We start from the raw sequence: 112,611 nt of genomic DNA on the forward strand, positions 1-112,611 counted from the left end.
ACACGCAAAAGACCACCTGCACCGGCGTGGAAATGTTCCGCAAGCTGCTGGACCAGGGCCAAGCTGGCGACAACGTCGGCCTGCTGCTGCGCGGTACCAAGCGCGAAGACGTGGAACGCGGCCAAGTGCTGTGCAAGCCCGGCTCGATCAAGCCCCACACCCACTTCACGGCTGAGGTGTATGTGCTGAGCAAGGACGAAGGCGGCCGCCACACTCCTTTCTTCAACAACTACCGTCCCCAGTTCTACTTCCGCACGACCGACGTGACTGGCGCCATCGAGCTGCCAGCCGACAAGGAAATGGTCATGCCTGGTGACAACGTGTCGATCACTGTGAAGCTGATCAACCCCATCGCCATGGAAGAAGGTCTGCGCTTCGCTATCCGCGAAGGCGGCCGCACCGTGGGCGCTGGCGTCGTGGCCAAGATCATTGCTTAATCAAGCAAGGTATACAGGGGTATAGCTCAATTGGCAGAGCGTCGGTCTCCAAAACCGAAGGTTGTAGGTTCGATTCCTACTGCCCCTGCCACTTGAATGTGGCCCCCAACAAGCCCGCCAGACTCTGGCGGGCTTCGGTGTCTTAGGTGATGCCGTGAATCGGAAGCAGGAAATACTCAAAGATGGCCACTTCACAGGTTGAAACTGTCAATACAGGCGCAGACAAGGCCAAGCTCGCAGCGGTGGTGGCTTTGGTCATTGCATCTGTTGCGGGCTTTTATTTGTTGGGCAAGCAGGGCGCTGTCGTGCAGTGGGCTGCGCTGATCGTCGGACTGGTCGCAGCGGCAGCAGTGTTTCTGATGTCGGAATCCGGGCGTCAGTTTGTCGCGTTTGCCAAGGATGCATGGCGCGAAGTGAAAAAGGTGGTCTGGCCCACCCGCAAGGAAACCTTGCAGATGACGGCCTATGTGTTCGCCTTTGTGGTGATCATGGCGCTTTTCCTGTGGTTCACGGACAAGACGCTGGAATGGGTCTTGTACGACTTGATTTTGGGTTGGAGAAAGTCATGACGACCGCTGCGGAAATCACGGGAGCACAGGCTCCTGCAGGCGCTTCTGCCTCGGCCAATCCCGACTTGCGCTGGTACATCGTTCATGCCTATTCGGGCATGGAAAAGGCGGTGGAGCGCAATATTCAGGAGCGGATCGGCCGCTCTGGCATGCAAGACAAATTCGGCCGCATTCTGGTGCCGACCGAAGAAGTCGTCGAAATGAAAAACGGCCAGCGCAAGACGACGGAGCGTCGCTTGTTCCCTGGCTATGTGTTCGTTGAGATGGTGATGGATGACGACACTTGGCACTTGGTGAAGCACACCAACAAGGTGACGGGTTTTGTGGGTGGGGCCAAGAACCGTCCGGCGCCCATCTCGGAAGACGAAGTGCAAAAGATCGTCAGCCAGATGCAGGAAGGCACCGACAAGCCGCGCCACAAGATCGAGTTCATGGTGGGCGAGTTGGTGCGCGTCAAGGAAGGCCCTTTCACAGACTTCAATGGTTCCGTGGAAGAAGTCAATTACGAAAAGAGCCGTGTGCGCGTTTCCGTGATGATCTTTGGCCGCTCTACCCCTGTGGAGCTGGAATTCGGACAGGTCGAAAAGACATAAGTCCCGTGATCATTGAGGCGTTCGACCTCGGTGATCTGGACAAAATTTTTGGATGCCGCACTTTTCGGCTCGGTGCGGACATCGTCACAGTGAGTCGTTAACCCCGGGGAGCTGGTGGTTGCTCGGTGCAACACAAGCGTTATGACCCGTCAGGAGTAAAACATGGCGAAAAAAATCGTCGGTTTTATCAAGCTGCAAGTTCCAGCTGGTAAGGCCAATCCATCCCCACCTATCGGCCCAGCACTGGGTCAGCGTGGCCTCAACATCATGGAGTTCTGCAAGGCATTCAATGCGCAGACCCAAGGTGTGGAGCCAGGCCTGCCATTGCCCGTGGTCATCACGGCGTTTGCAGACAAGAGCTTTACCTTCATCATCAAGACGCCGCCTGCGACGACTCTGATCAAGAAGGCCATCAAGCTCGAAAAGGGTTCTTCCAATGCCCTGAAGACCAAGGTCGGCAAGATCACGCGCGAACAGCTCGAAGAAATCGCCAAGACCAAGATGAAGGACATGAACGCCGCGAACGTTGACGCTGCTGTCCGTACGCTGGCTGGTTCCGCACGCTCGATGGGCGTGACGGTGGAGGGTTTGTAAATGGCCAAGTTGACGAAAAAGCAAAAGGCCCTGCAGGGCAAGGTTGACAGCACCAAGCTGTACGCTTTTGCAGACGCAGTGGCGCTGGTGAAAGAAGCCGCAACGGCCAAGTTCGATGAATCCATCGACGTGGCGGTGCAGCTGGGCATTGATGCCAAGAAGTCGGACCAAGTGGTGCGTGGCGCTGTGGTGCTGCCCAACGGTACTGGCAAGACGACCCGCGTGGCCGTGTTTGCACAAGGCGCCAAGGCTGAAGAAGCCAAGGCCGCAGGTGCTGACGTTGTGGGCATGGACGACCTGGCCGCCATGGTCAAGGCTGGCGACATGCCTTTCGACGTGGTGATTGCTGCTCCAGACGCCATGCGCGTCGTGGGTACCCTGGGCCAGATCCTGGGCCCCCGTGGTCTGATGCCTAACCCCAAGGTGGGTACCGTGACTCCTGACGTCGCTACGGCCGTGAAGAACGCCAAGGCGGGTCAAGTGCAGTTCCGTGTGGACAAGGCCGGTATCGTCCACAGCACCATCGGTCGCCGTTCGTTTGACAACGAAAAGCTGCAAGGCAACTTGGCTGCACTGATCGACGCCCTGAACAAGGCCAAGCCAGCTTCGAGCAAGGGTCTGTACCTGCGCAAGGTCGCTGTGTCCTCCACGATGGGCGTTGGCGTCCGCGTGGATACGCAATCCATCGCAGCGTAATTGCGATAAGAAATCTTCAGGTCTTTCAAAGGGCCTGATGTGGTGGGCTGTGGGTGGTGTAACAACTGCCTGCAGGCCATCCAAGACCGTTGGTGTGTGGTTCGCCGCACTTAATCCCTCCTTGGGGCCAACGCAGATGGCGATCCCGCTGCAGATGGAATCCGTTCCGAAACAGTTGGTCGCTGCAACAAGAGCGCGCAAAAGGGTGCAAATCCGAATGCGCAATTTAAGGAGTAGACCTTGAGTCTTAATCGCAGTGAGAAAGAAGCGGTCATCAGTGAAGTGACCAGCCTCGCCGCTAAAGCTCAAACGCTTGTGATTGCGGAATACCGTGGCATCACGGTCGCCGACATGACCAAACTGCGCGTCGATGCTCGCAGCAAGGGTGTGAGCCTGAGTGTTCTGAAGAACACCCTGGCCCGCCGTGCTGTGGCAGGCAGCCAGTTTGACGTGGTGGCAGACCAGATGACTGGTCCCCTGATCTATGGCTTCTCCGAAGACGCTGTGGCCGCCGCGAAAGTGGTGTCCGACTTTGCGAAGACCAACGACAAGTTGGTGATTCGCGGTGGCGCTTTCGGTGGTAAGGCCCTGGACGTCAATGGCGTGAAGCAACTGGCCAACATTCCTTCCAAGGAAGTTTTGCTGGCTCAGATTTGTGGCTTGCTTATGTCCCCCATGTCGCGTACGGCCGTCGTGCTGGGCGCACTGGCGGCGAAAAAAGGCGAAGGCGCAGCCGCACCGGCCGCCGAACCTGCAGCAGCTTGATAGCTGGGCAGTCAACCAACACAATTGTTAGGAAATCAAAATGGCATTCGATAAAGACGCATTTTTGACCGCGCTGGACAGCATGACGGTCCTGGAACTCAATGACCTGGTGAAGGCCATTGAAGAGAAGTTTGGCGTGAGCGCTGCAGCCATGGCTGCTCCTGCTGCAGCTGGCGGCGGCGGCGGCGCAGCTGCTGCTGAAGAAAAGACGGAATTCAACGTGGTGCTGACCGACGCTGGCGCCAACAAGGTGTCCGTCATCAAGGCAGTGCGCGAAATCACCGGTCTGGGCCTCAAGGAAGCCAAGGACCTGGTGGACGGCGCTCCCAAGAACGTCAAGGAAGGCATTGCCAAGGCCGACGCCGAAGCAGCCGTCAAGAAGCTGGTGGAAGCCGGCGCCAAGGCCGAACTCAAGTAATTTGGTCTTGCCCAAGGGCTGGAGTGCTCCTCAAAGGGCCTCCAGCCTTTGGTGCTTTCAGAGCGCACCCGCAAGCCCCGTTCTCAACGCGGCTTTCGAGTGTCTTCTGACAATCCCGACAGCAGAAGACGCCTTGGTTCGGGTGATGTGCAACGCATCACCGTCCGCCATGGTTGGTAGTGGCCAACCGCCAAGCCCGCAAGGACCACGCTCCTTGCGGGTCAGTCGTCGAAGACCCAGGACTCATGTCTTTGCCCGGAGATCTCATGGCCTATTCCTACACCGAACGCAAGCGAATTCGCAAAAGTTTCGGCACCCGCGATAGCGTGCTCGAAGTTCCTTATCTGCTGCAGATGCAGAAGGACGCATACACCGCTTTCCTGCAGGCAGATACAGCACCCCAGAAAAGAACCATCGAAGGCCTTCAGGCTGCATTCGACGCTGCCTTCCCGATCGTCTCCCACAACGGTTTTGTGGAGATGAAGTTCATTGAATACAACCTGGCCAAGCCGGCTTTTGACGTGCGCGAATGCCAGACCCGTGGTCTGACCTTCGCCTCGGCCGTGCGCGCCAAGGTGCAATTGATCATCTATGACCGCGAGTCTTCGACGTCGCAGTCCAAGGTGGTCAAGGAAGTGAAGGAGCAAGAGGTCTACATGGGCGAAGTGCCCCTGATGACCGACAAGGGCTCGTTCATCATCAACGGTACCGAGCGTGTGATCGTGTCGCAGCTGCACCGCTCGCCTGGCGTGTTCTTCGAGCATGACAAGGGCAAGACCCACAGCTCGGGCAAGCTGCTGTTCTCGGCACGCATCATTCCCTACCGTGGTTCCTGGCTCGACTTCGAGTTCGACCCCAAGGACATCCTGTACTTCCGCGTGGACCGTCGCCGCAAGATGCCGGTCACGATCCTGCTCAAGGCCATTGGCCTGAACCCCGAGTCCATCCTGGCGAACTTCTTCGTCAACGACAACTTCCGCCTGATGGACAGCGGCGCGCAGATGGAGTTCGTGCCCGAGCGTCTGCGTGGCGAAGTCGCGCGCTTCGACATCACCGACAAGTCCGGCAAGGTGGTCGTGGCCAAGGACAAGCGTGTCACCGCCCGTCACACCCGCGAACTGGAACAGTCTGGCACCACGCACATCAGCGTGCCTGAAGACTTCCTGATCGGCCGTGTGGTCGCCCGCAACATTGTGGACGCCGACACCGGTGAAATCATTGCCAAGGCCAACGAAGAGTTGACCGAAGCGCTGCTCAAGAAGCTGCGTTCTGCTGGTGTGCAAGACCTGCAGGTCATCTACACGAACGAACTGGACCAAGGCGCTTACATCTCGCAGACCCTGCGCATCGATGAAACCGTGGATGAGTTCGCTGCCCGCGTGGCCATCTACCGCATGATGCGCCCTGGCGAGCCACCGACCGAAGACGCCGTGCAGGCCCTGTTCCAGCGCCTGTTCTACAACCCCGACACGTACGACCTGTCGCGCGTGGGCCGCATGAAGTTCAACGCCAAGATCGGCCGCGACGAATCCACCGGCCCCATGGTGCTGTCCAACGAAGACATCCTGGCCGTGGTCAAGATTCTGGTGGACCTGCGCAACGGCAATGGCGAAGTCGATGACATCGATCACCTGGGCAACCGCCGCGTGCGTTGCGTGGGCGAACTGGCCGAGAACCAATACCGTACGGGCCTCGCACGTATCGAAAAGGCCGTGAAGGAGCGTCTGGGCCAGGCCGAGCAAGAGCCGCTGATGCCCCACGACCTGATCAACAGCAAGCCGATCTCGGCCGCCCTGAAGGAATTCTTCGGTGCTTCGCAGCTGTCGCAGTTCATGGACCAGACCAATCCGCTTGCCGAAATCACGCACAAGCGCCGTGTGTCCGCTCTGGGTCCAGGTGGTCTGACCCGCGAACGCGCAGGCTTCGAAGTGCGTGACGTGCACGTGACCCACTACGGTCGCGTTTGCCCTATCGAAACGCCGGAAGGCCCCAACATTGGTCTGATCAACTCGCTGGCTCTGTACGCCCGCCTGAACGAGTACGGTTTCATCGAAACCCCGTACCGTCGCGTGGTGGATGGCAAGGTGACCAACGACATCGACTATCTGTCGGCGATCGAAGAAGGCAAGTACGTGATTGCGCAGGCCAATGCGCAGCTCGATAAGGACGGCCGCCTGACGGGTGAGCTGGTCTCCGCCCGTGAAAAGGGTGAGTCCATCCTGTGCGGTGCGGACCGTGTGCAGTACATGGACGTGTCGCCCGCGCAGATCGTGTCGGTGGCTGCCTCGCTGGTGCCTTTCCTGGAGCACGACGACGCGAACCGCGCGTTGATGGGTGCCAACATGTCGCGCCAGGCCGTGCCTGTGCTGCGTCCTGAAAAGCCGCTGGTGGGCACGGGCATCGAGCGCGTGGCTGCTGTGGACTCGGGCACCGTGGTGACTGCTACCCGCGGCGGTGTGGTGGACTACGTGGATGCCACCCGTATCGTGGTGCGCGTGAACGACGACGAAGCCGTGGCCGGTGAAGTCGGTGTGGACATCTACAACCTGATCAAGTACCAGCGTTCTAACCAGAACACCAACATCCACCAGCGTCCCATCGTCAAAAAGGGCGACATGCTGGTCAAGGGTGACGTGATCGCCGACGGCGCATCGACGGACTTCGGCGAAATCGCCATCGGCCAGAACATGCTGATCGCGTTCATGCCCTGGAACGGCTACAACTTCGAAGACTCGATCTTGATCAGTGAGCGCGTGGTGGCGGAAGACCGCTACACCTCGATCCACATCGAGGAACTCGTGGTCATGGCCCGCGACACCAAGCTGGGCGCTGAAGAAATCACGCGCGACATTCCGAACCTGTCGGAACAGCAACTGAACCGTCTGGACGAGTCCGGCATCATCTACGTGGGTGCCGAAGTGCAGCCTGGCGATACGCTGGTCGGCAAGGTAACCCCCAAGGGTGAAACCACGCTTACGCCTGAAGAGAAGCTGCTGCGCGCCATATTCGGCGAGAAGGCTTCCGATGTGAAGGACACCTCGCTGCGTGTGGACCAAGGCTCGTCGGGCACCGTGATCGACGTGCAGGTCTTCACCCGTGAAGGCATCCAGCGCGACAAGCGTGCTCAGCAGATCATCGACGATGAACTCAAGCGCTTCCGCCTGGACTTGAACGACCAGTTGCGCATCGTGGAGGCCGACGCGTTCGACCGTATCGAAAAGCTGCTGACCGGCCGCGTCGCCAACGGCGGCCCGCAAAAGCTGGCCAAGGGCACGAAGATCGACAAGGCTTACCTGGCCTCCGTCGAGAAGTTCCACTGGTTCGACATCCGCCCTGCGGAAGACGAAGTGGCCACACAGCTCGAATCCATCAAGAACGCGCTGGAGCAAACCCGCCACAGCTTCGACCTGGCTTTTGAAGAAAAGCGCAAGAAGCTCACGCAAGGCGACGAGCTGCCTGCTGGCGTGCTGAAGATGGTCAAGGTGTATCTGGCCGTCAAGCGCCGCCTGCAGCCTGGTGACAAGATGGCCGGCCGCCACGGTAACAAGGGTGTGGTATCCAAGATCGTTCCGGTCGAAGACATGCCTTACATGGCCGACGGCACGCCTGCCGACATCGTTCTGAACCCGCTGGGCGTGCCCTCGCGGATGAACATCGGTCAGGTGCTGGAAGTTCACCTGGGCTGGGCCGGCAAGGGCATTGGTCAGCGCATTGGCAACATGCTCCAGGAGCAGGCCAAGGCAGCTGAACTGCGCAAGTTCCTGGAAGAGGTCTACAACTCCCGAGGCCGCAAGGAAGACCTGTCGCAGCTCAGCGACGACGAGCTGATGGCCATGGCCGAGAACCTGACCAACGGCGTGCCCTATGCCACCCCCGTGTTCGACGGTGCTTCGGAAGAAGAAATCAAGGACATGCTCAAGATCGCCTACCCGGACGACATCAAGGAGCGCAAGGGCCTGACCGAGTCGCGCACCCAGGCGTATCTGTATGACGGCCGTACGGGCGAGCGCTTCGAGCGCCCGACCACCATCGGCTACATGCATTACCTGAAGCTGCACCACTTGGTGGACGACAAGATGCACGCCCGCTCGACCGGCCCATACTCGCTCGTGACGCAGCAGCCGCTGGGAGGCAAGGCCCAGTTCGGTGGCCAGCGTTTCGGGGAAATGGAAGTGTGGGCGCTGGAAGCTTACGGCGCCGCCTACGTGCTGCAGGAAATGCTGACCGTGAAGTCCGACGACGTGGTGGGTCGTACCAAGGTGTACGAATCCATCGTCAAGGGCGAACACGCCATCGAAGCCGGCATGCCGGAATCGTTCAACGTGCTGGTCAAGGAAATCCGTTCGCTGGGCCTGGACATCGAGCTGGAACGCTCCTAAGCAGAAAAGGAAAGAGTCACTATGAAATCGCTACTCGACCTGTTCAAGCAATTCACGCCGGACGAGCATTTCGATGCCATCCGCATCGGCATGGCTTCGCCCGAGAAGATCCGTTCGTGGTCTTTCGGCGAAGTGAAGAAGCCCGAGACCATCAACTACCGCACGTTCAAGCCCGAGCGCGACGGCCTGTTCTGCGCCAAGATTTTTGGTCCCATCAAGGACTACGAATGCCTGTGCGGCAAGTACAAGCGCCTGAAGCACCGCGGCGTGATCTGCGAAAAGTGCGGCGTTGAAGTCACACAGACCAAGGTGCGCCGTGAGCGCATGGGCCACATCGACCTGGCCGCGCCTTGCGCCCACATCTGGTTTCTGAAGTCGCTGCCATCGCGTCTGGGCCTGGTGCTGGACATGACGCTGCGCGACATCGAACGCGTGCTGTACTTTGAAGCATACGTGGTGACCGATCCTGGCATGACCCCGCTGAAGAAGTTCAGCATCATGTCCGAGGACGACTACGACGCCAAGCGCAAGGAATACGGCGATGAGTTCATCGCCAAGATGGGCGCCGAAGGTATCAAGGACCTGCTGGAATCGATCGACATCGACCTGTCGATCGAGAAGCTGCGCGGCGACCTGACCGGCTCTGAAGTCAAGGTCAAGAAGAACGCCAAGCGCCTGAAGGTGCTGGAAGCGTTCAAGAAGTCCGGTATCAAGCCCGAGTGGATGGTGCTGGAAGTGCTGCCCGTGCTGCCACCGGACCTGCGTCCGCTGGTGCCGCTGGACGGCGGCCGCTTTGCGACCTCTGACCTGAACGACCTGTACCGCCGCGTCATCAACCGCAACTCGCGTCTGCGCCGCCTGCTGGAGCTGAAGGCCCCAGAAATCATCGCGCGCAACGAAAAGCGGATGCTGCAAGAGGCTGTCGACTCGCTGCTGGACAACGGCCGCCGTGGCAAGGCCATGACGGGCGCCAACAAGCGTGCACTGAAGTCCCTGGCCGACATGATCAAGGGTAAGTCGGGTCGCTTCCGCCAGAACTTGCTGGGTAAGCGCGTGGACTACTCTGGTCGTTCCGTGATTACCGTGGGCCCAACGCTCAAGCTGCACCAGTGCGGTCTGCCCAAGCTGATGGCGCTGGAGCTGTTCAAGCCTTTCATCTTCTCGCGCCTCGAAGCCATGGGCATCGCGACGACGATCAAGGCGGCCAAGAAGGAAGTCGAATCCGGCACTCCCGTGGTGTGGGACATCCTGGAAGAGGTCATCAAAGAGCACCCCGTGATGCTGAACCGTGCGCCTACGCTGCACCGTTTGGGCATCCAGGCCTTTGAGCCCATCCTGATCGAAGGCAAGGCCATCCAGCTGCACCCCCTCGTTTGCGCGGCCTTCAACGCCGACTTCGACGGTGACCAGATGGCTGTTCACGTCCCGCTGTCGGTGGAAGCACAAATGGAAGCCCGCACGCTGATGCTGGCCTCCAACAACGTGCTGTTCCCTGCTTCGGGCGAACCCTCTATCGTTCCTTCGCAAGACGTGGTGCTGGGTCTGTACTACGCCACCCGTGACCGTATCAACGGCAAGGGCGAAGGCCTGGTGTTCGCCGACACCGGTGAAGTGCAGCGTGCGCTGGACGCTGGGCAGGTCGAACTGGCTGCCAAGATCACCGTGCGCATGACCGAGTGGACCAAGGATAAGGCCACGGGCGAATTCGTGCCCTCGACCTCGCTGGTGGAAACCACCGTGGGCCGCGCGCTGCTGTCCGAGATCCTGCCCAAGGGCCTGCCGTTCTCCAACATGAACAAGGCGCTCAAGAAGAAGGAAATCTCGCGCCTGATCAACGTGTCCTTCCGCAAGTGTGGTCTGAAGGAAACGGTGGTGTTTGCCGACAAGCTGCTGCAAAACGGCTTCCGTCTGGCCACGCGCGCCGGTATCTCCATCGCCATCGACGACATGCTGGTGCCGCCTCAAAAGGCCGGCATCATCGAGCGCTCCGAGAAGGAAGTGAAGGAGATCGAGCAGCAGTACGTGTCCGGTCTGGTCACGGCTGGCGAGCGCTACAACAAGGTGGTGGACATCTGGGGCAAGGCCGGCGATGAAGTGTCCAAGGTGATGATGGCCCAGCTGTCCAAGCAGAAGGTCACGGACCGCCACGGCAAGGAAGTGGACCAGGAGTCCTTCAACTCCATCTACATGATGGCCGACTCCGGTGCCCGCGGCTCTGCCGCCCAGATCCGTCAGGTGGCCGGTATGCGGGGTCTGATGGCCAAGCCAGACGGCTCGATCATCGAGACGCCCATTACCGCGAACTTCCGCGAAGGTCTGAACGTGCTGGAGTACTTCATCTCCACCCACGGTGCCCGTAAGGGTCTGGCCGACACGGCGCTGAAGACCGCCAACTCCGGTTATCTCACCCGCCGTCTGGTGGACGTGACGCAGGATCTGGTCGTGACCGAAGAGGATTGCGGCACTGCCAATGGTTCGCTGATGCGCGCCATCGTTGAAGGCGGTGAAGTGATCGAATCGCTGCGCGAACGTATCCTGGGCCGCACGGCGGCCGAAGACGTGCTGCACCCCGAGAACCGCTCGGTGCTGGTCGAAGCCGGCGTGATGCTGGACGAAGACCTGATCGAAGAGCTGGAAGCTGCTGGCGTGGACGAAGTGAAGGTGCGCACGGCCCTGACCTGCGAAACCCGCTACGGCCTCTGCGCCAAGTGCTACGGCCGCGACCTGGGCCGCGGTGGCCTGATCAACCTCGGCGAAGCCGTGGGTGTGATCGCCGCCCAGTCCATCGGCGAGCCCGGCACGCAGCTGACCATGCGTACGTTCCACATCGGTGGTGCCGCTTCGCGTGCTGCCATCGCGTCGAGCGTGGAAGCCAAGTCCAACGGCGTGATCGGCTTCAACGCCACGATGCGCTACGTGAGCAACACCAAGGGCGAGCTGGTGGTGATTGCGCGTTCGGGTGAAATCATCATCCAGGACGAGCATGGCCGCGAGCGCGAGCGTCACAAGGTGCCTTACGGCGCGACGCTGACGGTGAAGGCCGACCAGCAGATCAAGGCCGGCACGATCCTGGCCAACTGGGATCCGCTGACGCGCCCCATCATCACCGAGTTCGCCGGTCAGACCAAGTTCGAGAACGTCGAAGAAGGCCTGACGGTGGCCAAGCAGGTCGACGAAGTGACCGGTCTGTCCACGCTGGTGGTGATCGACCCCAAGCGCCGCGGCGCCGCCAAGGTCGTGCGTCCCCAGGTCAAGCTGATCGATGCCCAGGGCAACGAGGTGAAGATCCCTGGCACCGACCACTCGGTGACCATCGGTTTCCAGGTCGGCGCGCTGATCCAGGTGCGCGATGGCCAGGACGTGGGCCCTGGTGAAGTGCTGGCGCGTATTCCGGTTGAAGGCCAGAAGACCCGCGACATTACTGGCGGTCTGCCACGCGTGGCCGAGCTGTTCGAAGCCCGAACGCCGAAGGACAAGGGTACGCTGGCCGAAATGACCGGTACGGTGTCGTTCGGTAAGGAAACCAAGGGCAAGGTCCGCCTGCAGATCACCGACCCTGATGGCAAGGTGTGGGAAGAACTCGTGCCCAAGGAAAAGAACATCCTGGTGCACGAAGGCCAGGTGGTCAACAAGGGCGAATCGATTGTGGACGGCCCGGCCGACCCACAAGACATCCTGCGTTTGCTGGGTATCGAAGAACTCTCGCGCTACATCGTCGATGAAGTGCAGGACGTGTACCGCTTGCAGGGCGTGAAGATCAACGACAAGCACATCGAGGTGATCGTTCGCCAGATGCTGCGCCGCGTCGTGGTCGAGAACGTCGGCGAGTCGAACTACATTGCCGGCGAACAGGTCGAGCGTTCCGAGATCCTCAATACCAACGAGGCACTGCAAGCCGAGGGCAAGATCCCCGCGACCTACAGCAACTTGCTGCTGGGTATCACGAAGGCATCGCTGTCCACCGACTCGTTCATCTCGGCCGCTTCCTTCCAGGAAACGACCCGCGTGCTGACCGAAGCCGCGATCATGGGCAAGAAGGACGAACTGCGTGGCCTGAAGGAAAACGTGATCGTGGGCCGTCTGATCCCTGCCGGTACAGGTCTGGCCTACCACCAGGCACGCAAGGCCAAGGACGCCATGGACGACGCAGAGCGCCGCGCCATCGCCGAAGCCGAAGCCGCCGAAATGGCCGCCCAGTCGGACGCCTCGGATGTGGACAGTGGCAGCGTCACTGCCACCGACGCAGCGGCAGACTGATAGCAAACAGCAAGGCCTTCCCCAGGCCCTGCTGCGGTCGCCACAGCGCCCCCGTCCTGTCCCAGGCAGGCCGGGGGCGTTTTTGATGGACGTGTGTCTTTTCACCGTCCGTCGTTTGTTTCAATCTTCTGTTTTTCGGGCCGGAACGGGTGCAGCCGCATCTGCTCCGGCAACTGCGCATGCTGTGGTCGTCGCCCCTTTTCTGGATTGCTTTCGCCGTCTTTCTGTTCTGGGCCCTGGGGGCCTACAACCGTCTGATGCGCCTGCGCTCGGCTGTCGTGCAGTCGTTCGGCAGTTTTGACGCGCACATGGTGCGGCTGGTGGCCTTGCTCGGCGAGTTCGGGGCGGCGCAGACAGTACAGCGCGGCAGCTTGCTGGCCGATGCCGGGGCGCAAGAGCTGGCTGCGCTGCAGGGCGCCGTGACGCAATTCAGTGCCTCGCTGGCCGTAGCGCGCGCCCGCCCGTTGCAGGGCGATGCGGTGGCGGCGTTGGCGGCTGCCCGTGAGGTGCTGCGCGCGACCTGGGCCACGGCCTTGCAGAAATTGCTGGCCGACCCCGTCCAGCCCACAGCGCTGACCCCGGCTGTCGATGCTGGTACGGGGGCACCCGGGGCTGTTCCCGTGGGCCTGTCCGTGTGGCAGGTCCGTTGGGAGGAACATGCGGTGCAAAACGAACAGGCGATTCGCGTATTCAACGAGGCCGTGGTGCAGTACAACGCCGCCATCGCCCAGTTTCCGGCCAGCCTGCTGGCCAGGGTGTTTGGCTTCAAGGCGGCCCGTGCGCTGTAACCCGTTGTCAGGATCACGATGACTCCACCTCCCCACCACCGCCCGCGCCGCGCTGCTGGCAACGCGCCGCGTCCGGCGCGCCCAGCCTCTGGGTCATCTCCGCAGGCGGGTTCTGCGGTGCAAAGGCCGGGTCCAGCGTCTTCTGCGGGGGGCGCGCCCGTGCCCCTGTGGCGGTTGCTCACGGCAGTGGCGGGCGCCTTGCAGGCAATCCGTGGCGGGCAGTCGGGCACAACAGCACTGGCGGCGGTGGATGCTGCGCTGCGCCCCGGTGTGCAGGCCTTGTTGTTCCAGGTCTTGCGCCAGGCCGGGCGGGCCGAGGCCCTGCGCCGACAGCTGGCCGCCCGCGCCCCCGCACCCGCCGTCGATGCGCTGCTGTGTAGCGCGCTGGCGCTGTGCTGGGACCCACAGGCCTCGCCCTACGAACCGTTCACCCTGGTGAACCAGGCGGTGGAGGCGGCCAAGCACCACCCGGCCACGCGCGCGCAGGCCTCGTTCATCAACGGCTGCCTGCGCCGCTTTCTGCGCGAGCGCGACGCCCTGGTGGCGGCCACCGACAACGACCCCGTGGCGCGCTGGAACCATCCGGCCTGGTGGGTGCAGCGCCTGCGCAAGGACCACCCCCAGCACTGGGAGCAGATCCTGCAGGCCAACAATGCCCACGCACCCATGGTGCTGCGGGTCAATGAACAAAAATGCACAGTAGCGCAATATCTACATGCCTTGGATGCTATTAATTTAGAAGCATCTGCCGTGGGTGAGCACGGTGTCGCCCTGCACCAGGCGGTGCCCGTGCAGTCGCTGCCGTACTTTGCCGAGGGCTGGGTATCCGTGCAGGACGCCGCTGCCCAACAGGCGGCGCCTTTGCTGCTGCAAGGGTTGGACCTGAGCCAGCCCCTGCGCGTGCTCGATGCCTGTGCCGCCCCCGGCGGCAAGACAGCGCACCTGCTGGAGATGGCGGGACCGCAGTCTCCCCTGCAGGTCACGGCGCTGGAGATCGATGCCACGCGCAGCGCACGTATTGGTGACACTCTGGAGCGCCTCGGGCTGAAGGCCCAGGTCCTGGTGGCCGATGCGGCACGCCCGCAAGACTGGTGGCAGTCAGAGTGTGGCGGGGTGCTGTTCGACGCCATCCTGCTTGACGCACCCTGCACAGCGTCCGGCATCGTACGGCGCCACCCGGATGTGCGCTGGCTGCGCCGTGAGTCCGACATCGCCCAGTTGGCGACGCTGCAGGCGGCCCTGCTCAAGGCCCTGTGGCCGCTGTTGCGGCCCGGAGGACGCCTGCTGTATTGCACCTGTTCCGTCTTCCGGGCAGAGGGCGATGCCCAGGTGCAAACGTTTCTTGCACACAACACCGATGCGCAATTGCTGCCGTCGCCGGGCCATTTAATTCCCGGCAACGCGGACAAGGGCGGGGCTGTCCCGGACAATCTGACCGGTGACCACGACGGCTTTTTTTACGCACTGTTGCAAAAATCGGCGCAATGAGCCACGGGGCATGCGCTGGTGGTGGCTGTGCGCATGGTTTGTGCTGTTTTGGGGGACGGTGCTTTGCGGGGTGCCGCAGGCTGGGGCGGCCCAGGCCGCGTCCTCCGAGGTGGGCGACCTGCGCCTGGAGCGCGGGGACGATGGCCTGTACCTCAGTGCCAACCTGCAATTCGAACTGCCCGAGCTGGCCGAAGACGCCTTGCAAAAAGGCATTCCCATGTTCTTCGTGGCGGATGCCCAGGTGCTGCGCGACCGCTGGTACTGGTCCGACCGGCAGGTGGCCGAGACCACCCGGTACTTCCGCCTGAGCTACCAGCCGCTCACCCGCCGTTGGCGTCTCAACATCTCCTCCACGCCTTTCACCAACAGCGGGCTGGGGGTGGTGCTGGGTCAGAACTTTGACAATTACGCCGACGCCCTGTCGTCGATTCAGCGGTTTTCACGCTGGAAGATTGCTGAGCGCGATGTGATCGAGTCTGATGCCGTGCATACGGTGAACTTCCGCTTCCGCCTCGACATCTCACAGTTGCCCCGTCCCTTCCAGATTGGCGCGGTGGGCCGGTCGGGCTGGAACCTGCTGGTCTCCCGCAGCCAGCGCCTGGGCGCAGAGCCTGCCAAGTGAGCACTTCCCCCCCGACCACCGGCGTTTCGGCATCCACCCACGCCACCGCCCGCCAGTCCCGCGCAGTGAGCTGGGCCGTGGGCGTCGGGGCGGCCATCATGTCGGCCATCGGTCTGGTGCTGCTGTTCTTGCTGACGCTGGCCACCAACAACCGCGTGCTGTACGAGCGCAACTACGCCTGGCTGTTTGGCGTCAACGTGTTTGTGGCGTTGCTGCTGCTGCTGGTGCTGGGCTGGGTGGCGGTGCGCCTGGGCCTGCGCCTGCGCAAGGGGCGCTTTGGCAGCCGCCTGCTGGTCAAGCTGGCGGCCATCTTTGCGCTGGTGGGGCTCATGCCGGGGCTGCTGATCTATGTGGTGTCTTACCAGTTCGTCACGCGCTCCATCGAAAGCTGGTTCGACGTGAAGGTGGAGGGGGCGCTGTCGGCGGGCGTCAACCTGGCCCGTGTGTCCCTGGACTCGCTGGCCACAGACATGGCCGCCAAAACCCGCAACGCCAGTGCGCAGGTGGCCCAGGTGCCCGATGCCGCTGCGGGCCTGGTGCTGGAGCGCATTCGCGACCAGCTGGGCGCGACCGACGTGGTGCTCTGGAACGCGTCCGGCCAGGCGGTCGCCAGCGCAGGGCAGTCGCGTTTCAGCCTGAACCCCGAGCGGCCCGGCGCGGCCTTGCTGCGCACGGCGCGCCAGCAGCGCGCCACCGCGCAGATCGAAGGGCTGGACGACATTGCGGATCCGGCCGCCGCGCAGAACGCTCGGGTCAAGGTGCTGGCCCTGGTCAGCAGCCCCAGCGTGGGCCTGTTGATGGAGCCGCGCTACTTGCAGGCCACCTTGCCCCTGCCGCCCGCCCTCGTTGCCAATGCCATTGCCGTGCAGGAAGCCAACCGCGAATACCAGGAGCGTGCGCTGGCCCGGGGCGGGTTGCGGCGCATGTATGTGGGCACGCTGACGCTCAGCCTGTTTCTGGCCGTGTTTGGCGCGGTACTGCTGGCGGTGCTGCTGGGCAACCAGCTGGCCCGGCCCCTGCTGGTGCTGGCCGAAGGGGTGCGCGAGGTGGCGGCGGGCAATCTGAGTCCTAAGGCCGCTTTGCAAAGCAAGGACGAGCTGGGGGGGCTCACACGCTCGTTCGCGCTCATGACCCAGCAACTGGCGGACGCACGCCAGGCGGTGGAGCAGAGCATGGGCGAGGTTGATGCCTCCCGCGCCAACCTGCAGACCATTCTGGACAACCTCACGGCGGGCGTCATCGTGCTGGACGCGCAAGGGCTGATCCGCTCCTCCAACCCGGGTGCCACCCGCATCCTGCGCGCCCCCATGGCCGCTTATGAAGGGCGGCCACTGTCTGAAGTGCCGGGCCTGGCGGAGTTTGCCGCGTCGGTCCAGGGCCATTTCGACGCGTTTCTGGGGGACCACGAACGGCACGGCCTGGACCATTGGCAGCAGCCATTCGAGTTGCATGCCTCCTCCGGCGGCGCCGGGCAACACGCCACCAGCCTGGTCGCACGGGGCGCTGAGCTGCCCGATGCCACCCGACTGTTGGTTTTTGACGACATTTCGGAGATCGTTTCGGCCCAGCGTGCGCAGGCCTGGGGCGAGGTGGCGCGCCGGCTGGCGCACGAAATCAAGAACCCGCTGACCCCCATCCAGCTGTCGGCCGAGCGGCTTGAAATGAAGCTCTCGGGCAAGCTGCCGGACGCTGAACAGGCCATCCTCGCCAAGTCCGTCAAGACCATCGTGGACCAGGTCGATGCCATGAAACGGCTGGTCAACGAGTTCCGCGATTACGCACGCTTGCCTGCGGCCGAACTGCATGCTTTGGACCTCAATGCACTGGTCGCCGACGTGCTTCATTTATATGGTGCAGAAAACGCCACCGTGCCTGTAGAGGCTGAGCTGGACCCGCGCTGCCCCTGGATTGCGGGCGATGCGCAGCAACTGCGCCAGGTCGTGCACAACCTGCTGCAGAACGCCCAGGACTCCACCGAACAGGCCCGCGCTGGGGCGCTTGAGCCCGTGCCGCCGGTGCGCATCAGCACCCGCTGGAGCGAATCGTCACGGCGCGTACGGCTCACTGTGTCGGACAGCGGCGGGGGCTTTCCGTCGCACATCCTGCAGCGCGCGTTCGAACCCTATGTCACCACCAAGCCGCGTGGCACTGGCCTCGGTTTGGCCGTGGTCAAAAAGATCGCAGATGAGCACGGAGCGCGCATCGAACTGTCCAACCGCACCGAAAACGACGTGGTGCGCGGCGCCCAAGTGTCGTTATCATTCGCCCCTGAACCAGCGGTGGCGTCATAACAACACCGCCCCGCAGTACCTCCCCAAGGCGCTTCAACACACATGGCAAACATTCTGGTGGTCGACGATGAGCTCGGCATTCGTGATCTGCTGTCGGAAATACTGAACGACGAAGGTCACAGCGTAGACCTCGCGGAAAATGCGACCCAGGCCCGAGCCGCCCGGGCAGGCAACAGCTATGACCTGGTACTGCTGGACATCTGGATGCCCGACACTGACGGCGTCTCGCTGCTCAAGGAATGGGCGACGGCGGGCGTGCTCACCATGCCGGTCATCATGATGAGTGGCCATGCCACCATCGATACGGCGGTGGAGGCCACGCGCATCGGCGCCTTCTCATTCCTCGAAAAGCCCATCACCCTGCAAAAGCTGCTCAAGGCCGTGGAGCAGGGCCTGGCCCGCAATGCCGCCCACCAAGCCGCGCCCGTGGCCGCCGTCGCTGCGCCCGCAGCCGCCCCGGCTGACCCGACCTTTTCGCAGCTGCCAGCCGTTTCGGCGGTGATGGCCGGGGTGGACCCCGGCCCGCACGCCCACCAGGGCTTCGACCTGGACCGCCCCCTGCGCGAAGCCCGCGACGGGTTCGAGAAGGCCTACTTCGAATTCCACCTGGCCCGCGAAGGCGGCTCCATGACGCGCGTTGCCGAAAAAACGGGCCTGGAGCGCACCCACCTGTACCGCAAGCTGCGCCAGCTGGGCGTGGATCTGGGGCGCGGTAAGCGTGGCTGATCAATTAATTTGTGCCTTTTGCTAGAAGCACTGTTTTTTCTGGCTATAATTTGAGGCTCAGGCCCGGTAGCTCAGTCGGTAGAGCAGAGGATTGAAAATCCTTGTGTCGGTGGTTCGATTCCGCCCCAGGCCACCAAACAAAAGCCCTTGATTTGCAAAAATCAAGGGCTTTTTCAATTGCGTGCCGCCAACGCGGGTCACGCCCGCAAAGCCTGTATTGCACCCTGCAGCCCTGCTGTGCGTGGCCCGGGTGCACTGCTGCCAGCCACCGCGCTGCATTTCCTTTTGTCTCTCTCCCCACTTCTCCCATGCCCCTTCTGCAGGACGTCACGCTTGGTATCGACTTTGGCACTTCCAATTCCGCGATGGCGGTACGGCAAGGGGCGAGCCTGTCGCGAATGGTGGCGCTGGAGGGGGATGCGCCTACGCTGCCCACGGCGCTGTTCTTCAACGCTGAAGACCAGCGCACGCACTTTGGGCGCGATGCGGTGGCGCAGTACCTGGCGGGTACCGAAGGGCGGCTGATGCGCTCGCTCAAGAGCCTGCTGGGCAGTGCGCTGCTGCAGGACAAAACGGCGGTGCACAACCAAATGGTCAGCTACCAGGACATCATCGGGCTCTTCTTGCGGATGCTGGCGCAGAAGGCCCGTGACGCGCTGGGTGGCATGCCCGCGCGGGTGGTGATGGGGCGGCCGGTGCATTTTGTGGACGGCGATGCCGCGCGCGATCAGCAGGCTGAGGACGCGCTGCGCCAGGCCGCGCTGTCGGCAGGGTTCGAGAACGTGAGTTTTCAGTTCGAGCCCATCGCTGCCGCGCTGGACTACGAGCAGCGCATCGACCGCGAGTCGCTGGTGCTGGTAGTGGACATTGGCGGCGGCACCTCGGACTTCACCGTGGTGCGCCTGGGCCCCGAGCGCATGGCTCGGGCCGATCGCAGCAGCGACGTACTGGCCACGACCGGCGTGCACATCGGCGGCACGGACTTTGACCGGCGCCTGAGCCTGGACCTGCTCATGCCGCTGCTGGGCTTTCGCCACATCGGCCCGTCGGGGCGTGAGGTGCCCAGCCGTGTGTTTTTTGATCTCTCGACCTGGCACCTGATCCAGTGGCTGTATTCGCCGCGCGCACTGCGCGACGCGCAGAACCTGCGCACCGACTATGCCGACGCCGCGTTGCACGCCCGGCTGATGCGGGTGCTGAACGAGCGGCTGGGCCACCGCCTGGCCAACACGGTGGAGCAGGCCAAGATCGCGGCTTCGCTGGCCGATGCCGAGGCGCCCATGCCGCTGGATTGGGTCGAGGCCGGGCTCAGCGCCGCGGTCACGCCGCCCGGATTGGCTCAGTCCCTGGCGCAGCCACTGGACCAGGTGGTGGCTTGCGCCCGCGACTGCCTGCAACGGGCGGGCCTGGACGATGGGGGGGTGGACGCGATCTACCTGACCGGGGGCTCGTCAGCGCTGCGACCCTTGCGGCAGGCGCTGCGCACGGCGTTTCCGGCGATCCCGCAGGTGGAGGGTGATCTGTTCGGCGGGGTGGCTGCGGGCCTGGCGGTGTCGCGGTAGACACGCATTTCGGGTTGCTATCAATTAAATAGCTATCAGGGCATGTTGCACTAGCGCTACCGCCCGAAAACGCCCAAAACGCCGCCCAGAAAGCACCTGGCGTCAGCCCTGCTCACCGTCCTGGCGCTTCCACTCCAGCGCGGTGTCGTACAGCACGTTGCGCGATGCGCCTGTGATCTCGGCGGCCAGGCGCACGGCGGTCTTCAGGGGCAGCTCGGCCAGCAACAGGCGCAGCACGCGGTGGCTGTCGCCCGCGTCGCTGACCACGGGCACCGGGTGCAGCAGCACCACAAACTCGCCGCGCGAGCGCTGGGGCGACCCGTCCAGCCACGCCGTCAGCGCCTGCGCGGGTTGGGTGGTGACTTCTTCAAACTGCTTGGTCAGCTCGCGCGCCAGGGTGACGGGGCGCTCGCCCAGCACGGCCAGGGCTTGGGCCAGTTCGCCGATGCGGTGCGGGGCTTCGAGCAGCACCACGCACCGGGGTTCGTGGGCGAGCTGTTGCGCAATCACATTGGCACGCTCCGCGTTCTTGACGGGCAGGAAGCCTGCAAACACAAAGCCGCCATGCTCGGTGCTGTGGGCCACGGCACCAGCCACGCTCAGTGCGGTGGTGATGCTGCTCGCGCCCGGCAGCGGTACGGCGCGCAGGCCTGCGGCCTGCACGGCAGCCACCAGGCGTGCGCCGGGGTCGCTCACGCCGGGAGTGCCTGCGTCGCTCACATAGGCCACGCGCTGGCCTTGCTGCAGCCGGTGCACCACGTTCTGCGCGGCTTCGGCCTCGTTGTGCTGGTGCACGGCCAGCAACTGGCTGGCGCTCTTGTCGATGCCGTAGGCGCGCAGCATGGACTGCGTGTGGCGCGTGTCCTCGCAAGCCACCGTGTCGGCCAGCTGCAGCACGTGCAGGGCCCGCAGGGTGATGTCGGCGAGGTTGCCGATGGGCGTGGCCACTACATACAGCGCGCCCTGCGGATAATGCTGCGCAGCGGCGGCGTCGTGCGCCGCGCTCTGGGCTGAAGCGAAAGATGCGCTCAATGAATTTCCTTGGAAAAAGACCACCCGCCGCTGCCAACCCAGGGGTTGCCAAAAAAGCCACCACGCGCGATCGGGGCAATGCGGCAGAGGATCAGGCCTTGGCCCATCTGCAGGCGGCTGGCCTGCAACTGGCGGTGCGCAATTATCGGACGCCTGGGCGCGGTGGGGGCGAGATTGATCTGGTGATGCGCGACCGGGACGGCACCCTGGTGTTTGTGGAGGTGCGCAGCCGCACGCACGGCGGTTTCGGCGGCGCCGGGGCCAGCATCAGCGCGACCAAGCAGCAGCGCATCATCTTTGCCGCACGGCACTACCTGATGCGCTTGCCGTCGCCACCGCCCTGCCGTTTTGATGTGGTGCTGGTGGAGGAGGGCGTGCAGTGGATCAAGGCAGCGTTCGATGCGCAGTAGCGGCATGCGACCCGCTGGCCGCCAGCGCAATGCAGGTGGCTACCCTTTGCTACAAAAGCTGTAACACGCGGCGGGTATCATCGGGCCCTCATGCTTGAGCAACGCATCCAACAGCATTTCATCGACAGCGCCGACCTGAAGTACCAGGCCGCGCAAACCCTGAGCCACCCTATTGCCGCTGCCGTACAGGCCGTGCTGGCCTGCGTGACCAGCGGCGGCAAGGTGCTGGCCTGTGGCAATGGCCCATCGGCCGCCGAGGCGCAGCAGTTTGCCGCCTTCTGCGTGGCGGGCTTTGAACGCGAACGCCCCGAGCTGGCCGCGCTGGCGCTCACCTCTGACAACACGCTGCTCACGGCGGCTGCGGGCAGCCACGATGCCACCCAGCAGTTTGCGCGCCAGGTGCGCGCCCTGGGCCAGGCGGGTGATGTGCTGCTGGCCCTGACGGTGCATGGCAACGACCCCAACCTGCTGGCCGCCACCGAGGCCGCGCACGAGCGCGACATGACGGTGGTGGTGCTGGCGGGCCGCGCCGGCGGCAAGCTGGCCGCCATGCTGCGGGAGACCGACGTCTTGATCAGTGTGCCCCACGACCGTGCGGCACGCGTGCGCGAAGTCCACACGCTGGTGCTGCACTGCCTCAGCGACGGCGTGGACGCACAGTTACTTGGTGAACAGGAGATTCCACTATGACCCCGACAACCCTGAACCGCACCCGCCGCGTGGTGGGCACTGCCCTGGCTGCCGCCACGCTGGCGGCGGCACTATCGGCCTGCGCGCCCCTGATCGTGGGCGGCGCCGTGGTCGGCGGCGTGATGGCGGTAGACCGCCGCACGGCCGGCACCCAGATCGAAGACGAAGGCATCGAGCTGCGCGCTGCCAATCGCATCCGCGAGACCCTGGGCGACCGGGCCCACGTCAATGTGACCAGCTACAACCGCCAGGCATTGCTGACCGGTGAAGTCGCCACGGCCCAGGACCGCCAAGCGGTGGAGCAGATGGTGTCGCAGGTGGAAAATGTGCGCTCGGTCGTCAACGATCTGGCCGTGATGCCCCCTTCCACGCTGAGCCAGCGGTCCACGGACACCTTCATCACTGGCAAGGTGCGTGCGAGCCTGGTGGATGCGCAGGACATCTCGGCCAACTCCTTCAAGGTGGTGACGGAGCGCAACACCGTTTACCTGATGGGCCGTGTGTCGCAGCGTGAGGCCAACCGCGCCACGGACATCGCCCGGGGTGTGACCGATGTGCGCAAGGTGGTGCGCGTGTTTGAGATCGTTTCGGAAGAAGAACTGCGCCGCATCGCGCCGCAGCCTGCGCCAGTCACCACGGACACAAAGCCGGCTGGCGGCTAAGGCCGAGCATCAGACCGTAGGGTCCAAGTCCCAGGCCGCAGCGCGTGGTCTGGGACTTTTTTATTGGTGTGTAGCGTGGGAGCCCGCCGCTCCGCTGCTCTGCCACACGTCGCCGGTGGTTGCTGGGTTACTTCAAGCGCTGAATCAGACTGGACGTATCCCAGCGGTTGCCGCCCATCTTCTGCACATCGGCGTAGAACTGGTCCACCAGCGCCGTCACGGGCACGCGCGATCCGTTGCGCTTGGCTTCATCCAGCACCAGGCCCAGGTCCTTGCGCATCCAGTCCACCGCAAAACCGAAGTCGAACTTGCCGTCCACCATGGTCTTGCCACGGTTGTCCATCTGCCAGCTCTGGGCCGCGCCCTTGCCTATCACGTCCAGCACCCGCTTCATGTCCAGCCCGGCGTTCTGGCCAAACGCCACGGCTTCTGACAGGGCCTGCACCAGCCCGGCGATGCAGATCTGGTTGACCATTTTGGCCAGCTGGCCCGAGCCGCTGGCGCCCAGCAGCGTGAAGGCGCGCGAGAACGCCATGGCCACGGGCTGAGCGGCCTCGAAGGCAGCGGCATCACCGCCGCACATCACCGTGAGCATGCCGTTCTGTGCGCCCGCCTGGCCGCCCGACACGGGGGCATCCACAAACTGCAGGCCCAAGGCTTGGGCAGCAGCGTACAGCTCGCGCGCCACCTCGGCCGATGCGGTGGTGTGGTCCACAAAAATGGCGCCGGGCTTCATCCCGGCAAAGGCGCCGTCCGCGCCCAGCGTCACGGAGCGCAGGTCGTCGTCATTGCCCACACAGCAGAACACGATGTCGGCGCCTGCGGCCGCCTCGCGGGGCGTCGCTGCATGATTGGGGGCTTTGGTGCCCGCATATTCTGCGCACCATGCTGCAGATTTGGTAGCGGTGCGGTTGTACACCGTGACTTCATGACCGGCCAGCGCCAGGTGGCCAGCCATGGGGTAGCCCATCACGCCCAGGCCCAGAAAGGCGACCTTGCGGGAAGGGGTTGCGTCGTAATTGCGGGGATTGGTGCTTGGCATGGTGTGATCGCGTGATGAACTGAAAGTATGGGTCAAAACGAAAACCCGCCCAGAAGGGCGGGTGAAGCGGGGCGAAGGCTTGTGGAGCTTGCTCTGGCGTCACACGATCGCGAAATGCTCGGTGCCCTGCGCCAGGTCGGGCGACTTGGCGCGCTGGCTGTTGAGCTTGATCTGCAGGCGCAGGTCGTTGAGCGAGTCGGCATTGCGCAGCGCGTCTTCGTAGCTGATGACGTTGGCCTCGTAGGCATCGAACAACGCCTGGTCGAAGGTCTGCATGCCCAGGTTGCGGCTCTTCTTCATGATCTCCTTGATTTCGGAGACCTCGCCCTTGAAGATCAGGTCGGAGATCAGCGGGGTGTTGAGCATCACCTCCACCGCCGCAGCGCGGCCCTTGCCGTCCTGCTTGGGGATCAGGCGCTGCGAGATCATGGCGCGCAGGTTGAGCGACAGGTCCATCAGCAACTGGGCGCGGCGTTCTTCAGGGAAGAAGTTGATGATCCGGTCCAGCGCCTGGTTGGCGCTGTTGGCGTGCAGCGTGGCCAGGCACAAGTGCCCGGTTTCGGCAAACGCCACCGCATGTTCCATGGTCTCGCGGTCGCGGATTTCGCCCATCAGGATCACGTCGGGCGCCTGCCGCAACGTGTTCTTCAGGGCGGCTTCCCAGCTGTCGGTGTCCAGCCCCACTTCGCGCTGCGTGACCACGCAGTTCTTGTGCGGGTGCACAAATTCGATAGGGTCTTCCACCGTGATGATGTGGCCGAACGAGTTCTCGTTGCGCCAGTCCACCATGGCGGCCAGCGTGGTGGATTTGCCCGAGCCCGTGGCACCCACCAGGATGCACAGGCCGCGTTTGGTCATCGTCACCTCCTTGAGCACCTGTGGCACGCCCAGGCCGTCAATGGTCGGCAGTGTGAGCGGAATGGTCCGCAGCACCATACCCACCTTGCCCTGCTGGATGAAGGCGTTGACGCGGAAGCGCCCGATGCCGGCGGGCGAGATGGCGAAGTTGCACTCTTTCGTGCGCTCGAAGTCGGCCACCTGCTTGTCGCTCATGATGGCGCGCGCCAGCGTCAGCGTGTGGTTGGGCGTGAGCGGCTGCGGCGACACCTTGGTCACCTTGCCATCGACCTTGATGGCGGGTGGAAACTCTGCCGTGATGAACAAGTCGCTGCCATTGCGGCTCACCATCAGCTTGAGCAGGTCATTAATGAATTTACTGGCCTGATCGCGTTCCATCAGAAGTTCTCCCGGGGGTGGTCGTCTGCCGGACGATCTTGTGTCGTGGATAGGTGCATCATTTCTGGTTGTCGCTCAGGCGCGCGCTTACCACGCGCAGGCGCAGCGACAGCTTGCGCGCCAGCAGGGCAATCAGGCTGGCGGCCAGTTGCGGGTCCTTGGTCATCATGTCGTCCATGGCCTCGGCCGACAGCACGGCGATCTCGCAGTCGGTCAGCGTGGTGCAGGCCGAAAAGCGGATGCCGCTGTCCAGCAGCGACATCTCGCCCAGGATGTCACCAGGACGTGTCTCGGCCAGACGCAGCTGCTCGCCCCAGGGCTGCACGCGGTCCACGGCGATGGTGCCGGTGAGCAGCACCACCATGAAGTTGCCGTACTCGTCCTGGCGGATCACGTCGCGGTTGGAGGGGACGGCCGCAAACTCAAAAAAGCGCTCCATGCGCTCCACGGCGTCCTTGTCGAGGTGCGCCATGTACTTGTCCTTGGCCCACAGGCCTTGCAGCAGCTTGCCGCCCCGGCTGGTGGGCAGGCGCTTGGCACCCACTTCCACAGCACGGGCCTCCCAGGGCACCAGCATGGAGTCATCCACCCCCTGGCCCGCAAACGCGGTGGAGAACAGCACGGAGTCCGTGTGGTCGTCCGATGGCTTGCCGCTGCGGGCTTTCATTTTCAGAAGGCTCAAAATGCCTTTCATATCGCGCTCCGGTATGCGGCGCCTGCAGGGGCCGCAAAGTCGTTCATGGGTGTGTGCTGTCGGGGGCTCAGCCGGGGAAGTTCTCGGGGATCTTGGCCTTGCTGCGTGCTTCGGCCGGGCTGATGATGTTGCGGCGCACCAGGTCGGTCAGGTTCTGGTCCAGCGTCTGCATGCCCACGCTGTTGCTGGTCTGGATGGTCGAGTACATCTGCGCCACCTTGGCCTCGCGGATCAGGTTGCGGATGGCGCTGGTGCCCAGCATGATCTCGTGCGCGGCCACGCGGCCGGAGCCGTCCTTGGTCTTGCACAGCGTCTGCGAGATCACGGCCTGCAGCGATTCGGACAGCATCGCGCGGACCATTTCCTTTTCTTCTGCCGGGAACACGTCGATGATCCGGTCGATGGTCTTGGCGGCGCTCGATGTGTGCAGTGTGCCGAACACCAAGTGGCCCGTTTCCGCGGCCGTCATGGCCAGGCGGATGGTTTCCAGGTCGCGCATTTCGCCCACCAGAATGGCGTCCGGGTCTTCACGCAGTGCAGACTTCAGGGCCGCCGCAAACGACAGCGTCATCGGGCCGACTTCACGCTGGTTGATAAGGCACTTCTTGGACTCGTGCACGAATTCGATCGGGTCTTCCACCGTGAGGATGTGGCCGTACTCGGATTCGTTGAGGTAATTGACCATGGCGGCCAGCGTGGTGGACTTGCCCGAGCCCGTGGGGCCGGTCACCAGCACCAGGCCCCGTGGCTTCAAGGCCAGGTCGCCGAAGATCTTGGGGGCGTTGAGCTGTTCCAGCGTGAGGATCTTGCTTGGAATCGTCCGGAACACGGCGGCCGCGCCCCGGTTCTGGTTGAAGGCGTTGACGCGGAAACGGGCCAGGCCTTCGATCTCGAACGAAAAGTCCACCTCCAGGAACTCTTCATACGTCTTGCGCTGGGCGTCGCTCATGATGTCGTACACCATGGCGTGCACCGTCTTGTGGTCCAGCGCATCGACGTTGATGCGCCGCACGTCGCCGTGGACCCGGATCATGGGCGGCAGACCGGCGGAGAGGTGCAGGTCGGAGGCCTTGTTCTTCACGCTGAACGCGAGCAATTGGGTAATGTCCACGGAGTCCCTCTATCGTTTGGTACGCTTATCAAACATTATGACCACGATTGCTAACAACCTCCAACAGGTTATGGGCAGGATCGCCCAGGCGTGCCAGGCCGCCGGGCGCGACCCGGCCCAGGTGGGCCTGCTGGCCGTTTCCAAAACCTTTGGCGCCGAGGCGGTGCTGGAGGCAGTGGCCGCAGGCCAGCGCGCCTTTGGCGAGAACTACATCCAGGAAGGCGTGGACAAGATCGCTGCCGTGCGGGCGGCCTTGCCCGGCGCAGCGCTGCAGTGGCACTGCATTGGCCCCATCCAGAGCAACAAGACGCGCCCGGTGGCCGAGCACTTCGACTGGGTGCACACGGTGGACCGGCTCAAGATCGCAGAGCGCCTGTCGGCCCAGCGGCCCGATCACCTGCCGCCGCTACAGATATGTATCCAGGTCAACATCGACGGAGGCCCCACCAAGTCGGGCGTGTCGCCTGCCGAGGCCCTGGACCTGGTGCGCGCTGTCGCAAAACTGCCACGGCTGGTGGTGCGGGGGCTCATGAGCATTCCAGACCATGCTCCTGAATTTGAAGCGCAACTGGCTATCCACAGGAGCGCCAGAGCACTGTTTGATCAGATGGCTGCGCTGGAGGTGCCGGGCCTGGAGCACTTCGACACTCTGTCTTTGGGCATGACGGCCGACCTGGAGGCCGCCATCCAGGCAGGCAGCACCCTGGTGCGCGTGGGCACCGGGGTGTTTGGTGGACGGACCTACCCCGCCGCTTGAGCGGGTTCAGCCTGGCAGCCTGAAGCTCGCCACGCAGTCCAGCGCCGCTGTCACATCCGCCTCGCTCACATCCAGGTGCGTCACCCAGCGCAGCCGGGTCGCGCCGCCATACAGGCTGCTGGTCACGCGCACGCCGTGCTGCGCCAGCCACGCGGTGAAGGCGGGCGCCACCTCTGCATGCAGATCCGTGAACAGAATATTGGTTTGCCATGGCAGCACGGTGATCTTGCCCTGCAGCGCTGGGTGGCTGCGGTTGGCTTCGGCCAGCCCTTGGGCCAGACGGTCCAGGCGGGCGTGGTCTTCCGTCAGGCGCCGCACATGGTGTTGCAGCGCATAGTGGCCGGCAGCCGCCAGCACGCCCGCCTGCCGCATGCCACCGCCCAAAATCTTGCGGGTGCGGCGCGCCTGCCGGATGAAGTCGCGCGAGCCCAGCACCAGCGAGCCCACGGGCGCGCCCAGGCCCTTGCTCAGGCACAGCGATGCGGAATCAAAGTGGCTGCACAGCGCGCGCGCTTCGTCGTAAACATCGGTGCCGTTGCGCGCGGCATTGGCCGTGGCCGCGTTGAACATGCGTGCGCCGTCCAGGTGCATGGCCAGCCCCCGGCTGCGCGCCAGCTGTGCGACCTCGGCGATGTAGGCGGGCGGCAGCACCTGGCCGCCGGTGGTGTTCTCCAGCACCACCAGGCGGGTGCGCGCAAAGTGCGGGTCGTCGGGCTTGATGGCGGCGGCGATGTCGGCCAGACGCAGGGTGCCGTCCGGCTGTGTCTCCACCGGCTGGGGCTGGATGGAGCCCAGCACCGCCATGCCGCCTGCTTCCCAGCGGTAGGTGTGCCAGCTCTGGCCCACGATGGCCTCATCGCCGCGCTGACAGTGGCCCCACAGCGCGATCAGGTTGGTTTGCGTACCGGAGGGGGCGAACAACGCCGCCTCAAAACCCAACAGCTCGGCCGCGTGGTCCTGCAGTGCGTTCACCGAAGGGTCGTCGGCAAACACATCGTCGCCCAGCGGGGCTTTGAACATGGCCTCGCGCATGGCGGGCGTGGGCTGGGTGACGGTGTCGCTGCGAAAGTCGGGCATGGGCGCGGTCCTTGTGGGTCGGGTCAATGAATGCGATGACCGGCCATGGTAGCGGCGGCCCGTGGCAGCTGCCGCCGTGGGGTCTACCGCGCGCTGATGCGCCGTGGTGTCAGGGTCTCGCCATCTTGCAGTCCGTGCCCTGTGCCAGCTCATTGCCGGTGTAGGCCGCATCGGTGCGGAAGCCGTAGTTCGTGCCCTCCCAGCCCACCTTCACGGCCTTGCCGTCCACCGGCGCAATGGTGTTGACCACCTGGGGCAGCAGCAGCTGGTGGTCTTCGCCGCGCATGCGCACGGGGCCCACCACCGATTCGAGCGTCAGATCTTCCAGCGCGCGCGCCACCTTCACCGGGTCGGTGGACTGGGCCTTGTTGATGGCGGCCGCCAGGAAGCGGGGCGTCATCTCGATACGCGGCGCGAGGAAGTCCTTGCCCGTCTTGGCCTTGTAGGCCTTGGCCAGCGCATCCACCTTGGGGGTGTCTGCTTGGCCGGGGTGCCATTCGGCCACCCAGGTCAGCTGGCCTTGCTTGGCCTGTGACACCGCCAGCACCGTGCCCGGGACGGAGCCCGCACTGTGGTTGAAGTAGCGCAGGTTGTAGCCCGCATCGCCCGCGGCCTTGAGCAGCAGCGTCATGTCCTGACCCCAGTTGCCGGTGATCACTGAGTCGGCCTCCGCGCTCTTGACCTTGGCGAGGTAGGGCGCAAAGTCCTTCACGCGGCCGATGGGGTGCAGCGCCTCGCCCACAAACTGGATGTCCGGCCGCGCCAGACCCACCATCTCGCGGCCGTAGTGCGCCCACTGTTTGCCATGCGCGTAGTCCTGGTTCAGCAGGTACACCTTCTTGATGTCCGGCTGCTTCTTGATGTAGTTGGCAATGGCCTTCATCTTCATGGCCGTGTTGGCCTCGAACTGGAAGTGCCAGAAATTGCACGCCTTGCCCGTCAGCTCGGGGTCGATGGAGGAGTGGTTCAGCACCAGGATCTCCTTGCCCGGGTTGCGCTGGTTGTGGCGCGCCGCCGCCTGCACCAGCGCCGTGACCACGGACGAACCCGAGCCGCCCGTCACGATGGCCTTGGCGCCCTGGTCGATGGCGGCCTGCAGCGCGCTCTGGCTCTCTTGCGCCGAGAGCTTGCTGTCGAACTGCAGTAGCTGCAGCTTGGTGCCCTTGAGCACACCACCCTTGGCGTTGATGTCCTCGATGGCGTATTGCGTGTGCGTGAGCATCAGCTCGCCCACATTGGCAAACGGGCCGGACAGCGGGTCGATGTAGGCGACCTTGAAGGTCTCCTGCGCGCTGGCGGCGCTGACGGCGCACAAGGCGGCAGCGGCCGTGAGGGTGCGGAAGGTGGGGCTCATGCTCGGATCTCCTCGATGGGTGGGATGGTGCAAAAAAGGGGCAGGGCGCCGTCTCTCGGCGTGGGGTCAACCGCTGGCGGCAGGCTTGCGGCGCGCGCTGGCACGGCCCGCCGTCTTGTGCGCGACGGGCTGGTCCGCTGCTTCGCCCGGAGCACGCAGGCCCAGCACACGCCAGGCCAGTTGAGACAGTTCGCGCACCACCTCGGCGGGCGACAGGCGCCCGTCGGGCCGGTACCAGTGGTAGAGAAAACCCGGCAGGCTGCAGGCGGCCAGGGCCGTGAGGCGGGTCTCCTTGAAGTCCAGCGTGCCCTCGCTGCGGGCCTCTTCCATCAGCGCGCACATGCGGTCGTAGAAGTGGCTGGCCAGCTTCTTCTGCATGGCCAGGTATTCCGGGCGGAAGACCTGCGGTTCGCGGTACGGAAAGAACGCGGCCGGGTGGTGCTCGATGGTGGCGCGGATCAGCCGCTCCATGCCCTCGGCGACCTTGGTGTGCGCGGGGCGCAGGTCGTCCTCGGGGAAGTCCATGGCCGTGAAGCAGGCCACGGACGGACGCCAGCACAGCGTCTCGAAGATTTCCTGCTTGTTGTGGAAGTAGTAGTAGACGTAGGGCTTGGTCACACCCAGCTGCTGCACGATCTGCTCCATCGTCGTGTTGGCGTAGCCCTGCCGGTCGAACAGCGCCTCGGCCGCCTGGAGGATGCGCTCACGCTTCTCGTCCGTGCTGAGCGTGCTGGCCTTCTGGCGGCCGCGCGCCTTCACGGGCAGCGCGCCCAGTGTGGCGGGCGGGGTGGTCGGTGTCGCTTTGGTTATACCCATGGGTAGCATTGTTCTACCAAGCGGTATATATTGACAAGACGCTGGCGGGTGAGGGCGCCTATCGCAAACCCTTAGAACGGGTTCTGACGCCCCCGGGAACCAGCGATTCCAGACACCTTGGAGACAACAACGCCATGCCTGCCACCGCAACGCCCCTGCCGCTGCACGAACACCTGCGCCGCCACGCGCGCGAGACGCCCGACCGCATCGCCTACCTCTGGTACGGCCATCCCATCACCTGGGCACAGCTCGACGCGGCCAGTGATGCCTTCGCCGCGCGCCTGCAGGCGCTGGGAGTGCAGAAGGGCGAACCCGTGGCCCTGTTCATGAACAACTGCCCGCAGTACGTGATGGCGCACTACGGCATCCAGAAGATCGGCGCCATCGTCTGCCCCTGCGGGCCGCTGAACAAGGAGCATGAGCTGGAATACCAGCTCACCGACCTGCAGGCGCGGGTGATCGTCGCGGCCGACGTGCTGCTGCCCGTGGTGGACAAGGTGCGCGCCAAAACTGCGCTGCAGCATGTGTTTGTGGTGCGCTATGCGGAGCTGCTGCCCGAGGGCGCGCCCAGCATTGACGTGCCCGCCGAGTTGCTGAACATGCGCACCGCCATGGGCCCGGTGCCTGCGGGCTGCGAAGACTTCCTGGCTGCCACCCGCACCGGCGCGCGACCTGCGCCCGTGGCGCTGTCGATGGATGACGTCTCGCTGATGACCTACACCTCGGGCACCACCGGCCTGCCCAAGGGCGCGATGCTGAGCTACGGCAACGCCACCTTCAAGACCGCCGCGTCGGCCGACTGCAACGGCATGACGCCGCACGAAACGCTGCTGGCCGTGGCGCCGCTGTACCACATCGCCGGCATGGTGATGGGCGTGAACCTGCCCGTGTATACAGGCGCCACGGCCGTGCTGCTGTACCGCTTTGACCCGCTGGGCGTGGCCCAGGCGCTGGAGCGTCACCGCGTCACCTGGTGGTACAGCATTGCGCCCATGAATGGCGCCCTGATGCAGGTGCCCGGTGCACGCGACATGGACTGGAGCGCGCTGCGCCGCAACCCGGTCACCAGCTTTGGCATCACCTTCACCGAGGCGTTGGCCCGGCAGTGGCAGCAGTTCGCGCCGAACTGCATTGCGCACGAGGCGGCCTATGGCCTGTCTGAAACCCACACGGTGGACACCGCCATGCCGGTGGACGCGATCCGCTGGGGCACGCAGGGCAAGCCCGTGCCGGGCAACCAGATCCGCATCGTGAACCCCGACACCGGCGCGCCGCTGGCCGCTGGCGAGGTGGGCGAGATCACCATCTACGGTCCTGGCAACTTCAAGGGCTACTGGAACAAGCCCGAGGCCACGGCCAAGACGCTGCGGGACGGCTGGGTCTACACCGGCGACATGGGCCAAATTGACGCGGACGGCTACCTCACCTTCATCGGCCGCTTCAAGGAAATGATCAAGGTCTCGGGCTACAGCGTGTTCCCGGAAGAGGTCGAGACCTTGCTCATCAAACACCCCGCTGTTGCCCAGGCCGCTGTGATCGGCGTGCCTGATGCAGAAAAGGGCGAGGTGGTGCGCGCCTTCATCGTCAAGAAGCCCGGCCAGGACGTGGACGCCGCCGCCCTGGTGGCCTGGTGCCGCGAGAACATGGCGCCCTACAAGGCACCGCGCGAGGTGCGTTTCATCGACGCGCTGCCCGCCACGGGCGCAGGCAAGGTGCTGCGCCGCCTGCTGCGTGATATTGCTTGATTGAATGACAAGTTGACCGCTGGCGCTGGTTGAATATGCGCTGGTAGCTATAAAAAATAGAGCGACTGCCCCATGCCATCTTCTGTTTTGTTCACCAAAGTGCTGGTTGCCAACCGGGGCGAAATCGCACTGCGCACCGTGCGCGCCCTGCACGACCTCGGCATTGCCAGCGTGGCCGTGTATGCCGACGACGACGCTGCCAGCCCCCATGTGCAGGTGGCCAGTGCGGCCGTGGCGCTGGGCGCCACCGGCCCGGCCGCCTACCTGGACGGCGCGCGCCTCATCGCCATCGCCCAGGCGCAGGGCTGTGATGCCGTGCACCCGGGCTACGGCTTCTTGAGCGAGCGGGCCGACTTTGCCCGTGCCTGCGACGAAGCGGGGCTGCGCTTCATCGGCCCCACGCCTGCGCAACTGGCGCTGTTCGGCGACAAGGCGCAGGCCCGTGCGCTGGCGCAGCAGCAGGGCGTGCCGCTGATGCCCGGCACGCAGGCGGCCGTGTCGCTGGAAGAGGCCCAGGCCTTCTTCGCCCAGCACGCCCATGCCGGCATCGTGATCAAGGCCATCGGGGGCGGCGGCGGGCGCGGCATGCGCGCGGTGGCGTCGGCCGATGATTTGCCCGCTGCCTACGCGCGCTGCCGCAGCGAGGCGCAGGCCGCGTTTGGTGTGGACGGCGTGTACGTCGAGCGCCTGATGAGCAACGCCCGCCACATCGAAGTGCAGGTGCTGGGCGACGGGCGCGAGGTGATCGCCCTGGGCGAGCGCGAATGCACACTGCAGCGGCGCTTTCAGAAAGTGGTGGAGATCGCGCCCAGCCCCTCGCTGCCGGGCGCATTGCGCGAGCGCATCACCAATGCCGCGCTGTCCATGGCGCGCGCCGTGGACTACCAGGGCCTGGGCACCTTCGAATTTTTGGTGGACCTGGCCAGCGCCGACCTGCCCTTTGTGTTCATCGAATGCAACCCGCGCCTGCAGGTCGAGCACACCATCACCGAAGAAGTCACTGGCGTGGACCTGGTGCAGGCGCAGATTGCGCTGGCGGCGGGCCGCAGGCTGCGGGACATCGGTCTCGACCCTGCCGCACCGCCCACCGTGTTGGGCTTTGCGGTTCAGTGGCGCATCAACGCCGAAACGCTGGACGCGCAGGGCACCGCCACCCCTGGCAGTGGCACGCTGCGCCGTTTCGACCTGCCCGCAGGCCCTGGCGTGCGCGTGGACACGCACGGCGCAGCGGGCGCCACGCCATCGCCGCACTACGACACGCTGCTGGCCAAGCTCATCGTGCACACGCGCAGCCCGCGTTTTGCCGACGCGCTGCGCCGCTCGCAGCGCGCGCTGGCCGAGTGTCGCATCGAGGGCGTGGCCACCAACCTGGCGCTGCTGCAGGTGCTGGCTGCGCGGCAAGAAATGGAGAGCCAACAGGTGCACACGCGCTGGCTGGAGTCGGTACTGCCAGAGCTTCTGGCTGCTACCAAAGATATAGCTGATAAGGCATATCCGACTAGCGCTACAGGGCAAAAAGACCCGCAGATCACCTCTGACGCACCCGAAGGCGCCGTGCTGGCCCCCATGCCCGCCCGCCTGGTGCAGCTGAGCGTGGCCGAGGGCGATGTGGTCGCCGCAGGCGCCGAGCTGGCTGTGCTCGAAGCCATGAAGATGGAACATGTGCTGCTGGCCCCACACGCGGGCCGCGTGGGCGCACTGTTGGCTGTGGCTGGCGGCTACGTCGTGCAGGGCCAGCCACTGCTGGTGCTGGACGCCGTGGACGATGCGGCCGATGTGGGGGTGCAGGGCAGCGCTGTACACGACCCTGATCACATCCGCGCCGACCTGCAGCGCGTGATCGACCGCCACGCCTTCACGCTCGATGCCGCACGGCCCGAAGCCATCGCCAAGCGCCACGCGCAAGGCGGCCGCACCGCGCGCGAGAACATTGCCGACCTGTGCGACGACGGCAGCTTCATCGAATACGGCGCCCTGGCCATCGCCGCGCAGGCGCGCCGCCGCAGCAAGGAAGACCTGATTGCCAACACGCCCGCCGACGGCATGGTCACGGGAATTGGCGGCATCAACGGCGCCCTGTTTGGCGACGAGAAGTCCCGCGCCGTGGTCATGTCGTACGACGCCACCGTGCTCGCGGGCACCCAGGGCGCACGCAACCACGCCAAGACCGACCGCATGCTCGGCATCGCGCTGGCGCAGAAGCTGCCGGTGGTGCTGTTCGCCGAGGGCGGCGGCGGGCGCCCGGGCGACACCGACATGCCCGTGGTGGCGGGGCTGCATGTGCACACGTTTGCGAGCTACGCGGCGCTGTCGGGCCAGGTGCCAGTCATCGGCATCGCCGCGGGGCGCTGCTTTGCGGGCAACGCGGCGCTGCTGGGTTGCAGCGACGTGATCATTGCCACACGCGCCAGCAACATCGGCATGGGCGGCCCGGCCATGATCGAAGGTGGTGGGCTGGGCATCTTCAAGCCCGAGCAGATCGGCCCGAGCCGCGTGCAGCATGCCAACGGCGTGATCGACGTGCTGGTGGAGAACGAGGCCGAGGCCGTGGCTGCAGCGCGCCACTACCTGTCGTTCTTCCAGGGCCGCACATCGCAGTGGTCTGCGCCCGACCAGCGCCTGCTGCGCGCCGTGGTGCCCGAGAATCGGCTGCGCGTGTACGACACCCGCACGGCAATGGCCGGCTTGGTGGACGAGGGCAGCTTGCTGCTGCTGCGCACCGGCTTTGGCGCGGGTATCCACGCGGCGCTGGCGCGCATCGAAGGCCGCCCCGTGGGCCTGCTGGCCAACAACCCGCAACACCTGGGCGGCGCCATCGATGCCGATGCGGCGGACAAGGGCGCGCGCTTCATGCAGCTGTGCAACGCGCATGGCCTGCCCATCGTGAGCCTGGTGGACACGCCCGGCTTCATGGTCGGCCCCGAGGTCGAGGCCACGGCCCAGGTGCGCCACGTGAGCCGCCTGTTCGTCACCGCCGCCAGCCTACGCGTGCCCACCTTCAGCGTGGTGCTGCGCAAGGGCTACGGCTTGGGCGCCATGGGCATGACGGCCGGGGGCTTTCATGCGCCCGTGTTCACTGTCGCTTGGCCCACGGGCGAGTTCGGCGCCATGGGGCTCGAAGGCGCGGTGCGCCTGGGCTTTCGCAAGGAGCTGGAGGCCCTGCCTGAGGGTGCCGAGCGCGATGCGCTGTTTGCCAAGCTGCTCGCCAAGTCCTACGCCAACGGCGAGGCCATGCACATGGCGGCCACGCTGGAGATCGACGCGGTGATCGACCCGGCCGACACGCGTGCCTGGCTGGCGCGCGGGCTGGCATCGGCCCAGGTGGCGCCGCTGGGGCACCGGTTCGTCGACACCTGGTGAGCAGGGGAGGGCCGCCTGGCTAGCGCTGCATCAGCGCCAGCTTTCCCCCAAGCGCCACAAACGCTGCGGCAAAGCCGCGCCTCAGCCACACCAGCACGATCGGGCGCTGCAGCACCTGGTCGCGGAACCGCGCGGCAAAGACGCCGTAGCCCAGGAACACCACCAGCGTCATGGCCATGAACACCAGTGAAAGCTGCGCCATGCGCTCTGCCGGCTGCGCCTCGCCCGGTGCGATGAACTGTGGCAGGAACGTGAGGAAGAACAGCGACAGCTTGGGGTTGAGCAGGTTGACGAGCATCGCCTCGGCGATGCGTCCCCCGGTGGAGCGCGCGGGCGCGTCGGCGCGCACCTCCAGTGCGGCAGGGGAGCGCCAGGTGGCCCAGCCCATGTACAGCAGGTAGGCCACCCCCGCGTAGCGCAGGATGTCGAAGGCGGTGGCGCTGGCATGGAGCAGCGCGGCCAGGCCGGTGACTGCGGCCAGCAGGTGCGGCACGATGCCCAGCGTGCATCCTAGGGCTGTGACGGCCGCAGCCCGCTCGCCGCCCGAGAGCCCGGCCGCCACGGTCAGCAGGGCGCCCGGCCCGGGCGAGATGACGACGACGAGGGAAGTGATGAGAAATTCAATGCCCATGGCGCTTTGGGGCCGCACAGCGGCGGCATGCTGTGGAGTGGAGAGGTCCGCAGCATCGCCGCACGCGCGGGCCCGCGTCTTGAACAAAATTGCAGCGCCTCAGCAGTGGGCGCGCAGGTAGGCGTGGGGCGTGGTGCCGAAGCTGCGTGCGAACAGGCGTGTGAGGTGGCTCTGGTCGGCAAAGCCGCTGGCGGCGGCCACCTCGGCCAGGGGCGTGCCGGCGCGCATGAGCCGCCGCGCGTGGTGCAGCCGGCGCTGCACCAGGTAGGCGTGTGGCGTGAGTCCCGTGGCCTGTGCGAACTGCCGCACCAGCTGGTAGCGGCTCAGCCCGGCCTCGTGGGCCAGATCGGCAAGGCTCCAGGCCATGGTCGGGTCGTCGTCCACCATGGCGCGGGCGTTGGCAACAGACGCGGCGATGTGCCTGCCGTTGCCCGCCGGGCGCAGCAGGCCCGCCAGGATCTGGAGCAGGCATTCCTCGACCTGCAGCGGCGCTGCCGCGTGGCGGGGGTGCCGTGTGGCGGCCGCAAACAGCGCACGGACCTGCGCGGCAAGCCGCGCATCGCGCAGGTTGGGTGCGTGGAATTCGAAGCCTGCGCCGGGCGTGCTGGGGCGCACCTCGGCCGCCAGACCGGCGACTAGGGCGGGCTCCAGGTACAGCATGCGCCAGGCGCGGCCGCCGTCGCCCAGCGGCTTGCCGTCGTGGACCTCGCCAGGGTTGACCGTGATGGTGTCGCCGGGGAGTGACTCCACCGTGCCCCGGCCGCTGAACGATTTCTGCGCCCCCCGGTCGATCACGCCCAGGCCGAACTGCAGGTGCATGTGCCTCCCGAAGGCGAAGTGCGAGTCCGCCTGCATCGCGTCGATGCCAGGCAGTGCGGTGGGCAGAAACTGGAAGGGTTTTGGCGGCATGGCGCAGCGACCAATGGAGGTGCGGGGCCATGATAAGCTGGTCCGATCGCCTTGTTTCTTCCCCCAGTTTCACACGCGGAGACCCACCATGCCCGGCCTTTTGCCCGATATCGACCCCGATGGTCTGCTCGAATTTTCGGTGGTCTACACCGACCGCGCGCTCAACCACATGTCCAAGCGCTTTACCGGCGTGATGCAGGACATTCTGGGCACGCTCAAAGAGGTCTACCACGCCCACACCGCCGTGCTGGTGCCCGGCAGCGGCACCTTCGGCATGGAGGCTGTAGCGCGCCAGTTTGCCAACAAGGAAAAGGTGCTCATCGTGCGCAACGGCTGGTTCAGCTACCGCTGGACGCAGATCTTTGATGCCGACAAGGGCCTGGGCGGTGGCTCCGTGGTGTGCAAGGCGCGCCAGCAGGGCAGCGGCCCGCAGGCACCCTGGGCGCCATGCCCGGCGGACGAAGTCGCAGCCACCATTCGCGCCGAAAAGCCCAAGGTGGTGTTCGCCCCGCATGTGGAAACGGCCAGCGGCATCATCCTGTCTGACGACTACCTGCGCACGCTGACGGCGGCTGCGCATGAGGTGGGCGCGCTGTTTGTGCTGGACTGCGTGGCGTCGGGCGCCATGTGGGTGGACATGCAGGCCACGGGTGTGGATGTGCTCATCAGCGCCCCGCAAAAGGGCTGGAGCGGTTCGCCCTGCTGCGCCATGGTGATGCTGAGTGAACGCGCGCGCCAGGCCATTGAGGGCACGACGAGCAGCAGCTTCTCGTGCGACCTCAAGAAGTGGATGCAGATCGCCGAGGGCTACGAAAAAGGCCAGCACGCATACCACACCACCATGCCCACCGATGCGCTGGTGCGCCTGCGCGACGTGATGGCCGAGACCCGCGCCTACGGCTTTGCCAAGGTGCGCGAGGAGCAGATCGAACTGGGCGCCAAGGTGCGCGCGCTGCTGGAGTCGCGTGGCTTCCCCAGCGTGGCGGCCGATGGCTTCAAGGCGCCCGGCGTGGTCGTGAGCTACACCACCGACCCCGGCATCCAGAACGGCAAGAAGTTCCTCGAAGTCGGTTTGCAGACCGCTGCGGGTGTGCCGCTGCAGTGTGATGAAGGGCCGGACTTCAAGAGCTTCCGCATCGGCCTGTTTGGCCTGGAGAAGTGGCACAACGTGGACCGCACGGTAGGCCATCTGTCGAAGGCGCTGGACCAGATTGCGGCGGCTGCCTGACGGGTTGCAAGCCAGGGCAGTGGGCGGGCCCGGATGACCCAGGAGACTGACAGCGCAACCCTCGCCCTGCGGCGTGCCAAACGGCAGGCGCTGGGCCTGCTGTTGCTGGTCACGGCTGTGTTCATTGCCACCAGCGTGGTGGAGCGCGGCCTGTGGCTCAACGCCGTGAAAGCCATGGCCGAGGCCGCCATGGTGGGCGCGCTGGCCGACTGGTTTGCGGTGGTGGCGCTGTTCCGCCGCCCGCTGGGCCTGCCCATTCCGCACACGGCGGTCATCGCGCGCAACCAGGCGCGCATCGGCCGCAACCTCGCTACCTTTGTGCGCGACAAGTTCCTGGACGTGCCCTCGCTCGTGTCGCTGATCCGCCGACACGACCCCGCCGAGCGGCTGGCGCAGTGGCTCAAGGCGCCCGGCAACGCCGCCCTGCTGGGGCACCAGGCCACGCGCCTGGCATCGGCTGCACTGGAGACGGTGCAGGACGCGCAGGTGGAGCGTTTCATCCAGAAGGCCGCGCGTGCCTTGATCGGGCAGGTGGACATGTCGCGTGCGCTGGCGGCGGTGCTCGATACCCTCACGCACAACGGCCGCCACCAGGCGTTGCTGGACGATGTGCTGGCCAAGCTCATTGAGCTGCTGCAGAACGAGCAGACCCGCACCTGGGTCGCCCAATCCATCGTGGCCTGGCTCAAGAAGGACCACCCGCGCACCGAGAAGTTGCTGCCCAGCGACTGGCTGGGTGACAAGGGCTCGGCCCTGCTGGCCCGCGCGCTGGAGAGCCTGATGGCCGATGTGGCTGCCAACCCGCAGCACGCCTTGCGCGCGCAGTTTGATACTGCCGTGCAGCGCTTTATCGAGCGCCTGCGCAGCGACCCGGAATGGGCGAGCAAGGGCGAGGAGATCCGCACCTGGCTGCAGACCGATGCCACCGTGGGCGGCTATGTGCAGACCTTGTGGCTGGACCTGCGTGGTGCGTTGCAGCGCGATCTGGCCGACGCCGACTCCGTGCTGGCGCGGCAGGTGGGCAAGCTGGGGTTGTGGCTGGGCGATTCGCTGGCGGGGGACGCGGCGCTGCGGCAGTCGTTCAATGACCGGCTGGAGCGTTGGGTGGAGGGGCTGGCGCCGGATGTGTCGGCGTTCATTGCGCAGCACATTGAGGATACGGTGCGGCGGTGGGATGCGGAGGAGATGACGCAGCTGATCGAGCTGAACATCGGCAAGGACCTGCAGTACATCCGCATCAATGGCACCGTGGTGGGTGGGCTCATCGGGCTGTTGCTGTTCGGCGTGTCGCATGTGGGGGCCATGGGGCGGGCTTTGTGGGGCGGGTGAGGGCCGCTGAGCGCTGCGCTGCGTAGCGCGGGACGAGAGGCGATGCCCCCGCCACACCCCTCACAACAACCGGAACACCAACGGCATCAGCACCGCCGCCAGCACCACCTGCAACCCCAGCGCCAGCCCTGCATACGCCCCCGCCTCGGCATGCACCTGCAGCGCATGTGCCGCCCCGATGCCGTGCGACGCCGTGCCCAGCGCAAAGCCTCGCAGTGCCATGCCTTGCGCGTCGGTGGGCAAGCGCATCAAGCCAAACAACCAGCGTGCAGACAGCGCCCCCACCATGCCCGTCAGCGCCGCGAACACCGCGGCGAGGGCGGGCACGCCGCCAATCTGCGCGGCAATGCCCATGGCGACGGGGGCGGTGACAGATTTGGGGGCCAGCGACATCAGCACATCACCGGGCAGGCCCAGTACCCAGCCCAGACCCACAGCACTGGCGGCCGCTGCGCTGCCACCCGCCAGCGAGGCCAGCACCAGCCGGCCCCAACGTGAGCGCAGGGCCGCACGGCGCTGCCACAGGGGCCAGCCCAGTGCCACCACCGCAGGGCCCAGCAAGAAGTGGATGAACTGCGCACCCGCAAAGTACGTGGGGTAGGCCGTGCCCGTGGCCAGCATCACACTGGCCAGAATGGCCACCGACACCATCACCGGATTGGCCCAGGGTGCGTGGCCGGAGCGCACCGACAGTGCCTGCGCCAGCACATACACCGCCAGCGTGGCCGTCAGCCCGAACAGCGGGGCCGAGGCCAGGTACACCCACAGCTCAACGAAGTTCGCCATGGTTCTCCTTGGGCTGCAGAAGACGCAACACCTGCGCCGTCACCGCCATGCCCATCCAGGTGGACAGTACGATCACCGCCACCAACTGCAGGCCATAGGTGCTCAGCAACGCCAGGTGGGTCATCACCCCCACGCCCACTGGCACAAACAGCAGCGACAGGTGCTGGAGCAAAAAGCCCGCCGCTGGGGCCACGGCGTCCTGCACCGGCTGCCAGCGCAGCGCGAGCAAGAGCAGCACCATGCCAACCACAGGCCCAGGCACCGGGAGCTTTAAAAAGTGAGACAGTGCCTCGCCCCCTGACTGCATGAGCAGAAGAAAGGCAAGCCCTTGCAGCGCCTTCATGGCGGTCAGAAACGCGGCAGATCGGGGTGCTTGATCTGCCCCCCCCGCACCAGCATCTTCCCGTACTCCGCACACCGGTTCAGCGTCGGAATCACCTTGCCGGGGTTCAACAACCCCGCCGGATCAAACGCGTGTTTGAGCCCGAACATCTGCGCGTTCTCTGCTGCAGAAAACTGCACGCACATGCTGTTGAGCTTCTCCACGCCCACGCCATGTTCGCCCGTTACCGTGCCGCCCATGGCCACGCTGGTTTCCAGGATGTCGGCGCCAAACAGCTCGCAGCGGTGCAGCTGGTCGGCATCGTTCGCATCGAACAGGATCAGCGGGTGCAGGTTGCCGTCGCCCGCGTGGAACACGTTGGCGCAGCGCAGCTGGTATTTCTTTTCCATCTCCTGGATGGCGAGCAGGATGTCGGCCAGGCGCTTGCGCGGGATGGTCGAGTCCATGCACATGTAGTCGGGGCTGATGCGGCCGCTGGCGGGGAAGGCGTTCTTGCGGCCACTCCAGAAGCGCAGGCGCTCGGCCTCGTCGCGGCTCACGCTGATGGCGGTGGCGCCTGCGGCGCGCAGCACTTCGCTCATGCGGCCGATTTCTTCTTCCACCTCTTCGGGCGTGCCGTCGCTTTCGCACAGCAGGATGGCTTCGGCGGTGAGGTCATAGCCCGCGTGCACAAAGTCTTCCACGGCGGCGGTCATGGGCTTGTCCATCATCTCCAGGCCTGCGGGGATGATGCCGGCGGCGATGACGGCGGCCACCGCATCGCCCGCTTTGCGCACGTCGTCAAAGCTGGCCATGATGCAGCGCGCCAGCTGGGGCTTGGGGATGAGCTTGACGGTCACTTCGGTGGTCACGGCCAGCATGCCCTCGCTGCCGATCACAGCGGCCAGCAGGTCGTAGCCGGGGGCGTCCAGCGCCTCGCTGCCAAATTCGACGGGCTCGCCTTCGACTGTGAAACCCTTCACCTTGAGCACGTTGTGCACGGTGAGGCCGTATTTCAGGCAGTGCACGCCGCCCGAGTTCTCGGCCACGTTGCCGCCGATGGTGCAGGCGATCTGGCTGCTGGGGTCGGGGGCGTAGTAGAGGTTGTAGGGCGCCGCCGCCTCGCTGATGGCGAGGTTGCGCACGCCACACTGCACCACGGCCGTGCGGCTTTCGGGGTTGATGTCGAGGATGCGGTTGAACTTGGCCAGTGACAGTGTCACGCCCAGGGCGTGCGGCATGGCGCCGCCCGACAGTCCCGTGCCCGCACCGCGCGCCACCACGGGCACCTGCAGTCGGTGGCACACCTGCAGCACGGCCTGCACCTCGTCGTAGGTCTCGGGCAGGCAGACCACCAGCGGGCGCTGGCGGTAGGCAGTGAGGCCGTCGCACTCATACGGTGTGGTGTCTTCGGTGTGCCAGAGCAGTGCGTGGGCAGGCAGGGCGCGGCTCAGGGCCTGGACCACTTCGGCTTGGCGTGCGGCGCGTTCGGACAGGGCTGCGGTGGGGGCGGCGGCAGTGTTCATGGCTGTCACTGTAGGGGATGGCTGGGTGCCTGGACTTGAGCTTTTCTGCAGGGGATTGTGAAAAACACCTGAATGCTCATTAATTGATAGCCTCTAGCGCTTTTGGGAAAAGCGCTAGAGGCAAATTTTGTCTGAATCCGGTGGAGGAGGCGCGGCTCGGTCGATGGCAGCCGAACAAGGGTCGCCCCGCAGCGAGGGCTGCGTCCCCCTTCCCGGCGCAGCCGAGAGAAGGGGGAAGGCGCCCAAGGCGACTCAGGGGGATGCCTCTGCTACGCCATCGTTTTGCGCAGCCACTCGGCAAAGGCCGCGCATTCCCACCGGTCCATGGTGCCGGTGCGCCAGCACAGGTAGTGGGCGTGGGGGCTGGCGGTGTCGGTGGCAAACAGGCGCACCAGCGTGCCGTTCTCCAGCCAGGGCGCGCCCAGCTTCAGGCGCACCAGCGCCACGCCCATGCCGGCGGCGGCGCCGTCGCACATCAGGCCGATGTCGTTGAACTGCGAGCCCTCGCTGGGCTCGGCCCAGTCAAGACCCGTGGCGGCAAACCAGGTGCGCCAGGGCTCCAGCGGGCTGCGCAGCAGCGGCACGCCCTCCAGGTCCTCGGGGCGATCAAAGGGGCCGTGTTCGCGCACGAAGGCGGGTGAGGCCAGGGGCGTGACCACGTCGCGGGCCAGCTCCACATGCTCCACATCGGCATAGTGGCCGGGGCCAAAGCGCACCATCAGGTCGGCGTCCTCGGCCACCACGTCCAGCAGCGGGATGGAGACTTGCAGCGCCAGGTCGATCTCGGGGTACGCCTCGGTGAACTGCCGCAGGCGCGGGATGAGGATGGTGCGCGCAAACGTGGGCGTGACGGCCAGCTTGAGCCGCCGCCGCCCGGGCGCAGCCGCCTGGCCCGGAAAGCGCTGCAGCGCGCCCAGCCCCTCACGCACATGGGCCAGGTAGGCGCTGCCCTCGGTGGTCAGCGAAAAGTCGGCCCGGCCAAACAGCCGCACGCCCAGGATCTGCTCCAGCTGCTTTACCCGGTGGCTCACGGCGCTGGGCGTCACGCACAGCTCGTCGGCCGTCTGCGTCACGCTGCGCAGGCGGGCCAGGGCCTCGAACGTCAGCAGGCACTGGATGGGCGGAATGCGCCGTGCGGCGCTGCTGAGGAAAGAGGACGGAGCTGCCGTGGCCATGGGACGAAGCGATCTAGCGGAAGATCACCGTCTTGTGACCGTTCAGGATCACGCGGTGCTCGCTGTGCCACTTCACGGCGCGGGCCAGCACCTGGCTTTCGGTGTCGCGGCCACGGGCGGTGAGGTCTTCCACCGTGTCGGTATGGTCCGCGCGGGCCACGTCCTGCTCGATGATCGGGCCTTCGTCCAGGTCGGCCGTCACGTAGTGGGCCGTGGCGCCGATCAGCTTCACGCCCCGGTCATGCGCCTGGTAGTAAGGCTTGGCGCCCTTGAAGCTGGGCAGGAAGCTGTGGTGGATGTTGATCGCCCGACCGGCCAACTTTTGACATAGGTCAAGAGAAAGTATCTGCATGTAACGGGCCAATACCACCAACTCGGCCCCTTCGCCCTCGATAATCTCAAACTGTTTGGCTTCGGCCTGGGCTTTGGTGCTGCCGGTCACCGGGATATGGTGGAAGGGCACGTTGTAGCTGGCCGCCAGCTGGTAGAAGTCGCGGTGGTTGCTGATAATGGCGCGGATGTCGATGGGCAGCAGGCCACTCTTCCAGCGGAACAGCAGGTCGTTGAGGCAGTGGCCTTCCTTGCTGACCATGAGCACGGTTTTCATGGGGGCTGCCGTGGCGTGCAGGCTCCAGTGCATGTTGTAGGGCTCGGCAAAGCTGGCCAGACGCGCTTTGAGGGTGGGATGGTCGTGCTGGTCGCAGGCAAACTGCACCCGCATGAAGAACAGGCCCGTGGCGTGGTCGTTGTACTGCGCGGCTTCTTCGATGTTGCCGCCGTGCTCCAGCAAGAAGCCCGAGACGGCGTGCACCAGCCCCAGGCGGTCGGGGCAGGACAGGGTAAGGATGTAGGCGTTGGTCATAGCTGTGCAATTGTCGCAGCAAGGGCCAAAGGCCGTGAAACCGTGAAATCAACAAGGAGCGCAAGAAGCGCAATGGGCAACGAGGGCTATGCCTCATCACTGGTCCCCTGGCGGGGCATGCTGCTGTACCTGGTGCTGGGGGTGGCCTGGGTGTTTGCGGGCGATGTGTTGCTGGCCCACTGGGTGACCGATCCGGCCCTGCTGACCCGTTTTCAGACCTGGAAGGGCTGGGGCTATGTGGCGCTGACCAGCGGCCTGGCCTGGTGGCTGCTGCGGCGCATGCGCCGCGCCGAAAAGGTGCGCATGGCCATGGCGCAGGAGCTGACGCAGATCGTGCGCCACGCGCCCGCCGGTTTTGCGCGGGTGGCGCTGGATGGCAGATTCTTATGGGCCAACACCCGCCTGTGTGACCTGCTGGGCGCTGAGCCCGTGCAGACGCTGAGCCTTAATTTCCGCGATGTGATGATCGCCCAGGACCCCGACTGGGCAGCGTCGCAGCTGGAGCGCCTGCTGGCTGGCGAGATCGACCACTATGTGGGCGAGCGTCACTGCCTGCGGCTGGACAACGGCCGCCGGGCGCCCGTGCTGTGCACCGTGACACTGGCGCCCGAAGTGGGCGATGAGCCCGCGCACCTGGTGTGTGTGGTGCAGGACCTCGACGAGATCAAGGCCGCGCGTGCTGCGCTGCAGCGCAGCGAGGCCCGCCAGCGCCTGGCGGCCACGGTGGTGGACAACACCATGGAGGGCGTGGTGGTAACCGACGCCCACAGCCGCATCCTGTCGGTCAACGCGGCGTTCACCCGGCTGCTGGGCTATACCGAAGAAGAGCTGCTGGGCAAGACCCCGCGCGTCTTCAAGTCGGGCCGCCACGACAAGGCGTTCTATGAGGCCATGTGGGCGCAAGTGACCGACACAGGCTACTGGCAGGGCGAGATCTGGAACCGTCGCAAGAACGGCGAAATCTTTCCGGAGCACATGTCGCTGTCGGCCGTGCGCGACCCGGCGGGTGAGATCACGCACTGCGTGTGCATGTTCACCGACATCTCCGAAGAAAAGGCCCAGCAGCGGCAGCTGGAATACCTGGCGCACAACGACCCGCTCACCGGCCTGTCCAACCGTACTTGGTTCGGGCACCAGCTGGAGCTGGCGGTGCAGGAGGCCCAGGGCAGCGGCGAGCACATTGCGGTGCTGCTGCTCAACCTGGACCGCTTCAAGGATGTGAACGATAGCTATGGTCACGCCACGGGCGACGAGGTGCTCAAGCACATTGCGCGGCAGGTGCAGTCCGCCCTGCGGCCCGGGGATGTGCTCGGGCGCATGGCGGGCGACGAGCTGGCGGTGGTGGCGCGCAACCTGCGCCATGCCGACGGTGCGGCCGCCGTGGCGCGCCACCTGATCCGCGCCGTGGCCGAACCCTGGCGTTCGCCCGACGGGCTGGAGGTGGTGGCGGGCGTGAGCGTGGGCATCTGCATGTTCCCCGAGCATGCGGGCACCACCGAGCTGCTGCTGCAGGGCGCCCATGCGGCCGTGTACGGTGCCAAGGCGCGCGGCCGGGGGGCCTGGTGCTTCTTCCACGAAGCCATGACCCAGGCGGCCCGCGAGCGGCTGGAGCTGGAGTCGCGCCTGCGTCTGGCACTGGCCCAGGGCCACCTGCAGATGTACTACCAGCCGCAGATTGATATCGCCACCGGTCGCATCCAGGGCGCAGAGGCCCTGGTACGCTGGAACGACCCTCAGGAGGGGCTGATCTCGCCCGCACGCTTCATCCCCGTGGCCGAGACGTCGGGCGTGATCGGGCCATTGGGCGAGTGGGTGGTGCGCGAGGTCTGCCGCCAGGGCCAGCAATGGCGCGAGGCGGGGCTACCCCCGCTGACCCTGGCGCTGAACGTGTCGCCGCGCCAGTTCCACCTGACCGACCTGGCCGGTTGCACGGCGGCCGCGCTGCAGGCCAGCGGGTTTCCGGCGGCCCTGCTGGAGCTGGAGATCACCGAAAGCGCCCTGGCCGAGCGCACCGAAGAGGCCCGCCAGGTGCTGGTGCGCCTGCGCGAGCTGGGGGTGCGCATCGCGGTGGACGACTTTGGCACGGGGTATTCGTCGCTCGCACAGCTCAAGCGGTTCCCCATCGACGTGCTCAAGATCGACCAGGGCTTCATCCGCGACATCCCACAGAGCGAGGACGACATGGCCATCAGCGCCGCCATCATCGCCATGGGGCACAGCATGGGCCTGTCGGTACTGGCCGAGGGCGTGGAGACCGAGGGCCAGCTGGCGTTCCTGCGCGAGCGGGGCTGCGATTCCTACCAGGGTTACCTGTGCAGCCGCCCCGTGCCTGCCGACGAGTTCGTGGCGTTGCTGCGGGCACAGGCCGAGCCCGTCGCTACCGTGCAGGGCTGACAGGCTCAGACCTTCTTGCCCGGCGGCGCAGGGCGCCATTGCTCGCGCAACTCGGCACACACATCGCGCGGGGGCAGCGCCGGGGTCTGGACCACGACATCGACTTGTGCACCTGATTTGATAGCTGCAGGCGCATGTTCCACCTGCGCTACCACCACTTTTGACACCAAACTGGCCGGCCAATGTGTGGGCACGCCCAGGTGGCGCAGCACATGGCCGCCACCGGCCACCAGCAGCACCGTCTGGCCGGATCGCAGCGCCTCCTGGGCCGTCTGGGCCAGGCTGGCGTCGCGGGCGATCTGGATGCGGGCCATGGGCGCGATTTGCGACTCGGGCAGCAGGCCGCAATGGCCGTCCCGCATGGCCTGCTGTTGCTCGGCCAGCGCCGGGGCGGGCAGGTGCTGGTCGAGGGAGGCGTCGGCCATGGCGGCGCGCATGCGCGTGCGGGGCAGGTTGCCGCCCAGCACCGGCACCCCTGCGCCCACGGCAGCCATGACCACCGGGCCATAGGCCTTCCAGGGCCAGGCCGCGTCGTCCCATTGCAGGGCGGCCCGCACCTGGGCCTCGCTGGCATCGCGGGGCAAGCCCTGGGTGCTGCGCCCGCGCTCGGCCATTTCCATCACCAGGGCTGCCAGCTGGCCCCGGCTGGCGAGCCAGGCCACCGCCTCGCGCTGCAGGCGCTGGTGGTCCGGGGCGTCGTGCTGCTCGCCCAATAGCAGCACGTCGGCGGGCAGCCATTGCTGTAGGCGCTCCGGCCAGGCTGCGGCGGGCACCACCGCAGCAGCCTGTGTGGACGGGGACGGCATGGGCTTTAGGGCTGGGCCCGCGCAGCCGGCCAGGGTGGCCAGGCAGGCCACGGCCAGGACTGCGGATGCAGGGCGCCAGGAGATGGCACGGGTGGTGTGGAGGGTGGAATGGCGGATGAGGCGGCTCGGCGTGTGCATCCAGCCATGCTAGCGGGCGCGCACTTGACGCAGGTCAAGAACCACACAAAACCCCTTGCCTACACTGCGCCATGCGCTCGCGGCCCACCCTTTCCACCAAGCTCCTGGCCATGGGCGCCGGATTTTTGCTGGTGGCCCTGGCTTCCATCGGGCTCACCTTGTGGGTGACCTGGAAGCTCGAAGGCGGCGCGGCGGCCGTCAACGAGGCGGGCCGCCTGCGCATGAACATGCTGCGCATGGTGTTGGTGCTGCAGACCGAACCTCCTGAGGCCGTGCAGGAGCGCGCGCGCCAGTTCGACGCCAGCCTGGAGTTGCTGCGCACGGGCGATCCGTCGCGCCCGCTCTTTGTGCCCTGGAGCGACGAGACGCGCACGCGGTTCGACGGCATCCGCACCCGCTGGGCCGAGGCCCGCACCGGGTGGGTCAGCGCCTTGCCCCCCGACCGGGCCCGGAACCTGGCCGAGGCCGATGCCTTTGTGCTGCAGGTGGACGGCTTTGTGGACGCCATCGAAATCCAGATCGCAGGCTGGACCGCCGCGCTGCACCTGTTCCAGCTGTTCATGATGGCGCTGGCCATCGTGGCGGCCGTCACCTTCATGGCCGTGAGCTACCTGCTCGTCATCAACCCTGTGGCGCGCCTGCAGCAGGCCCAGGCCCGGCTGCGCCAGGGCGAGCTGGGCACGCGGCTGCCGGTGGACACCGACGATGAGTTCGGCCAGCTCTCGGCCGGCTTCAACCTGATGGCGCATGCGCTGCAGGCCTCGCACGACGAGCTGGAGCACAAGGTGCGCGAAAAGACCGCCAGCATCGCCGTGCAGAACCAGCGGCTGGCCGCCCTGTACGAGGTCAGTGCTCTGGCCAGCACCGCCAGCAGCTTGGAGCTGCTGGCCCAGGGGTTTGTGCAGCAGATCCGCCGCGTGGCGGGCGCCGATGCCGCCGCCGTGCGCTGGTCCAACGAGGCCAACGAGCGCTACGTGCTGCTGGCCGGCGATGGCCTGCCCGTGGCCATGGCCGAGGGCGAGCACTGCCTGCACACCGGCAGCTGCCTGTGCGGCCAGCCGCAGGCGCAGGCGCGCACCCGGGTCATCCCCATCACGCCATCCACCGAGGTCGCCTTGCCGCACTGCCGCGATGCAGGGTTTGAAACCATGGTCACCATCCCCGTCAAGATGCAGATGCGCATGCTGGGCGAGGTCAACCTGTTCTTCCGCTCGCCCGTCGAGATGACCGACGAGCTGCGCGATCTGCTCGAAGCCATGACCCGCCACCTGGCCAGCGCCATGGAGGGCCTGCGTGCCACCGCGCTGGAGCGCGAGGCTGCCGTGGCCGAGGAGCGCGGCCTGCTCGCGCGCGAGCTGCACGACTCCATCGCCCAGTCGCTGGCCTTCCTCAAGATCCAGACTCAGCTGCTGCGCGACGCAGTGGCGCGCGGCGACGAGGCCAAGCGCGACCGCAGCATCGGCGAGCTGGATGTGGGCGTGCGCGAGTGCTATTCGGATGTGCGCGAACTGCTGGTGCACTTTCGCACCCGCACCAGCGAGGAAGACATTGAATCGGCGCTGCGCGCCACCTTGTCCAAGTTCGAGCACCAGACCGGCATGGTTACCACGCTGGGCATGGTGGGCCATGGCCTGCCACTGGCGCAGGACGTGCAGATCCAGGTGCTGCACATGGTGCAGGAGGCGTTGTCGAACGTGCGCAAGCACTCGGGCGCCACGCGGGTCGATGTGCTCGTGCACCGCCACCCCCGCTGGCGCTTTGAGGTGCAGGACAACGGCACGGGTTTTGACGTGACCGCCGTGCCGCCCGATTCGCTGCACGTGGGCATGGGCATCATGCGCGAGCGGGCCCAGCGCATTGGCGCCGTAGTCCAGGTGGAGTCCACGCCAGGGCAGGGCACCCGGGTGTGCATCGAGCTGCCTTCGGTCGTGCCCGCCCAGACCGTGGCCGTTGCTTCGGAGGGGCCATTGGCTCAAGCTGCCCAGGCCGCCCAGGCCGACATTCCCCACACCGCCACCACTCCATGACGAACCAAGCTGCCTCCGCCACCGCATCTTCTCCCCTGGTCACGCTGCTGGTGGTGGACGATCACACGCTGTTCCGGCGCGGTTTGATCGCGCTGCTGGGCCAGTATGAGGGCCTGTCCGTGGTGGGCGAGGCGGGAGACGCCGCGCAGGCCCTGCGGCTTGCGCCCCAGCTGCGGCCGCAGGTCATCCTGCTCGACAACCACCTGCCCGGCGTGATGGGCGTGGATGCGATCCAGGGGCTGCGCGAGGTGTCGCCCACCTCGCGCGTTCTCATGCTCACCGTGAGCGAGGACGCGCAGGACCTGGCGACCGCGCTGCGTAACGGCGCGCAGGGCTACCTGCTCAAGACCATTGACGGCGAGCTGCTGGCCCAGGCCATTCACCGCGCCGCCCGGGGCGAGCCCGTGGTCAGCCCTGAGCTGATGGGCAAGCTCGTGGCGGCGTTCCAGTCGCAGGGCGCGCCCGAGGCGCCCCCCGCGCCGATGCCACCTGCCGACGCAGCGGCGGCCGCCCCCAACGGTTTCACCCCCCTGTCGCCGCGCGAGGAAGACGTGCTGCGCGAGATCGCCCGGGGTGCGAGCAACAAGGAGATCGCCCGCACGCTCGACATCGCCGAGACCACGGTGAAGATCCACGTGCAGCACATCCTGCGCAAGCTGGGCCTCAGCTCGCGCGTGCAGGCAGCGGTGTACGCGTCGGACCGGCAGCGCGCGGAATAGCGCGGGTTACTGCGCGCGGCGTGCAGGCGCTACTGCCGTGCAACACATACTCCATAGTTCTTTCGAACGATGCCCTGCCCCGGGTGACTAGTCCCTCTGCCGCGCCGCACACCCTCTAGCGAAGGATGTGCAAAAGGCGCTGCGCACGCGACCATTCCTCTCATGCAAAAAGAGAGGAATCGCGCAATGGCCAACGCAACTTTGCCCCCGGGCGACAGCCCGCAGCGCACCCGTCAGGCGTGGTCGGTGCTCATCGTCAGCACCTTCGCCTTCACCGTCTGCTTCATGGTCTGGATGATGTTCGGCGTCATCGGCATCCCTATCAAGAAGATGCTCAACCTGAACTCCACGCAGTTCGGGCTGCTCATGTCCATGCCCGTGCTCACCGGCTCGTTGGTGCGGGTGCCGCTGGGCATCTGGACGGACAAGTTCGGCGGCCGCATCGTGATGGCCGCCGTGATGGCCACCACCGTGCCTGCCATCTGGATGATGGGCTACGCCACCGAGTACTGGCACTTCCTCACCATCGGTCTGTTCGTGGGCTTGGCGGGGGGCTCGTTCTCGGTGGGCACGCCCTACGTGGCCCGTTGGTTCCCCAAGGAGCGCCAGGGCACTGCCATGGGCGTGTACGGCGCGGGCAACTCGGGCGCAGCCGTCAACAAGTTCGTGGCGCCCGTGATCCTGGTGGCCTTCGGCTGGACCATGGTGCCGCAGGTGTATGCGGCCATCATGCTCGGCACGCTGGTGCTGTTCTGGCTGTTCAGCTACAGCGACCCGGCCCACCTGGTGCCCAGCAACGTCAAGTTCACCGACCAGCTCAAGGCGCTGAAGGACCCCAAGGTGCTCAAGTACTGCCAGTACTACAGCATCGTGTTTGGTGGCTATGTGGCGCTGTCGCTGTGGATGGTGCAGTACTACGTGGGCGAATACGGCCTGGACATCCGCGTGGCCGCGCTGCTGGCCGCCTGCTTCTCGCTGCCCGGCGGAGTGCTGCGCGCCATTGGCGGCATTTTGAGTGACAAGTACGGCGCCCACAGCGTGACCTGGTGGGTGATGTGGGTGAGCTGGATCTGCCTGTTCCTGCTGAGCTACCCGCAGACCGACTTCACCATCCTCACGGTCAACGGCCCGCAGACCTTCCACATCGGCCTGAACGTGTACCTGTTCACTGGCCTCATGTTCCTGCTGGGCATTTGCTGGGCCTTCGGCAAGGCCAGTGTCTTCAAGTACATCAGCGACGACTACCCCCACAACATCGGCGCCATCAGCGGCATCGTGGGTCTGGCAGGCGGCATGGGCGGCTTCGTCCTGCCCATCCTGTTCGGTGCACTGATGGACCTGACCGGTATCCGCTCCAGCGCTTTCATGCTGATGTATGGCGTGGTGTGGGTCTCGCTCATCTGGATGTACTTCACCGAAGTGCGCAACACCCGTCTCATGGGTTCGCAAAGCGCCGCCGCACAGACGGCCGCCCGCTGATTTTTTCCAAGGACTCTCACCATGTCTGCCACCACCACCAGCGGGCGCCAGGGGCGTCTGCTCACCCTCTGGGCCCCGGAGGACAAATCGTTCTGGGAGCGCGAAGGCGAGGCCATCGCCAAGCTCAACCTCTGGATCTCGGTGCCCGCGTTGTTCCTGGCCTTTGCCATCTGGCAGGTCTGGAGCGTTGTGGCCGTGAGCCTGCCCGGCCTCGGCTTCAAGTACTCGACCAACCAGCTCTTCTGGCTGGCGGCGGCGCCCGCGCTCTCGGGTGCCACACTGCGCATCTTCTATTCGTTCATGGTGCCGCTGGTCGGTGGCCGCCGCTGGACGGCGATCTCCACCGCCTCGCTGCTGATTCCTGCGCTGGGCATCGGCTTTGCGGTGCAGGACAACACCACGGCTTATCCCACCATGCTCATCCTGGCGCTGCTGTGTGGCCTGGGCGGCGGCAACTTCAGTTCCAGCATGGCCAACATCAGCTTCTTTTTTCCGAAGGAGCGCAAGGGATCGGCGCTGGGTGTGAATGCGGGCCTGGGTAACCTGGGCGTGTCGGTGGTGCAGTTCCTGAGCCCTCTGGTCGTCACGGCCGGTATCTTTGGAGTTTTTGGGGGTGATGCCCAGACCATCGTCAAGAACGGCCAGACTGCACAGGTCTGGACGCAGAACGCCGCTTTCATCTGGGTGCCATGGATTGCGCTGACCGCGCTGGCGGCCTGGTTTGGGATGAACGATATTGCCGACGCGCGCGCTTCGTTCGCTGCGCAGGCCGCCATTTTCAAGCGCAAGCACAACTGGCTGATGTGCGTGCTGTACCTTGGCACCTTCGGCTCGTTCATCGGCTATGCCGCAGGCTTTCCTCTGCTCATCAAGAGCCAGTTTCCCAGCATCAACCCCCTGGCCTACGCCTGGCTGGGACCGCTGGTGGGTGCGGTGGTGCGGCCCTTTGGGGGCTGGCTGGCCGACAAGCTCGGCGGTGCCCGCGTCACGCTGTGGAACTTCATCGTCATGGCCATCGCCGTGGTCGGTGTGACGGTGTTCCTGCCATCAGGCGGTAACGAGGGCCAGTTCGCCGGCTTCTTCGTGTGCTTCCTGGTGCTGTTTCTCACCACCGGCATCGGCAACGGCTCCACCTTCCGCATGATCCCCGTGATCTTCCTGACCGAAGCCATGCGCGGTGTGGACCCCCGCAACGCGGCGGCTGTGGCCCAGGCCAACAAGGAAGGCAACACCCTGGGTGCTGCCACGCTGGGTTTCACCGCCGCCATGGCGGCCTACGGCGGGTTCTTCATTCCCAAGAGCTACGGCAGCTCTATCGCGCTGACCGGCAGCCCCCACGCCGCGCTGTGGACGTTCTTCGCCTTCTACCTCGTATGCATCGTGATCACCTGGTGGCACTACGCGCGCAAGAACGCCGCCATGCCTTGCTGAAGACCCCCTGAACAGAACAGAACAAGGAGCCCCCGATGAGCCATTTCCTCGATCGCCTTTCGTACTTCTCGCAGCCCCGCGAGACCTTTGCCCAGGGCCATGGCCAGACCAACGGTGAAGACCGCACCTGGGAAGACGCCTACCGCGACCGCTGGGCGCACGACAAGATCGTGCGCAGCACCCACGGCGTGAACTGCACCGGCAGCTGCAGCTGGAAGATCTACGTCAAGGGCGGCATCGTCACCTGGGAAACCCAGCAGACCGACTACCCCCGCACCCGCCCCGACCTGCCCAACCACGAGCCCCGTGGCTGCGCGCGCGGCGCCAGCTACAGCTGGTACCTGTACAGCGCCAACCGCGTGAAGTACCCCATGGTGCGTGGCCGCCTGCTCAAGCACTGGCGCGCCGCCATCGCGCTGGCCAAGAGCCCGGTCGATGCCTGGGCCAGCATCGTCGAGAACGATGCCTCGCGCAGCGAATGGCAAAAGCAGCGCGGCCTGGGCGGCTTTGTGCGCAGCACCTGGGACGAAGTGAACCAGATGATCGCTGCGGCCAACGTCTACACCATCAAGAAGCACGGCCCCGACCGCATCATCGGCTTCTCGCCGATTCCGGCCATGTCGATGATTTCGTACGCAGCCGGTTCGCGCTACCTGAGCCTGATTGGCGGCGTGTGCATGAGCTTCTACGACTGGTACTGCGACCTGCCCCCCAGCAGCCCGCAAACCTGGGGCGAGCAGACCGACGTGCCCGAATCGGCCGACTGGTACAACAGCTCGTACATCATTGCCTGGGGCTCCAACGTGCCCCAGACACGCACGCCGGATGCGCACTTCCTGACCGAGGTGCGCTACAAGGGCACCAAGGTCGTGTCCATCACGCCCGACTATTCCGAAGTGGCCAAGCTGGGCGACTTGTGGATGCACCCCAAGCAGGGCACCGACGCTGCCGTGGCCATGGCCATGGGCCATGTGATCCTGAAAGAGTTCTACTTCAAGGACGGCGGCAAGGGCCGCAGCGCGTACTTTGATGACTACGCACGCCGCTACACCGACCTGCCGCTGTTGGTGGTGCTCAAGGAAAAGACGCTGCCCGATGGCCGCACGGTGATGGTGCCCGACCGCTATGTGCGCGCCAGCGACTTCCCTGGCCAGCTCGACCAGTCCAACAACCCTGACTGGAAGACCGTGGGCTATGACGAGCTGGGCCAGGTCACGCTGCCCAACGGCTCCATCGGCTTCCGCTGGGGGGCCGACGGTCGCACCGACCAGGGCCTGTGGAATCTGGAGAACAAGGACGCTCGTACCGCCAATACCGTCAAGCTCAAGCTGTCGGTGATCGAGGATGGCGCGCAGGCCCATGACGTGGCCGATGTCGCCTTCCCGTATTTCGGTGGCGTACATGCGCCGAATTTCACGGCCAATGAACAGGGCAGTGACGTGATGGTGCGCCGCGTGCCGGTGTCCCATCTGGAGCTGTCCGGCCACGAGGCCCAAGGCCGTGTGATGGTGGCCACGGTGTTCGACCTGCTGGCCGCCAACTACGGCATTGACCGGGGCCTGCCCGGCGAAGAACAAGGCGTCACGTACGACAGCGACCGCCCCTACACCCCCGCATGGCAAGAAAAGATCACCGGCGTGCCACGCGACCAGGTCATCACCGTGGCCCGCCAGTTTGCCGACAACGCGCACAAGACCCACGGCAAGTCCATGGTGATCATCGGCGCAGCCATGAACCACTGGTACCACAGTGACATGAACTACCGGGGCATCATCAACATGCTGATGCTGTGCGGCTGCATTGGCCAAAGCGGCGGCGGCTGGGCGCACTATGTGGGTCAGGAAAAGCTGCGGCCCCAAACCGGCTGGACCGCGCTGGCCTTTGCGCTGGACTGGATCCGCCCACCCCGCCAGATGAACAGCACGAGCTTCTTCTACGCCCACACCGACCAGTGGCGCTACGAAAAGCTGGGCATGGAAGAAATCCTCTCGCCCCTGGCCGACAAGAAGGCCTACCACGGTGCTCAGATCGACTACAACGTGCGCGCCGAGCGAATGGGCTGGCTGCCTTCGGCGCCCCAGCTCAAGACCAGCCCGCTGCAGGTGGCCAAGGACGCCGCTGCGAAGGGCATGGACGCCAAGGACTACGTGGTGCAGTCGCTCAAGAACGGCAACCTGCAAATGAGCTGCGAGGACCCGGACCACCCCTCCAACTGGCCGCGCAACATGTTCGTGTGGCGCTCCAACATCCTGGGCTCGTCGGGCAAGGGGCATGAGTACTTCCTCAAGCACTTGCTGGGCACCACCCACGGCGTGCAGGGCAAGGACCTGGGCCAGGACGAAGCCAAGCCCGAGGAAGTGCAGTGGCACGCCAAGGCCCCGGAAGGCAAGCTGGACCTGCTGGTCACGCTGGACTTCCGCATGAGCACGACCTGTTTGTATTCGGACATCGTGTTGCCCACGGCCACCTGGTATGAGAAGAATGACCTCAACACCAGCGACATGCACCCCTTCATCCACCCGCTGTCCACCGCCGTGGACCCTGCCTGGCAGGCCAAGAGCGACTGGGAGATCTACAAGGGCTTCGCCAAGGCCGTGAGCGAGGTCAGCGTGGGCCACCTGGGCGTGGAGAAGGACGTGGTGCTCACGCCCATCATGCACGACACGGCGGGCGAAATGGCCCAGCCTTACGGCGTGCGCGACTGGAAGCACGGCGACTGCGACCTCATCCCCGGCAAGACCGCACCGCAGGTCACGGTGGTCGAGCGTGACTACCCCAACCTGTACAAGCGCTTCACGGCCCTGGGTCCGCTGATGGACAAGGTGGGCAACGGCGGCAAGGGCATTGGCTGGAACACGCAGACTGAAGTGGGCCAGCTGGGCGATTTGAACGGCCGGGTGAAGGAAGAGGGCGTGACGCAAGGCATGCCCCGCATCGTGAGCGACATCGACGCCACCGAGGTGGTGATGATGCTCGCGCCTGAAACCAACGGCCACGTGGCCTGCAAGGCCTGGGAGGCCCTGGGCAAGCAGACCGGCCGCGACCACGTGCACCTGGCACTGCACCGCGAGGACGAGAAGATCCGCTTCCGCGACATCCAGGCGCAGCCGCGCAAGATCATCAGCTCGCCCACATGGTCGGGCCTGGAGAGCGAAAAGGTCAGCTACAACGCGGGCTACACCAACGTGCACGAGCTGATCCCATGGCGCACCCTCACGGGCCGCCAGCAGTTCTACCAGGACCACCCCTGGATGCGCGACTTCGGCGAAGGCTTTGTGAGCTACCGCCCCCCCGTGCACCTGAAGACGCTGGAAGAAGTCGAAGGCAAGAAGCCCAACGGCCACCGCGAGATTGCGCTGAACTTCATCACGCCGCACCAGAAGTGGGGCATCCACAGCACGTACAGCGACAACCTGATGATGCTCACGCTGAACCGGGGTGGCTCGGTGGTGTGGCTGAGCGAGGACGACGCCAAGAGCGCCGGCATCGTGGACAACGACTGGGTCGAGCTGTTCAACGCCAACGGTGCCATTGCGGCCCGCGCGGTGGTGAGCCAGCGTGTGAACCCCGGCATGGTGATGATGTACCACTCGCAAGAGAAGATCATCAACACCCCCGGTTCCGAGATCACCGGCACGCGCGGTGGCATCCACAACTCGGTCACGCGCATCGTGCTCAAGCCCACCCACATGATCGGTGGCTACGCGCAGTACAGCTACGGCTTCAACTACTACGGAACCATCGGCACCAACCGCGACGAGTTCGTGCTGGTGCGCAAGATGGACCGCATCGACTGGATGGATGGCGAAGCCGCTGCATCCGACCACGCCTGAAGCCGAAGACAAGGAGAAACACGATGAAAATTCGCGCACAAATCGGCATGGTGCTCAACCTGGACAAGTGCATCGGCTGCCACACCTGCTCGGTCACCTGCAAGAACGTCTGGACCAGCCGCCCCGGCGTGGAATACGCCTGGTTCAACAACGTTGAAACCAAGCCCGGCATCGGCTACCCCAAGGAATGGGAAAACCAGGACCGCTGGAACGGTGGCTGGGTGCGCAACCCCGATGGCTCCATCGCCCCCCGCCAGGGCGGCAAGTGGAAGCTGCTCATGCGCATCTTCGCCAACCCCAACCTGCCGCAGATCGACGACTACTACGAGCCCTTCACGTTCGACTACGACCATCTGCAGGCTGCGCCTGAAAGCAAGGCCGCACCCACGGCCCGGCCGCGCAGCCTGATCACCGGCAAGCGCATGGAGAAGATCGAGTGGGGCCCGAACTGGGAGGAAATCCTGGGCGGCGAGTTCAGCAAGCGCAGCCAGGACAAGAACTTCGACGATGTGCAAAAGGACATCTACGGCCAGTTCGAAAACACCTTCATGATGTATCTGCCGCGCCTGTGCGAGCACTGCCTGAACCCGGCGTGCGTGGCATCGTGCCCCTCGGGCTCGATCTACAAGCGCGAGGAAGACGGCATTGTGCTGATCGACCAGGACAAGTGCCGTGGCTGGCGCATGTGCGTGAGCGGTTGCCCCTACAAGAAGATTTACTACAACTGGCAGTCGGGCAAGGCCGAGAAGTGCATCTTCTGCTACCCCCGCATCGAGGCGGGCCAGCCCACGGTGTGCTCCGAAACCTGCGTGGGCCGCATCCGTTACCTTGGCGTGCTGCTGTACGACGCGGACCGCATCCAGGAAGCCGCCAGCGTGGAGCGCGACCGCGACCTGTACCAGGCCCAGCTCGACATCTTCCTGGACCCGAACGATCCGGACGTCATCAAGCAGGCGCGCATCGACGGTATCCCCGACAGCTGGATGGAAGCCGCCCGCAACAGCCCCGTCTACAAGATGGCCGTAGACTGGAAGGTGGCCCTGCCGCTGCACCCCGAGTACCGCACGCTGCCCATGGTCTGGTATGTGCCGCCGCTCTCGCCCATCACGGCCGCCGCCAACGCGGGCCATGTGGGCGTGAATGGCGAGATCCCCGACGTGTCCCAGCTGCGCATCCCCGTGCAGTACCTGGCCAACCTGCTCACCGCCGGCGACACCGGCCCGGTGGTGCGGGCGCTGGAGCGCATGCTGGCCATGCGCACCTACCAGCGCGACAAGCATGTGGAGCAGCGCCAGAACCTGGCGGTGCTCAAGCAGGCGGGCCTGTCGATGGCCGAGGTCGAGGAGATGTACCAGGTGATGGCCATTGCCAATTACGAAGACCGCTTCGTGATCCCGTCGGCCCACCGCGAATACGCCGAGAACGCGTTCGACATCCGCGGCGGCTGCGGCTTCTCGTTTGGCAACGGCTGCTCGGATGGCGCGACGGAAGTCAGCATGTTCGGGGGCAAGAAGCCCCGCACCATCCCGATCAAGGCCACGGTCTGATCGCACACAGGAAGGAATCACCATGTTCAAGAAGAACCCGACCTCTGTGCGCCTGACCCTGCGTGCCCTGGGCTACCTGCTGAGCTATCCCGACGCGCAGCTGCGCAGTGTGATGCCGCAGCTCATCGATGCGCTGCAGGCCGAGCAGGCCCTCAGCGCTGAGCGCATGGACGAGCTGAAGGCCGTGTGCCAGCACCTCGCGGCGCTGGACCCGCTGGAAGCCGAGGCCCGCTACGTGGACAACTTTGACCGGGGCCGCCAGACCTCGCTGCACCTGTTCGAGCATGTGCACGGCGACTCGCGCGACCGGGGCCCGGCGCTTATCGACCTGCTGCAGACCTACGAAAAGGCCGGTCTGCAGTTTGAGGCCGACGAGCTGCCCGACCACCTGCCCGTGGTGCTGGAGTTCGCCTCCACCCAGCCGCCCGCCGTGGCCAAGGAGTTCCTGGGCGAAATGGCCCACATCCTCAATGCCTTGTTTAGCGCCTTGGTGGCACGCAATAGCCCCTACGCCAGCGTGATCGCTGCGGTGCTCGAAGTCTCGGGCCAGCGCGTGCAGTCGGTGGCTCTCACGCCCGAGCCGCCCATGGACGAGGTCTGGGCCGAGCCCGAAGCGTTTGGCGGTTGCAGCACCCAGGGCCAGTCCAAGCCTGACCAGCCGCAACCCTTGCATTTTGTCCGTACCCCCCGCGCCGAGCGGGCCCCCGAAGGAGTCTCAGCATGACTACCCACTGGCTCGATACCCTGTTGTTTGGCATCTATCCCTACATCTGCCTGGCCGTGTTTTTCATCGGCAGCTGGGCGCGGTTTGACCGTGACCAGTACACGTGGAAAAGCGACTCGTCGCAGCTGCTGCGCACCGGCAGCCTGCGCTGGGGCAGCAACCTGTTCCACGTGGGCGTGCTGTTCCTGTTCTTCGGGCACACCTTTGGCATGCTGACGCCGCACTTTGTGTATGAACATTTCATCAGCGCGGGCAACAAGCAGCTGATGGCCATGGTGACAGGGGGCATTGCGGGCCTGCTGGCCTTCGTGGGCATCTCCATCCTGCTGCACCGCCGCCTGTCGGACGCGCGTATCCGCGCCACGTCCAAGACCAGCGACATCGTGCTGCTGATCCTGCTCTGGCTGCAGCTGGCACTGGGCCTGGCCACCATTCCGCTGTCGGCGCAGCACCTGGATGGCTCCATGATGATGAAGCTGGCCGAGTGGGGCCAGCGCGTGGTCACCTTCCGCAGCGGCGGTGTGGAGCTGCTGGCCGAGGCCGGCTGGATCTTCAAGGCCCACATGTTTCTGGGCATGAGCATCTTCCTCATCTTCCCGTTCACCCGCCTGGTGCATGTGTGGAGCGGCTTTGGCACGCTGGCCTATGTGCTGCGCCCTTACCAGGTGGTGCGTGCGCGCCGCCTGAACCTGCCCGCTGGCCACCTGCAGTCGCAAGACCGCCGCGCCTGAAACCCACCGACCATCCAGGAGCACACCATGAGCGGATGTGGAACCGGGAGCTGCGGATGCGGCTCCACCGACAGCAGCGTGGCAGCAGCCCCTGCCAGTACGCTGACCCCCACGCAGACTGCGGCCTACGAGGCCCTGTTGGCCACGATGGCCGATGCACCCGTGCAGGCGATGCCCGTGCCCGCAGCAAGTGGGCCAGTGGCCGTGGCTGACATCGCACGCATCAACGGCGTGGCCCTCAACGCCCCGCACGAGTTGCTGGACGAAGAGGCCCTGCGCCAACGTGCCTGCACCGAGCTGCTGCGCCAGGCGGCCCAGCAGGCGGGGTTGCTGTCGGCCGACGATGTGCCGGGCGCCCTGGGCGCTATCAGCACCGAGGCTTCCAACGCCATCGAGCAGTTGCTGGACCGTGAGCTGCCCGTCCCTGATCCGTCAGAGGAAGCTTGCCGCCGCTACCACGAGGCGCACCCTGCAGCGCACGCCCAGGGCGAGCGCGCACAACTGCGCCACGTGCTCTTTGCCGTGACGCCGGGCGTGGACGTGAAGCAGCTGCGCCTGCGGGCAGAGGCCATGCTGATCGACTTGCGCTGCGCAGACGATGGCGGTGCCAAGTTTGCCGAGGCCGCCGCCCAGTGGTCCAACTGCCCCAGCGGCCAGCAAGGCGGTGACCTGGGCTGGCTCACCCGCGCCGACTGCGCGCCAGAGTTCGCCCGCGAAGTGTTTGGCAGTGCCGAGATCGGTGTGCTGGCCCGCCTGGTGCACAGCCGCTTTGGCCTGCATGTGGTGGAAGTGGTAGCGCGTGAAGCGGGGCAACAGCCCGCGTTCGAGGACGTGCGCCAGGCCATCGCGCTCACCCTGCGCCAGCAGGCCTGGGTGAACGCGCTGCGCCAGTATCTGCAACTGCTGGCAGGTGCTGCGGTGGTTGAAGGGGTGGCGCTGGACGCGGCCGAATCGCCGCTGGTGCAGTAATCGCGCCGCACACCCAGTGAGCCCTATTGCTTCATCCCCTCATCGCCTCATTGCCCGCCCATGCCCGACGAGTTGCTGGACCGTTTGCGCCGCTTTCATGACGACGCCTTTCCCCAGTACCGCCAGCAGTTCCAGGCGCTGGTGGACGAGGGGCAGCATCCCACCACGCTGTTCATCGGGTGCTCCGACTCCCGGCTGGTGCCGTACCTGCTGACCGGCGCGGGGCCGGGCGAGCTGTTTCTGGTGCGCAATGTGGGGGCCTTCATCCCGCCCTACGACGGATCGCACGGCCACCATGGCACCACGGCGGCCATCGAATTTGCAGTGCTCAACCTGAAGGTGCGCCGCATCGTGGTGTGCGGCCACAGTCACTGTGGGGCTATCAAGGCGATGTATGGTGAGGTCTCGCCCGAGGCCCCCAACCTCAACCGCTGGCTGGACCTGGGGCGGGAAGCCCTGCTGCCCATGCAGCCGGGCCCCGAGGTGTTGCGCCGCACCGAGCAGCGCGCGGTGGTGCTGCAGCTGGAGCGCCTGATGGAGTACCCCATGGTGCGCAGCCGGGTGCAGTCGGGCCAGATCAGCCTGCACGGATGGCATTACGTGATCGAGGATGGCGAGGTGCATGTTTTTGATGTGCAGACCGGCGGGTTCGTGCCCGCCTCGCAGTCGGACCACAGCGGTACCGGCCCCTACCAGCCCTATGTGGAGCATGACGGCCAAGTGCTGGTGGACGAGTGATCGGTCCCTGCTTGCCAGGAGCCGGCATTCGGAGTGGAATGAGCGCTCCTTGACCGAACGCAACCCCGTTTCAGCCCGCAACCCAAATCATCGGCCCCCATGAAACGCGAACCCCAGCCCCCTCTCCACCCCACCGCTTCCCTGCAGCCCATCAGCCTGGATGTGCTGAGCGAGAAATACCTCAAACCCGGCGAAACCACGCCCGACGAGCTGTACCAGCGCGTGGCGCGGGCCCTGGCTTCGGTCGAAAAGCCGGAGCTGCGCGCAAAGTACGAGTCCTTATTCCTCGCCAACCTGAAGGCGGGCGCCATCGGCGCGGGCCGCATCATGAGCGCGGCGGGTACCGACATCCAGGCCACCCTCATCAACTGCTTTGTGCAGCCCGTGGGTGACTGCATCCAGGGCGTGGACGACGAGGGCTTTCCGGGCATCTACGAAGCGCTGCGCGAGGCGGCCGAGACCATGCGCCGTGGCGGTGGCGTGGGCTACGACTTCTCGCGCATCCGCCCCAAGGGCGCACAGGTGAAGGCCACGGCCTCCATGGCGTCGGGGCCGTGCAGCTACATGAACGTGTTCGACCAGTCCTGCTCCACCGTGGAGAGCGCGGGCGCTCGCCGGGGCGCGCAGATGGGCGTGCTGCGCATCGACCACCCGGATGTGCACGAGTTCATCACCGCCAAGCGCACACCGGGCCGCTGGAACAACTTCAACGTATCGGTCGGCGTGTCGGACGCGTTCATCCAGGCCGTGCAGAACAACGCACCGTGGGAGCTGGTGCACAAGGCCCGCCCCGGCGCCGCCCTGCTGGCCCAGGGCGCCCACCAGCGCGCCGATGGCCTGTGGGTCTATGCCACCGTGCAGGCGCGCGAGCTGTGGGACACGATCATGAAGTCGGCCTACGACTTTGCCGAGCCGGGCATCCTGTTCCTGGGCCGCATCAACGAAGACAACAACCTGCATTACTGCGAAGACATTGCTGCGACCAACCCGTGCGGCGAACAGCCGCTGCCGTCGTACGGCTGCTGTGACCTGGGCCCCATCATCCTCACCCGCTTTGTGCGTTACCCCTTTGGTTTTGGGGGCGTGGCCGCGTTTGATTTTGACGCCTTCACCCAGGCCGTGGCGCTGCAGGTGCGGGCACTCGACAACGTGCTGGATGTGACCTACTGGCCGCTGCCGCAGCAGCGCGACGAGGCCATGGCCAAACGCCGCATTGGCGTGGGCTTTACCGGCATGGGCAACACGCTGGCCATGCTGTGCCTGCGCTACGACCTGCCCGAGGGCCGCACCATGGCCGCGCGCATTGCCGAGTGCATGCGCGATGCTGCCTACGCTGCGTCGGTGGACCTGGCGCGCGAGAAGGGCGTGTTCCCCAAGTTCGACGCCACCGGCTATCTGGCAGAGGGCACCTTCGCCAGCCGCTTGCCAGAGTCGCTGCAGTCGGCTATCCGCGCGCACGGCATCCGCAACAGCCACCTGCTGTCGATTGCCCCCACGGGCACGGTGAGCCTGGCCTTTGCCGACAACGCCTCCAACGGCATCGAGCCACCGTTCTCTTGGATGTACAAGCGCAAGAAGCGCGAGTCGGACGGCAGCACCACCGAATACGCGGTGGAAGACCACGCCTGGCGCCTGTACCGCGAGCTGGGCGGCGATGTGAACGCGCTGCCCGACTACTTTGTCTCGGCCCTGGCCATGTCCGCGCAGGACCACATCGCCATGATGGAGACCGTGCAGCCCTTTGTGGACACGGCCATCTCCAAGACCGTGAACATCCCGGCCGACTACCCGTACGAGGACTTCAAGGACCTGTACCTGCAGGCCTGGCGTGCGCGGCTCAAGGGCTTGGCCACCTACCGGCCCAACAGCATCCTGGGCTCGGTGCTCGAAACGCATGCAGAACCTGCACCAGCGCCTGCCGCCGTGGCAGCGCCTGCGCCCGCCGCGCCGCCCGTGGACCCGATGCGCACCGTGATCGAGAGCCGCCCGCAAGGCGGTCTCTCGGCTGTGGCCGAAAAGCTCGAATACTGGACGCAGGAAGGCCACAAGACGCTGTACCTCATCGTGTCCTTTCTGCCCGTACCCACGGGTGTGGGCAACCGCACCGTGGACCGTGCCATCGAGTTCTTCATGCCCGTGGGCCAGAGCGGCGAGTCGCAGCAGTGGATCACCTCCAGCATGCGGCTGCTGTCGCTGGCCGCGCGCGGCGGCTTTTTGGAGCGTGCGCTGTCGGACATGCGCAAGGTCGCCTGGGACCGGGGCCCCGTGCGCCTGGGCACCCACCGCAAGGACGACGGCACGCTGGTGCCCATGTGGCACGACTCCGAGGTGGCGGCCATGGCCTACGCCATCCAGAACATCCTGGCGCGCCGCGTGGCCGACCCGGTGCAGCAGCAACTGCCGCTGGACGAGCCCACGCCACCGCCTGTGGCCGTGCCCCAGGCCATGGCGGGCAAGAAGTGCAGCGAGTGCGGTGCCCATGCGGTCATCCGCAAGGACGGCTGCGACTACTGCACGCAATGTGGGCACCTGGGGAGCTGCGGATGAGCCGTGGCAGCCTACACGGCCTGTCCCGGTGTGCCTTGTTGTTGACGCGGTAAGCATTCCGAGGATTTCCCCATGTCTGTGATTCCCTGGCCGTTGAACCCTTCGTCCCGTGCGCAGCCGGCTGCGGCGCGGGCCAGTGCGCCGGACGATGTGGCCGGGCTGGCGGCAGCGCTGATCCAGTCGCGCCAGACCATCCTGCCCAAGCGCCTGGGCGGCCCTGGCCCCAGCGCGTCCGAGCTGGCGCAGATCCTCCAGGCCGCAGCCCATGCGCCAGACCATGGACAGCTGTTGCCCTGGCGCTTCATCCTCGTGCCGCAGACCGCACGTGCGCCATTGGCCGATGTGTTTGCGCAAGCCCTGCTGGAGCGCGACCCTGCTGCGACCGCCGAGCAGGCCGCGCAGGCAAGCGAGAAGGCGTACCGCTCTCCGGTATTGCTGCTGGCCGTGGTGGATGCGGAGCGGGGCGACGCCGAAATCGATCTGGCCGAGCGCACCGTCTCTGCGGGCTGTGCCGTGCAGAACATGCTGCTGATGGCGACGGCGCAGGGCTACGGCTCCGCGCTGACCAGCGGCAAGGCGCTGAAGGCGCCCAGCCTGCGGGCCTTGTTCCAGCTGGCTGCCTCCGAGCAGGCCCTGTGCTTCATCAGCATTGGCACCGTGCTGTCGCGCAAGGCGGTGCGTGCACGCCCGGCGGCCGGTGCCTATGTGAGCACGCTGGATGCCGAGCGGGGCGTGGTGCCCGGTTTTTGAGGTGCGCTCGTGGCCCCCAACCTTTCATTGATTGCGAGACCTTTGCATGGATATTTCCAGTTTTGACGACCTGCTGCAGGCTGCACGCATGCAGCCCGAGCCACAGCGCCTGCTGTTCGTCTTCGCGGCGGTGGAACTGCCCGATGACGCCACCCCGGCGCAGCGTGCGCGCTTTGAGGCCGGGCAGGGCGGTGCCCTGGTGCCGCTGATGTGCGTGGACAAGACGCCACAGGAGCTGGCATCGTTTGACGCGCTGGTGGCCGAGGCCCGCCAGTTCACCGCCCCAGGCCACGACTGGGCCATCGTGTTTGCGGCGGCGATGTCCGGCACGCTGAACAAGCCTCCCACCAGTGCCGACGCTGAGGCGCTCTTGCAGCGCATGGTGGATGCCATCAAGGGTGGTGCGCATGGGGCGTTCATTCCGTTCGACCGCCAGGGCCACCCTGTGCGGTTTGGCTGAATCGGGCCATGGCACGGGCTTCCGCACCTGCGTCCGCACCCGCATCTGCTGCTGTGCCACGGCATCTGCCCGGCTTCAGCGCGCCTGCCGTGGGTTTTGAGCAGCCGTTTGCCATGCTGGAGGCCTGCCACGAGCGCGTGCAGCGCACGCTGGGGTTGCTGGGCCGCTTGCGGGAGCATGTGCGGCAGCAGGGCGTGGACCACGACGCACGCCAGGCCGCGCGCGATGTGCTCCGCTACTTCGATATCGCGGCGCCGCTGCACCACCAGGACGAAGAGCTGCATGTGTTCCCCCTGTTGTTGGCCCAGGCCACGCCCGAGGTCCAGGCGCTGGTCACCCGCCTTCAGCAGGACCACGTGGCCATGACCGCCGACTGGGCGGCGGCCCGCGCCGGGCTGCAAGCCTTGCTGGACGAAAACGCGACCGGCTTCACGCCCCAGGACGAGGCCGCGCTGGACCGTTTTGCCATGCGGTATGACGCCCACATCGCCGCCGAAGAAGGCATGGCCTACCCCGCCGCTGCCGCTTTGCTGCCGCCTGCCGCCCTGGAGGTGATGGGGCGTGAGATGGCAGCGCGGCGGGGTGCTGCCTGATTGCTATTAAAAATATAGCTGCTTGGGCATATTCGACTAGCGCATCAGGCCGCTGGGGCTGAAATTTTGCTGTTTGCCACCCGTCAGGGCGCCTGAGCACCCGGTGCAAGGTGGCCGTTGCCCGGTGGCGATGCCTGCCGTTCCGTCTGGGCAGCGCCTGCACGGCGGCCAGGGCGGTAGGTCGCGCGATACTGCGGGGTTGGGCGCGCCTCCCGCCGCGTCCGTCTGTCCGCCTGCCTGCCTGTCGTTCTCCGTATGCGCCCCCTTTTCATTGTTCGCACCGTGGCCACCCTGGCCCTGGCGTCGGCCGCTGCTGCTGCCTGTGTGGCCTTGCAGACCCCGCTGCCCTGGATGATCGGCCCGCTGCTGGCCACCTCGGTCGTGTCGATGGCCGGCGGCCCCACCGAAAGCTGGGGCCCGCTGCGCAATGCCGGGCAATGGACCATTGGCGCCGCCCTGGGCCTGTATTTCACGCCCCAGGTGGTGGCGTTGATTGGTGGGCTGTGGTGGGCCATCGTGCTGGGCATTGTGTGGGCGCTGTTCCTGGGCTGGCTGTTTGGCGCGTGGCTCTACCGCGTGCATGCGCCCCGCATGCACGGCGTTCCTGCACCGATGCTGCGCGCCACCAGCTACTTTGCCGGCGCGATTGGTGCGGCGTCCGAGATGACCTTGTTGTCCGAGCGCGAAAACGCGCGCACCGACCTGGTGGCCGCCAGCCACAGCCTGCGGCTGCTCATCGTCACGGTGACCATTCCGTTTGCGCTGCAGTTCAGCGGCCTGCACGGCCTCGATATCCTGCCGCCCACGCTGCGGGTGGTGAACTGGCCGGGGCTGGCGCTGATGGCGCTGCTGACCGGGGCCGGGGCGCTGCTGATGGACCGGCTGGGCCGCGCCAACCCGTGGTTCATGGGGGCGATGCTCGTGTCCATGGGCTTGACCATGGCTGGTCAGAGCCTGTCGGCCGTGCCCCAGGGCATGGTCAACGCCGCGCAGCTCGTGATCGGGGTGAGCCTGGGTGTGCGGTTTCGCGCGGAGTTCTTGCACACTGCGCCGCGTTGGCTGGCGTCGGTGGCGCTGGGCACTGTGGGGCTGATGGGCGTGTGCGCCCTGTTCGCCGGTGCCCTGGCCTGGGCCACGGGGCTGCCCTGGGTCACCTTGCTGCTGGGCACCTCGCCCGGCGGCATCACAGAAATGGCCATCACGGCCAAGGTGCTGCAACTGGGCGTACCGGTGGTTACGGCGTTCCAGGTGTGCCGGCTGATTGCGGTGCTGATGCTGGTGGACCCGCTGTACCGGCGAATCTATCCGCCCAGCGCGCCCGAAGGCGCGGCGGGCTGACCTAAGGCACGGGCCTTGGTCGTGGCGTCAGTGCACCACCACCGGGTGTTGTGCCAGGCCCGCGTAGCGGTCCAGCGCGTCTTCCACTTCTTCCTGGGTCGGGGTTTCGCGCTGCCAGGCCAGGATCTGTTCCTGAAACATCTCGGCCCAGGAGCCGTCCAGGTACACCTCCTTGCCGGAGCGCTTGTCCACGATCTCGAAGCCGTGGCGTGCAAGCTGGGGAACGGCGGGGGCAGTGTCGTTGAGCACCTGGGTGCTCTTTTTCTCCACGGCGTCGGGCAGCATATGGACCACCACGAAGGATTCTGAGTCGTAGAGCATGTGCATCGTGTTCCCCTTGTCGATATAAACGTCAGATGACAGCGGGTGCGCAGAGTTCAAGGGCTTAGAACCTGTTCAAAGTCTTTTTGGAGATTGCATTGAAGTGCAATCGGGATGAGTGGATGCTTCGGATGCGCCGCATGGGCTCGTGCCCATGCAAGCAGCCGGGGCGTCCAATCGCCCGATTTCACTCCAACCCTTCGGGCAAGTGCCTTGCCGGGCGGTCCGCGGCGTTGCGGCGCTTGTGGATAGCAGGGCTATCCACTGCGCCCCGCGCCTTGCATCCCATCCCGGCAAGGGATTTGTGCAACTCCAAAAAGACTTTGAACAGGTTCTTGGGTAAACCACGGCTTTTGTCCCCTGCTGCGTTGCAGTATTTCATGAAAAACGGAGCACGCCGGGTTCGTGGGGCTTTTTTGCCCGGATGGCGCTTGGGCGCAACACTCCGTGCAGCGCAAACGATCGCAGGCAATGCTCAGGGCGGGCCGCTGGTACGCAGCAGCAGGTCGGCGAAATCGCCGTTGGCCTGGGTGAGCTTGATGCGCACGGGCAGGTAGCCCAGCCCCGGGGCCACCCAGAGTTCGGCCTTCTGGTCGTAGTCCTTGCGGGGCAGGCGCAGCAGCTTGAGGGCGGGCGTGGATCCTGCGGGCAGATCCAGGGTTTCGGGGCCTTCCACGGTGAAGGTCCAGCGGTCGGCGCTGCGGGCGCTCACCGTGGTCAACGTGATCTGGGTGCCGGGCACAAATCGGCCCGGGTCTGCGGCCAGCATCGCGCCCAGCTGGATGAACAGGCTCAGGCGGTCTTGCACGCCCGGCCCTGCCGCCGCGTCGGGCGCGTTGGCGCTGAAGGTGACGCGGCCGTTGGCGTAGTCAAAATGCGCGGCCTGCTCGCTGCGGGATTTGTCGGAGAACTTCTCGGGCAGCAGTCCTTGCTCCGTGACCGTGCCGACGCTGCGCTGCGTGCGGGTGCCCACCAGAAAGGCGCTGATCTCCTGGCGCGCCTCGTAGCGGTTGCCGTCGTGCTGCCACAGCAGCTCGGCCCGGGCACTGTAGGCGAATTTTTTGGCCTGGCCGTTCACATCAAACGCGAGCCGCGTGGGGGCGGGCATGCGTACGGGCGGCGGTGGGGCGCCGGCACTGCGACCGGTGCCTCCGGGCGGGCGGATGTCCACGCCCGTGCCGGTTTGGGTGTCCTCGGTGGCCGGCTCTGCAGGGGCGGCGGGAGCCGATGCTGCAGGTGCGGGCGCCGGAGCGGTGTCGTTGGCAGGCGCCTCGGGGGTTGCGCTGGCCACGGTGGTTGCGGCACCAGTGTCTGCAGGCGCCTCGGCCTCTGCGACGGGAGCCGCTGTCGGTGCGGGTTCGGGACGGTCCTGGGCCGCAGGGGCCGTGGGGCGCGTGGGGACGTGCGCCTTTTTGCGGGGCGCAGGTTGCGGTGCAGCAACGGGCACGGCGGTCACGCCGGGAGGTGCAACGGTTGGTGGGGGCGGCGCGGGTGCGATGCTGCGTGTGCTGAACACTTGGCGGGACGGCTGCGCGGGGCTGTCCCAGGCCAGGGGCACGCCGCTGAGCACCAGCCAGTGCAGGGCCAGTATCAGGGCCGTGATGAAAACCAGCGCGCGCCGTGGCATTTTGTCCGTGTGTGGCGGGGCCGTCAGGCGCTGCCCGCGCCCAGGTCGCAGGACAGCTGGGCCGCCGCCGCGCGCAGCGGTGCATCAATGGCGCCGCCCCATTCAGGGTCGAAGGTGGCAATCGAGCCCAGCGTGGTAATGCCCAGCTCCAGGTGGCCGTCGGCGTCGAACACCGGGGCGCAGAAGGCGACGATGCCGGGCAGCAGCGTGTCCACCACGCGGGCGGCGCCTCGCTCGCGCACCTCGGCCAGCAGGGTATTCACTTCGGCCATGGTGGCGGGCAGGTCGGTGCGGCGCATCTTGACGGCGCGGGCCAGCTCCTCTGTCAGCAGGGGTGCCACTACCTCTGGCGACATGAAGGCTGCAAAACACCGCCCCGTGGCCGACGACAGCAGTGGCATCACGTCGCCCAGGCGCAGGTTGGCGGTGACAGCCTGGGGCGATTCCTCCCAGTGCACGATGGTGGGGCCGTGGTTGCCCCACACGGCCAGTGCCAGCGTGTGGCCGATGGTTTCCATCAGTGCCGGCATGCGCTCGCGGGCCAGGCGCACGCCATCGAGCCGCGTCAGCGAGGCCAGCCCCAGCTTGAGCGCAGCCGGGCCCAGGTCATAGCGCGCGGTGCGCGGGTCTTGCGTGACCAGGCCCAGGCGCTGAAAGCTCACTAGATACCGGTGCGCCTTGGCCGCGCTCATGCCTGCCGAGGCGGCCACGTCCTTGAGCATTAGCGGTCCGCGCGAGCGGGTCAGCCCCTCCAGCAGGGCAAAACCCACCTCGACCGATTGAATTCCTGCACGTTCTTTGTCCATGTGCACTAAAATTTGCGAGTTTTGTTTAGTTAAATCAATTTACCCAAGCGTAATTTTCGCTAGCGGTGCCCATCAACCCTTCTGAGACAAAGGTCCTGCCACCATGAAACTCGCTACCTACAAAGACGGCTCGCGCGACGGCCAACTGGTTGTCGTCTCCCGCGACCTGGGCACGGCCCATTATGCGACCGGCATTGCCAGCAAGATGCAGCAGGTGCTGGACGACTGGGGCTTCCTGTCGCCCCAGCTGCAGGACCTGTACGACCAGCTCAACAGCGGCCGCGCACGCCACGCTTTCCCCTTCGACCCGGCCCAATGCATGGCACCGCTGCCCCGCGCCTACCAGTGGGCTGACGGGTCTGCGTACATCAACCACGTCGAACTGGTGCGAAAAGCGCGCAACTCCGAAGTGCCCGAAAGCTTCTATACCGACCCGCTGATGTACCAGGGCGGCAGCGACGACTTCATCGGCCCCTGCGACGATGTGGTGGTGCCCAGCGAGGCGATGGGCATCGACTTCGAGGCCGAGATCGCCGTCATCACCGGCGACGTGAAGATGGGCACCAATGCCGACCAGGCGCTGGACGGCATCCGCCTGGTGATGATTGCCAACGACGTGAGCCTGCGCAACCTGATCCCGGCCGAGCTGGCCAAGGGCTTTGGCTTCTTCCAGAGCAAGCCCGCCACCGCCTTCGGCCCCGTGGCCGTGACGCTGGACGAGCTTGGCGATGCCTGGGACCACGGCCGCGTGAACTTGACGGTGCAGTCCACCTGGAACGGCCGCAAGGTCGGCATGTGCGATGCGGGCCCCGAAATGACCTTCCACTTCGGCCAGCTGATTGCCCACATCGCCAAGACACGCAACGTACGCGCCGGCTCCATCGTGGGCAGCGGCACCGTGAGCAACAAGGGCGTGGAGCAGAACGGCCGTATGGAATGGCCCAAGGGCTACAGCTGCATTGCCGAAAAACGCTGCATCGAAACCATCCAGGACGGCAAGCCCAGCACCGAGTTCATGAAGTTCGGCGACACCATCCGCATCGAGGTGAAGGGCAAAGACGGCGCTAGCATCTTCGGTGCCATCGACCAGACCATTGCCGCACCGGCCGCCTGAGGCCGCGCAGCGCAAAATCTGAATAAAACCGGCTGCATGCGCTAGTTGAATATGCGCTGGCAGCTATCAAATTCATAGTATCAAGGAGACAACCCCATGCAACGCCGTACCCTCTTGTCCGCCCTGGCCGCCGCAGGCGCCACCACCGCCGCGCCCTGGGCCGCCGCCCAGTCCGCCTGGCCCGACCAGCCCCTGCGCTGGGTGGTGCCGTACCCCGCCGGTGGCGGCACCGACGTGCTGGCCCGTACCGTGGCCGAGGCCATGCGCCAGACGCTGGGTCAGCAGATCGTGGTGGACAACCGCCCCGGCGCGTCCACCAACATCGGCGGCCAGATGGTGGCCACCGCCAAGCCCGACGGCAACACCTTCATGTCGGCCGACAACGCCATCCTGGCCTACAACGAACACCTGTTCACCAAGCTGCCGTTCAACCCCGAAAAGGACTTCACCTACGTGGGCGGCATCAGCCGCTTTCCGCTGGCACTGGTGGTGAACCCTGCGTTTGAAGCCAAGACGGTGAAAGAGTTTCTGGCCTACGCGCGCGCCAACCCCGGCAAGCTCAACTACGCCTCGCCGGGCAATGGCTCGCCACACCATCTGGCAATGGAGATGTTCAAGAACCGCACCAAGACCTTCCTCACCCACATCCCCTACCGTGGCGCCGCGCCCGCGCTGCAGGATGTGATGGGTGGCCAGGTGCCCTGCATGTTCCTGGACCTGGCCGCCGGCCTGCCCGTGATCACCTCGGGCAAGGTGCGAGCGCTGGCCATCGGCTCGGCCAAGCGCGTGGCCGCGTTGCCCGACGTGCCCACGCTGGCCGAAGCCGGTGTGCCCAACACCGAGGTGTTCGCGTTCCAGGGCATCCTGGCGCCCGCCGGTCTGCCCGCTGCCATCACCACACGTTTGAACACCGACCTGAACAAGGCGCTGCTCAACCCCGCCGTGGTCAAGCGCATGAACGACTTTGGCATGGAAGCCCTGCCCGGCACGCCCGAGCAGTTCCGCGCCATGGCACGCGCCGAGTCCAAGCGCTGGGGCGAGATCATCAAGGCGGCGGGTGTGAAACTCGACTGACCCCCTGAGCGGCTGCGCCGCTTCCCCCCACGGGGACGCAGCTGGTGGCCTGGCAAAGCCAGTTCCACGGGTGCACACGCTGGGGGAGGCGCCCTTTGCGGGGGGTGTGCTGCGGTGTTGCTTACTCCGGCAGGTGGCACACGGCTTCCACGTTGTTGCCTTCGGGGTCGATGACAAAGGCGCCGTAGTAGTGCGCGTGATAGTCGGGCCGCAGGCCCGGGGCTCCGTTGTCTTTGCCCCCGGCTTCCATGGCGGCGCGGTAGAAGGCATCGACCTGGGACCGCGTGGTGGCCCGCCACGCCAGGTGGCAGCCCGTGGTCGCGGGCGGCCCACCGTAGGGCGAGGGGCCGTCAATGAACCACACATCCGCCTTCTTGCCGTCGGGCTCGGACGGCGCCGGGTAGGCAAAGCCCAGCATGTTCGAGCCGTAGTTGCCCTCAAAACACAGGCTGTAGCCCAAAGGCGCAAGGGCGGCGGTGTAGAACGCCTTGGTGCGTGCGATGTCGGTGACGCGGAAGGTCATGTGGTCCAGCATGGGAGGTCTCCTCGGGTTGTGGACCCCGTTTTATACCCGAATAACTGTTTATAAATACAGTATTTTCAACCCGATACACAAGCCACAGCGCTGATGATGCGGCGCCCCTGCGGGGCCCGCAGTGCTTCAGGCCCACCCCTCCAGCACGAGCTTGCCCCGCGCCTTGCCGCTCTCGATGAGCGCATGTGCGCGCTTGAGATTCTCGGCATTGATGGTGCCAAAGCGTTGGTCCAGCGTGGTGCGGATCAGCCCGGCGTCCACCAGCTGCGCTACCTCGGTCAGCAGGCGGTGCTGGCCGATCATGTCGGCGGTGCCGAACAACGCACGCGTGAACATCAGCTCCCAGTGCACCGACACCGACTTGCGCTTGAACTTCGTCACGTCGAGCGACACCGGGTCGTCGATCAGTGCGAACTGGCCCTGGGGCGCGATGGCCTCCACGATCTGGTCGAAGTGTGCTTCGGTCTGCGTGAGGCTCACGATGATGTCCACCGTAGGGTGGCCGATGCGGGCCAGCTCCTCGGTCAGTGGCTTGCTGTGGTCGATGACGTGGTGGGCGCCCAGGTCGCGCACCCACTGCTGCGTTTCGGGGCGCGATGCGGTGCCGATGATCGTGAGGCTGGTCAGCCGCGCCGCCAGCTGCGTGAGGATGGAGCCCACACCGCCGCTCGCGCCAATGATGAGCAGAGTCTTTTGTGTGGGCTGCTTGCCGGGTGCCACACGCAGGCGGTCAAACAGCAGCTCCCACGCGGTGATGGTGGTCAGCGGCAGCGCGGCGGCCTCAGCAAAGTCCAGCGACTTCGGCGCGTGGCCCACGATGCGCTCGTCCACCAGGTGCAGTTCGCTGTTGGTGCCGGGGCGGGCGATGGACCCTGCGTACCAGACGCGGTCGCCGGGCTGGAACAGCGTCACCTCGGGCCCCACGGCGCGCACGATGCCGCTGGCGTCCCAGCCCAGCACCTTGTAGTCGGGGCCGTCACCGCTGCGTGAGCTGCTTTTGCGCACCTTGGTGTCTACGGGGTTCACTGAGACGGCATGCACTTCCACCAACAGATCGTGGCTCGTGGCCACCGGGTCGGGCAGGGTGATGTCGAGCAGCGACTCGGGGTGGTCGATGGGGTGAGCGGTTTGGTAGCCAACGGCTTTCATGGGGAGGTCCTGATTGTCAAAGAAGGGTGCCCCGATGATGGGTTTTGCGAAATTGTTTTTAAATGGGGTGCTGATTGAATCCATCTTCAATCGTTGTTTGTAAATAAACCCCTCCGCACCCAAGGCACGCCATGAAAAGCCTGCAAGACCTCGACATCTTTGTGCGCACCGTGGACAGCGGCAGCCTCTCGGCCACGGCGCGTGCGCTGGACCTCACGCCCGCCGCTGCGAGCGCCGCACTCAAGCGGCTGGAGGCCGAGCTGGGCGTGGCGCTGTTCGTGCGCTCCACGCGCAGCCTGCGGCTCACGCAGGAGGGCGCACTGTTCCTGGAGCACTGCCGCCCCGCACTGGCTGCGCTGCAGCAGGTGCAAGGCCAGCTGGCAGGCGGGCGCGCCGGTGGCTTGCGCGGCACGCTGCAGCTGGCCGCGCCGTCGGACCTGGGGCGCAATGTGCTGCTGCCCTGGCTCGATGCCTTCCAGGCCGAGCACCCGGGCATCGACATCCGCCTGCAGCTGGCCGACCGCGTGGCCAACGTCTACAGCGAGCCGGTGGACGCAGCCTTTCGCTACGGCAAGCCGCAGGATTCGAGCCTGGTCGCACTGCCGCTGGCCGCCGACCACCGGCGTGTGCTCTGCGCGGCGCCCGCCTACCTGGCAGCGCACGGCATGCCCGACACGCCCCACGCACTGGCCGCGCACGAGGGCCTGTGCTTCATGCTGGGCGAGGACGTGCACGACCGCTGGCGCTTCTGGGACGCCGCAGGCCAGGAGGTGGTGGTGCGCGTGCGCAGCCGCAACGTGGCCAACGATGGCGATGTGGTGCGCCGCTGGGCCGTGCTGGGCCGGGGCATTGCGTACAAGTCGTACTTTGATGTGGCTGATGATCTGGCCGCCGGGCGGCTGGTGCCGCTGTGCCCTGGCTGGACCACCGAGGCCGTGCCGCTCTTTCTGGTTGCCCCCAGCCGCCGCCAGTTCACGCCGCTGGTGCGGGCGCTGCGCGACTTCGTGGCCGGGCGCCTGCAGGCGCTCATGGATCGGGCGCCACGCTGAGCGCTAGCAGCAACCGCATGCGCTGCGCCGACCTGCCGCACGAGGCTCTGCCAGCAGCAGGGCTATCGCACACGCGACCGGCGCCGCGCACCCGTGCGCCGCACAATCGCGCCCTTGCTGCCGCCACCCTGCGCGGCGCTCCTTGCGCAGCCAAGTGCCCGGTGCTGCGGCAACGCCATTGACGGAGAAAGACGATCATGCTGAATTTCGACTTCCACAACCCCACCCACATCGCCTTCGGCCAGGGGCGCATTGCCGACTTGGCCAAGCTCGTGCCCGCTGCCGCCAAGGTGCTGATCCTGGTGGGCGGCGCCAGCGCCGAAAAGACCGGTACGCTGGCCGAAGTGCGCGCCGCGCTGGGCGAGCGCCAGCACGCCACCTTCAGTGGCATCGAGCCCAACCCGAGCTACGAAACCTCCATGAAGGCCGTGGCGCAGATCCGCGAAGGCGGTTTTGACTTCTTGCTGGCCGTGGGCGGAGGCTCGGTGATCGACGCCACCAAGTTCATCGCCGCCGCCGTGCGTTTTGAGGGCGCCGACCCCTGGGCCATCCTCGAAAAACACGGCCGCAATATCCAGGGGGCGATGCCATTCGGCTCGGTGCTCACGCTGCCCGCCACGGGCTCGGAGATGAACAACGGCGGCGTCATCACCCACCGTGCCAAAGGCGCCAAGCTGTCGTTTGGCAGCGTGCACACCTACCCGGTGTTCTCGGTGCTCGACCCCACTAAGACCTACACCCTGCCGCCGCAGCAACTGGCCAATGGCGTGGTGGATGCGTTTGTGCACACGGTGGAGCAGTACCTGACCTACCCGGTCAACGCGCCCGTGCAGGACCGATTTGCCGAGGGCATCCTGCAGACGCTGATCGAGGTGGGCCCGCGCCTGCTGACAGCGCAAGAGCCCGTGTATGACGACCGTGCCAACCTCATGTGGGCCGCCACCATGGCGCTCAACGGCCTGATTGGCGCGGGCGTGCCGCAGGACTGGGCCACGCACATGATCGGCCACGAGCTGACGGCCCTGCACGGCATCGACCATGCGCGCACCCTGGCCATCGTGCTGCCCGCGCTGCTGAACGAGCGCCGGGTGGCCAAGCGCGCCAAGCTGCTGCAGTACGGCGAGCGCGTGTGGGGCATCACCACCGGGACCGACGACGAGCGCATCACCGCCGCCATCGAGCGCACGCGCGACTTCTTTGAAAGCATGGGCATCGCCACGCGCCTGTCGGGCTACGGCCTGGGCGGCGACACGGTGACCGCCGTGGTGGCGCAGCTCGAAGCGCATGGCATGGTGACCCTGGGCGAGCAGCGCGAGATCACGCCCGCCGTCAGCCGCCGCATCCTGGAAGCCGCGCTGTAATCGGCTGCGGGCTGTGGTGGGGAGGGGGGGCGGGGCGCACATGCGCTCGCCCTCTCCACAACGCATTTCACGCCGCACAGCCGCGTTTCGTCGCAGGGCGCTGGAGCCCGCCGGTTGCGCCACCTACAGTGCCGTCAAGCCGCCCCTCTGGGTGGCATTTGACGAAAGGCGCACCGTGACCCTCATCCTCTTCTTGGCCCTCCGCTCTGCATGGCGCACGGGCCGTGCCCCGCTGCTGGCGGCTTTTGTAGCACTGCTGGCCTGGGCCACGCCGGCATCGGCCCAATACGCCGGGCTGCGCACCCTGGTGGTCCCCGGCGCCGAGCCGGTGACCGTGGCCCTGTTCTACCCCACGCCGGTGGTGGCGCGCACCCAGCCCATGGGCCCGTGGCGGCCCGTGGTCACCCCGGGCGCACCGGTGGCGGCCGTGCCCCTCAAGGGCCTGATCCTTATCTCGCACGGCACCGGCGGCCATGAACTGGGCCACCACAACCTGGCCACGCGCCTGGCGGCCGACGGCTATCTGGTGGCGGCGCTGCGCCACCCGGGTGACAACTGGGAAGACCGGTCGATGATCACCTCCGGCCGGTACTTCAGCGAACGCCCCCGCCAGGTGAGCCGCGTGTTGGATGCCCTGCTGGCCAGCCCTGAATGGGGCCCCCGTATACCGGCCGGGCGCATTGGCGCCGTGGGCCACTCGGCGGGTGGCTATACCGTGCTGGCACTGGCCGGTGCCCAGGCCGAGCCCGCCCGTGCGGCGCAGCACTGCCGCAGCGTGTCGGACGACCCCGGCTTTTGCAGCCTGGGCAAGCTCCCAAGCCGTGCCCAGTCTGTTCAGGCCGCACCGGCTGCTGCAGCGTCCGCGCAGGTCCCCGCCGCCGCGCAGGATGGTCCGCTGGTCTCCGTGGCAGACCCCCGCATCCGTGCCGTGGTGGCCATGGCACCCATGGCCGTGGTGTTCACGCCGGGCAGCCTGAAGGCCATCAGCGTGCCCGTGCGGCTCATGGTGGCCGAGCGCGATGCCGTGCTCACGGGCAAGTACCACGGCGGCTATGTGGCGGCGAATTTGCATGCTGCACAGGCCAGCACGGTGCCGGGCGCGGGCCACTTTGCCTTCATGGCCCAGTCCGTCTGGCCGCTGGCATCTGAGGCGGGAGACGCTGCCGCCAACCCCGAGGGCTTTGATCGCGTGGCCTACCACGCCACGCTGGAGAACGAGGTAGCGGAGTTTCTGGACCGGCAGCTGCGTTGAAGGGCGAAGGCGTGGCACGCACGGCCGCGCCGCGTTGTAAGCCAATGCCGCAAACCTGCCCGCATAGCGGGACAAGATGCGCGACGGCTGCTACGGTGGTGGTTTGGTTTTCCGATCTACCCCCTACAGAAAGCGACCTCCATGGCACACATCCTCATGGTTCTCACGTCCCACGACCAACTGGGCGATACCGGCAAAAAGACGGGCTTCTGGCTGGAAGAGTTTGCGGCCCCGTACTACGTGTTCAAAGACGCAGGCGCGCAGATCACCCTGGCATCGCCCCACGGCGGCCAGCCGCCGCTGGACCCCAAGAGCGACGACGAAAACGCCCAGACCGACGCCACGCGCCGCTTCAAGGCCGATGCCGAAGCGCAAAAGCAACTGGCCAGCACCGTGCCTTTGTCCAGCGTGAAGGCCGGGGACTTTGATGCCGTGTTCTATCCCGGCGGCCACGGCCCGCTGTGGGACCTGGCGGAAGATGCGCAGTCCATCGCCCTCATCGAAAAGACCTTTGCCGCAGGCAAGCCGCTGGCGCTGGTGTGCCACGCACCGGGCGTGCTGCGCCACACCAAGGCGCCCGACGGCTCGCCGCTGGTCAAGGGCAAAAAGGTCACGGGGTTTACCAACAGCGAAGAGGACGCGGTGCAGTTGACCCAGATCGTGCCCTTCCTGGTGGAAGACATGCTCAAGGCCAATGGCGGCGTGTATTCCAAAGGGCCTGACTGGGCGCCCTATGTGCTGACCGATGACACACTGATCACGGGGCAGAACCCGGCATCGTCCGAGCAGGGCGCACACGCGTTGCTGAAGCTGTTGGGGTAACGGACCGCGAAGGAGCCCTGCATGGCCGCAGATCCTGCGCAGAACGGGTGTTTGCGCAGGTTAAGGACCAAAATGGCTGCAAGCGCTAGTAGATATTGTGCTGGCAGCTATTAAATGGATAGCAAGCCGAGCATCTCAAGCCACCCTCAGGCCGTGGTGCTGGCGCGGGCCCCGGCATCCATGCCGGCATCGGCGGCGCTTGCTGCCTCCACCTCCACCAGGCAGTCGTAAAACGTCGGCGCACGGCCCAGGTCGGTCAGCGCCTGGCTGGTCACCTCGTTCACGTTGGTGCCGTTTAGCCCCAGCTTGCGCCACCAGATGCCCAGGCCATTGACCACGCCCGGCCGCGCGCGGCGCGACACGGTGGCGTGGCACAGGTAGCTGCCCCGATCGTTGAACACGCGCACCACGGCGTCGTTGGCAATGCCGCGCGCTTCGGCGTCGTCGGGGTGGATTTCCAGGAGGGGCCGGCCCTCAATATTGCGCAAGCTTGTCACGTTGACGAACGTGGAGTTCAAGAAGTTGCGTGCTGGTGGCGAGATCATCGCCAGCGGATAGCGCGCGTTCGTGCCCTGCAGCTCGTAGTTGGGCAGGTGGTCGGGCAGGCCGTCCAAGCCCTGCGCGGCCAGGCGGGCGCTGTAGAACTCGCACTTGCCCGAAGGCGAGGGGAAATTGCCCTCGGCAAACGGCGCATCGGGCAGCGCCAGCGTGGCAAAGCCCTGGCTTTCGAGCAGTGCGTAGTCCACGGCGTCGCCAAAGGCCTGGCGGCACAGCGCCTCGTCGCTATCTGCAAAACACGGCTCGGTGAAGCCCATGCGCGCGGCCAGGTCGCGGAAGATCTGCGCATTGCTGCGCGCCTGGCCCTGCGGCGCAATGGCGGGGCGGTTGAGCAGCACGTCGGTGTGGCCGTAGCTCAGGTGGATGTCCCAGTGCTCCAGCTGCGTGGTGGCGGGCAGGATGTAGTCGGCGTAGTCGGCCGTGTCGGTTTTGAAATGCTCCAGCACCACGGTGAACAAATCCTCGCGCGCAAAGCCCTGCACCACCTTGCTGGAGTCCGGCGCCACGGCCACGGGGTTGCTGTTGTAGACCACGATGGCCTCGACCTTCGGGCCGAACGTGGGCGAGGCCTCGCGCAGCAGGTCGTCGCCAATGGTGGACATGTTGATGGTGCGCGGCGTCTTGGCGGGCATCAGGTCGGGCCGCTGCAGCACGCCGCGCTGCGCGGGGAACTGGCCCGAGCTGGACAGCAGGACGCCACCCGCGCGGTGACGCCACGCGCCGGTGAGCGCAGGCAGGCAGGCCACGGCGCGCACCGCATTGCCGCCGCCGCGCACACGCTGCATGCCGTAGTTCAGGCGGATGGCGGCGGGCTTCGTCGTGCCGTAGTCCTGGGCGAGCTGGCGGATCTGCTCCTGCGGAATGCCGCACACCTCTGCCGCGCGCTCGGGCGGCCACTGCAGGGCACGCTCGCGCAGTTGCTCCCAGCCGAGCGTGTGGCGGGCGATGTAATCGTGGTCCAGCCAGTCATGGACGATCAGCTCGTGCATCAGCGCCAGGGCCAGCGCGGCGTCGGTGCCGGGGCGTAGCTGAATGTGCTCGTGGCACTTGTCAGCCGTCTCGCTTTTGCGCGGGTCGATGCACACCAGCTTGGCGCCATTGCGCTTGGCCTGTTGCGCGTAGCGCCAGAAATGCAGGTTGCTGCCGATGGAGTTGCTACCCCAGATGAGGATGAGCTGCGACTCGGCAAAAAACTCCACCTTCATGCCCACCTTGCCGCCCAGGGTCTGCACCAGCGCTTCGGCTCCGGCCGACGCGCAGATGGTGCGGTCGAGCTGCGAGGCACCCAGCTTGTGGAAGAAGCGGCGGTCCATGCTCTCGCCCTGCACCATGCCCATGGTGCCCGCGTAGCTGTAGGGCAGGACGGCCTCGGGCGCGCGCGCAGCGATGGATTGCAGGCGCTGGGCAATGTCAGCCAGGGCTTCGTCCCAGGTCGCGGGGGCGAACTGGCCGCTGCCTTTGGGGCCGATGCGCTTGAGTGGCGTGAGCACGCGCTCAGGGTGGTAGCTGCGCTCGGTGTACTTGCTCACCTTGGCGCACAGCGCGCCGTCGGTGTGGCGGTGGTCGGGGTTGCCCTGCACGCGGGTGGCCACGCCATGTTCGTCCACGGTGGTGAGCAGGGCGCAGGTGTCGGGGCAGTCGTGAGGGCAGGCGCCGCGCACCTGAATCAGTGCCGATGGAGGGGATTTAGCGTCAGAAGGCGTGGGCATTCGGGGGCTGGATCGTTAAACTGGCTGTCAGGGTTGGAACAGGCGTGCATATGGGCCCCTGTTTCCACGGGGCTGCCTACCGGCAGTGCAGAGGGGGATGCCCCTTCTTTCTTCTTACAAGAGCAGAGATTTCACCATGAACCAGACAGTATTGGGGCGCAGGCAGTTTTCGGTGGGCATGGGGGCCGTGGCGCTGGGCGGGTTCGGCTTGGCGCGTGCGCAGGGCGAGGGGCGCATCGTGCTGGGGCAGTCGGCGGCCTTCACCGGGCCGGCGGCCCAGCTGGGCGTGCAGTTCAACCAGGGTGCCAAACTCTTTTTTGACCAGCTCAACGCCCAGGGCGGCGTGGGCAAGCGCATGGTGGAGATCCGCACCATGGACGACGGCTACGAGCCCGACCGCTGCGCCGAGAACACCCGCAAGCTGATTGCCGACGAGGTGTTTGCCCTGTTTGGCTACATCGGCACCCCCACCAGCCTGGCCGCGCTGCCGCTGTTCACCAAAGAGAAGGTGCCGTTTTTTGGCCCCTTCACCGGCGCTGAGGCGCTGCGCCAGCCGTTCAACCGGCTGATCTTCCATGTGCGCGCGTCCTACTACGACGAAACCGCGCTCATCGTGCGCCAGCTCACCAACCTGGGGCTCAAGAAGATTGCGGTGTTCTACCAGAACGACGCCTACGGTAAGGCCGGCCTTGACGGCGTGACCCGTGCGCTGGCCGAACTGAAGCTGGCCCCCGTGGCGACCGCCACCGTGGAGCGCAATTCCACCGACGTGAAAGCGGCCGTGGACAAGCTGGTGCCCGCCACGCCCGATGCGGTGGTGCAGATTGCCGCCTACGCCGGCAGCGCTGCTTTTGTGCGCGCGGCGCGCAAGGCGGGTTTTGGCGGCACGTTCTACAACGTATCGTTTGTGGGCACGCAGGCGCTGGCCGACGAGCTAGGCAAGGACGGTGCGGGCGTGGTGGTGTCGCAGGTGGTGCCATCGCCCTACCAGCCCTCGCGCCAGATCACGCGCGAGTTTCTGGAGGCCATCAAGAAGGGCGGCGACAAGGTGCAGCCCAACTACTCCAGCATGGAGGGCTACCTGGCCGCCCGCGTCTTCGCCGAAGGGCTGCGCCAGGCCCAGGCCAACGGCAAGATCACGCGCGATAGCTTTATCACCGGCACCGAGTCCATCGGCAACCAGGTGATCTCGGGCTTTCCGGTGTCGTTCAGCGCCACCAGCCATGCGGCGTCGAAGTTTGTCGAGATGTCGATGCTGACCGGGGACGGCCGGGTCAGGACTTGATCTCTGTTGGGCGGGGGCACGCGCAGGCCCCGCAGCCCTGAAGCGATCAGCCCAGCGTGCGCGTGCGCGCCAGCCCCTGCATGAACGCTTCGCAGCGGCCCAACTGCTCCAGACTCACATACTCATCCGGCTGGTGGGCCTGCTGGATGCTGCCAGGGCCGCACACCACGGTGGAGATGCCTGCGTTCTTGAACAGGCCCGCCTCGGTGCCAAAGGCCACCAGGGTGGTGCCTTTTTCGCCCGACAGCTCCTGCGCCAGGCGCGTCACCGGATCGTCCTTGCTGCCCAGGAAGCTCGGGATCTCGCAGATGGTCTCGAACTCAAAGCCCGCGGCAGGCGCCACCTTCTTCATCGCAGGCTCCAGCGATTTGGCGTAGGCCACCACTTCAGACTGCATCTGCGCGGCGTTGGCCGTGGGCAGGTCGCGGAACTCGTAGCGGAACTCGGCGTCGCGCGGCACCACGTTGTCGGCAATGCCGCCGTGGAACTGGCCCACGCTGCTGGTGGAGAAGGGCACGTCGAAGCCCTCGAAGCGGGGCTCGTTCTTTTCAAAGTCTTCCGCCATGTCGCGCACCCGGCCCACCACACGGGCGGCCATCTCGATGGCGTTGACCGAATGCGGCGTGAGGGAGGAATGCGCCTCCTTGCCGCGCACGCAGCACTTGTAGCGGTACACACCCTTGTGCGCGATGGCGGGGATCATGCTGGTGGGCTCGCCCACGATGCAGGCCAGGGGCTTGATGTTCGCGTCGCGCAGGTCGGCGATGAGTTCCTTCACGCCAAAGCAGCCGATCTCTTCTTCGTAGCTGAACGCCAGATGGACCGCAAAAGGCGCGTCGCTGTTCAGGAACTGCTCTGCGTGCGACACGGCAATGCCAATGAAGGCCTTCATGTCGGCACTGCCGCGCCCGTACAGGTTGCCGTCCTTGACCAGGGCACTCAGCGGGTCCATGGTCCAGTCCTGTCCATCCCACGGCACCGTGTCGGTATGGCCCGAAAGGATCACGCCCGCCGGCTTGCCCTCGCCCAGGGTGGCGAACAGGTTGGCCTTGGTCTTGTCGTCGTTGAAGGTCAGGCGGCTTTTCACGCCCAGCTTGGCCAGGTGGTCGCGGATGAAATGGATCAGCTCCAGATTGGAGTTATGGCTGACGGTGTTCATGCGCACCAGGGTTTGCGCAAGTTCGAGGGCGTGGGCAGAAATCATGGAGTGGCTAGCGAATAACCCGGGTTGGCACGTGTGTTGCTGTCGGGCTAGACTGTGAGATCGTAAGGACACATATCATGAACGTTATTGACTCCATCGTCACCCAGGCGGCCAGTATTGCAGCGGTGCGCCGGGACATTCACGCCCACCCCGAGCTGTGCTTCGAAGAGGTGCGCACCGCCGACGTGGTGGCGCAAAAGCTCACCGAGTGGGGCATTCCCATCCACCGGGGACTGGGCAAGACGGGCGTGGTGGGCATCGTCAAGGGGCGCGATGGGGGCGCCAACGGCCGCGCCATCGGTCTGCGCGCCGACATGGACGCCCTGCCCATGCAGGAGTTCAACACCTTCGCCCACGCCAGCAAACACCAGGGCAAGATGCACGCCTGCGGTCACGACGGTCACGTGGCCATGCTGCTGGCGGCGGCTCAGCACTTTGCCAAGCACCGCAACTTTGACGGCACCGTGTACCTGATCTTCCAGCCGGCCGAAGAAGGCGGCGGCGGTGCCCGCGTGATGATCGAGGACGGCCTGTTCGAGCAGTTCCCCATGGAGGCCGTGTACGGCATGCACAACTGGCCCGGCATGCCCGTGGGCACCTTTGCAGTGAGCCCCGGCCCGGTGATGGCGTCGACCAGCGAGTTCAAGATCACCATTCGTGGCAAGGGCGGCCATGCGGCGCTACCGCACACCGGTATCGACCCGGTGCCGATTGCCTGCGGCATCGTGCAGACCTTCCAGACCATCATCAGCCGCAACAAGAAGCCCGTGGACGCGGGCGTGATCTCGGTCACCATGATCCATGCAGGCGAGGCCACCAACGTGGTGCCCGACAGCGTCGAGCTGCAGGGCACGGTGCGCACCTTCACCACCGAGGTGACGGACCTCATCGAAAAGCGCATGCGCCAGATCGCCGAGAACCACTGTGCTGCGCACGATGCCACCTGCGAGTTCGAGTTCGTGCGCAACTACCCGCCCACCGTCAACTCCCCCGCCGAGGCCGAATTTGCCCGCAAGGTCATGATCGGCATCGTGGGCGAAGAGCGGGTGGTGGTCCAGGAGCCCACCATGGGCGCCGAAGACTTTGCCTACATGCTGCAGGCCAAGCCCGGTGCGTACTGCTTCATCGCCAACGGCGACGGTGCCCACCGCGAGATGGGCCACGGCGGAGGTCCCTGCATGCTGCACAACCCCAGCTATGACTTCAACGACGACCTGATCCCGCTGGGCGCGACCTACTGGGTCAAGCTGGCCGAGGAATGGCTGGCCCAGCCTGCCAAAGCGGCCTGAAGCAGCTTGCAGCGGCGTTGATCCTCCTCCACCCGGGCGCGCGCAGCGCGCGTGCCCGGGTTTTCTTTTTGTCTCCCCACTGACTCCTGAAAGCCCTGCCCATGACCGGAATCGTTGAAGCCTTCTCGCCCAGCTATGCCCAGGCGCGCACCAAGTTTCTGGAGGCCGCCGCAGCCGCCGGCCTGCCCATCGAATCGCACGCCCACCCGCTCAAGGGCCGCGACGGCGAAGACCTGGCGATGGACGTGGTGCGTGAAGGTCCGGCCGATGCGAAGAAGCTGCTCATCGTGAGCAGCGCCTGCCACGGCGTCGAGGGCTACTGCGGCAGCGGCGTGCAGGTGTTTGCGCTGCACGACGCCGAGTGGCGCGCCAAGGCCCGCGATGCGGGGGTGGCCACGCTCTACATCCATGCGCTCAACCCCTATGGCTTCTCGCATGTGCGCCGCTTCACGCACGAGAACGTGGACCTGAACCGCAACTTCCAGGACTTCAGCAAGCCCCTGCCCGTGAACACGGCCTACCGCGAGGTGCAGCCCCTGCTGCTGCCCGAGCAATGGCCCCCCGGCCCAGAGAACCAGGCGGCGGTGGCCGAGTACATCGCCACCAAGGGCGAGGCCGCGTGGCAGGCCGCCATCTCGCAGGGCCAGCACGAGTTTCCGCAGGGTGTGTTCTTTGGTGGCACCGAGCCCACCTGGAGCAACCGCACGCTGCGCCAGGTGCTGCGCCAGCACGGTGCCGCAGCTTCCAAGATCGCCTGGATTGACCTGCACACCGGCCTGGGCCCCAGCGGCCATGGCGAGCGCATTTATGCCGGCAATGACGACGCTGTGGCCGTGGCCCGCGCACGCGCCTGGTGGGACGGCGGCGGCGCCACGCCGGTCACGTCGATCTACGACGGCTCGTCCACCTCGGCCTTCCTCACCGGCCTGATGTGGACCTCGATCTACGACGAGTGCCCCCATGCCGAGTACACCGGCATTGCCATGGAGTACGGCACGGTGCCCGTGCTCGACGTGATGAACGCCATCCGTGCCGAGCAATGGCTCCATCTGCACCCCGAAACTCCGGCTGACAAGGCGGCCCAGATCAAGGCGCAAATGCTGGCAGCCTTCTACACCGACACGGACGTGTGGAAGGGCCAGATCATCAGCCAGGCACGGCAGTCGATGTTCCAGGCGGTGGATGGCCTGGTTTCTTGAATATTTGGTAAAAAATGCCCCTGGCGCTTATCCAGCAAGCGCAAATAGCTATAAAAAATATAGTATTTCAGGTCCATGGGGCCTGGTTTTTACGAGGGAGCCGCTGGCGCATGGCGGCTACCATCGTTCCCAAAAACCAGGAGACCACATGGCGCCACGCCCCCGCACACTCCCCATCCCGCACGCAGCAGAACACCCTGGCCCATGAGGACGCCCAGCGTGGCACATGTGACACATGTGGCAGTGCAGGCGCAGCACGTCGATCCACTGCGCGCGCTCAGCCGCAGCCTGCTCAAGCTGGCTGAACAGGCCCAGCAGGTAGCCCCACAGGACTTGTTGCACCAGGCCATGCAGACCTTGCAAGGCCTGGTGCCTTTTGATTCCGCCTGGTGGGGCGAAGTCTCGGCGGGCGATGTGCAGGTGGCGCCCCGCAACTGGCTGCACGGCAGCATGGGCCTGAGCCGCAGTTTTGCCGAGGAGTGGAATGCGCTGGCGGCCGTCGATGAGTTTGGGTTGCAGTCCATGCAGCAGCTGGGGGTGGTGATCCGCGAGCGTGACGTGGTGGGCACTGTGCCCGAGCACCCAGACGTTGCGGCTTTCAGCCAGCGCCACGGCCTGCACCACTGCATGGCCCTCACGGCCGAGCTGCCGCACAGTGGGCTGATGTTTTTTGTCTCTATCTACCGCTCGCCGACGCGGCCGGAGTTTTCGGACGGCGAGACCGTGCTGTTCGGCGAATTCGTCCTGCACCTGTTGCAGCAGTGGCACCACCGGCTGCTGCGCCTGCAGAGCGACACCCCCGGCCGCCCGTGGGACCGCTTTGCCCTGGCCCGGCCGTCGGGCGAGCTGCTGTTTGCCGGGCTGCGCATCAGCCGGGCGCTGGGCGAGGCCTGCCCCGGCTGGAACGGCACCCACCTGCCACCGGCGGTGGCGCAGGCGCTGGCGGGTGCGCCCTGCACCCTGTCGGTGGGCAAGGCCTGCCGCCTGCGGCTGGAGCCCTGTGGGCCGCTGGTGGCGGTCAGCCTGGCCTCGCGCCAGCACAAGCAGGCGCTGGCACCGCGCGAGCTGAGCGCCGCCATGCTGTACGCCCAGGGCCGCTCGCACAAGGACATCGCGGCCACGCTGGGCCTCACCCCCGCCACGGTGCGCACCTACCTGCGCACGGCCTATGCCGCGCTGGGCGTGAGCAACAAGCTGGAGTTGGTGGCCGCGCTGCGCCACCAGTAGCGCGCGGTGGCGGGTGGCCGCAGGTGGACCCTGCGGCGCTCGGTAGTTTCCCGCTCCCTCTGCATTTGCAGAGGCTGCAACCGCGCCGCCTTTTCCTATCGTCCGCACCGGAGTCCAGACACCGGTGCGGGCCACACCGTCGCCCGGCCTGGGCTCCTGAAGAACCGTCATAACAGGAGACCCTCGCATGTTCCCCCATCCCCACTCCCTCTCTGCGGCACCTCGGCGCCACGCCCTGGCACGCGCAGGGCGATGGACCGCCGCCGGCACCCTGGGCGCCGTGGCCACGTTGGCCCTGACCGCCTGCGGCGGCAGCAGCGACGCCACCCCCCCACTGGCCAGCAAACCCCTGGCCGAAGCCTGCGCCGCGTACACCTCTGCCGCGCTCCCCCACGGCGCCAAGGTCACCCGCACCGAGCTGCGCAAGGCCGACGCCACCTTGCCCGATGCCTGCATCGTGCGCGGGCAGATCGTCTCCTCGCCTGAGTCCACCATCAACTGGGCGGTGGAGCTTCCCACGCTTGCGCAGTGGAACGGCAAGACGCTGACCATTGGCGGTGGCGGCTTTGACGGCTTCATCCCCACCGACGACCCGTGGTACCAGCAGCTGGTGGGCCCGTCGGCCAACCCGTACGTGAAGATCAGCTCCGACTCCGGCCACCAGATCCGCGGCTTTGCCTGGGGCAAGAGCGACGTGGCGCTGCGCAACCACGCGTTTGATGCCAACCATTTCGTGCTGGAGGTGGGTACCACGATCGCCACCGAGTTCTATGGCAAGCGCCCCGTGCGGCGCTACCACATGGGCCATTCCAACGGCGGTCGGTCGGGGCTCATCTCCACGCAGAAGTACCCCAAGGACTACGACGGCGTGGTGGCCATGGAGCCCGCCATCAGCCAGCAGGCGCACAAGGTCAACCTGGGGCCCACGGTGCTGCGCCACATCTTCAAGAGCCGCGACAACTGGATGAGCCCCGCCAAGATCGCGCTGTATGCCAAGGCCGAGGTGGCGGCGTGTGATGGCCTCGATGGCCTGAAGGACGGCATCATCGGCAACATCGAGGCGTGCAACTACGTGCCTACCGAGCTGCTGTGCCAGGGGGCGGACAACGACAGCTGCCTCACGGCCGGCCAGATCGAATCCATCCGCCTCATCTACAGCGACCACAAGACGCCCGTGACCCTGTCGCGCGGCGCCGTGGGCTACCCGCGCTATGGCCGGGGCGGCGCGTCCACATCGGACTGGCAGTCGTACATGTTCGGCACCAGCTTTGACACGCCCGACTCGTTCAACCACATGGCCGTGACCGAAGCTGCGCGACTGGTGGAAGGCAACCCCAACGCCAACATCCTGACCCACGACCCCACGCAGTACCAGGCGCAGTACAGCCGGCTGGCCGAGATGATCGACGGCACGGACCCAGACATTGCGGCCTTTGCCGACAACGGCGGCAAGCTGCTGATCTGGTATGGCCTGGGCGACACCTGCGTGTCGCTGTACCGCACGGCGGAATACTTCGACACGGTGAAACAGCGCCTGGGCGCCAGCAAGGTACAGACCTTTGCACGCATGGTCACCTCGCCTTCCAACGGGCATGACCTGGACGGCGTGGGCACCGAGCCGCGCTCCATCGACCTGCTCGCCGCCATGGACGCGTGGGTGGAAAAGGGCGTGGTCCCGGACAAGCTGGTCGCCACCAAGTTCGCGCCCGGCACCACCACGCCCGTGGCCCAGCGCCCGGTGTGCGAGTACCCCAAGTTCCCGCGCTACAACGGCACGGGTGACCCGAGCAAGGCAGAGAGCTTTACCTGCTCAGCCACCTGAGCAACACATTGGATGTGGATGCAAAAAGGCACGCCCCTGGGCGTGCCTTTTTTCGTCCCGTCGTCCATCAGGATGCCAGCGCGCGCATCTCCGCAATCAGGTCCGACTTGCCTTCAAAGCCGATGCCCGGCAGCGGCGGCAGCGTGACATAGCCGTTGTCCACCTTCACGCCATCGGGGAAGCCGCCGTAAGGCTGGAACAGGTCGGGGTAGCTCTCGTTGCCGCCCAGACCCAGGCCGGCGGCAATTGCCAGCGACATCTGGTGGCCGCCGTGCGGGATGCAGCGGCTGGGGGACCAGCCGTATTCCTTGAGCATGTCGAGCGTGCGCAGGTACTCCACCAGGCCGTAGCTCAGCGCGCAGTCAAACTGCAGCCAGTCGCGGTCCTTGTGCATGCCGCCGTGGCGGATGAGGTTGCGCGCGTCTTGCATCGAGAACAGGTTCTCGCCCGTGGCCATGGGGCCTTGGTAGACCTCGCCCAGCTTTGCCTGCAGCTCGTAGTCCAGCGGGTCGCCGGCTTCTTCGTACCAGAACAGCGGGTACTGCGACAGGGCCTTGCCGTACTCGATGGCGGTCTTCAGATCGAAGCGGCCATTGGCGTCCACCGCCAGTTGCTGGCCCGGGCCCAGAATCTTGAGCACGGACTCGATGCGCTCGCAGTCTTCTACCAGCGTGGCGCCGCCGATTTTCATCTTGACCACCGAATAGCCGCGCGCCAGGTAGCTTTCCATTTCCTTCTTGAGGCCATCGAGCCCCTTGCCGGGGTAGTAGTAGCCGCCGGCCGCGTAGACGAACACGCGCGGGTTGGGTGTGCCGTTGCCGTAGCGTTCGGCCAGCAGCTGAAACAGCGGCTTGCCCGCAATCTTGGCTGTGGCGTCCCACACGGCCATGTCGATGGTGCCCACGGCCACCGAGCGCTCGCCGTGGCCGCCGGGCTTCTCGTTGATCATCATGCGGGCCCAGACCTTGTGCGGGTCGAGGTTCTCACCGTTCTCATCCAGCAGGCTGGCAGGTTCGGCCTCCAGCACGCGCGGGATGAAACGGTCGCGCATCAGCGCGCCCTGGCCGTAGCGGCCGTTGGAATTGAAGCCGTAGCCGATCACCGGCTTGCCATCGCGGATCACGTCAGTGACTACGGCCACGAGGCTCAGCGTCATCTTCGAGAAGTCGATGTAGGCGTTGCGGATGTCCGACTTGATGGGGCGAGTCGATTCGAGGATGTTGACGATCTTCATGGTGGTCGCGTTCGTTGGCAAAGAGGAAAGAGGGCGGAATAAAGAGGCCGGATCAGCGGGCGAGCGAAGAGCCTCCGCAGATCGCGATGTCCTGCCCCGTGATGGCGGCAGCAGGAGCGGACAGAAGAAATGCCACCAGCGCGGCAATCTCGGCGGGTTCGATCAGGCGGCCGATGGGTGGCAGGCGCGGCGCGCTGCCCTGGCGCGCGGGGTCGATCAGCATGCCGGTGGCGGTGGCTGCGGGCGACACCACGTTCACCGTCACGCCCTGGGCAGCCACCTCGGCCGCCCAGCTGCGCGCCAGCGCGATCAGCGCGGCCTTAGTCGCGGCGTATTGACCGCGCCCGGCCATGCCCTGGGCCACGCGGCTGCCGATGAACACCACGCGCCCCTGGCCACGCTGGGCCATGCCGGGCACGATGGCGTCGGCCAGGCGGGCGGCGGCGTCCACGTGCAGGCGCCACATCAGTTCGCCGCCCGCATGGTCGAGCTGGCCCAGCGGCCCGACGCGCAGCACACCCGCCGCGTGGACCAGCGCATCCACGTTGGGCAGCGCTGTGGATACGCGGGCAATGTCAGCGCCGTCGGCAAGATTGACCGGCACGTGGATGAACGATGGATGGACGATGGATGGCTGGGCAACGTCCAGGCCGCTCACGCGCCAGCCGCCCGCCAGCAGTGACTCGGCAATGCTGCGGCCGATGCCGCTGCTGGCACCGGTGACGACCGCGTGGCGGGCACTACTCGACACGGATGTTCCCCTCGGTCACGATCTTCTGGGACCGCTCCATGTCGCTGCGCTGGAACTTGGCGAAGTCCTCCACGCTGCCCGGCGTGGTCAGCAGCCCTTGCTCTTTGAGCTTGGGCGTCATTTCGGCCAGGGCCTTGTTCACCTCGGTGTTCAGCCGCTGCGTGATGTCTGCGGGCAGCTTGGCCGGGCCCCACAGGCCATACCAGCTGTAGAACTCATAGCCCGGAATCGTCTCGCCCACCGTGGGCACGTCCGGCAGGCTGGCCGCGCGCTGGGCGGAGGTGACAGCCACTACGCGCAGCATGCCGCTCTTGTGGTACTGCAGCGAGCCGAGGATGGGGTCGATGAAGCCGTCGATCTGCCCGCCGATCAGGTCCTGGAAAGCCGGCGCCGTGCCCTTGTACGGCACGATCAGGTAGTCGAGGTTGCCCGCGCGCTTGAGCAGCTCGGTGGACAGGTGCCCAGCCGAGCCGATGGAGCCCACGGCAAAGGTCATCTTGCCGGGGTTTGCCTTGGCGTAAGCCATCAGTGACTTGATGTCGGTGACCGGCAGGTTCTTGTTGATGGCCACCGACAGCGGTGCCTTGGCCACCAGCGCCACGGGCGTGAAGTCCTTGACCACGCCATAGGGCACGGACTTCATGGTCATGGGCGCGGTGGTGAAGGTGGATGCGTTGAACAGCAGCGTGTAGCCGTCGGCCGGGGCCTTGGCCACCACATCGCCGCCAATCACCCCATTGCCGCCAGGCTTGTTCTCGACGATGAAGTTCTGGCCCATCTGCTCGCCCAGCTTTAGCGCGAGCTGGCGTCCCACGGTGTCGAGCGTGCCGCCCGGCGGGAAGGGGATGATCATCCGGATGGGCTTGGTGGGGTAGGCCTGCGCAAAGCTGCCGGCCGCCATCGCGAGGGTGAACGCACCCACGGCGGCGCGGAGGAAATGTTGGCGTTGCATGGTGTCTTGTCTCCTTGTCGGTTTTCTTGTGTGCAGTCAGGCGCGGGGGACTCCAAATCTCCCGGCCTCGCCGGGGGCGCTCAGCGCTTGAGCAAGCCGGCCTGCTTCACCGCAGCGCGCAGGGCTTCGACTTCCTTGGCATTCGGCGCCTCGGTCGGCGGGCGCACGGTGGCGTCGTCAATCACACCCGCCAGGTACATGCCGCCCTTCATGCGGGCGTGGGCCTCGCCGGTGGGCTCGCCGCCGCCGTACACCGCGTCTTTCAGCGGCGTGATGACGGCCTGCACTTCCATGGCCTTTTTCAGATCGCCGGCCTTCACCGCATTCCACAAATCGATGATGAGCTGTGGGATGAAGGTGGCAAAGCCCACCAGCGCGCCGTCCACGCCCTGCACCATCGAGGCCAGCAGGTATTCGTCGTGACAGGTCAGGATGGCCTTGGAGGCATCGGCCTCGCGGATCGCCTGGATGTCGCGGGCGTACTTGTTCATGTCGCGCTGGCCCACCTTGAAGGCCTGCAGGTAGGGCAGCTTCGCCAGGTCGGCCAGCAGCTGCGAGGAGTACGAAGCGCGCGTCCAGGCGGGGTAGACATGGCAGACCAGGTCGGCGTTGGGCGCGGCCTGGTGGATGGCCTCGAAGTACTGCAGTGCATGGCCCGGCGTGAAGCCAAAGCGCAGCCAGTGGTGCGGGGGCATCACGTCCAGCGCTACGGCACCAGCCTCGACGGCAGCACGGGCATGGTCGGCCGCGTCGGCCAGGCCTTCGCAGACGATGGACGAAATGACAGGCATGCGCCCCTTGAGTTCGTCGGCCACGATGCGGGTGACCTCGGCGCGTTCAGCCGGTGTGAGGGAGAACACCTCGCCGGTGTGGCCGTTGGTCATGATGGCCACCACACCGTCGTGGCCCGCCAGCCAGGACGCGAGCTTGCGCAGCGCGGGCTCGTCGATGCGGTGGTCGGGGGTGAAGGGGCACGAGATGGCGGGGATGATCCCGCGATAATTCGAGATGGCAGGCATGCTTTCTTGTCTCCGTTGGGAAAAGCTGGTGAACAACGGGGTGGATCATTTCCCACCCGGTGCCAGCGGTCCAATACTCGAATCGCATACAACTATCTACCGATCCATCGCGGAGACACATGGGACCCGGCAACCGACCCCTGGACCTGGAATGGCTGGAGGATTTCCTCGCCCTGGCCGAGACGGGCAATTTCTCGCGCGCGGCGGAGGCCCGTGCCATTGCCCAACCCGCCTTCAGCCGCCATATCCGCGCCCTGGAAGACTGGGTGGGCGTGGAGCTGTTCGACCGCAGTGCCCACCCTGCGGCGCTCACGGCGGCGGGTCAGCGCTTTCTGCCGCTGCTGGAGACCATCCTCGCCAACCTGGAGGCCGCACGCATCAAGGCCCGCGCTGCGCATGACCTGGCCGCTGCCAGTCTGCGCTTTGCGGCCACGCATGTACTCTCGCTCACGTTCTTTCCGCGCTGGCTGGTGGGCATGGAGGCACGACTGCGGCTGGGGCCCATCCAGACCATGTCGGACAGCTCCCAGGCCTGCGAAGACCTGATGCTGCAGCGCCGTGTGCAGTTTGTGCTGTGCCATGGCCATGACGAGGTGCCGGGACGCCTGGACGAGGCGCAGTACCCCATGTGCCGCCTGGCGGACGACCGGTTGCTGCCCGTCAGTGCGCCCCAGCCGGGGGACGCTGCAGGCCAGCCGCTGCACGCGCTGGGCCAGCCGGCCCCGGTGCCCGTGCTGGCCTACAGCGAGGCGTCGGGGCTGGGCCGTATCATGCGGGCCCGCATGCGCGGGGTGTTTGCCGAAGGCGCTGACGGCCCGGTGGCGGTGGTGTTCACCGCGCACCACGCGGTGTTGCTCAAGACCCTGGCCCAGGAAGGGCGGGGTGTGGCCTGGCTGCCCGAAAGCCTGATTGCCGACGAGCTGCGCACCGGCACGCTGGTGGCCGCTGGGGGCGCCGACTGGAACGTTCCGGTGCAGATCCGCCTGTACCGCCAGCGCGCCGAGATGTCGCCGGTGGCAGAGTCGTTGTGGGAACTGGCATTGGCGCAGGTGGCGTCGCAGCCCTGAGCGCTTGCCGGTCCCCTGGGCGGCCGCCGATCCTCAAAGGCCCAGGTCGCTCAGCCCCGGATGGTCGTCCGGCCGGCGCCCCAGGGGCCAGAAGAACAGCCGGTCTGCGGCCTGGATGGGGCGGTCGTTGATGCTGGCGTGGCGCACGGCCATCAGACCATCGTCGTTGAACTCCCAGTTCTCGTTGCCGTAGCTGCGGTACCACTGGCCTGCGTCGTCATGCCATTCGTAGGCAAACCGCACGGCGATACGGTGGCCGCTGAACGCCCACAGCTCCTTGATGAGGCGGTAGTCCAGTTCGCGCGCCCACTTGCGCTCCAGCAGCTGTCGGGCGGCGTCGCGGCCCACGGGGAACTCGGCGCGGTTGCGCCAGCGTGTGTCTTCTGTGTAGGCCAGGGCTACGCGAGCCGGGTCGCGCGAGTTCCAGCCGTCTTCGGCCAGGCGCACCTTCTGGACGGCGGTGTGTTGTGTAAAGGGGGGCAAAGGCGGGCGGGTTTCCATGGGGACCTCGAAGGTGAATGGTTGATGTAGACAGATCTGTCTACTCGCCATCATAAAGCCATGTAGACAGGTTTGTCTACAATGAGCAAATGACCTTTGATCCACTCCCTCCTGGCTGGCAAGACTTGCCCGCCCGAGACCGCCTGCTGCATACGGCCCATGCGCTGTTCTACCGGGACGGCATCCGTGCCACGGGCATCGACCGCGTGATCGCGGAGTCCGGCGTGACGAAGGTGACCTTCTACCGGCATTTCCCGAGCAAGAACGACCTGATCTGCGCGTACCTGGAGTACCGGCACACCGGCTGGATGGCCTGGTTTGGCGATGCGCTGCAGCGGCATGCGCACGCGTTGCCCGCAGGCACCGACCCCACGCGGGCCTTGGCGCCTGCCCTGGCGGAATGGTTGGGCAGCCAGCACTTTCGGGGCTGCGCCTTCATCAACAGCGTGAGCGAACTGGGAGACACCGTGCCCGAGGTGCTGGCGATTGCACAGCGCCACAAGCGCGACATGACGGCGTTGCTGGCGGGCTTGCTGCCTGCGTCGGCCCAACGCGGGCAGATTGCACAGGCACTCACCCTGGTGGTGGAGGGGGCCATCGTGCGCGTGCAGATGGGCGAGCCCGTGGCCGAGGTGGTGGCCGCGGTGTCCCGCCTGACGGATGGGCTGCTGGCAGCGCCTCTACAACGCAAGCGCTAAGGCCGCTGCTGGCCTCCGCCTGTGCGATCAGTCCAGCCGCGCGCCTTGTGTGGCACCGTGGCGGGTGCGCTGGTCGTATTGCTTTTCGCGTGCCACATGGTCCTGCAGCAGCCGGTGGCCCAGGGCATTGGCCTCGCGCTCCAACGTGGCGCAATCGGACGCTGCAGGCATCTGCCGGATGCCCTGGTCGATGGCTTGCGCGGCATCGCGGCCGATCTGCACATGGCCCTGCTCGTGGTCGGACAGGGCCCGAAGGTACCGGTCAAAAGCCGCTTGTTGCTCGGGGCTTGCGGCTTGCAGTTCGGGCAGTTGCACCTCGGTGTGCAACCGGGTGGTGACCTCGGTGATCGCGCAGCGGCCCGAGGCTTCGCGCCACCAACGGAAGGTCCAGCGCACGTTCCAGCGGGTATAGCCATGAAAGCGCTGCCCACCCACCGCAATGGGGGTGGCGGCATGCAGGGCCGCGCGCAGGCTCTCACCCGGCTGGGCGCGCACCACGTAGGGTCGCTGGGTGTTTTCTTCCTGCACCTCCGCGTGTACGCCGCAGGCGCCCAGCAGCCAAGCGATTGCACACGCCCGGCGTGCCCAGGCGCGGAGCGGCAGGGGTGCCAAGCCAGTCATTCGCCCCACGGCAGCATCAGCGTAAGCAGCGACAACTGGTCAAACTCGGGTGCAAACGCGTCGATGATCTGCTGCGGCTCGGGGCACAAGGTGGTGTCGGTGATCACGCCAAACTGCACGCCACCACCGTAGCTCAGGATGGAGACCCCCAGGCCAATGTCGCCCGACTGCGGCACCCAGAACATGCACTGCGTGACGCGCGATCCGCACAGCGTGAGCTGCTCCTTGGGGCCGGGCACGTTGGTCATCACGGCCGTGGTCTTGCGGCCAAACAGGTTGAGCAGTGCGTCTTGCGCGGGCTTGATCATCAGCCCCGCCACCGCCAGCATCGCAAACGCCAGGATGGGCTGGGTGCTGCCCTTGAGCGCGTTCATGCGCTTGCGCACTTCGTACACGCGCTCGATGGGGTTGGCCACGCCAATCGGCAGCACCAGCGGCACCAGGCCAAAGCGGTTGCCCAGCTTCCAGGCCTCTTCCATGGGGCGCAGGTTCACGGGGATCATGGCGCGGATCTCCTGGCCCGTGGGGTCATCGCCCTGGCTGCGCAGGTAGCCGCCGATGGCGCCCGCCACGCAGGACAGCAGCACATCGTTGATGGAGCAGTTGAGCGCCTTGCCGATGGCCTTGACTTCTTCGAGCGGGATCGGTGGGCACCAGGCCACGCGTTTGGCGCTACCGGGCTGGCCCTTCAGGCGGGTAGGCGAGTCGTCGGGCATGAGCGCCAGCGCGGCCGCATCGCTGACGAGCTGGTAGGCCACGCGGGCCATGTCGGCCGTGCCCGAGAGCCCGTGCTGCATGGCCTTCTCCGGATCGCCCAGCATTTGCAACGACTTGGCTGCGCTGTCGCCTGCCAGGTCCAGCGCCTTCACGGTGAGGCCAGTGAAGGGCTTGATCAGGGCATCCGCAATCCAGTCCTCGGTGGTGGCGGCTTCCTTGCCTGTTCGCGCCTTGCGCTTGGGGGGCTCCGAGCCGCCATCCACCAGCGACATGGTCACCGAGATGAGGGCAATGCCGTCGGCAATGCAGTGGTGGATCCGCACGATGAGCGCGCTGCCTTGGGTGCCGTCGTCGCCCACAAAGTCTTCGATCAGGTGCATCTGCCACAGCGGGCGGCGGGTATCGAGCGGCTGCATGGCTAGTTCACCCACGCGGTCTTGCAGCGCACGCTGCATGCTGTGGCCTTTGCGGTGAGGCAGCTTTTCGCGCAGCACGTGCGCAGCGATGTCGAAGTTGCGGTCCTCCACCCAGGTGGCGCCCGCCGCGTCTTCCACCACCCGCTGGCGAAAGCGCGGGTACTGCAGCAGGCGCTGCTGCACGCGTTCGCACAGCGCCTCCCAGGTGATGCCGGGCGATAGGGTCCACACGCCGTTGATCATCATCAGGTTGCTGTGCGAGTCCATGCGCAGCCAGGCGGTATCGACCTTGCTCATGCGCTCGCCCGACAGGCCCAGCATGCCGGTGGCCGCGCGGCGCACGTTCTTCTGAACCACGGTGGCGGCTTTGCGGGCGGCGGGGGGCAGGGCCTGGGCCGCCTTGCGCGCCACCTCAGGCCCTTGGTCGCGCAGGGTGCGCAGGGGGCTTGTGCTGTGGCCGGGTGCGGCTTTGCGGGGGGCAGGAATGCGGGTCACCATCAGATGTACACCTATTGTTTGATTTTTGGGGGCTTGCCTCTATGGATTGAGCGGCCCCAGGCCATGCTCAGCCCGTAAGATACAACGCAGCAAACCCTTGCCGACACCGTTCTTTCCCTCCCCCATACAAACCCAAGGAGCACCGACATGGCCGACCTGAACGCCACCTTCGAAGCCGCTGTGGCCAATTCCAAGAACCTGAGCGAGCGCCCCGACAACGCCACGCTGCTCAAGATCTACGCGCTGTACAAGCAGGCCACCGCTGGCGACAACGCCGAGAAGAAGCCCAGCTTCTCCGACATGGTGGGCCGTGCCAAGTGGGACGCCTGGGAAAAGCTCAAGGGCACGGGCTCCGACGAGGCCAAGCAGCAGTATGTGGACCTGATCACCTCGCTGAGCTGATACGGCGGGTCTCACCAAAGAAAAAGGCGACCAAGGTCGCCTTTTTCTTTGGTTGCCCCGGGGCTATGCCTTGGTCCACCCCTTAGGCAGCCCCGCCTCCGGCGTCATGCCGTAAATGGGCTCGCCCGGCAGCCCCGCCTGCAGCGGCGCGCGCGCGGCCATCAGGCGCTCCAGGTCCACCCCCGTGGCGATGCCCATGGCCTCAAACATGAACACCAGGTCTTCGGTCACCACATTGCCCGACGCGCCCGGCGCATAGGGGCAACCGCCCAGCCCGCCCAGCGACGCATCAAAGGTGCGCACCCCCACGTCGTAGGCCGCCAGGCAGTTGGCCAGGCCCAGGCCTCGGGTGTTGTGCATGTGGGCCGCCCCGGCCTTTGCACCCAGCTCGGCGCGCAAACGCGTGAACAGGCGGCGCACCTGGGCCGGGTTGGCCATGCCGGTGGTGTCCGACAAGCCCACCTCATCGGCGCCCGCCTCCGCACACAGGCCGGCGAGCCAGATCACATCGTCCTCGGGCACCGCGCCTTGCAGCGTGCAGCCAAAGGCGGTGGACAGCCCCACCTCCACCAGCACGCCAGGCGCCTGCGCGTCGCGCAGCTGTGCCACGGCGCGCACCTCTTCGACCATGGCCTCGCGCGTCTTGCGCACGTTGGCCAGTGAATGGGCGGCGCTGGCCGACACCGGCAGCGTGACCTTGTGCACGCCCGCCGCCAGCGCGGCTTCGGCCCCACGCAGGTTGGGCGCCAGCGCCATCACGGTGATGCCGGGGTGGGTGAGCGCGTGGCGCACCACCTCGGCCACATCGGCCATCTGGGGTAGCAGGCGGGCGGGCACGAACGAGCCGACCTCGATCTCCCGCAGGCCCGCCGCCACCAGCGCGTCGATCCAGCGCAGCTTGTGGGTGGTGGGCATGGTGGCCTGGACGGACTGCAGGCCGTCGCGCGGGCCGACTTCGCTGATGAGGATTTCTGGGGACGTCATGGTGCGGGGCAAATCAAGCGGCAGAGGATAGCGCGTGGGCTGCGCCAAACGCAGCCCTGGGCTTTTGAGCAAAGTGGCAATTTTGGCTGGCATACCGGCAAACCGCCCTGCAATAGGCGGCAGTTTGGGCGATTCCCATTGTTTTTGCGCTTCGGGACACTGGCTGCACACGCATACATCGGCACCCGGAGACCCACACCATGGCTACCCCCCAGCACTTTTCCACCCTGTACCTCAGCGCCCCTGATGTGATCGCGCTGGTGCAGCGCAAGGGCATCGAGGCCTGTCTGCGCGGCATCTCCGACTACATCCATGATGACTTCTTGCGCTGGGGCGCCTTCGACAAATCCGCACGGGTAGCCAGCCACTCGCGCGACGGCGTGATCGAACTCATGCCCATTGCAGATGGGCAGACCTATGCATTCAAGTACGTCAACGGCCACCCCAAGAACACGCGCTGGGGCCTGCCTACGGTGATGGCGTTTGGCGTGCTGGCCGATGTGTCCACGGGCGCGCCGCTGCTGTTGAGCGAACTCACGCTCACCACCGCGCTGCGCACCGCCGCCATGTCGGCCGTGGCCGCACGGGCCTTGGCCCGCCCCGGTGCCCGCACCATGGCGCTGATTGGCAACGGTGCACAGAGCGAGTTCCAGGCGCTGGCCTTTCACCATCTGCTGGGTATCGACTCCCTGCGTTTATTCGACACCGATCCGGCTGCAACGGCCAAGCTGCAGGCCAACCTGCAAGGCACGGTGGGCCTGCGCCCCGTGGCCTGCACCAGCACGGCCGAGGCCGTGCGCGGCGCCGACATCGTGACCACGGTGACGGCCGACAAAACCAACGCCACCATCCTCACGCCCGACCTGCTGGCGCCCGGCATGCACATCAACGCGGTGGGCGGCGACTGCCCCGGCAAGACCGAGCTGCACGCCGACGTGCTGCGCCAGGCCCAGGTGTTTGTGGAATACGCGCCGCAGACTCGCATCGAAGGCGACATCCAGCAACTGCCGCCTGACTTTGCAGTGACCGAGCTGTGGGAGGTGCTGGCGGGCCAACACGGCGGGCGCGCGAGCGATGCGGCGGTGACGGTGTTCGACTCCGTGGGCTTTGCGCTGGAGGACTTTTCTGCGCTGCGCTTCTTGCGCGACGCGGCGGCCGAGCTGGGCATGGGCCAGCCCATCGAACTCATCCCCCAGCTGCCCGACCCGAAGAACCTGTTTGGGCTGCTGCGCACGCACAATCCACTGCTGCGCGCTGTGGCATGACGCTAGCCAGGCCCCCGCTTCTCAGCGTCTCAGTCCCTCCACACCACACTGCTGGCCGCGTCGGCGCGGGTGGTGCGGAAATGGTTGGCCGCGTGGGCGGGGTCTGCCACGCCAAATGAAATGCCGCAGACGATGCTGCGGTCCTCGCCAATGCCCAGCACCTCACGCAGCACGCCGGGGTAGGAGGCCAGTGCGGCCTGCGCGATGGAGCCCACGCCCAGGCTGTGCGCTGCCAGCATGAAGTTGCTCACATACGCGCCGCAGTCCACTGCGCCGTACACGCCCAGGGCCTCGTCGCTGGTGACGATGGCCACATGCGGCGCACCAAACATGGTGAAGTTCTGCGCCGCCTGGCGCGCCGAAGCTTCGCGGTCGCCCTTGGCAATGCCCAGGGATTCGTACAGGCCCCAGCCGCATTCGCGCCGCCGCTCCTGGTACACGCCCCGGTATTCGCGGGGCCAGGGCAGGTCGGGCTGGGGTGCCGCGGCGAGCATGTGGGATTGCAGGGCGCTGCGCAGACGCGCCAGCGCAGCGCCGCTGGCAATGGTGAGTTGCCAGGGCTGCGCGTTGCACCACGAGGCCGTGCGCTGCGCGGCGGCCAGGATGGCCTCGATGGTGCTGCGCGGGAGCGGCTCGGGCAGAAAGGCGCGGCAGCTGTAGCGGGTGTGCAGCAGCGTGGAGAGGGTGTCAAACGCCGGGCTGTGGGCGTTGTTGGCCTCGTTCGCGGTGAATGTCATGGCGGGGCCTGTGCGGCTAGGCCTTCTTGGCCTTGGCGGCAGGCTTGGCTGCTGCCTTGGGGGCTGGCTTGCCGGCATCCGTGTCTGCCGCCGCTTTCTTCTTGTCGGTGGCGGGCTTCTTGGCACTGGGGTGCGGTGCATTGAGCAGCGCGTCCAGCTGTTCGCCAATCTCGGCCTCGATGCGGTCCTTGAACGCGCCCAGCAAAAAGCCCAGCTGGGCCTTCATCTCGAACTGGTGGGCATCCACCAGCAGCGTACCTTTGACGCCGGTGCGGGTGAACGTGAGCAGGTCTTCCTTCTCGCCCTCTTCGTAGGTGCATTCCATGTCGAATTTTTCTTCGGCCTTCTCGGCCCAGGAGAAGGCGACCTTGCGGGCTTCCTTGAAACCCAGATGGTGTTCGCGGTGGATATGAATGTCAGGCACCGGCTGTCTCCTTGAGGTGTTGGGGGTCAGGTAAAAGGGCACGCAGGCCCTCGTGCCGCTCGGGCTGGGGCTGCTGCGTCAGTTGTCGTACGGCATCATAAAACCGGGGCCAGTTGCGGCCCTCGCGTTCAAACAAGGCTTCGAATGCAGGCACCAGTTCGTCGTAGGCGGCCTGGGCCGCAAAGCTGGCGTTGTTGGCCTGCGCCACCCAGCGGTCGTAGCCGGCCACCTGGGCGGTCGTGGTCCGGGGGGGCGTGCCGCCGGGCGCGTCCAGCCAGCGTGCGCGCAGTGCGGCATAGTCGTCTCGGAAAGCCTTCATTGCTTCTATTTTCATAGCATTCAGCGCATGATCCTCTATCGCTTGAAGCTCTTTTTGCTCATAAATAGCCGCCAGGCGGGTGCGTGTGGCCCGGGTGAGCGCGCGGAAGGCGCTGCGCCGCGCCTCGCTGGTGGCATAGGCCTCGCGCGCGGCGGGGGTGGATTGCGTAGCCAGCCACTGCGCCACACCGATGCGCTCCACCGCCGTGGCAAAGGACTCGTTGAACAGGGTGTCGTTTTGGGCATAGACCACCTGGTGCGCCAGCTCGTGGAACAGCAGGCGCACAAAGTCGCCCTCGGGCCAGGCGATGAAGGTGGACAGCAGCGGGTCGCCGCCCGCCCAGTTCATGTAGCCCAGTGTGGAGTACGCGGGTACGCCGTACACCTCCACCTCCAGGCCCTGCGCGGCCAGCTCGGCGGCCTCGGCCTGCGCTGCGGCCTCGGTGAAATAGCCGCGGTAGCCAATGCAGCCCGTGACCGGAAAGCACCAGGTGTGCAGCGTCAGCGAATAGGGCGGTGCAGCCACCACATTCCACACGGCGGCGGAGCGCTTCAGGTCGGCATAGCGGCGGTAGCTGGCGTTGTCGGGCAGACCGAGTTCTGTGACCGCAAAGGCCCGCGCACGTTGTGCGAGCTGCAGCCGCTCGCGCAGGGCGGGCGAGATGTCTTTGCGCGCCACCCAGTCGTCAATGGGTTCTGCGGCATGCATGATCTGCATGTGCCCGCGCAGCGATTGCCAGTAGTAGCCCCAAGCGTTGGAGGGGCCGGTGGTGCTGGCGCAGCCGCCCAGCACCAGGCAAAACATCAGGCTGAAAGTGGCCCGCAGGCGGGAAAGTGGCTCACGCATGCAGTGCAGTTTATGGGCAGATCGGGCCCTTTGTCTCCGCCCTGTCAGCAGCCTGGCTGTGGTGGTTTCTAGAATGCCGCGCATGATCCCTCCGACTGCTCAAGACCCTGTTCGCCCACCCGCACTGGCCGACGGCCTGTTTGCTGACGAAGCCGGTTGCCCGCGTTGCTCCTGGTGCCAGGCCACGCCGCTGTACCGCCACTACCACGACACCGAGTGGGGCTTCCCGGTGGCGGACGACCGCCGGCTGTTCGAGAAGATCTGCCTGGAGGGTTTTCAGTCGGGCCTGAGCTGGCTCACCATCCTGAACAAGCGCGAGGGCTTTCGCGCAGCGTTCGCGAACTTCGACGCCGAGCAGGTCGCGGCCTTCGGCCCGGCCGAGGTTGAGCGCCTAGTGCAGGACGTGGCCATCGTGCGCCACCGGGGCAAGATCGAGTCCACCATCAACAACGCGCGCCGCGTGCTGGAGCTGCGGCGCGAGTTCGGCTCGCTGGCGCACTACGCCTGGCGCTACGAGCCCGCCGCCACCGACCGGCCCGAGCGCCTCACGCGCGAAGTGGCGCGTACCCTATCCACTTCGGCCGCATCCATCGCCATGTCCAAGGACCTGAAGAAGCGCGGCTGGAGTTTTGTGGGTCCGACCACGGTCTACGCCTTCATGCAGGCCATGGGGCTGGTGAACGACCACCTGGAAGGTTGCCATTCGCGCCCCGCAGCGTTGGCGGCGCGCAAGGCGTTTGTGGTGCCGCGCGGCTGATCGTTCAGGCCAGCGTCACAGGCCGCAGCAGCCACAGCGCTGCCAGTGCGGCCAGGCCCAGCAGTGTGGTCAGCCACAGGGCGGCGGCGCCAGCGTGGTCCAACGCCATGCCAAACAGCACCGGTGCAAACGCCTGCGCCACACGGGCGGGCACCATCATCAGGCCCTGGCGCGCGCCATAGCCTGCAGGCCCAAACAACACCAGCGGCAGCGTGCCCTTGGCAATGGTCAGGATGCCGTTGCCCGCGCCATGCAGCAGGGTGAACACCGCTGCCGCAGGCCCGCCCAGCACCATCAACAGGCCCGCGCCCACAGGGTGTGCCGCCGCAGCCAGCTGGGCCGACAGCAAGGGGTGCAGGCGGCGCAGCAAACCAAACTCCAGCAGGCGCGCTGCCACCTGGGCCGGGCCCACCAGCGCGGCCAGGGCCACAGCCGCCTCCAGCGATGTGCCGCTGGCCTGCAACAGGCGCGGCAGGTGGGCCGCCATGGCGGTGCTGGTGAACCAGGTGACGGCAAACACAAACGACAGCAGCACGGTGGTGCGCAGCGGGTGGGCGGCTGCGGACGTGGCGGGTGCCGCCGGTTCCGAGGTGTCCGCCACAGGTTCATCTGCCGAAGGTGGGTGCGGCTTCTTTGCGGTGTCGGCACGTGGCAGCCAGCCGTTGAGTGGCACGCCCACCAGCAGGTGCAGCGCCGCCCAGCCCGCACACGCGCCACGCCAGCCCCACTGCGTCTCCATCCAGGCCGACAGCGGCCACCCTATGGTGCTCGCAAACCCCGCAATCAGCGTGATGCCGGTGATCGCGCCGCGTGCGCCCTGGCCGTACAGACGTACCAGCGTGGCAAACGCAGCCTCGTACAGGCCCGAGCCCATGGCGATGCCCATCAACACCCACGCGGCAAACAGGACCACAGGACCTTGCGCCAAGGCCATGCCCGCCAGAGCAGCTGCAAACAACAGGTTGGTGCCCACCAGCACCGGGCGGCCGCCGTGGCGGTCGATGGTCCGGCCCGCGAAAGGCCCGAGCAGCGCCGACACGATGAGCGCCACCGAAAACGCCGCGAACACGGTGGATGTAGCCACGCCCAGGTCGTGCGCCATGGGCGCGGCCAGCATGGCGGGCAGGTAGTAGGACGAGGCCCAGGCCAGGGTCTGGGCCGTGCCCAGGCGCGCCACAGTCCAGCGTTGCGAGACGGCGCTCATGCCGCGCGGTGCGCTACGGCCTGGGTGTGTGCGGTTGCATCAGCCACGCTGGCCCTGCGCGTTGATGACGAATTCGCCATCCTCCTTGGTGAAGGCACCTTGCTGCGGCGCAGGCAGGATGTCCAGCACCTTCTCGGACGGGCGACACAGCCGCGTGCCCAGGGGTGTGACCACGATGGGGCGGTTGATGAGGATGGGATGCTGCAGCATCGCATCGATGAGCTGGGCGTCGGTGACGCCCGGTGCGTCCAGCTGCAGCTCGGTGAAGATCGCTTCCTTGGTGCGCACGGCGTTGATCACTGGCTCGCCGGTCGCCGCAATCAGCGCCAGCAGCGTGGCGCGGTTGGGCGGGGTCTTGAGGTATTCAATGACCTCGGGTTCCACGCCGCTGTTGCGGATCATGGCGAGGGTGTTGCGGGACGTGCCGCACTTCGGGTTGTGATAAATCGTGATGGCGGTCATGGCGTGCTGGAAAGGTTGGTAGCAATGGGCGAAAGTTTGCCACCGCGCCGGGGCCAGCCCGGCAAATTTTCCAGCGCGTTCAGCAGCCGCTGGCCCGCATCACTCAGCGCGCCGTCGTTGTGCACCTCCAGGCTGGTGGCTCCGGGGGGCGGGGTATAGGCCAGCGCGCGCTGCACCCGGGCCTCCACCTCTTCGCGCGTCTCGCGGCCGCGCGACAGCAGGCGCTCGCGCAGCACTTGGGGGCTGGCGGTGATGTGTACGGCCACCAGGTCCGGGAACCGCGCCAGGGCCTCAGGCAGGTAGGCGCGTGAGCCATTGAGCAGCACCCAGTGGCCCCGCGCCAGCGGCGCCAGTTGCGCATGCCGCACGCCGTAGCCCAAGCCGTTGGCCTGCCAGTGCAGGGCAAAGGCATGTTCGCTGCACAGCGCTGCAAACGCTTCGGGCGAAACGCCCTCATGCGCTTCGCCACCGGATGTGGCGGCACGGCTGATGGTGCGCTGCGCCCAGTGCACGGGGCAGGGCTGGGGCAGGTGCGTGCGCAGCCAGTCCAGCAGGCTGTCCTTGCCCGCTCCCGAGGGGCCCATGCAGTAGACCAGCCGACCGGTGGTCATGCGCCCATCTCCAGGTGGTCCAGCAGCACAAAGTCCGCACCGGGCGTGGGCTCTGCGAACAAGGCGAGGCTGTTGAACTTGAGGATGGGCAGGTCCGAGAAAAATTCCTGCGCGGCCTCGAACACCAGCGACTGCGTGGGTGCGTCTACCTGCGCCAGGCTGCCGGTGAGCGACATGTGAAAGCGGAATTCGTCCAGCACAAACGGGTAGCCCCATTGCTGCAGCAGCGCGTCCTGCCGGGCGGTGAGCACCGCTGCACGGCGCCGGGCCAGGTCGGCTTCGGACAGGGGGGCGGCCAGGGGCTGCAGCGCCGTCACGCAGGTGGCGGCGGTCTCCTGAATCTGCGCATTGGCGGGGTGCAGCGCCGGGGGCACCAGCGCCAGAAAGTCGTCGATGCGTTGCACCTGCAGCGGCGGCAGCATAAAGGGTTGCAGCCCGCGTGCCACCTCCTGCACGGCCTGGTGCAGCGTGATCCAGTCGGTGCCAGGCGCGAGCGCAAACGGCGCCTTGAGCGTGGCGTGCCAGCCGTAGCGGCGGGGCGCCGCCGTCAGGCGGTGCAGTGTGTCGGCCGCCACACCGTCGATGGCGAGCTGCTGCAGCGGTTGCAGCAGTGCGGCACAGCGCCCCAGCCAGTGGCTGCCGGCCAGCCAGCCCAGGCTGCCCGGGTTGGGTGCGAAATAGACCGCATAGCGGTGGTGGGTGGGTGGCATGTCAGGCGTGTTCATTGTGGTCAATGGTCAGTTTCACGCGGTCGCCCGCAAACCAGGCGCGGGCCCATTCGATGGGCGTGCCTGCGAGGTCCACGTTCAGGCTCTCTACCTGCAGCACGGGGCGTGAAGTGGGTTGGCGCAGCTGGGCGGCCACTTCGGCGCTGGGCAGCTCGGCGGTGATGCGGCTTTCGCGGCGCGTGTAGTCGGCCACGCCGTGGGCGGTGAAGCCTGCGGTGATGGAGCCTGTCTCGCGCACCACGGCCGCCAGGTTTTCGAAGCGGGGCAGGGGGAAGAAGCGCTCGCTGATGTGCAGGGGCTGGCCCTCGGCGTCGCCCCGCACGCGCAGCGCCAGCAGCGGGCTGCGCGCGGGCACCTGCAGCGCCTTGGCCAGCGCCGCCGTGGCGCGCGTGGTCTGGGCCTGCAGCACCACCAGGCTGCCGCGCAGACCGGCCTGTGCCAGGCCCTGCTGGTGGCGCGTGCGCTTGCCCAGCACCAGGTCCACCGCAAAGTCTTCCACATAGGTGCCGCTGCCCTGCGTGATGCGCACCAGCCCTTGGCTGCACAGGCTGGCGAGCGAGCGGCGGATGGTGTGGCGGTTCACGCCGAACTGCTCGGCCAGCGCGTGTTCCGAAGGCAGGCGCTGGCCGGGCGGATAAACGCCGCTGCCGATGGCCTCGGCCAGCTCGGCGGCTATGCGCGTCCAGAAGCTGTCGCGCGCGGGGCGCAGTGGGGGGGCATGCGGGACCTGTAGCGGGGTCGTGAGAGAGGTGGTGCTGGCTGTCATGAAACCTACATGCGCGCTCTTTAAGCTGGCGCCAGTTGTTCAATTTGTCTATACAACTTTCAGGGTACCACTTCCATGTTTCAAGCCTTTGACAACCCGGGCCCGGACCGCCCCCTGGGCCGTGCGCAGTGGATGGCGCTGCTGGCCCGGGCGCCGCTGGGGCTGCTCGAATCTGCCTTGCACGAGCATGCCACGCGCCCCGCGCGCTGGCTGCGTGCGCCCGAGACAGGTCTGATGATGGTGCAGGGCCGCGCCGGGGGCACAGGTGAGCGCTTCAACCTGGGTGAGGTCACCGTCACTCGCTGCGCTCTGCGCGTGGCTGATGCATCGGACGCGGCAGATGCCACCGTCGGCGTAGCGTACGTGCTGGGCCGCTCGCACCGCCAGGTGCAACTCGCGGCCCTGGCCGATGCGCTGCTGCAAGACCCTGCCCAGCAACCGGTGCTGGACGCCCAGCTGCTGGAATCGATCCGCGCCCACCTGCGCACCACCCAGGCCGAGCGCCAGGCGCGTGCCGCCAGCACCAAGGTGGACTTCTTCACCGTGGCTCGCGAGAGCGGTACCGACAACGACGAGGACACCGAATGAGCGCGACCCCGATGACCCCCATGACTCCGTTGGCATCCCTGGGTGCGGCATTCTCGAACGAAGCCTTTGGCAGCCAGGCGGTGTTCCGCGCGGTGCTGCAGGCGCTGTCGCACCCCGGCCGCACGGTGGCGGTAGAACACGACGCACAGACGCCTGCTGTGGGCCATGCCGCATCCGCTGCCGTGCTGCTGGCACTGCTCGACAGCGACTGCACGCTGTGGCTCTCGCCAAGGCTTGCAGCCAGTGACGCCGGTGCCTGGCTGCGCTTTCACACGGGCTGCACCTTGGTGAGCGATCCGACGCAGGCCCGCTTTGTATGGGTGGCTCAGGGCGACGAATTGCCCGCGCTGGGCAGTCTGGCCTTGGGCACCGACATCTATCCAGACCAGTCGGCCACTTGTGTGGTCGATGTATCGCACGCCACCGCCACCACGGCGGACGCTATCGATGCGTGGCACTTGCGCGGCCCAGGCATCCAGGACGTGGCGGCCTTGCAGTTGGACGGCTTGCCCGACGACTTCGAGACCCATTGGGCCGCCAACCATGCCGTGTTTCCGCGCGGTGTGGACCTGTTGCTGGCCACGGCAGGCCACATCGTGGGCCTGCCCCGCACCACGCGGGCGGCGTACGTTGCCCCCGCCCTTCAGGAGGCCTAAGCATGTACGTAGCCGTCAAGGGCGGAGAGGCCGCCATTCTCAACAGCTACCAGCTGCTGGCGCGCCAGCGCCGGGGCGATGCCTCGCAGCCCGAACTCTCGGTGCCGCAGATCCGCCAGCAGCTCAAGCTGGCCGTGGACCGCGTCATGACCGAGGGATCGGTGTACGACCCCGAGCTCGCGGCCCTGGCCATCAAGCAGGCTGCGGGTGACCTGGTGGAAGCCATCTTCCTGCTGCGCGCCTACCGCGCCACGCTGCCGCGCCTGGGCACCACCTGCCCGCTGGACACCAGCCTCATGGCGCTGGACCGGCGCATCTCCGCCACCTTCAAGGACCTGCCCGGTGGCCAGGTGCTGGGCCCTACCTACGACTACACGCAGCGCCTGCTGGACTTCAAGCTGCTGGCCGAAGGCCCGCTGGCGCCGCCTGCCGCTGCGGCAGCTACGGCCGCTGCGGTGCCGCCCAGCCCCACGCCGCGTGTGGTGGATCTGCTCAACCAGGAAGGCTTGATCGAAACCCGCCCCGTCCCCCCAGGCGACCCCGCGCCCACCGATCTGACCCGCGAGCCGCTGCGCTTCCCCGCCAACCGGGCCACGCGCCTGCAAAACCTGGCGCGCGGCGACGAGGGCTTCCTGCTTGCCATGGCGTACTCCACGCAGCGCGGCTACTCACACTCGCACCCGTTTGTGGGCGAGGTGCGCCTGGGCACGGTGGCGGTGGAGATCGTGCCGGAAGAGCTGGGCTTTGTCATCGACATCGGCGACATCGAGATCACCGAGTGCGAGATGGTGAACCAGTTTGCCGGCAGCAAGAGCCAGCCGCCGCAGTTCACCCGTGGCTACGGCCTGGCGTTCGGCCACAGCGAGCGCAAGGCCATGGCCATGAGCCTGGTGGACCGCGCCCTGCGTGCCGACGAGCTGGGCGAGCCCGTCGAGTCGCCCGCCCAGATGCAGGAGTTCGTGCTGGGCCACAGCGACAGCCTGGAGGCCTCAGGCTTCGTGCAGCACTTGAAGCTGCCGCACTACGTGGACTTTCAGTCCGAACTGGGGCTGGTGCGCAAGATGCGCGCCGCTGCCGCCCAACCCACCACCCCCGCCGAGGAGGACGCCGCATGAACGCGCCCATGGAACCCGCCGTGATGGGCTTGCCCGCCGACGCCGCGCCGGTGGACGGCCACTTCAACTTCGCCTACCTGGACGAGCGCACCAAGCGCATGATCCGGCGCGCCATCCTCAAGGCCGTGGCCATCCCCGGCTACCAGGTGCCGTTTGGCTCGCGCGAAATGCCCCTGCCCTACGGCTGGGGCACGGGCGGCATCCAGGTCACCGCGTCCATCATCGGCCCAGAGGACTGCCTCAAGGTCATCGACCAGGGTTCGGATGACACGGTCAATGCGGTCAACATTCGCCGCTTTTTTGAGCGCACCACGGCCGTGGCCACTGCCACCCGCACGCGGGAGGCCACGCTGATCCAGACGCGCCACCGCATCCCCGAGACGCCGCTGGCCGAAGGCCAGGTCATCGTCTACCAGGTGCCCGTGCCCGAGCCCATGCAGCGCCTGGAGCCGCGCGAGACCGAAACGCGCACCCTGCACGGCCTGGCCGAGTACGGGCTCATGCACGTCAAACTCTACGAAGACATCGCGCGCTATGGCCACATCGCCACCACCTACGACTATCCCGTGCTGGTCAATGGCCGCTATGTGATGGCGCCGTCGCCCATCCCGAAGTTCGACAACCCCAAGATGCACATGAACCCCGCGCTGCAGCTGTTTGGCGCGGGCCGCGAAAAACGCATCTACGCCGTCCCGCCCTACACGCCGGTGGAGAGCCTGGGCTTTGAAGACCACCCCTTTGAAGTGCAGCGCTGGGACGCCGCGTGCGCGCTGTGCGGTGCCACCGACAGCTTTCTGGACGAGGTCATCACCGACGACCAGGGCGGGCGCATGCATGTGTGTTCCGACTCGGATTACTGCCAGGAACGCCAGGCGCAGCAGGCTGAATCGGCGGTGGAACAAGGCGGCGCGGCATGAGCGCCGTGCAGATCCGCGAAGCCCGGCAGGCCGACCTGGAGCGCGTGCTGGCGCTGTACGCCGCCATTGAAGACAGCTCCGCCGACGTGCTGGCGCTGGAAGAAGCCCAGGCCGTGTGGGCCCAGTTTGCGCGCTACCCCAGCTACCGCCTATGGGTCGCTTGCGACCCCGCGCAGCACGGCGCGGTGGTGGGTACCTATGCACTGCTCGTCATGCACAACCTGGCGCACCGGGGCGCACCTTCGGCCATCGTCGAAGACGTGGTGGTGGCGCAGGACCAGCAGGGCCGCGGCATTGGCCGCCAGATGATGGCCCATGCCATGCAGCAGGCGCGCGATGCGGGCTGCTACAAGCTCGCGCTCTCGTCCAACGCCCGCCGCAAGGGCGCGCATGCCTTCTATGAATCCTTGGGCTTTGCGCAGCATGGCCTGAGCTTTGTTGTCGAGACCCTCACATGAATCACCCCGAACCTTCTGCGCCGCTGCTGAGCGTGCGCAACGTCAGCAAGCGCTATGGCGACCGCGTGGCGCTGCAAGGCGCGTCCTTTGACCTGTGGCCCGGCGAGGTGCTGGCCGTGGTGGGCGAGTCGGGCTCCGGCAAGTCCACGCTGCTCAACGCCATTGCAGCACGCAGCGCCCCGGACGAAGGCACGGTGCAGTTCCGCCAGCGCAGCGGCGAGCTGCAGGACATCTACGCCATGACCGAAGCCCAGCAGCGCCTGCTGGCCCGCACCGACTGGGGCTTTGTGCACCAGAACGCGGCGGATGGCTTGCGCATGGATGTATCCGCCGGTGCCAACGTGGGCGAGCGCCTGATGGGCCTGGGCGAGCGCCACTACGGCCGCCTGCGCGCCACGGCCACGGAATGGCTGCAGCGTGTGGAGATCGACGCGGCGCGCATCGACGATGCACCGCGCACGTTCTCGGGCGGCATGCGCCAGCGCCTGCAGATCGCCCGCAACCTCGTCACCCAGCCCCGCCTGGTGTTCATGGACGAACCCACCTCGGGCCTCGATGTGTCGGTGCAGGCGCGCCTGCTGGACCTGCTGCGCCAGCTCACGCGGCAGATGCAGCTGGCGGCCATTGTGGTCACGCACGACCTGGCCGTGGCGCGCCTGCTGGCGCACCGCATGGTGGTCATGCAGCGCGGCCGTGTGGTCGAGGCGGGCCTGACCGACCAGGTGCTCGACGACCCGCAACACCCCTACACCCAGCTCCTCGTTTCTTCGGTACTGCAGCCATGAACCAGCCTCCTTCCATTGCGCCCATCCTCCAGATGCAAGGGGTGGCCAAGCGCTTCACCCTGCACCACCAGAACGGCATAGAACTGCCCGTGCTCGCCCAGGTGGAACTGGCCGTGCGGCCGGGTGAGTGCGTGGTGCTTGACGGCCCCTCGGGCATGGGCAAGAGCACGCTGCTCAAGATGATCTACGCCAACTACCGCGCCAATGCGGGCCGCATCACCGTGCGCGCGGCCGATGGCACTGTGGTGGATTTGACGCAGGCCACCCCGCGCGCGCTGGTGCAGCTGCGGCGCGACACCGTGGGCTATGTGAGCCAGTTCCTGCGGGTCATCCCGCGTGTGTCGGCCCTGGATGTGGTGGCCGAGCCACTGGCCGAAGACGCGGGCGACGACCCAGCGGGCATCGAGGCTGCACGCGAGGAAGCGCGCCAGTGGCTGACGCGCCTGCGCATCCCCGAGCGGCTGTGGCACCTGCCGCCCGCCACGTTCTCGGGCGGGGAGCAGCAGCGCATCAACATCGCCCGCAACATGATCAAGCCCAAGCCGCT

The 112,611-nt window shown here is 66.3% G+C and carries 101 protein-coding genes and 2 tRNA genes (1 of these 103 only partly in view); 64 read left to right on the forward strand and 39 right to left on the reverse strand.

What is annotated here, in order from left to right; all coding sequences use genetic code 11:
* The 17 genes from ACODSU_RS15045 to ACODSU_RS15125 form a co-directional block, all read left to right on the forward strand.
* Positions 1-437 (forward strand): EF-Tu C-terminal domain-related protein (locus tag ACODSU_RS15045; protein ID WP_488842872.1); only part of this gene is annotated, 437 nt, incomplete at its 5' end.
* Between the two features lie 15 nt (positions 438-452).
* A tRNA-Trp gene (locus ACODSU_RS15050) sits at positions 453-528 on the forward strand.
* Positions 529-619: 91 nt separating this feature from the next.
* Positions 620-1,006: a preprotein translocase subunit SecE gene (gene secE / locus ACODSU_RS15055; RefSeq protein ID WP_060986605.1), complete on the forward strand. Its 387-nt coding sequence runs from the start codon at positions 620-622 to the stop codon at positions 1,004-1,006.
* Positions 1,003-1,599 (forward strand): transcription termination/antitermination protein NusG, encoded by a 597-nt coding sequence (gene nusG, locus ACODSU_RS15060; RefSeq protein ID WP_015012231.1) that lies wholly within the window; start codon positions 1,003-1,005, stop codon positions 1,597-1,599. Before secE ends, nusG begins: the two co-directional genes overlap by 4 nt.
* A gap of 162 nt (positions 1,600-1,761) precedes the next feature.
* The gene (rplK, locus tag ACODSU_RS15065; RefSeq protein ID WP_008907082.1) at positions 1,762-2,193 is read left to right on the forward strand and encodes a 50S ribosomal protein L11; all 432 of its coding nucleotides are present in this window, start codon (positions 1,762-1,764) and stop codon (positions 2,191-2,193) included.
* Complete coding sequence (rplA, locus tag ACODSU_RS15070; RefSeq protein WP_015012232.1) at positions 2,194-2,889, forward strand: 50S ribosomal protein L1; 696 nt, start codon at positions 2,194-2,196, stop codon at positions 2,887-2,889.
* A gap of 240 nt (positions 2,890-3,129) precedes the next feature.
* On the forward strand, positions 3,130-3,654 hold the full coding sequence (gene rplJ / locus ACODSU_RS15075) for a 50S ribosomal protein L10 (protein ID WP_060986604.1): 525 nt from the start codon (positions 3,130-3,132) through the stop codon (positions 3,652-3,654).
* Between the two features lie 40 nt (positions 3,655-3,694).
* Positions 3,695-4,072: a 50S ribosomal protein L7/L12 gene (gene rplL / locus ACODSU_RS15080; RefSeq protein WP_015012234.1), complete on the forward strand. Its 378-nt coding sequence runs from the start codon at positions 3,695-3,697 to the stop codon at positions 4,070-4,072.
* 266 nt (positions 4,073-4,338) lie between these two features.
* Entirely contained in the window at positions 4,339-8,451 is a 4,113-nt protein-coding gene (gene rpoB / locus ACODSU_RS15085) for a DNA-directed RNA polymerase subunit beta (RefSeq protein ID WP_060986603.1), read from the forward strand.
* 21 nt (positions 8,452-8,472) lie between these two features.
* Positions 8,473-12,708, forward strand: a complete 4,236-nt coding sequence (rpoC, locus tag ACODSU_RS15090; RefSeq protein ID WP_060986602.1) for a DNA-directed RNA polymerase subunit beta' — start codon at positions 8,473-8,475, stop codon at positions 12,706-12,708.
* Positions 12,709-12,887: 179 nt separating this feature from the next.
* Positions 12,888-13,496 (forward strand): LemA family protein, encoded by a 609-nt coding sequence (locus ACODSU_RS15095; protein WP_060986606.1) that lies wholly within the window; start codon positions 12,888-12,890, stop codon positions 13,494-13,496.
* A gap of 159 nt (positions 13,497-13,655) precedes the next feature.
* Entirely contained in the window at positions 13,656-14,984 is a 1,329-nt protein-coding gene (rsmB, locus tag ACODSU_RS15100; RefSeq protein ID WP_488842875.1) for a 16S rRNA (cytosine(967)-C(5))-methyltransferase RsmB, read from the forward strand.
* A gap of 10 nt (positions 14,985-14,994) precedes the next feature.
* Positions 14,995-15,606 (forward strand): DUF4390 domain-containing protein, encoded by a 612-nt coding sequence (locus tag ACODSU_RS15105; protein ID WP_476016326.1) that lies wholly within the window; start codon positions 14,995-14,997, stop codon positions 15,604-15,606.
* Positions 15,603-17,897: a sensor histidine kinase gene (locus tag ACODSU_RS15110; RefSeq protein WP_488842878.1), complete on the forward strand. Its 2,295-nt coding sequence runs from the start codon at positions 15,603-15,605 to the stop codon at positions 17,895-17,897. Before ACODSU_RS15105 ends, ACODSU_RS15110 begins: the two co-directional genes overlap by 4 nt.
* A 42-nt stretch (positions 17,898-17,939) precedes the next feature.
* Entirely contained in the window at positions 17,940-18,623 is a 684-nt protein-coding gene (locus tag ACODSU_RS15115; protein WP_015012241.1) for a response regulator, read from the forward strand.
* Between the two features lie 60 nt (positions 18,624-18,683).
* A tRNA-Phe gene (locus tag ACODSU_RS15120) sits at positions 18,684-18,759 on the forward strand.
* A gap of 172 nt (positions 18,760-18,931) precedes the next feature.
* Entirely contained in the window at positions 18,932-20,185 is a 1,254-nt protein-coding gene (locus ACODSU_RS15125; protein ID WP_488842880.1) for an Hsp70 family protein, read from the forward strand.
* A 102-nt stretch (positions 20,186-20,287) separates the two neighbouring features.
* On the opposite strand, the gene rsmI is transcribed toward ACODSU_RS15125, so the two are convergent.
* Positions 20,288-21,217 (reverse strand): 16S rRNA (cytidine(1402)-2'-O)-methyltransferase, encoded by a 930-nt coding sequence (gene rsmI / locus ACODSU_RS15130; protein WP_488842882.1) that lies wholly within the window; start codon positions 21,215-21,217, stop codon positions 20,288-20,290.
* On the opposite strand from rsmI, the gene ACODSU_RS15135 reads away from it, so the two are divergent.
* The 3 genes from ACODSU_RS15135 to ACODSU_RS15145 all read left to right on the forward strand — a co-directional run bounded on the left by ACODSU_RS15135 (position 21,217) and on the right by ACODSU_RS15145 (position 22,979).
* Positions 21,217-21,627: a YraN family protein gene (locus ACODSU_RS15135; protein WP_309827194.1), complete on the forward strand. Its 411-nt coding sequence runs from the start codon at positions 21,217-21,219 to the stop codon at positions 21,625-21,627. The two genes, rsmI and ACODSU_RS15135, sit on opposite strands and share 1 nt — an antisense overlap.
* Before the next feature lie 90 nt (positions 21,628-21,717).
* The gene (locus ACODSU_RS15140; protein ID WP_488842884.1) at positions 21,718-22,317 is read left to right on the forward strand and encodes an SIS domain-containing protein; all 600 of its coding nucleotides are present in this window, start codon (positions 21,718-21,720) and stop codon (positions 22,315-22,317) included.
* Positions 22,314-22,979, forward strand: a complete 666-nt coding sequence (locus ACODSU_RS15145; protein ID WP_015012253.1) for a BON domain-containing protein — start codon at positions 22,314-22,316, stop codon at positions 22,977-22,979. Before ACODSU_RS15140 ends, ACODSU_RS15145 begins: the two co-directional genes overlap by 4 nt.
* 127 nt (positions 22,980-23,106) lie before the next feature.
* Here the strand turns inward: ACODSU_RS15145 and ACODSU_RS15150 are convergent, their stop codons facing one another.
* From ACODSU_RS15150 to ACODSU_RS15165, 4 genes are all read right to left on the reverse strand, one after another.
* Entirely contained in the window at positions 23,107-24,021 is a 915-nt protein-coding gene (locus tag ACODSU_RS15150; protein WP_488842887.1) for an NAD(P)-dependent oxidoreductase, read from the reverse strand.
* Between the two features lie 99 nt (positions 24,022-24,120).
* Complete coding sequence (locus tag ACODSU_RS15155) at positions 24,121-25,257, reverse strand: PilT/PilU family type 4a pilus ATPase (protein WP_015012255.1); 1,137 nt, start codon at positions 25,255-25,257, stop codon at positions 24,121-24,123.
* Positions 25,258-25,315: 58 nt separating this feature from the next.
* Positions 25,316-25,951, reverse strand: a complete 636-nt coding sequence (locus ACODSU_RS15160; RefSeq protein ID WP_015012256.1) for a Crp/Fnr family transcriptional regulator — start codon at positions 25,949-25,951, stop codon at positions 25,316-25,318.
* A gap of 67 nt (positions 25,952-26,018) precedes the next feature.
* Positions 26,019-27,062, reverse strand: coding sequence for a type IV pilus twitching motility protein PilT (locus ACODSU_RS15165; RefSeq protein WP_015012257.1), 1,044 nt, complete (start codon positions 27,060-27,062; stop codon positions 26,019-26,021).
* Between the two features lie 37 nt (positions 27,063-27,099).
* Between ACODSU_RS15165 and ACODSU_RS15170 the strand changes: the two genes are divergently transcribed.
* The gene (locus ACODSU_RS15170; RefSeq protein WP_291441962.1) at positions 27,100-27,819 is read left to right on the forward strand and encodes a YggS family pyridoxal phosphate-dependent enzyme; all 720 of its coding nucleotides are present in this window, start codon (positions 27,100-27,102) and stop codon (positions 27,817-27,819) included.
* A gap of 6 nt (positions 27,820-27,825) precedes the next feature.
* On the opposite strand, the gene ltaE is transcribed toward ACODSU_RS15170, so the two are convergent.
* The 3 genes from ltaE to ACODSU_RS15185 all read right to left on the reverse strand — a co-directional run bounded on the left by ltaE (position 27,826) and on the right by ACODSU_RS15185 (position 31,066).
* Positions 27,826-28,896, reverse strand: a complete 1,071-nt coding sequence (gene ltaE, locus ACODSU_RS15175) for a low-specificity L-threonine aldolase (RefSeq protein ID WP_488842890.1) — start codon at positions 28,894-28,896, stop codon at positions 27,826-27,828.
* Positions 28,897-29,005: 109 nt separating this feature from the next.
* Positions 29,006-30,250, reverse strand: coding sequence for a branched-chain amino acid ABC transporter substrate-binding protein (locus tag ACODSU_RS15180; RefSeq protein ID WP_488842892.1), 1,245 nt, complete (start codon positions 30,248-30,250; stop codon positions 29,006-29,008).
* A 66-nt stretch (positions 30,251-30,316) separates the two neighbouring features.
* The gene (locus ACODSU_RS15185; RefSeq protein ID WP_488842894.1) at positions 30,317-31,066 is read right to left on the reverse strand and encodes a TetR/AcrR family transcriptional regulator; all 750 of its coding nucleotides are present in this window, start codon (positions 31,064-31,066) and stop codon (positions 30,317-30,319) included.
* A gap of 134 nt (positions 31,067-31,200) precedes the next feature.
* On the opposite strand from ACODSU_RS15185, the gene ACODSU_RS15190 reads away from it, so the two are divergent.
* Together ACODSU_RS15190 and ACODSU_RS15195 are read left to right on the forward strand one after the other, a co-directional pair.
* A complete protein-coding gene (locus ACODSU_RS15190) occupies positions 31,201-32,811 on the forward strand; it encodes an AMP-binding protein (protein ID WP_488842896.1) in 1,611 nt (536 codons plus the stop codon).
* A gap of 72 nt (positions 32,812-32,883) precedes the next feature.
* Positions 32,884-36,171, forward strand: a complete 3,288-nt coding sequence (locus ACODSU_RS15195) for an acetyl-CoA carboxylase family protein (protein ID WP_488842898.1) — start codon at positions 32,884-32,886, stop codon at positions 36,169-36,171.
* Positions 36,172-36,190: 19 nt separating this feature from the next.
* Here the strand turns inward: ACODSU_RS15195 and ACODSU_RS15200 are convergent, their stop codons facing one another.
* Positions 36,191-36,802: a LysE family translocator gene (locus ACODSU_RS15200; protein ID WP_488842900.1), complete on the reverse strand. Its 612-nt coding sequence runs from the start codon at positions 36,800-36,802 to the stop codon at positions 36,191-36,193.
* A 99-nt stretch (positions 36,803-36,901) separates the two neighbouring features.
* A complete protein-coding gene (locus ACODSU_RS15205) occupies positions 36,902-37,711 on the reverse strand; it encodes a helix-turn-helix transcriptional regulator (protein WP_488842902.1) in 810 nt (269 codons plus the stop codon).
* Between the two features lie 88 nt (positions 37,712-37,799).
* Between ACODSU_RS15205 and ACODSU_RS15210 the strand changes: the two genes are divergently transcribed.
* Positions 37,800-38,939 carry an aminotransferase class V-fold PLP-dependent enzyme gene (locus ACODSU_RS15210; protein ID WP_488842904.1) on the forward strand — a complete coding sequence of 380 codons (1,140 nt, stop codon included), beginning with the start codon at positions 37,800-37,802 and terminating at the stop codon, positions 38,937-38,939.
* 33 nt (positions 38,940-38,972) lie between these two features.
* On the forward strand, positions 38,973-40,268 hold the full coding sequence (locus ACODSU_RS15215) for a DUF445 domain-containing protein (RefSeq protein WP_488842906.1): 1,296 nt from the start codon (positions 38,973-38,975) through the stop codon (positions 40,266-40,268).
* A gap of 60 nt (positions 40,269-40,328) precedes the next feature.
* Here the strand turns inward: ACODSU_RS15215 and ACODSU_RS15220 are convergent, their stop codons facing one another.
* The 5 genes from ACODSU_RS15220 to purU form a co-directional block, all read right to left on the reverse strand.
* Positions 40,329-41,054 carry an LrgB family protein gene (locus tag ACODSU_RS15220; RefSeq protein ID WP_476016312.1) on the reverse strand — a complete coding sequence of 242 codons (726 nt, stop codon included), beginning with the start codon at positions 41,052-41,054 and terminating at the stop codon, positions 40,329-40,331.
* Complete coding sequence (locus ACODSU_RS15225) at positions 41,038-41,397, reverse strand: CidA/LrgA family protein (protein WP_291441970.1); 360 nt, start codon at positions 41,395-41,397, stop codon at positions 41,038-41,040. Before ACODSU_RS15225 ends, ACODSU_RS15220 begins: the two co-directional genes overlap by 17 nt.
* A 5-nt stretch (positions 41,398-41,402) precedes the next feature.
* Positions 41,403-42,902 (reverse strand): FAD-linked oxidase C-terminal domain-containing protein, encoded by a 1,500-nt coding sequence (locus ACODSU_RS15230; RefSeq protein ID WP_291441971.1) that lies wholly within the window; start codon positions 42,900-42,902, stop codon positions 41,403-41,405.
* 269 nt (positions 42,903-43,171) lie between these two features.
* On the reverse strand, positions 43,172-44,077 hold the full coding sequence (locus tag ACODSU_RS15235) for a LysR substrate-binding domain-containing protein (protein ID WP_060984772.1): 906 nt from the start codon (positions 44,075-44,077) through the stop codon (positions 43,172-43,174).
* 13 nt (positions 44,078-44,090) lie between these two features.
* Entirely contained in the window at positions 44,091-44,939 is an 849-nt protein-coding gene (gene purU / locus ACODSU_RS15240; RefSeq protein ID WP_015012272.1) for a formyltetrahydrofolate deformylase, read from the reverse strand.
* 72 nt (positions 44,940-45,011) lie between these two features.
* Here purU and ACODSU_RS15245 point away from each other — a divergent pair, with 72 nt between their 5' ends.
* Complete coding sequence (locus ACODSU_RS15245) at positions 45,012-47,333, forward strand: putative bifunctional diguanylate cyclase/phosphodiesterase (RefSeq protein ID WP_488842909.1); 2,322 nt, start codon at positions 45,012-45,014, stop codon at positions 47,331-47,333.
* A 5-nt stretch (positions 47,334-47,338) separates the two neighbouring features.
* Here the strand turns inward: ACODSU_RS15245 and ACODSU_RS15250 are convergent, their stop codons facing one another.
* Positions 47,339-48,277, reverse strand: coding sequence for a ChaN family lipoprotein (locus tag ACODSU_RS15250; protein WP_488842911.1), 939 nt, complete (start codon positions 48,275-48,277; stop codon positions 47,339-47,341).
* 71 nt (positions 48,278-48,348) lie between these two features.
* Here ACODSU_RS15250 and ACODSU_RS15255 point away from each other — a divergent pair, with 71 nt between their 5' ends.
* The 15 genes from ACODSU_RS15255 to ACODSU_RS15325 all read left to right on the forward strand — a co-directional run bounded on the left by ACODSU_RS15255 (position 48,349) and on the right by ACODSU_RS15325 (position 68,163).
* Positions 48,349-50,304 carry a type IV pili methyl-accepting chemotaxis transducer N-terminal domain-containing protein gene (locus ACODSU_RS15255; protein WP_488842913.1) on the forward strand — a complete coding sequence of 652 codons (1,956 nt, stop codon included), beginning with the start codon at positions 48,349-48,351 and terminating at the stop codon, positions 50,302-50,304.
* Positions 50,301-51,023 carry a response regulator gene (locus ACODSU_RS15260; RefSeq protein ID WP_488842915.1) on the forward strand — a complete coding sequence of 241 codons (723 nt, stop codon included), beginning with the start codon at positions 50,301-50,303 and terminating at the stop codon, positions 51,021-51,023. The genes ACODSU_RS15255 and ACODSU_RS15260 overlap by 4 nt, the downstream gene beginning before the upstream one ends.
* Positions 51,024-51,209: 186 nt before the next feature.
* Positions 51,210-52,502 (forward strand): MFS transporter, encoded by a 1,293-nt coding sequence (locus tag ACODSU_RS15265; protein WP_488842917.1) that lies wholly within the window; start codon positions 51,210-51,212, stop codon positions 52,500-52,502.
* Between the two features lie 21 nt (positions 52,503-52,523).
* Complete coding sequence (locus ACODSU_RS15270; protein ID WP_060984778.1) at positions 52,524-53,933, forward strand: NarK family nitrate/nitrite MFS transporter; 1,410 nt, start codon at positions 52,524-52,526, stop codon at positions 53,931-53,933.
* A 35-nt stretch (positions 53,934-53,968) separates the two neighbouring features.
* Positions 53,969-57,766 (forward strand): nitrate reductase subunit alpha, encoded by a 3,798-nt coding sequence (locus ACODSU_RS15275; protein WP_488842919.1) that lies wholly within the window; start codon positions 53,969-53,971, stop codon positions 57,764-57,766.
* 23 nt (positions 57,767-57,789) lie between these two features.
* Positions 57,790-59,313, forward strand: coding sequence for a nitrate reductase subunit beta (narH, locus tag ACODSU_RS15280; protein WP_110961661.1), 1,524 nt, complete (start codon positions 57,790-57,792; stop codon positions 59,311-59,313).
* 22 nt (positions 59,314-59,335) lie between these two features.
* On the forward strand, positions 59,336-60,037 hold the full coding sequence (narJ, locus tag ACODSU_RS15285) for a nitrate reductase molybdenum cofactor assembly chaperone (RefSeq protein WP_060984781.1): 702 nt from the start codon (positions 59,336-59,338) through the stop codon (positions 60,035-60,037).
* Positions 60,034-60,768, forward strand: a complete 735-nt coding sequence (gene narI / locus ACODSU_RS15290) for a respiratory nitrate reductase subunit gamma (RefSeq protein ID WP_060984782.1) — start codon at positions 60,034-60,036, stop codon at positions 60,766-60,768. The genes narJ and narI overlap by 4 nt, the downstream gene beginning before the upstream one ends.
* A 27-nt stretch (positions 60,769-60,795) precedes the next feature.
* Positions 60,796-61,737 carry a peptidylprolyl isomerase gene (locus ACODSU_RS15295; protein ID WP_488842922.1) on the forward strand — a complete coding sequence of 314 codons (942 nt, stop codon included), beginning with the start codon at positions 60,796-60,798 and terminating at the stop codon, positions 61,735-61,737.
* A 60-nt stretch (positions 61,738-61,797) separates the two neighbouring features.
* Positions 61,798-62,475, forward strand: coding sequence for a carbonic anhydrase (locus ACODSU_RS15300; protein WP_110961660.1), 678 nt, complete (start codon positions 61,798-61,800; stop codon positions 62,473-62,475).
* A gap of 99 nt (positions 62,476-62,574) precedes the next feature.
* The gene (locus ACODSU_RS15305; RefSeq protein WP_488842924.1) at positions 62,575-65,022 is read left to right on the forward strand and encodes an adenosylcobalamin-dependent ribonucleoside-diphosphate reductase; all 2,448 of its coding nucleotides are present in this window, start codon (positions 62,575-62,577) and stop codon (positions 65,020-65,022) included.
* Positions 65,023-65,094: 72 nt separating this feature from the next.
* Entirely contained in the window at positions 65,095-65,772 is a 678-nt protein-coding gene (locus tag ACODSU_RS15310; protein WP_203422395.1) for a nitroreductase family protein, read from the forward strand.
* A 46-nt stretch (positions 65,773-65,818) separates the two neighbouring features.
* Positions 65,819-66,232 (forward strand): ribonucleotide reductase subunit alpha, encoded by a 414-nt coding sequence (locus ACODSU_RS15315; RefSeq protein ID WP_488842926.1) that lies wholly within the window; start codon positions 65,819-65,821, stop codon positions 66,230-66,232.
* Positions 66,233-66,240: 8 nt separating this feature from the next.
* The gene (locus tag ACODSU_RS15320; protein WP_295941902.1) at positions 66,241-66,825 is read left to right on the forward strand and encodes a hemerythrin domain-containing protein; all 585 of its coding nucleotides are present in this window, start codon (positions 66,241-66,243) and stop codon (positions 66,823-66,825) included.
* A 255-nt stretch (positions 66,826-67,080) separates the two neighbouring features.
* Positions 67,081-68,163, forward strand: a complete 1,083-nt coding sequence (locus tag ACODSU_RS15325) for an AbrB family transcriptional regulator (protein ID WP_488842929.1) — start codon at positions 67,081-67,083, stop codon at positions 68,161-68,163.
* A 27-nt stretch (positions 68,164-68,190) separates the two neighbouring features.
* Here the strand turns inward: ACODSU_RS15325 and ACODSU_RS15330 are convergent, their stop codons facing one another.
* The 3 genes from ACODSU_RS15330 to ACODSU_RS15340 all read right to left on the reverse strand — a co-directional run bounded on the left by ACODSU_RS15330 (position 68,191) and on the right by ACODSU_RS15340 (position 70,917).
* Entirely contained in the window at positions 68,191-68,490 is a 300-nt protein-coding gene (locus tag ACODSU_RS15330; RefSeq protein ID WP_060984226.1) for a BTH_I0359 family protein, read from the reverse strand.
* A gap of 469 nt (positions 68,491-68,959) precedes the next feature.
* Entirely contained in the window at positions 68,960-70,111 is a 1,152-nt protein-coding gene (locus ACODSU_RS15335; RefSeq protein ID WP_488842931.1) for a DUF3108 domain-containing protein, read from the reverse strand.
* 23 nt (positions 70,112-70,134) lie between these two features.
* Positions 70,135-70,917, reverse strand: a complete 783-nt coding sequence (locus ACODSU_RS15340) for an IclR family transcriptional regulator (protein WP_488842933.1) — start codon at positions 70,915-70,917, stop codon at positions 70,135-70,137.
* A 103-nt stretch (positions 70,918-71,020) separates the two neighbouring features.
* Here ACODSU_RS15340 and ACODSU_RS15345 point away from each other — a divergent pair, with 103 nt between their 5' ends.
* Positions 71,021-72,031, forward strand: coding sequence for a fumarylacetoacetate hydrolase family protein (locus ACODSU_RS15345; protein ID WP_015012293.1), 1,011 nt, complete (start codon positions 71,021-71,023; stop codon positions 72,029-72,031).
* Between the two features lie 96 nt (positions 72,032-72,127).
* Positions 72,128-73,105 carry a Bug family tripartite tricarboxylate transporter substrate binding protein gene (locus tag ACODSU_RS15350; protein WP_110961654.1) on the forward strand — a complete coding sequence of 326 codons (978 nt, stop codon included), beginning with the start codon at positions 72,128-72,130 and terminating at the stop codon, positions 73,103-73,105.
* 121 nt (positions 73,106-73,226) lie between these two features.
* On the opposite strand, the gene ACODSU_RS15355 is transcribed toward ACODSU_RS15350, so the two are convergent.
* Positions 73,227-73,640, reverse strand: a complete 414-nt coding sequence (locus ACODSU_RS15355) for a VOC family protein (RefSeq protein WP_343736381.1) — start codon at positions 73,638-73,640, stop codon at positions 73,227-73,229.
* Positions 73,641-73,766: 126 nt separating this feature from the next.
* Positions 73,767-74,789 carry a zinc-binding alcohol dehydrogenase family protein gene (locus tag ACODSU_RS15360; protein WP_488842936.1) on the reverse strand — a complete coding sequence of 341 codons (1,023 nt, stop codon included), beginning with the start codon at positions 74,787-74,789 and terminating at the stop codon, positions 73,767-73,769.
* A 131-nt stretch (positions 74,790-74,920) separates the two neighbouring features.
* On the opposite strand from ACODSU_RS15360, the gene ACODSU_RS15365 reads away from it, so the two are divergent.
* The 4 genes from ACODSU_RS15365 (at position 74,921) to ACODSU_RS15380 (ending at position 79,273) form a co-directional block, all read left to right on the forward strand.
* Entirely contained in the window at positions 74,921-75,838 is a 918-nt protein-coding gene (locus ACODSU_RS15365) for a LysR family transcriptional regulator (RefSeq protein WP_488842938.1), read from the forward strand.
* A gap of 197 nt (positions 75,839-76,035) precedes the next feature.
* Positions 76,036-77,199 (forward strand): iron-containing alcohol dehydrogenase, encoded by a 1,164-nt coding sequence (locus ACODSU_RS15370; protein ID WP_476016290.1) that lies wholly within the window; start codon positions 76,036-76,038, stop codon positions 77,197-77,199.
* A 175-nt stretch (positions 77,200-77,374) separates the two neighbouring features.
* On the forward strand, positions 77,375-78,451 hold the full coding sequence (locus ACODSU_RS15375; RefSeq protein WP_488842940.1) for an alpha/beta hydrolase family protein: 1,077 nt from the start codon (positions 77,375-77,377) through the stop codon (positions 78,449-78,451).
* Between the two features lie 141 nt (positions 78,452-78,592).
* Positions 78,593-79,273, forward strand: coding sequence for a type 1 glutamine amidotransferase domain-containing protein (locus ACODSU_RS15380; protein WP_476016288.1), 681 nt, complete (start codon positions 78,593-78,595; stop codon positions 79,271-79,273).
* Positions 79,274-79,419: 146 nt separating this feature from the next.
* On the opposite strand, the gene ACODSU_RS15385 is transcribed toward ACODSU_RS15380, so the two are convergent.
* Complete coding sequence (locus tag ACODSU_RS15385) at positions 79,420-81,540, reverse strand: molybdopterin-containing oxidoreductase family protein (RefSeq protein WP_488842943.1); 2,121 nt, start codon at positions 81,538-81,540, stop codon at positions 79,420-79,422.
* 136 nt (positions 81,541-81,676) lie between these two features.
* Here ACODSU_RS15385 and ACODSU_RS15390 point away from each other — a divergent pair, with 136 nt between their 5' ends.
* Positions 81,677-82,825, forward strand: coding sequence for an ABC transporter substrate-binding protein (locus tag ACODSU_RS15390; protein WP_488842945.1), 1,149 nt, complete (start codon positions 81,677-81,679; stop codon positions 82,823-82,825).
* A 46-nt stretch (positions 82,826-82,871) separates the two neighbouring features.
* On the opposite strand, the gene argE is transcribed toward ACODSU_RS15390, so the two are convergent.
* On the reverse strand, positions 82,872-84,029 hold the full coding sequence (gene argE, locus ACODSU_RS15395) for an acetylornithine deacetylase (RefSeq protein WP_056745734.1): 1,158 nt from the start codon (positions 84,027-84,029) through the stop codon (positions 82,872-82,874).
* A gap of 77 nt (positions 84,030-84,106) precedes the next feature.
* Here argE and ACODSU_RS15400 point away from each other — a divergent pair, with 77 nt between their 5' ends.
* The 4 genes from ACODSU_RS15400 (at position 84,107) to ACODSU_RS15415 (ending at position 89,566) form a co-directional block, all read left to right on the forward strand.
* Complete coding sequence (locus ACODSU_RS15400) at positions 84,107-85,318, forward strand: M20 aminoacylase family protein (RefSeq protein ID WP_488842947.1); 1,212 nt, start codon at positions 84,107-84,109, stop codon at positions 85,316-85,318.
* A 101-nt stretch (positions 85,319-85,419) separates the two neighbouring features.
* Positions 85,420-86,517: a M14 family metallopeptidase gene (locus tag ACODSU_RS15405; RefSeq protein WP_488842949.1), complete on the forward strand. Its 1,098-nt coding sequence runs from the start codon at positions 85,420-85,422 to the stop codon at positions 86,515-86,517.
* A gap of 204 nt (positions 86,518-86,721) precedes the next feature.
* A complete protein-coding gene (locus ACODSU_RS15410) occupies positions 86,722-87,744 on the forward strand; it encodes a helix-turn-helix transcriptional regulator (RefSeq protein ID WP_488842951.1) in 1,023 nt (340 codons plus the stop codon).
* 187 nt (positions 87,745-87,931) lie between these two features.
* Positions 87,932-89,566 carry a tannase/feruloyl esterase family alpha/beta hydrolase gene (locus ACODSU_RS15415; RefSeq protein WP_488842953.1) on the forward strand — a complete coding sequence of 545 codons (1,635 nt, stop codon included), beginning with the start codon at positions 87,932-87,934 and terminating at the stop codon, positions 89,564-89,566.
* A gap of 67 nt (positions 89,567-89,633) precedes the next feature.
* Here the strand turns inward: ACODSU_RS15415 and ACODSU_RS15420 are convergent, their stop codons facing one another.
* From ACODSU_RS15420 to ACODSU_RS15435, 4 genes are all read right to left on the reverse strand, one after another.
* Positions 89,634-90,800, reverse strand: a complete 1,167-nt coding sequence (locus tag ACODSU_RS15420; protein ID WP_476016281.1) for a mandelate racemase/muconate lactonizing enzyme family protein — start codon at positions 90,798-90,800, stop codon at positions 89,634-89,636.
* Positions 90,801-90,852: 52 nt separating this feature from the next.
* Entirely contained in the window at positions 90,853-91,551 is a 699-nt protein-coding gene (locus tag ACODSU_RS15425; RefSeq protein WP_476016280.1) for an SDR family NAD(P)-dependent oxidoreductase, read from the reverse strand.
* Positions 91,541-92,503 (reverse strand): Bug family tripartite tricarboxylate transporter substrate binding protein, encoded by a 963-nt coding sequence (locus ACODSU_RS15430; protein WP_476016279.1) that lies wholly within the window; start codon positions 92,501-92,503, stop codon positions 91,541-91,543. The genes ACODSU_RS15425 and ACODSU_RS15430 overlap by 11 nt, the downstream gene beginning before the upstream one ends.
* 80 nt (positions 92,504-92,583) lie before the next feature.
* On the reverse strand, positions 92,584-93,522 hold the full coding sequence (locus tag ACODSU_RS15435) for a dihydrodipicolinate synthase family protein (protein WP_488842956.1): 939 nt from the start codon (positions 93,520-93,522) through the stop codon (positions 92,584-92,586).
* 119 nt (positions 93,523-93,641) lie between these two features.
* Here ACODSU_RS15435 and ACODSU_RS15440 point away from each other — a divergent pair, with 119 nt between their 5' ends.
* Positions 93,642-94,589, forward strand: coding sequence for a LysR family transcriptional regulator (locus ACODSU_RS15440; protein ID WP_488842958.1), 948 nt, complete (start codon positions 93,642-93,644; stop codon positions 94,587-94,589).
* Between the two features lie 33 nt (positions 94,590-94,622).
* On the opposite strand, the gene ACODSU_RS15445 is transcribed toward ACODSU_RS15440, so the two are convergent.
* Positions 94,623-95,090 (reverse strand): nuclear transport factor 2 family protein, encoded by a 468-nt coding sequence (locus tag ACODSU_RS15445; protein ID WP_209816413.1) that lies wholly within the window; start codon positions 95,088-95,090, stop codon positions 94,623-94,625.
* 89 nt (positions 95,091-95,179) lie between these two features.
* Between ACODSU_RS15445 and ACODSU_RS15450 the strand changes: the two genes are divergently transcribed.
* Positions 95,180-95,788, forward strand: a complete 609-nt coding sequence (locus tag ACODSU_RS15450) for a TetR/AcrR family transcriptional regulator (RefSeq protein ID WP_488842961.1) — start codon at positions 95,180-95,182, stop codon at positions 95,786-95,788.
* A 27-nt stretch (positions 95,789-95,815) separates the two neighbouring features.
* Here the strand turns inward: ACODSU_RS15450 and ACODSU_RS15455 are convergent, their stop codons facing one another.
* Both ACODSU_RS15455 and ACODSU_RS15460 read right to left on the reverse strand, forming a co-directional pair.
* On the reverse strand, positions 95,816-96,409 hold the full coding sequence (locus ACODSU_RS15455) for a DUF922 domain-containing Zn-dependent protease (protein WP_110961638.1): 594 nt from the start codon (positions 96,407-96,409) through the stop codon (positions 95,816-95,818).
* On the reverse strand, positions 96,406-98,040 hold the full coding sequence (locus ACODSU_RS15460; RefSeq protein WP_488842963.1) for a wax ester/triacylglycerol synthase family O-acyltransferase: 1,635 nt from the start codon (positions 98,038-98,040) through the stop codon (positions 96,406-96,408). Before ACODSU_RS15460 ends, ACODSU_RS15455 begins: the two co-directional genes overlap by 4 nt.
* Positions 98,041-98,187: 147 nt before the next feature.
* On the opposite strand from ACODSU_RS15460, the gene ACODSU_RS15465 reads away from it, so the two are divergent.
* Positions 98,188-98,442 (forward strand): acyl-CoA-binding protein, encoded by a 255-nt coding sequence (locus ACODSU_RS15465; RefSeq protein WP_488842965.1) that lies wholly within the window; start codon positions 98,188-98,190, stop codon positions 98,440-98,442.
* Positions 98,443-98,505: 63 nt separating this feature from the next.
* Here the strand turns inward: ACODSU_RS15465 and ACODSU_RS15470 are convergent, their stop codons facing one another.
* Entirely contained in the window at positions 98,506-99,426 is a 921-nt protein-coding gene (locus ACODSU_RS15470) for a hydroxymethylglutaryl-CoA lyase (protein ID WP_488842967.1), read from the reverse strand.
* Positions 99,427-99,626: 200 nt separating this feature from the next.
* On the opposite strand from ACODSU_RS15470, the gene ocd reads away from it, so the two are divergent.
* The gene (gene ocd, locus ACODSU_RS15475; protein WP_488842969.1) at positions 99,627-100,691 is read left to right on the forward strand and encodes an ornithine cyclodeaminase; all 1,065 of its coding nucleotides are present in this window, start codon (positions 99,627-99,629) and stop codon (positions 100,689-100,691) included.
* A gap of 29 nt (positions 100,692-100,720) precedes the next feature.
* On the opposite strand, the gene ACODSU_RS15480 is transcribed toward ocd, so the two are convergent.
* The 3 genes from ACODSU_RS15480 to ACODSU_RS15490 are packed head-to-tail and all read right to left on the reverse strand — an operon-like array spanning position 100,721 to position 103,017.
* A complete protein-coding gene (locus tag ACODSU_RS15480) occupies positions 100,721-101,428 on the reverse strand; it encodes a nitroreductase (RefSeq protein ID WP_488842971.1) in 708 nt (235 codons plus the stop codon).
* A gap of 16 nt (positions 101,429-101,444) precedes the next feature.
* Positions 101,445-101,852 (reverse strand): polyhydroxyalkanoic acid system family protein, encoded by a 408-nt coding sequence (locus ACODSU_RS15485; protein WP_110961634.1) that lies wholly within the window; start codon positions 101,850-101,852, stop codon positions 101,445-101,447.
* A complete protein-coding gene (locus ACODSU_RS15490) occupies positions 101,845-103,017 on the reverse strand; it encodes an aminopeptidase (protein ID WP_488842973.1) in 1,173 nt (390 codons plus the stop codon). The genes ACODSU_RS15485 and ACODSU_RS15490 overlap by 8 nt, the downstream gene beginning before the upstream one ends.
* An 82-nt stretch (positions 103,018-103,099) precedes the next feature.
* On the opposite strand from ACODSU_RS15490, the gene ACODSU_RS15495 reads away from it, so the two are divergent.
* Positions 103,100-103,774: a DNA-3-methyladenine glycosylase I gene (locus ACODSU_RS15495; RefSeq protein WP_488842975.1), complete on the forward strand. Its 675-nt coding sequence runs from the start codon at positions 103,100-103,102 to the stop codon at positions 103,772-103,774.
* A 4-nt stretch (positions 103,775-103,778) separates the two neighbouring features.
* Here the strand turns inward: ACODSU_RS15495 and ACODSU_RS15500 are convergent, their stop codons facing one another.
* The 5 genes from ACODSU_RS15500 to phnF are packed head-to-tail and all read right to left on the reverse strand — an operon-like array spanning position 103,779 to position 107,545.
* On the reverse strand, positions 103,779-104,978 hold the full coding sequence (locus ACODSU_RS15500; RefSeq protein ID WP_488842977.1) for an MFS transporter: 1,200 nt from the start codon (positions 104,976-104,978) through the stop codon (positions 103,779-103,781).
* A gap of 39 nt (positions 104,979-105,017) precedes the next feature.
* Positions 105,018-105,440 (reverse strand): arsenate reductase (glutaredoxin), encoded by a 423-nt coding sequence (gene arsC, locus ACODSU_RS15505; protein WP_488842979.1) that lies wholly within the window; start codon positions 105,438-105,440, stop codon positions 105,018-105,020.
* Positions 105,437-106,051, reverse strand: a complete 615-nt coding sequence (gene phnN / locus ACODSU_RS15510) for a phosphonate metabolism protein/1,5-bisphosphokinase (PRPP-forming) PhnN (protein ID WP_488842981.1) — start codon at positions 106,049-106,051, stop codon at positions 105,437-105,439. Before phnN ends, arsC begins: the two co-directional genes overlap by 4 nt.
* Complete coding sequence (locus tag ACODSU_RS15515; protein ID WP_488842983.1) at positions 106,048-106,776, reverse strand: DUF1045 domain-containing protein; 729 nt, start codon at positions 106,774-106,776, stop codon at positions 106,048-106,050. The genes phnN and ACODSU_RS15515 overlap by 4 nt, the downstream gene beginning before the upstream one ends.
* Positions 106,763-107,545 carry a phosphonate metabolism transcriptional regulator PhnF gene (phnF, locus tag ACODSU_RS15520; protein ID WP_488842985.1) on the reverse strand — a complete coding sequence of 261 codons (783 nt, stop codon included), beginning with the start codon at positions 107,543-107,545 and terminating at the stop codon, positions 106,763-106,765. The genes ACODSU_RS15515 and phnF overlap by 14 nt, the downstream gene beginning before the upstream one ends.
* Before the next feature lie 75 nt (positions 107,546-107,620).
* Here phnF and phnG point away from each other — a divergent pair, with 75 nt between their 5' ends.
* The 7 genes in view from phnG to phnL are tightly spaced (at most 2 nt apart) and all read left to right on the forward strand, a layout consistent with a single transcriptional unit that may run on beyond the window.
* Positions 107,621-108,133, forward strand: coding sequence for a phosphonate C-P lyase system protein PhnG (gene phnG, locus ACODSU_RS15525; RefSeq protein WP_488842987.1), 513 nt, complete (start codon positions 107,621-107,623; stop codon positions 108,131-108,133).
* Complete coding sequence (gene phnH, locus ACODSU_RS15530) at positions 108,130-108,789, forward strand: phosphonate C-P lyase system protein PhnH (RefSeq protein WP_488842989.1); 660 nt, start codon at positions 108,130-108,132, stop codon at positions 108,787-108,789. Before phnG ends, phnH begins: the two co-directional genes overlap by 4 nt.
* 2 nt (positions 108,790-108,791) lie before the next feature.
* Positions 108,792-109,904 carry a carbon-phosphorus lyase complex subunit gene (locus ACODSU_RS15535; protein ID WP_488842991.1) on the forward strand — a complete coding sequence of 371 codons (1,113 nt, stop codon included), beginning with the start codon at positions 108,792-108,794 and terminating at the stop codon, positions 109,902-109,904.
* Entirely contained in the window at positions 109,901-110,821 is a 921-nt protein-coding gene (locus ACODSU_RS15540) for an alpha-D-ribose 1-methylphosphonate 5-phosphate C-P-lyase PhnJ (protein WP_488842993.1), read from the forward strand. Before ACODSU_RS15535 ends, ACODSU_RS15540 begins: the two co-directional genes overlap by 4 nt.
* Positions 110,818-111,279 (forward strand): GNAT family N-acetyltransferase, encoded by a 462-nt coding sequence (locus tag ACODSU_RS15545; RefSeq protein ID WP_488842995.1) that lies wholly within the window; start codon positions 110,818-110,820, stop codon positions 111,277-111,279. The genes ACODSU_RS15540 and ACODSU_RS15545 overlap by 4 nt, the downstream gene beginning before the upstream one ends.
* Complete coding sequence (gene phnK, locus ACODSU_RS15550; protein WP_055399975.1) at positions 111,276-112,064, forward strand: phosphonate C-P lyase system protein PhnK; 789 nt, start codon at positions 111,276-111,278, stop codon at positions 112,062-112,064. Before ACODSU_RS15545 ends, phnK begins: the two co-directional genes overlap by 4 nt.
* Positions 112,061-112,611: the 5' portion of a phosphonate C-P lyase system protein PhnL gene (gene phnL, locus ACODSU_RS15555; RefSeq protein WP_488842997.1), read on the forward strand. 184 nt of this gene lie beyond the right edge of the window; only the first 551 of its 735 coding nucleotides appear in the window; the start codon lies at positions 112,061-112,063; its stop codon lies off the right edge, out of view. The genes phnK and phnL overlap by 4 nt, the downstream gene beginning before the upstream one ends.

It is taken from the genome of Acidovorax sp. FG48 (genome assembly GCF_057809085.1).

What these genes read in the sequence shown, in the direction of transcription:
- ACODSU_RS15465 (WP_488842965.1), top strand. Translation starts at nt 98,188, where the DNA reads ATGGCCGACCTGAACGCCACCTTCGAAGCCGCTGTGGCCAATTCCAAG.
- ACODSU_RS15185 (WP_488842894.1), bottom strand. Translation starts at nt 31,066, where the DNA reads ATGGGTATAACCAAAGCGACACCGACCACCCCGCCCGCCACACTGGGC.
- ACODSU_RS15115 (WP_015012241.1), top strand. Translation starts at nt 17,940, where the DNA reads ATGGCAAACATTCTGGTGGTCGACGATGAGCTCGGCATTCGTGATCTG.
- ACODSU_RS15260 (WP_488842915.1), top strand. Translation starts at nt 50,301, where the DNA reads ATGACGAACCAAGCTGCCTCCGCCACCGCATCTTCTCCCCTGGTCACG.
- ACODSU_RS15350 (WP_110961654.1), top strand. Translation starts at nt 72,128, where the DNA reads ATGCAACGCCGTACCCTCTTGTCCGCCCTGGCCGCCGCAGGCGCCACC.
- ACODSU_RS15180 (WP_488842892.1), bottom strand. Translation starts at nt 30,250, where the DNA reads ATGAGCCCCACCTTCCGCACCCTCACGGCCGCTGCCGCCTTGTGCGCC.
- ACODSU_RS15160 (WP_015012256.1), bottom strand. Translation starts at nt 25,951, where the DNA reads ATGAAAGGCATTTTGAGCCTTCTGAAAATGAAAGCCCGCAGCGGCAAG.
- ACODSU_RS15155 (WP_015012255.1), bottom strand. Translation starts at nt 25,257, where the DNA reads ATGGAACGCGATCAGGCCAGTAAATTCATTAATGACCTGCTCAAGCTG.
- ACODSU_RS15355 (WP_343736381.1), bottom strand. Translation starts at nt 73,640, where the DNA reads ATGCTGGACCACATGACCTTCCGCGTCACCGACATCGCACGCACCAAG.
- ACODSU_RS15310 (WP_203422395.1), top strand. Translation starts at nt 65,095, where the DNA reads ATGTCTGTGATTCCCTGGCCGTTGAACCCTTCGTCCCGTGCGCAGCCG.
- phnG (WP_488842987.1), top strand. Translation starts at nt 107,621, where the DNA reads ATGTTTCAAGCCTTTGACAACCCGGGCCCGGACCGCCCCCTGGGCCGT.
- rplL (WP_015012234.1), top strand. Translation starts at nt 3,695, where the DNA reads ATGGCATTCGATAAAGACGCATTTTTGACCGCGCTGGACAGCATGACG.
- ACODSU_RS15470 (WP_488842967.1), bottom strand. Translation starts at nt 99,426, where the DNA reads ATGACGTCCCCAGAAATCCTCATCAGCGAAGTCGGCCCGCGCGACGGC.
- ACODSU_RS15275 (WP_488842919.1), top strand. Translation starts at nt 53,969, where the DNA reads ATGAGCCATTTCCTCGATCGCCTTTCGTACTTCTCGCAGCCCCGCGAG.
- ACODSU_RS15210 (WP_488842904.1), top strand. Translation starts at nt 37,800, where the DNA reads ATGCCCGGCCTTTTGCCCGATATCGACCCCGATGGTCTGCTCGAATTT.
- ACODSU_RS15540 (WP_488842993.1), top strand. Translation starts at nt 109,901, where the DNA reads ATGAACGCGCCCATGGAACCCGCCGTGATGGGCTTGCCCGCCGACGCC.
- ACODSU_RS15460 (WP_488842963.1), bottom strand. Translation starts at nt 98,040, where the DNA reads ATGGTGACCCGCATTCCTGCCCCCCGCAAAGCCGCACCCGGCCACAGC.
- ACODSU_RS15405 (WP_488842949.1), top strand. Translation starts at nt 85,420, where the DNA reads ATGACCGGAATCGTTGAAGCCTTCTCGCCCAGCTATGCCCAGGCGCGC.
- ACODSU_RS15095 (WP_060986606.1), top strand. Translation starts at nt 12,888, where the DNA reads ATGCTGTGGTCGTCGCCCCTTTTCTGGATTGCTTTCGCCGTCTTTCTG.
- ACODSU_RS15335 (WP_488842931.1), bottom strand. Translation starts at nt 70,111, where the DNA reads ATGCCACGGCGCGCGCTGGTTTTCATCACGGCCCTGATACTGGCCCTG.
- ACODSU_RS15415 (WP_488842953.1), top strand. Translation starts at nt 87,932, where the DNA reads ATGTTCCCCCATCCCCACTCCCTCTCTGCGGCACCTCGGCGCCACGCC.
- ACODSU_RS15490 (WP_488842973.1), bottom strand. Translation starts at nt 103,017, where the DNA reads ATGCGTGAGCCACTTTCCCGCCTGCGGGCCACTTTCAGCCTGATGTTT.
- phnN (WP_488842981.1), bottom strand. Translation starts at nt 106,051, where the DNA reads ATGACCACCGGTCGGCTGGTCTACTGCATGGGCCCCTCGGGAGCGGGC.
- ACODSU_RS15200 (WP_488842900.1), bottom strand. Translation starts at nt 36,802, where the DNA reads ATGGGCATTGAATTTCTCATCACTTCCCTCGTCGTCGTCATCTCGCCC.
- rplK (WP_008907082.1), top strand. Translation starts at nt 1,762, where the DNA reads ATGGCGAAAAAAATCGTCGGTTTTATCAAGCTGCAAGTTCCAGCTGGT.
- ACODSU_RS15150 (WP_488842887.1), bottom strand. Translation starts at nt 24,021, where the DNA reads ATGCCAAGCACCAATCCCCGCAATTACGACGCAACCCCTTCCCGCAAG.
- ACODSU_RS15315 (WP_488842926.1), top strand. Translation starts at nt 65,819, where the DNA reads ATGGATATTTCCAGTTTTGACGACCTGCTGCAGGCTGCACGCATGCAG.
- narJ (WP_060984781.1), top strand. Translation starts at nt 59,336, where the DNA reads ATGTTCAAGAAGAACCCGACCTCTGTGCGCCTGACCCTGCGTGCCCTG.
- ACODSU_RS15140 (WP_488842884.1), top strand. Translation starts at nt 21,718, where the DNA reads ATGCTTGAGCAACGCATCCAACAGCATTTCATCGACAGCGCCGACCTG.
- phnF (WP_488842985.1), bottom strand. Translation starts at nt 107,545, where the DNA reads ATGACAGCCAGCACCACCTCTCTCACGACCCCGCTACAGGTCCCGCAT.
- ACODSU_RS15495 (WP_488842975.1), top strand. Translation starts at nt 103,100, where the DNA reads ATGATCCCTCCGACTGCTCAAGACCCTGTTCGCCCACCCGCACTGGCC.
- ACODSU_RS15295 (WP_488842922.1), top strand. Translation starts at nt 60,796, where the DNA reads ATGAGCGGATGTGGAACCGGGAGCTGCGGATGCGGCTCCACCGACAGC.
- ACODSU_RS15170 (WP_291441962.1), top strand. Translation starts at nt 27,100, where the DNA reads ATGACCACGATTGCTAACAACCTCCAACAGGTTATGGGCAGGATCGCC.
- phnK (WP_055399975.1), top strand. Translation starts at nt 111,276, where the DNA reads ATGAATCACCCCGAACCTTCTGCGCCGCTGCTGAGCGTGCGCAACGTC.
- ocd (WP_488842969.1), top strand. Translation starts at nt 99,627, where the DNA reads ATGGCTACCCCCCAGCACTTTTCCACCCTGTACCTCAGCGCCCCTGAT.
- ACODSU_RS15215 (WP_488842906.1), top strand. Translation starts at nt 38,973, where the DNA reads ATGACCCAGGAGACTGACAGCGCAACCCTCGCCCTGCGGCGTGCCAAA.
- ACODSU_RS15250 (WP_488842911.1), bottom strand. Translation starts at nt 48,277, where the DNA reads ATGCACACGCCGAGCCGCCTCATCCGCCATTCCACCCTCCACACCACC.
- ACODSU_RS15450 (WP_488842961.1), top strand. Translation starts at nt 95,180, where the DNA reads ATGACCTTTGATCCACTCCCTCCTGGCTGGCAAGACTTGCCCGCCCGA.
- ACODSU_RS15220 (WP_476016312.1), bottom strand. Translation starts at nt 41,054, where the DNA reads ATGGCGAACTTCGTTGAGCTGTGGGTGTACCTGGCCTCGGCCCCGCTG.
- ACODSU_RS15300 (WP_110961660.1), top strand. Translation starts at nt 61,798, where the DNA reads ATGCCCGACGAGTTGCTGGACCGTTTGCGCCGCTTTCATGACGACGCC.
- ACODSU_RS15420 (WP_476016281.1), bottom strand. Translation starts at nt 90,800, where the DNA reads ATGAAGATCGTCAACATCCTCGAATCGACTCGCCCCATCAAGTCGGAC.
- purU (WP_015012272.1), bottom strand. Translation starts at nt 44,939, where the DNA reads ATGACCAACGCCTACATCCTTACCCTGTCCTGCCCCGACCGCCTGGGG.
- ACODSU_RS15190 (WP_488842896.1), top strand. Translation starts at nt 31,201, where the DNA reads ATGCCTGCCACCGCAACGCCCCTGCCGCTGCACGAACACCTGCGCCGC.
- ACODSU_RS15445 (WP_209816413.1), bottom strand. Translation starts at nt 95,090, where the DNA reads ATGGAAACCCGCCCGCCTTTGCCCCCCTTTACACAACACACCGCCGTC.
- ACODSU_RS15270 (WP_060984778.1), top strand. Translation starts at nt 52,524, where the DNA reads ATGTCTGCCACCACCACCAGCGGGCGCCAGGGGCGTCTGCTCACCCTC.
- ACODSU_RS15255 (WP_488842913.1), top strand. Translation starts at nt 48,349, where the DNA reads ATGCGCTCGCGGCCCACCCTTTCCACCAAGCTCCTGGCCATGGGCGCC.
- ACODSU_RS15400 (WP_488842947.1), top strand. Translation starts at nt 84,107, where the DNA reads ATGAACGTTATTGACTCCATCGTCACCCAGGCGGCCAGTATTGCAGCG.
- ACODSU_RS15545 (WP_488842995.1), top strand. Translation starts at nt 110,818, where the DNA reads ATGAGCGCCGTGCAGATCCGCGAAGCCCGGCAGGCCGACCTGGAGCGC.
- ACODSU_RS15135 (WP_309827194.1), top strand. Translation starts at nt 21,217, where the DNA reads ATGAATTTCCTTGGAAAAAGACCACCCGCCGCTGCCAACCCAGGGGTT.
- ACODSU_RS15330 (WP_060984226.1), bottom strand. Translation starts at nt 68,490, where the DNA reads ATGCACATGCTCTACGACTCAGAATCCTTCGTGGTGGTCCATATGCTG.
- ACODSU_RS15360 (WP_488842936.1), bottom strand. Translation starts at nt 74,789, where the DNA reads ATGAAAGCCGTTGGCTACCAAACCGCTCACCCCATCGACCACCCCGAG.
- ACODSU_RS15435 (WP_488842956.1), bottom strand. Translation starts at nt 93,522, where the DNA reads ATGCCTGCCATCTCGAATTATCGCGGGATCATCCCCGCCATCTCGTGC.
- ACODSU_RS15515 (WP_488842983.1), bottom strand. Translation starts at nt 106,776, where the DNA reads ATGAACACGCCTGACATGCCACCCACCCACCACCGCTATGCGGTCTAT.
- ACODSU_RS15230 (WP_291441971.1), bottom strand. Translation starts at nt 42,902, where the DNA reads ATGAACACTGCCGCCGCCCCCACCGCAGCCCTGTCCGAACGCGCCGCA.
- ACODSU_RS15365 (WP_488842938.1), top strand. Translation starts at nt 74,921, where the DNA reads ATGAAAAGCCTGCAAGACCTCGACATCTTTGTGCGCACCGTGGACAGC.
- rpoC (WP_060986602.1), top strand. Translation starts at nt 8,473, where the DNA reads ATGAAATCGCTACTCGACCTGTTCAAGCAATTCACGCCGGACGAGCAT.
- ACODSU_RS15390 (WP_488842945.1), top strand. Translation starts at nt 81,677, where the DNA reads ATGAACCAGACAGTATTGGGGCGCAGGCAGTTTTCGGTGGGCATGGGG.
- ACODSU_RS15430 (WP_476016279.1), bottom strand. Translation starts at nt 92,503, where the DNA reads ATGCAACGCCAACATTTCCTCCGCGCCGCCGTGGGTGCGTTCACCCTC.
- argE (WP_056745734.1), bottom strand. Translation starts at nt 84,029, where the DNA reads ATGATTTCTGCCCACGCCCTCGAACTTGCGCAAACCCTGGTGCGCATG.
- ACODSU_RS15305 (WP_488842924.1), top strand. Translation starts at nt 62,575, where the DNA reads ATGAAACGCGAACCCCAGCCCCCTCTCCACCCCACCGCTTCCCTGCAG.
- nusG (WP_015012231.1), top strand. Translation starts at nt 1,003, where the DNA reads ATGACGACCGCTGCGGAAATCACGGGAGCACAGGCTCCTGCAGGCGCT.
- ACODSU_RS15195 (WP_488842898.1), top strand. Translation starts at nt 32,884, where the DNA reads ATGCCATCTTCTGTTTTGTTCACCAAAGTGCTGGTTGCCAACCGGGGC.
- ACODSU_RS15205 (WP_488842902.1), bottom strand. Translation starts at nt 37,711, where the DNA reads ATGCCGCCAAAACCCTTCCAGTTTCTGCCCACCGCACTGCCTGGCATC.
- ACODSU_RS15265 (WP_488842917.1), top strand. Translation starts at nt 51,210, where the DNA reads ATGGCCAACGCAACTTTGCCCCCGGGCGACAGCCCGCAGCGCACCCGT.
- ACODSU_RS15125 (WP_488842880.1), top strand. Translation starts at nt 18,932, where the DNA reads ATGCCCCTTCTGCAGGACGTCACGCTTGGTATCGACTTTGGCACTTCC.
- ACODSU_RS15370 (WP_476016290.1), top strand. Translation starts at nt 76,036, where the DNA reads ATGCTGAATTTCGACTTCCACAACCCCACCCACATCGCCTTCGGCCAG.
- ACODSU_RS15235 (WP_060984772.1), bottom strand. Translation starts at nt 44,077, where the DNA reads ATGGCCACGGCAGCTCCGTCCTCTTTCCTCAGCAGCGCCGCACGGCGC.
- ACODSU_RS15480 (WP_488842971.1), bottom strand. Translation starts at nt 101,428, where the DNA reads ATGACATTCACCGCGAACGAGGCCAACAACGCCCACAGCCCGGCGTTT.
- arsC (WP_488842979.1), bottom strand. Translation starts at nt 105,440, where the DNA reads ATGACCGCCATCACGATTTATCACAACCCGAAGTGCGGCACGTCCCGC.
- secE (WP_060986605.1), top strand. Translation starts at nt 620, where the DNA reads ATGGCCACTTCACAGGTTGAAACTGTCAATACAGGCGCAGACAAGGCC.
- ACODSU_RS15105 (WP_476016326.1), top strand. Translation starts at nt 14,995, where the DNA reads ATGCGCTGGTGGTGGCTGTGCGCATGGTTTGTGCTGTTTTGGGGGACG.
- ACODSU_RS15385 (WP_488842943.1), bottom strand. Translation starts at nt 81,540, where the DNA reads ATGCCCACGCCTTCTGACGCTAAATCCCCTCCATCGGCACTGATTCAG.
- rplA (WP_015012232.1), top strand. Translation starts at nt 2,194, where the DNA reads ATGGCCAAGTTGACGAAAAAGCAAAAGGCCCTGCAGGGCAAGGTTGAC.
- rpoB (WP_060986603.1), top strand. Translation starts at nt 4,339, where the DNA reads ATGGCCTATTCCTACACCGAACGCAAGCGAATTCGCAAAAGTTTCGGC.
- ACODSU_RS15380 (WP_476016288.1), top strand. Translation starts at nt 78,593, where the DNA reads ATGGCACACATCCTCATGGTTCTCACGTCCCACGACCAACTGGGCGAT.
- ACODSU_RS15320 (WP_295941902.1), top strand. Translation starts at nt 66,241, where the DNA reads ATGGCACGGGCTTCCGCACCTGCGTCCGCACCCGCATCTGCTGCTGTG.
- ACODSU_RS15500 (WP_488842977.1), bottom strand. Translation starts at nt 104,978, where the DNA reads ATGAGCGCCGTCTCGCAACGCTGGACTGTGGCGCGCCTGGGCACGGCC.
- phnH (WP_488842989.1), top strand. Translation starts at nt 108,130, where the DNA reads ATGAGCGCGACCCCGATGACCCCCATGACTCCGTTGGCATCCCTGGGT.
- ACODSU_RS15440 (WP_488842958.1), top strand. Translation starts at nt 93,642, where the DNA reads ATGGGACCCGGCAACCGACCCCTGGACCTGGAATGGCTGGAGGATTTC.
- ACODSU_RS15345 (WP_015012293.1), top strand. Translation starts at nt 71,021, where the DNA reads ATGAAACTCGCTACCTACAAAGACGGCTCGCGCGACGGCCAACTGGTT.
- narH (WP_110961661.1), top strand. Translation starts at nt 57,790, where the DNA reads ATGAAAATTCGCGCACAAATCGGCATGGTGCTCAACCTGGACAAGTGC.
- ACODSU_RS15325 (WP_488842929.1), top strand. Translation starts at nt 67,081, where the DNA reads ATGCGCCCCCTTTTCATTGTTCGCACCGTGGCCACCCTGGCCCTGGCG.
- ACODSU_RS15340 (WP_488842933.1), bottom strand. Translation starts at nt 70,917, where the DNA reads ATGGACAAAGAACGTGCAGGAATTCAATCGGTCGAGGTGGGTTTTGCC.
- ltaE (WP_488842890.1), bottom strand. Translation starts at nt 28,896, where the DNA reads ATGCCCGACTTTCGCAGCGACACCGTCACCCAGCCCACGCCCGCCATG.
- ACODSU_RS15225 (WP_291441970.1), bottom strand. Translation starts at nt 41,397, where the DNA reads ATGAAGGCGCTGCAAGGGCTTGCCTTTCTTCTGCTCATGCAGTCAGGG.
- narI (WP_060984782.1), top strand. Translation starts at nt 60,034, where the DNA reads ATGACTACCCACTGGCTCGATACCCTGTTGTTTGGCATCTATCCCTAC.
- ACODSU_RS15410 (WP_488842951.1), top strand. Translation starts at nt 86,722, where the DNA reads ATGAGGACGCCCAGCGTGGCACATGTGACACATGTGGCAGTGCAGGCG.
- ACODSU_RS15535 (WP_488842991.1), top strand. Translation starts at nt 108,792, where the DNA reads ATGTACGTAGCCGTCAAGGGCGGAGAGGCCGCCATTCTCAACAGCTAC.
- ACODSU_RS15145 (WP_015012253.1), top strand. Translation starts at nt 22,314, where the DNA reads ATGACCCCGACAACCCTGAACCGCACCCGCCGCGTGGTGGGCACTGCC.
- ACODSU_RS15245 (WP_488842909.1), top strand. Translation starts at nt 45,012, where the DNA reads ATGGGCAACGAGGGCTATGCCTCATCACTGGTCCCCTGGCGGGGCATG.
- ACODSU_RS15455 (WP_110961638.1), bottom strand. Translation starts at nt 96,409, where the DNA reads ATGACTGGCTTGGCACCCCTGCCGCTCCGCGCCTGGGCACGCCGGGCG.